Origin of the sequence: Streptomyces sp. NPDC021080, from assembly GCF_044333225.1 — a bacterium.
In the GTDB taxonomy this organism is placed as follows: Bacteria; Actinomycetota; Actinomycetes; order Streptomycetales; family Streptomycetaceae; genus Streptomyces.
In genome coordinates, this window is the sequence record NZ_JBIRQM010000006.1 from 313,210 (window position 1) to 425,116 (window position 111,907).

The following is a 111,907-nucleotide window of genomic DNA, read 5'->3' on the forward strand; positions in this document are numbered from 1 at the left end:
ACGCACCCGCAAGGCCGTCGCCGACGCCGAGATCCCGGCCCAGGCCGCCGAGGCCACGGAGGCCAAGCCCGCCGCGCGCCGACGCACCCGCAAGGCGGTCGCCACGGAGCCCACGGAGAGCTGATCTCCCCTCCGACGGCCCGGTCCCCCATCCGGTGGGGCCGGGCCGTCGGCGTTCTCCCGTGACGGACTTCACCGGCCACCGGCCCGGCCGCACGGCACCCGTCGCGCGGCCGTCGCCGTCGCCCGATAGCCTCCTGCGCATGAGCAGGCCCTATACGTTCGTTCCGCCCGCCGGTGTCCGCGCGTACCGGTTGTCCACCTCACGCGGCGAGTTCGCCGTGCTCGACGCCGTGCCGGAGGAGGGGTCCAGGGGGACCGCCCTGCTGCTGCCGGGGTTCACCGGCAGCAAGGAGGACTTCATCGCGCTGCACGCGCCCCTGGCCGCGGCGGGCTGGCGGACGGTTGCCGTGGACGGGCGCGGACAGTTCGAGACCGAAGGGCCTCGGGACGACGAAACGGCTTACGCACAGAGCGAGTTGGCGCAGGACGTGCTCGCACAGGCCGCCGCCGTCGGCACTCCCGTGCATCTCGTGGGGCACTCGCTCGGCGGGCAGATCGCGCGCGCCGCGGTGCTGGCCGACCCGTCGCCGTTCGTCTCCCTGACGCTCATGGCCTCCGGCCCCGCGCAGATCTCCGAGCAGCAGCAGCAACGCGTCAAGCTGCTGCGGGACGCGCTGGCCGTGATGAGCATGGCCGAGGTGTGGGGGGCGATCCAGGCGATGGAGCCGCCCGAGGAGACCGACACGGGCGGGCTGGACGCGGGGCTCGACGACCTCGCCGACCTGCGCCGCCGCTGGCTCGCCAACAGTCCCGCCCAACTCGTCGCGACGGGCCGCCAGTTGTGCGTCGAGCCCGACCGTGTCGCCGAGCTGGCCGCCGTCCCCCTCCCGAAGCACGTGATATCCGGCGCGCGCGACGACACCTGGCCGGTCTCCCTGCTGGACACGATGGCCGTACGGCTGGACGCGCACCGCACGGTCGTCGAGGGGGCGGAACACTCCCCCAACGCCGACCAGCCGCTGGAGACCGCCCGAGCCCTGGCCGCGTTCTGGGACGGCATCACCCTCTAGAGCCGACCGCCCCTCCGGAGCCCGCGGTCCTTCCGGAGCCCGTGGGCCGTCCGGAGCCCGTGGGCCGTCCGGAGCCCGTGGGCCGTCCGAGGTCCGTGGCCCCTCCCGAGCCCGCAGTCCCTCTGCAGCCCTCCGGGCCTAGTACTGGGCCTGCAGGTGCTCCCAGAAGCCGTCCCGCAGCGCGCGGCGCAGGTCCGACTGCCCGCGCAGGGAGTACTGGAGCAGGCCCTCGGCCTCGACCAGCAGATCCTGGTCCACCGAGCCGGGGAGATACGGGTGCCCGGGAAGCAGTTCGCTCAGGGATTCACGGCCCCGGGCGGCCAGCCACTTCGCGGCGATCTGGGCGCCGACGAAGCGCACGTCCTCCCGGGTGGGCCGGACCGCCGCCGTCGGGTCGTACGACTGGGCGGTCCGTCTGGCCACATACGGCTTGAAGAAGTCGAGGTCGAGCGTGCGCTGGCTGTCGACCTCCCAGAGCAGCGGCTCGGCCTGGTTGCCGCCCTCGGGTGCCTCGATCCCCCAGAGGTGGACCCGGGCGCCGTAGCCCTGGGCCGCCTCGACCGCGGAGACCAGGTCCTCGTCGCCGCCCAGCAGTGCCGCGTCGCTGATGGCGCGGTGCCGGGCGAGGGACTCCAGGTCCGAGCGGATGAGTGAATCGACGCCCTTCTGCTGGTTGTTGGCGTTCAGGTTGCCCAACCTGACCTTCACGTCCGGGAGTTCGGCGATGGACTGCTGCTCCGCGGTGTGGATGCGGCGTCGCGCGCCGTCGTACCAGTACACGCGCAGCAGACGGCTGTCGGCGAAGATCGTGCGGGCCCGGTCGATGAGCGCCTCGATGAGCCCCTCGGTGTCCAGGTCGAACGAACGGCGGTCCTCCGTGCCGGCGACGAGGCGCCCCGCGGCCGCGTACAGATATCCGGCGTCGACGAAGATCGCGTGGGTGGAGGGGGTCTTCGACACCTCGGCGAGCATGCGCTGAAGCAGCTCGTTCGTACGGTCTATGCGGGCGGCGAGAGCCGCGTGGTCGTCGTTCATCGCTTCCATTGTCCCGGCGGTCACGCTGCGAACACAACCGGCGCCGTTCAGTCTCCGCCACGCGGGCTACCCGTCGGTAATTAGGTTCTCGAAAAATTTCCTTAGCGTAGGGAATGTTTGTAACACGCACCCCGTTGACTCCCTGTGTGAGCGAGTGCAGAGATGCCTCGCTCGCCACACACTCAAGTAGTTCTCCTCAGGAGGATGACCAGACGAAGGGAGAAGCCCATGCGCTTCGAAATCCTGCGACTCGACGATGTCGACGGCACGCCCGTGGACAGCACTGTCGTGGACGCCGCCTCCGTCAACCGGATCGTTCAGCAGGCCGCCGCCATCGGGCAGCGCTTGTGGATCCGCCCGGCCGACACAACCGCCTCGTAACGACGACGACCGTCCGCTCCGCCGTACGAGGACGCGCCGAAAGCGCCTCGTGGACGCGAAGGGCGCAGCGGACAGCAGACGCTTCACAGACTTCGGAGCCCCGCACGGCGAGATGCCGTGCGGGGCTCCGTGTGTACGCGACGTGTACGCCGCACCGGGGCCGTCAGCTCCCGTGGATCACCTGGGTGACGCCGTTGATGATCTGCTGCACCGCGATGGCGGAGAGCATCATGCCGGCGAGCCGGGTCACCAGGACCACTCCGCCGTCCTTGATGACGCGGATGATCAGCAGCGAGTAGCGCATCACCACCCACAGCACGACGTGGATCGCGAGGATCGCGGTCCACACGGAGACCTGGGTGGCGACCGAGTCGGCCCTCTGCACCGCGAGGATCACGGAGACGATCGCGCCGGGCCCGGCGAGCAGCGGCATCCCCAGGGGTACGAGGGCGACGTTGACGTCCTTGGTCTGCTTCGGCTCGTCCGTCTTGCCGGTGAGCAGGTCGAGGGCGATGAGCAGGAGCAGCAGTCCGCCCGCGATCATCAGCGCGGGCACGGAGACGTGCAGATAGTCCAGGATCTGGTGCCCGAGGAGCCCGAAGACGGTGATGACGCCGCCGGCGACGCAGACCGCCTGGACGGCCATCCGCCGCTGCACCCGGGCGGGGCGGCCGGCGGTGAGCGCCAGGAAGATCGGGGTGATCCCGGGGGGATCCATGATGACGAAGAGCGTGAGGAACAGGGAGCCGAAGACGGCGACGTCGAACATGGTGAAGAAGAGCCTTGCGAGGTGGTGGGAGAGGGTGGGCGGGTCTTCCGGCCACCGCTTCGGGCAGTCGTTCCGCGAGGCGGAACGGGGCGGCACGACCGGCGGGGCCGGATGCCGGGGAACGGGCCGGTGAACACGGGTTCCGGCCGAGCGGGAGGGGCGTGGGCGCCGGACGTACGCCGCGGGCGGCACGGGTCCGCCGTACGCCCCGAAGGCGCGCACCGCGTGGACACGGGTCCGCCGTACGCCCGCGCCGGCACGGCCCGACCGGCCGGTCGGGGCCCGGTACCGACCGGGGTGTCCGAGGCGAGCGGGGCGTCCGGCCGGACCCGGCACGGGCGTCGGCGCGCGCCGAGCGGCGGGAGCGGGACGGCTGTCGGGGGACGGATCCGGGGCAGGGGTCCTACGGCACCGGCCCGGTCCGTACGGGCCCCGCACACCGGACTCGACGGCACCGGCCCGTCGGGGCGGCCGCGGCCGCGGTCACGCGCCCTCGGTCACCGGCCCGGCCGGACCCGTCGGCGTGGAGCGTCCGGGGATTCAGGCTCCGCCCGCGCCCGGTACCGGGAACGCCCCGGTGGCGCGTCGGGTGATCTCCCCGTAGACCTCGGGGTCGGTCGTGAACTCCCCGAGCACACAGGTCTTGCGGCTGCCGTGGTAGTCGGACGAACCCGTGGTCAGCAGACCCAGTTCGGAGGCCAGACCGCGCAGCCGCGCCCGGGTGGCCGGTTCGTGGTCCATGTGGTCGACCTCGATGCCGTCGAGGCCCGCGGACGCCAGCTCCGCGATCACCGACTCCGGCACCGTGCGGCCCCGCTTGGCGGCGGCCGGGTGCGCGAAGACGGTGACGCCACCGGCCCCCTTGACCAGCCGGATCGCCTCGAAGGGGTCGGTCTCGTGCTTGGGGACGTAGGCGCGGCCCCCGTCGGCCAGCCACTGCTCGGTGAAGGCGTCGGAGACACTGCCGACGACGCCCAGCTCGACCAGCGCGGAGGCGACGTGCGGGCGCCCGACCGAGCCGTCGCCCGCGATGCGCGCCACCTGCTCCCAGGTGATCGGCACACCGAGGTCCCGGAGTCTGGCGATCATGCCCTGGGCCCGCGGCACCCGGTCGTCCCGCACCAGTTCGCGCTCGGCGAGCAGTGCGGGGTCCTCGGGGTCGAAGAGGTAGGCCAGCATGTGCATGCTGATGCCGTCGATCCGGCAGGAGAGTTCGGCGCCCGTGACGAGGGTGAGCCCCTCGGGCAGTGCGGCGATCGCCTCGGCGTACCCGCGCGTGGTGTCGTGGTCGGTCAGCGCGACGACGTCCAGACCGGCGGCGGCGGCGTTGCGCACCAACTCGGCCGGGGTGTCCGTACCGTCGGAGGCGGTGGAGTGGGCGTGCAGGTCGATACGCACTACGCGGACTCCAGGCGGTGACGGAACGGATGGGGACGCTCAAGGATAGCGGGACTCCACCCCCCGATGTCACACCCGCACGAGGGGAGCACCCCCTACACTCTCCACCGACCGGGCGAGCCGGCCCCCGGAACCCGAGGCTCGGGCGAGCCGCACCCCGAGACCGAGGTCCGGGCAGACCGCGCCCCTGACACCGGGGCAGGCCCGCACCCCGGAGTCCGCGCAGGCCCGCACCTCCGGCACCCGAGCGGGCCGCACCCTTTGACGCCCGGACACGCCACACCGCCCGGACACGCCACACCGCCCGGACACGCCGCACCGCCCGCCCCCGGACAGGCCGCACCCCGGAGTCCGCGCAGGCTGCACCCCCTGACGCTCCAGAAGCGCCACCCGCGGCACCCTCCGGGCCACCGGAGCCCGGTACCGCGCGGCCCGGAAAGGCCCGACCCCGCGCGGGTGCGGTCCGGCACGGGTGCGGCACCGCACGCAACGGCACGGCGTGGCACGCCGGGAACGTGGCCCGGCGCGAAAGGCGCGGCGCGGCCCTACGGCTCCAGAATCCTCGGCGACAGCGCGCCGCACGGCAGCAGGTCGACCTCCGCGCCCGCGTCACGCAGATCCGTCAGGACCAGTTCGTCGTACATCAGCAGCCCGGTCTGCTCGGGCCAGACGACGGCCCACAGCCACAGCCCCCGCGCCTCGCCCGCGAAGACGGCGCGGTCGTCCGGGGAACCGGAGACATGCCAGAGCGGGGTGGGACGGCCCGCCGCGAGCACCTTCGCCTGGGGCGGTTTCTCGACGCTCATGTACGGGCCGGGATCGGGCCCGTCCATGCCCGCGTACCGGGCGCCGAGACCGACGCCCAGTTCCTCGGCGACGAGGATCAGCTCTCCCATGCCGCCCAGCGGTCCGGGCCCCGAGCAGGCGACGGCGGTGGCCCTGCCTCCACTGCGGTCGTCCCCCGCGAACGCCGCCCCGGTGAACAGCCAGCCGACCGGCAGCGGCCACGGCATCCACACCGGCACCCGGGCACGGTGCACGACCACACCGAGGGCCTCGACGCTGGGCGGGATCACGGGCTGCAGCGGATGCACCGTGCCGTGCACATCGCACTGCCAGGAATCGGCAAAGAGACCGGGAGCCCTGACCCGGCCACCACACTTCGGGCAACTGGGTTCGCCCCTCATAGGGCTCAACGGTCCTCCCCGTCCCTGCCCACGTCAAGGACGATCACCCGTCCGGCGCGGGCCCGCCACGCCGAAAACTACGTGCATCTTGCATTTATTAGCTCACCTAACTTATTGTGTGTATACGACAACGATCCAGTCGGCGCACAGCGGAGGAGCGGGCATGATCAACAGCACGGAAGGCCCCGCGGAGGGCGACACGTTCGACGCCGGCGCGGGCGGCATCCTGCGTCAGCCGAGGGCCGTCTGGGCGACCACCGGTGCGTCCGTCGTCGCCTTCATGGGCATCGGACTCGTGGACCCGATCCTGCCGTCCATCGCCCGGGGGCTCGACGCCACACCCGGCCAGGTGTCGCTGCTCTTCACCTCGTACTTCCTGATCACCGCCGTGGCGATGCTGCTGACCGGCTTCGTCTCCAGCCGGATCGGCGGCCGCAGGACCCTGCTGCTCGGCCTCGCCCTCGTCGTGGTCTTCGCAGGCCTCGCCGGCACCTCGGGATCGGTCGGCGAGCTCGTCGGCTTCCGGGCCGGCTGGGGGCTCGGCAACGCGCTGTTCGTCTCCACCGCGCTCGCCGTCATCGTCGGAGCGGCGGCCGGCGGCAGCGCGGCGGCGATCCTGCTGTACGAGTCCGCGCTGGGCCTCGGCATGGCCTGCGGGCCGCTGCTGGGAGCCCTGCTCGGCAACGCCAGCTGGCGCTACCCGTTCTTCGGCACCGCGTTCCTGATGGCGGTCGGCTTCCTGTGCATCACGGCGTTCCTGAAGGAGCAGCCGAAGCCCGCGCGCACGACCTCGCTGCTCGATCCGCTGCGCGCCCTCGGGCACGGCGGTCTCGCCTCCGCCGCGGCCTCCGCGTTCTTCTACAACTACACGTTCTTCACCGTGCTGGCCTTCACCCCGTTCGTGCTGGACATGACGCCGTACCGGTCCGGCGCGGTGTTCTTCTGCTGGGGTCTGCTGCTCGCGGTCTTCTCGGTGATCGTGGCGCCGCGCCTGCAGGCGCGGCTGGGCTCGCTGAAGGTGCTGGGCGGCTCCCTGGTGCTGCTCGCCGCCGACGTGCTCGTCCTCGGCTACGGCGACCACACCACCGCGGTCGTCTGCACGGTCCTGTCCGGCGCCTTCATCGGCGTGAACAACACCGTCTACACGGAGCTGGCCCTCGGCGTCTCCGACGCCCCGCGCCCCGTGGCGAGCGCCGGCTACAACTTCGTGCGCTGGTTCGCGGCGGCGGCTGCGCCGTACTTCGCCCCGAAGATCGAGGAGTGGAGCGACATCCACGTGCCGTTCGTGGTCGCCGCGGTCACCGCGCTGCTGGGTGCGGCGGTGGTCTACGTACGGCGCGACGCGCTCACGGCGAAGGCCGGGGAACTGGAGCCGGTCCACGCCGCCGAGGACAGCGTCACGGTCTTCGCCAACTGACCCACCGGGAACCCGGCGTGAAGTCCCGTCACGCCCCGGACCCGGGACCCGGGACCGTCCGGACGATCCGGTCGGACGGCTCGGCCGGTCACTTCGACCAGTCGGTCCGGCCGGTCGGTCCGGCCGGTCAGTCCAGCGGAACGGACCTGCGCAGCGGATCGCGCAGGTCCGTTCCGCCGTTCAGCCAGCGTTCCTGGAGGGCGGCGGCGCCGTGGACGCGCTTCCAGGCGGCCTCGTTGGGCGTCATGGGGAGCAACGGCAGGAAACGTACGGGATCGGCGGGAGCGTCCAGTTCCAGGTCCTCCACCAGACCGCCGGACTCGGCGACCAGGACGGAGGTGAACGGCGCGCCGGGCCACAGGGGTTCGCCCACGTCGAGCGAGGCGCCGGGAGCCACGACCAGACCCTCGACCTGGGGGGAGGCCGCGAGCACGGCGAGGGGACGGAGCACCTTGTCGGTGTCGGCCCCGGCCGGCCGGACCGAGAGGACCAGCTCGGCACGCGGGCCCTTCACCGGATCGGCGAGGACGGCGGTGGGATCGGCCATCGGCTGGGCGGACATGCCGAGCGTGGCGTAGCGGACGATGTCGCCCTCGGTGAAGCGCAGCACCTCGATGCGGTCGGTGCCGAGGAAGGTGACCGCGGCCCGCGCGTCGGGTTCGCCCAGCGCGGAGCGCAAACGGGCCTCGACCAGAGGAAGAACATCAGCCATGAACCGAGCATAGGCCGCGTCAATTACGCCAGGGCACACCGGACCCCGGTCAACAACGCGCAAAGCGGGGCCTTGACGTATCGGTGCGCTGATACTCTTGGCCGCTGGTCGGAGCAGTGCATGACTGAGGACCCCCAGGCCCTCATGGCGCTGCGGGAGTTGCTCCCGGGCTCCGACGCACTGAGACTGATCTGACTCCCCTTCGGAGGGAGTCGGACTCCCCCGCGGGGGATGGATCGTCCCTCACGGGGGACCGACCGGAGGAGGTGGGGCTGCAATGGATCGAAGTCGATCGTGCAGTACCACCCGCTCTTCCGGTCGCTGAGTTCGTAGCTGGTTCCACCGGGTTTCTTCGGCCCTGCCGGCTACCGCCTCCCGCAATCGTGTGCGCACGTGTCAGCGTTGCCCGGCGCACCACGGAAGAGCGCTTCGTTTCCGCCTGATCTGTCCGATCTGAACCCCTGATCTGTCTGATCTGAATCAGTAGCGAAGCTGCCACCGCGACGGTGCGGTGCTCCCCGCTTTGTGGACGTGCCAAACATCCGCAGTCAGGACGTCCTCATTCCGGGTAGTTCCAACCGTCGCCCGGCCGCCTCCGCCGCGAGAAGGAGCCTGCCATGTCGATGATCCGTGACCTGCGCGCCGCGGTCCGCCCCCGCCCGTCCCTGCGCAAGGACAGTGGCTCGTACGACACCACCCGCGACCCCGGCACCCCGTCGGCCGTGGTCGACTGCGCGATCTACCGCGACGGTGCCCGCGTCGCGACCCGCGCGCCGCTCACACCGCAGGAGGCCATGCGCCAGGTGCGGCGCGACGGCGGCTTCGTGTGGATCGGTCTGCACGAGCCCACCGAGGACGAATTCGCCGGTATCGCCCGCGAGTTCGGGCTGCACCCGCTGGCCGTGGAGGACGCCGTCCAGGCCCACCAGCGGCCCAAGCTGGAGCGCTACGACGACTCCCTGTTCACCGTCTTCAAGACCATCCACTACGTCGAGCACGACCGGCTGACGGCGACCAGCGAGATCGTCGAGACCGGCGAGGTCATGTGCTTCACCGGAGGGGACTTCTTCATCACCGTCCGGCACGGCGGGCACGGGTCGCTGCGCGGGCTGCGGCACCGCCTCCAGGACGACCCCGAGCTGCTCGCCAAGGGCCCCTCGGCGGTGCTGCACGCGATCGCCGACCATGTCGTCGACGGCTACATCGCGGTCGTCGACGCCGTGCAGGACGACATCGACGAGGTCGAGACCGAGGTGTTCTCGCCGGGCCGGGGAGGCACCCCGCGCGGCACGGACGCCGGGCAGATCTACCAGCTCAAGCGCGAGGTGCTGGAGTTCAAGCGGGCGGTGTCGCCGCTGCTGCGCCCCATGCAGCTGCTCAGCGAGCGTCCGATGCGGCTGATCGACCCCGACATCCAGAAGTACTTCCGCGATGTCGCCGACCACCTCGCGCGCGTGCAGGAGCAGGTCCTCGGCTTCGACGAACTGCTCAACTCGATCCTCCAGGCCAACCTCGCGCAGGCCTCCGTGGCGCAGAACGAGGACATGCGCAAGATCACCTCGTGGGCCGCGATCGTCGCCGTACCGACGATGGTCTGCGGTGTGTACGGCATGAACTTCGAGTACATGCCCGAGCTGCACGCGCGCTACGGCTACCCGGTGGTCATGGGCATCACGGTCGGGCTCTGCCTCTCGATCCACCGCATCCTGAAGCGCAACGGCTGGCTGTAGGGCGGGCTGGATAGTCTGGGCCCCATGACGCAAGAGCTGCTCGACCAGGCCCTCGTCGAGGAGGCCACCAAGAAGTCCGGGCTGATCTGGGTACGGGGCACCTCCTCGCCCGCCGGCCCGGGCGAGGAGGTGCCCACCCGCGCGCTGTGGCACGTGTGGCACGACGGCGCGGCCTGCCTGGTCGGCGACGGGCCCGGTGAGCAGCCGCTGCCCGGGCTGGCCGACGGGGGCCACGCGGTGGTCACCGTGCGCAGCAAGGACAAGGGCGGGCGGCTCGTCACCTGGTCCGCCACCGTCGTGGAGCTCGCGGCGAACACCCCGGAGTGGGAGGCGGCCGTCGGGGAGCTCAAGGGCAAGCGGCTGAACGCGCCGGACGGCGAGGCCATGCCGGAGCGCTGGGCACGCACATGCCGGGTGGTGCGCCTGGAACCGACGGGCGCGACCGCCGACCTGCCCGAGGGATCACTCGCCGAACCGCCGCTGCCGAGCCCGGCGACGACCCGTCGGCCGGTTCCGGCGGCGCTGCCCCGGCTCCTGCTGAAGCGGCGCGGGCGCGGCTAGTACGCGGCTGGTACCGCGGCGGGCGGCGGGCGGCGAAAGCCCCCGCCGGGCCGCGCGGAACTACGACGAGGGCAGCTGCTGCCCGTAGTCGACGGTGTCCTTCCTGGCCGGCTCCGCCAGCTTGAAGTCCTTGCCCCAGTCGGTCATGCGGAGCGTGCCGGCGTTGCCCGCGCGCCCGAGCAGGACCGGATACGGGGTGCCCCGCAGGGAGACGTCCAGGGTGCCGCCCGAGCCCTTGTCGCCGGTGATGCGGATCGTGGGGACGCCGGACTGTTCGTGGTGACCGTCCTTGCCGAGGGCGCCGTGCAGCCCGAGCAGCCCGTCGAGCAGGACGTCCTTGTCGGTGAAGCCGCTGAAGCGCTTGTACGCGGGGTCGCCGGTCGGCACCTTCACGTACATGCCCTCCAGCTTGTCCGCCGCCGCGGTGCCCCCCGGCTTGCCGCCGCCCTTGCGGTCCTCATGGGCCCAGAACGCGGCGTCGGCCTTGAGGAAGAGGTGCTCGCCGACCCGCAGCAGATGGAAACCGGCCCCCTTCGAGGTGACCGAGCCGGTGCCGCCGCCGGACTTCAGGCGCATGTCGAGGGTGTACGTGGTGCCGCCCGAGACGACGGTCCCGGACAGCCGCACCGCCGACGCCGTCCCGGCCGCCTTCTTCGCCTTCGCCTGGATGGCCGCGGCGGACAGCTTGCCGACCCCGTTCGTGCCCGCGTCCGGATCCTCGCTGCCGCACCCCGTCAGCGCCGTCCCTGTCACGGCCAGCGCGCACATCGCGGCCACCGTCACGGCTCTGCGGGTAAGGCCCTGGGGAATTGCGGTCACAGGTGGGGCTGCCTCTCCTACGCGGTCCTCGAACGGCGTACGGCAGCGTACCGGTGCGGCACCTGTCCGGCGGAGGCAGTCCGTCCGGACCGCCCACCAGGGCGTACCCGACCGGGACGGGCTAGCCTGAAGCCCAACCGAGCGGACAGAACGGGACAGAACGCATCGAGGCGAAGGAGGCGCGGGCATGGCCGCAGCCGCCCCCCGGATCTTCGTCTCGCACCTGTCCGGCGTCGCCGTCTTCGACCCGAACGGCGACCAGGTGGGCCGTGTGCGGGACCTCGTCGCCATGCTGCGCGTGGGACGGCGGCCGCCGCGCATGCTCGGCCTCGTCGTCGAACTGTCCACCCGCCGCCGGATCTTCCTGCCCATGACCCGGGTGACCGGCATCGAGTCCGGCCAGGTCATCACGACCGGGGTCCTGAACGTGCGCCGCTTCGAGCAGCGGCCCACCGAACGACTCGTCTTCGGCGAGCTGCTCGACCGGCTCGTGACCCTCGTCGAGACGGGTGAGGAGGTGACGGTCCTGGACGTGTCGATCCAGCAGCTGCCGGCCCGCAGGGAGTGGGAGATCGGCCGGGTCTTCGTGCGCAGGGGGCGCGCCGGCGCCTTCCGCCGTGCCAAGGGCGAGACGATGACGGTCGACTGGTCCTCCGTCACCGGCTTCTCGCTGGAGGAGCACGGACAGGGCGCGGAGAGCCTGCTCGCCACGTTCGAGCAGCTGCGGCCCGCCGACCTCGCGAACGTGCTGCACCATCTGTCGCCGAAGCGGCGCGGCGAGGTGGCCGCCGCCCTCGACGACGACCGGCTCGCCGACGTGCTGGAGGAGCTGCCCGAGGACGACCAGATCGAGATCCTCGGCAAGCTCAAGGAGGAGCGCGCGGCGGACGTCCTGGAGGCGATGGACCCCGACGACGCGGCCGACCTGCTGGCCGAACTGCCCACCGAGGACGTGGAGCGGCTGCTGACGCTGATGCGGCCCGGCGAGGCGGCGGACGTGCGGCGGCTGATGGCGTACGCGGAACGCACGGCGGGCGGGCTGATGACCACCGAGCCCATCGTGCTGCGGCCCGACGCGACCGTCGCCGACGCGCTCGCCCGGATCCGCAACCCCGACCTCTCCCCCGCGCTCGCCGCCCAGGTGTACGTGTGCCGCCCGCCGGACGAGACGCCGACGGGCAAGTACCTGGGGGCGGTGCACTTCCAGCGGCTGCTGCGCGATCCGCCTCCCACCCTGGTCGGCTCGCTCGTCGACGACGACCTCCAGCCGCTGGCCCCGGAGGACGAGCTGCCGGTGGTCGCCGGGTTCTTCGCCACGTACGACATGGTCGCGGCGCCCGTCGTCGACGAGAGCGGCTCGCTGCTCGGGGCGGTGACCGTGGACGACGTACTGGACCACATGCTGCCCGAGGACTGGCGGGAGACGGAGTTCCACCTCGACGAGGGCGTGCACGAGAGCATGCACGAGGAACGCGTCGAGGAGCACCCCGAGGGACGCCATGGCGCCTGACCGTGAGGCCCGTGAGCGGGCCGCCACGGGGGCGACGGCGGCCCCCCGCCCGCGCACCCGGCTCGACCAGCCGAAGCCGCCGCGGCGCAGGCTGCTGCCCGAGTGGGACCCGGAGGCCTTCGGGCGGCTCTCGGAGCGCATCGCCCGTTTCCTCGGCACCGGACGGTTCATCGTCTGGATGACGGTCGTCATCATCGTCTGGGTCGTCTGGAACATCTTCGCGCCGAACCACCTGCGCTTCGACAACTACCCGTTCATCTTCCTGACCCTGATGCTGTCGCTCCAGGCCTCCTACGCCGCCCCGCTGATCCTGCTCGCGCAGAACCGGCAGGACGACCGGGACCGGGTCAACCTCGAACAGGACCGCAAGCAGAACGAGCGCTCCATCGCCGACACCGAGTACCTCACGCGCGAGATCGCCGCACTGCGGATGGGCCTCGGCGAGGTCGCCACCCGCGACTGGATCCGCAACGAGCTGCAGGACCTGGTCAAGGAGCTGGAGGACCGCCATCCCGACGGTCACGGGGGCGGACGGGTCGTATTCCCGGCGGAACGGTCGCAGGGACGTGACGTAGACGACCGGTGACAGGGCTTTCCGGGGCACATGGGTCGCGCCGTACCATCGTCCCTATGGCTACGGAAGACGCGGTGCGTGAAGCACTGGCGACGGTGAACGACCCCGAGATCAACCGACCCATCACCGAACTGGGGATGGTCAAATCGGTGCAGATCGGTGCGGATGGCGTGGTCGCGGTCGCCGTGTACCTGACGGTCTCCGGCTGCCCCATGCGCGACACGATCACCCAGCGGGTGACGGAGGCGGTCTCGCGGGTCGAGGGCGTCACGCGGGTCGACGTCGAACTCGACGTGATGAGCGACGAACAGCGCCGTGAGCTGGCGACCGCGCTGAAGGGCGGCACCGCCGAGCGCGAGGTGCCCTTCGCCAAGCCCGGCTCGCTCACCCGTGTCTACGCCGTCGCGTCCGGCAAGGGCGGCGTCGGCAAGTCCTCGGTCACCGTGAACCTGGCGGCCGCGATGGCCGCCGACGGGCTCAAGGTCGGTGTCGTCGACGCCGACATCTACGGCCACTCGGTGCCGCGCATGCTCGGCGCGGAGGGCCGGCCGACCCAGGTCGAGAACATGATCATGCCGCCGTCGGCGCACGGTGTGAAGGTCATCTCCATCGGCATGTTCACCCCGGGCAACGCGCCGGTCGTCTGGCGCGGCCCGATGCTCCACCGCGCCCTCCAGCAGTTCCTGGCGGACGTGTACTGGGGCGACCTGGACGTCCTGCTCCTGGACCTCCCGCCGGGCACCGGCGACATCGCGATCTCCGTCGCCCAGCTCGTCCCGAACGCCGAGATCCTGGTCGTCACGACCCCGCAGCAGGCGGCGGCCGAGGTGGCCGAGCGGGCCGGCTCCATCGCCGTGCAGACCCACCAGAAGATCGTGGGCGTCGTCGAGAACATGTCGGGGCTGCCGTGTCCCCACTGCGACGAGATGGTCGACGTCTTCGGCACCGGTGGCGGCCAGTCGGTCGCCGACGGTCTGACCCGCACCACCGGGGCGACCGTCCCGGTCCTCGGCTCCATCCCGATCGACGTCCGCCTGCGCGAGGGCGGCGACGAGGGCAAGCCGGTCGTCCTGACCGACCCCGACTCCCCCGCCGGCTCGGCGCTGCGCGCCATCGCGGGCAAGCTGGGCGGCCGTCAGCGCGGCCTGTCGGGCATGTCGCTGGGCATCACCCCGCGCAACAAGTTCTAGGGCCCGGGCCGATCCCGGTCTCCGGGACTCCGGCACGGGACTCCGGTACCGTCCCGACATAGGAGGGGGCGCCGTCCACACGGACGGCGCCCCCTTCCTCGTAGCGGCCTCAAGGGCCTTCGAGGGGCCCGCGGGTGCCCGTGGCGCTCCCCGGCCCTCGTAGCCGCCGCCAGGGCCCTACGGGGCGTACGCCGCGATGTCCTTGATCATGGCGAAGCCGAGCCCGTACGCGCTCATCCCCCGCCCGTACGCGCCCACGTGGACGCCTTCCTGGGTCGAACCGGCGAGGACCCAGCCGAACTCGGACTCGCGGTAGTGGAAGAGCGTCGGGACACCGTCCACGGGCAGGGACAGGGTGGACCAGTCCGGCCCGTCCAGGTCGTCGGCCAGCACCCACGCGGTCTCGGTCTGCTGGTCCAGCCAGTCGTCGCGCAGGCTGTGGTCCATCTGGCCGGGCCAGGTGAAGGACAGCAGCCCCACACCGGCCAGCCATGCAGCCGAGGACACCGAGGTGGCCTCCAGCAGTCCCGTGCCGTCCGCACTGCGCCGTACGGGGCTGGCGGCGACGGTGACCACCACCGCGAACCGCTCCTTGTCCTCGCCCGGCTCGGGGCGCACCGAGGGCTCGTCCCCGTGCCCGACCGAACCGTGCTCGACCACGCCCTCCGCGGAGGTGCCCACCTGCATCAGCCAGCGCGGCCCCGTGAAGGCCTCGTCGAGGCCGTACCAGGGAAAGGGCGCCAGCAGGTAGCCGTCGACCGTACGCCGGGCGGAGGGGACCTGTTGTCCACCCTCCGCGGCCGGCGCCTGCGCGCCTACCCGACTTGTCGTCTCCATCTGCCGGACGCCTCCTCGCTCTCGTCGGACCGGGCGGCCCACCCCCCTCGGGCGACCTTGTCGGTCCGCACAACAACTGGGCAGCATAGCCACCCCGCTCCGAGCAGCGGTGAAAGCGCCCGGCGCGTAAGGCGCGCGAACGGCGTGTCCGGACCGCGCGGGGCCTGTTCGGGACCCGCGAACGGACCCGGTACCGGGCCGTATCCGCACCGGACAGAGGCAGGGCGCGCAGGGCCGTGGGACCATGGCCACCCGGTCGCGGGCGCTCCCGTACGACGGGTCGCGCCGCGGTACTCCGTACGGATCAGGTGGCGTCGGCGTCGTAGGGCGGGCGCTCGTCGGCGTCGAGCTTCTCGCGCTTCTTCGTCATGTCGACGGAGCCGCCGGCCGTGCCGACGGCGGACCCGGCAGCCGCGGAGAGCCCTGCGGCCGCGGAGGACTCGGCCTCGCGGCCGTTCACCGCGTCCGTGACCTCGGCCATCTCCTTCTTCAGGTCGAAGCCGTTGCGGATCTCCTTGAGCCCCAGCTCGTCACCGTCGAGTTGCTTGCGTATGAACGTCTTGGGGTTGAGATCCTCGAACTCGAAGTCCTTGAACTGCGGGCCGAGTTCGTCGCGGATGTCCGCCTTGGCACTGTCCGAGAACTCACGGATCTTGCGGATCGTGCGCGACACGTCCTGAATCAGCTTCGGGAGCTTGTCGGGACCGAAGACGAGCACGGCAAGGACGAAGATCGTCACCAGCTCGAGCGGTCCTACGTCGTTGAACACCTGATAGCTCCTCGCGATGCCCTCGGTCCTCGGCCCTCGGGAGTCTTCCGTGGTCCGGGCCGCCCCCAACGGTACCCGGCGTACCTGTCCGTCCGGAACTGTCCCGGGGTCTCCGGCTTCGTGTGCGCCACCGGTTTTCCCTGATGTTTGCGATGTCTGCCGTCCGGAGCTGCGGCGTCGTGCTCGACTGTGAGGTTCGTGTCACTCTCGGGCCCCGGCGCGAGCGGCCCTCAGTCGCCGTCCGCCGAACCGAGGACCAGGGTGACCCTCCGGTCCGCACCGCCCCGCCTGAGCGTCAGCCGCAGACGGTCGCCGGGCCGGTGGGCACGGGTCTTCACGATGAGTTCCTGACCGGAGTGGATCCGGGTGCCGTCGACCTCGGTGACGACGTCACCGGCCCTGATGCCCGCCTTCGCGCCGGGGCCCCCGGCGGCGACGGCAGGACCGCCCCCGGCGGCCTTGGCGCCGACCCGCGCGCCGTCACCCGCGTAGTTCATGTCGAGCGTGACACCTATCACAGGGTGGGTGGCCCGGCCGGTGTTGATCAGCTCCTCGGCGACGCGCTTGGCCTGGTTGACGGGGATGGCGAAGCCGAGCCCGATGGAACCGGCCTGGCCGGTCTCCAGGTCGGAGCCGCCGTCGGCGGAACGGATGGCGCTGTTGATGCCGATGACACGGGCCCGGGAGTCGAGCAGGGGCCCGCCCGAGTTGCCGGGGTTGATCGGGGCGTCGGTCTGGAGGGCGTCCACGTACGAGACGTCGGTGCCGTCGCCCTTCTCGCCGCCCGCCGTGATGGGCCGCTCCTTGGCGCTGATGATCCCGGAGGTGACCGTGTTGGCGAGGTCGAAGGGCGCGCCGATGGCGACGACGGGGTCGCCGACCTGGACGCTGTCGGAATTGCCCAGCGGCATCGGGGCCAGTCCGTGGACTCCCGAGACCTTGACCACGGCGAGGTCGTAGCCGCTGTCGTGCCCGACGACCCGGGCCTTCGCGGTCTGACCGCCGCTGAACGTCACGGTTATCGTGCCGCTTCCGCCGGCGGGTGCGATCACGTGGTTGTTGGTGAGGATGTGTCCCTCGGCGTCGAGGACGAATCCGGTGCCGGTGCCGTCCTCCTCGCTCCCGTGCACATGCAGGGTGACGACGCTGGGCAGCGCGTGCGCCGCGATCCCGGCGACGCTGTCCGGGGCGCGCCCGGGGGCCTCCTTGGCGGCCTGCGGCAGCTCGATGTCCGTCAGTCCCCCGTTCCGCTCCAGATACGCCCCCACGACGCCGCCCACGCCTCCGGACACCAGCGCGAGCGCGACGGCGCCGGACACCAGGGCCTTGCGCGCCCTCCTGCGCCGCTGCTCCGCGGTGGGCACGGCGACGCCGTTCTGCTGGAAGGGCCCGTGCTGCCGGAGGTGGCCGTCGTCCTGCGGGAACGCGGGCGCGGCCGCCCAGGGGTCGTAGTTCCGCCAGGGATCGGGGGTCTCGGACTCACCGGACTCGGCGGAGTCTCCGTATTCGGCGGACCCGGGCTCGCCGGACTCGGCCGGGGGCTCGGGGGTGGGGGCGGTCCCGTCCGGGAGCCCGGAGGATTCCGGTTCGGGTTCCGGTTCCGGCTCCGGTACGAGGGGCGGGGCGTCGAAGGGCGTGCCGCCCTGGGCCGGGATTCCCCCCTCGGCGGCCGCTCCGTGGACCGCGCCGCCCCGGGACGGGTCGGCGGGGTGCGGGGAATCCGGTTCCGTGAGGTGAGCCGGTGCGGTGTCCGTGCCCGTGCCCTCGGCCCGGGGCCGACTCCACCACTTCGCCTTCGTGGGCCTGCCCTCGTTCATGCTCTCCCCACACCTGGCCCGCGGCACGACGCGCCGAGGGCCGTCACGGACTTGTCGACTCCGCGCCCGTGAACCCTCCCGCGGACGCGCCCCACCCCGGATTCAACCAGGTTCGCGGGCCGCCGCGCAGAGGGCGGTGTCAGTGGGCGCTGTGCGGGGTGGGGGACGAGGACGAGGAGGGGGACGGTGTGACCGCGGGGGCGGCGAGCAGTCCCGGAGCGGGGGTCAGCGACAGCGGCTGGGCGTCGGTGAGCGGACGTATGAGCGGGGACATCGCGGCGGCGCCGGCGACCACCGGTGTCGTCAGCGTGTGCACGGCGTCCTGGCCGCGGCCCGCCGGAGCGGGGACTCCGGGCAGCAGCGGGGCGGACACCCCGGTCGGCGCCACCGGGCCGTTGCCGAGCGACCGCTCGCCCTGGGCGAGCAGCGGTCCGGTGGACCGGCGGCGCTGCGACTCGGGGACCGAGCTCGCTCCCGCGCCCTGGGTCCGGGACGGTGTCACATTGCTCCCGGCGCCGCGCGCGTCCGTGTCCCCGGGCATGCCGGTGGTCACTCCGCCGAGCGCGACGGCCGCGAGCGACACCGCGCCGGCGGCGACGAACGCGAACCGCAGACCGCGCGAGGCCGACCGCTCGGCCTCGTGGCGGCTGACGTCATGGATCCGGAAGCCGCGCCCCGGGGCGGAGGGCAGTACATCGGCGTGCGGTCCGGCCGGCACGTACCCGAAGGTCTCGCCCCGCGTTCCGAAGACACCGGGCAGGCCGGGGCCGCCGGGCAGCCCGCGGCCGAAGCTTCCTCCGTTCAGCCGGGGGCCGTCGAAGTCGCCTCCTCCGGGGAGGCCCTGGAGGCGGGCGAGGAAACTTTCGGAGGGGGGCGGCGGGGCCATCTCCGCGAAGACGTTCTTCAGCCGGCGCTGGGCGTCGGCCTCGGCCTTGCACTTCGCGCAGGTGGCGAGGTGGGCCAGGACGCGGTCGCGCGACTCATGACCGAGCTCTCCGTCCACCAGGGCGGACAGTCGGTCCCCGAGGTGCTGCTCGGCAGGGGTGGGACGGGTTCCACTCACGCGGTCGCGCCTCCTCCCCCCAGCACGGGCACACGGGCCGCGAACGAGCGACGCTCGGCGCGGGCCTCGGGAGACCGGTGTGCCAGGGCCTTGCGCAGCTGGGAGCGGCCGCGGTGGATCCGGGAGCGGACGGTGCCGAGCTTGACGCCCAGGGTCGCGGCGATCTCCTCGTAGGACAGTCCCTCGATGTCGCACAGGACGACGGCGGCGCGGAACTCGGGCGCGAGGGTGTCCAGCGCCTGCTGGACGTCCGCGTCGAAATGCGCGTCGTTGAAGACCTGCTGCGGGGAGGGCTCACGGCTGGGCAGCCGCTCGGCCGCGTCGTCGCCGAGGGCGTCGAAGCGGATGCGCTGCTTGCGCCGCACCATGTCGAGGAAGAGGTTCGTGGTGATGCGGTGGAGCCAGCCCTCGAAGGTGCCGGGCGTGTAGGTCGACAGCGAGCGGAAGACGCGGACGAAGACCTCCTGGGTGAGGTCCTCGGCGTCGTGCTGGTTGCCCGTGAGGCGGTAGGCGAGACGGTAGACGCGACCGCTGTGGGTGCTGACGATCTCCTCCCACGTGGGAGGAGTCCACGCCTGCGACTCCGCGTCGGTGGTGAACGTCGCGGTCTGCGCGGGGGCAGCAACGGGGAGCTGGTCGGCGTTGTCGGTCACGGATTTCGGCTCACCCGTCGATCTGAGCAGGCGCCGCAGCACTCCTCCCCGATCCCCAGGCGCAGCCGCACCTCCCCTGTCGGCTCTGGTGGTGTCCAGTGGAGCCCCTACCATAGCCACCTCGCCCGTTAGCTCCGGATAAGCGGTTTTACGTGAATTTGATACGGGGTCATATGGGTGCGCCGACGTCCGCCCGCGTCCCCGCTCCGTGTACCGGCCCATCGACTTCCCCCCGCTCGGTTCTCCCACCCCTCTAAACGCCCGGTCCCATCCGCAGGTTCCCGGCACCAACGGATACAGTCACGCCCAGGCAATCACGGGGACAGGAGAGGGTCATTACCGGCAACCGGCAGACGAGCTGGGCGGCATTCGCCGACGCCTTTGTCGCCGAGGACGAGGCGCTGTCCTGGGCCCGGGACCGGGCCCACGAGGCCGGCCTGCGCTCGGTGACACCGGGCACGGGCGCCGCGCTGCGCATGCTCGCCGCCACGGTGGACGCGAAGGCGGTCGCCGAGATCGGTACCGGGACCGGTGTCTCCGGAATCCATCTTCTGCACGGCATGCGGCCGGACGGGGTACTGACCACGGTGGATCCGGAGCCGGAGCGCCAGCAGTTCGCCCGCCAGGCCTTCCGGGCCGCCGGGTTCGCCAGCAATCGCGCGCGCTTCATCCCGGGCCGGGCTCTGGACGTCCTGCCCCGTCTCGCGGACTCCGGATACGACCTCGTGTTCTGCGACGGCGACCGGCTGGAGTGCCTGGACTACCTCGCTGAATCGTTGCGCCTGCTGCGTCCGGGCGGGCTCGTCGCCTTCGAGGGCGTCTTCGCGGACGGCCGCACCGTGGACTCGGGACCGCAGCCGGTCGAGGTGAGCCGGCTGCGCGAACTGCTGCGCGCGGTGCGCGAGAGCCAGGACCTGGTGCCGTCGCTGCTGCCGGTGGGCGACGGCCTGCTGTGCGCGGTCAAGCGCTGACCGCACCGCCCGGACCGCAGCCCGATCCGCAGCTGGTTCCGCTGTCGGCCGGGTGCGTTCGACGTCTTTGACCAGGCAGTTCGCCCCCGTCGACCTCTGTCGGCCGAGTCGTGCGGCAGGTGTCCGGGCCGGAAAATGCGGCTTCCCCGGCACCGCGTGCGGTGCCGGGGAAGCCGGAAGAGGTAGGGGTCGCGTTCCGCGTCAGCCGACGACCTTCTTGAGGGCGTCGCCGAGCGCGTCGGCCTCGTCAGGGGTCAGCTCGACGACAAGCCGACCGCCGCCTTCGAGCGGAACGCGCATGACGATGCCCCGCCCCTCCTTGGTCACCTCGAGCGGGCCATCGCCCGTCCGCGGCTTCATGGCCGCCATGCTCGTTCCCCTTCCTGAAACCAGCTCATCGTCGCCGACGGCCCCCTCGGAGGGCACGCACGTCCCCTCATAGGACACACGTCACCGGCATCGAACACATTGCTTCCAGGCCATTATCTCGCATCTCAGGACCCGATGACCAACATCAGTCGGCATCGCTTGCGCAACGCGCTTGAGCAAAACCACTCAATTCGGCGATGTGGCTGCGATACTTCGCCACCGCATCGACTTCCGCGGCGCGGAATTCTTTGATGCAGGTCACATGTACGCCTCGCGCCACCGCCGGTGATCTCCGCCATGCTGTCATCTGACACAGGACGTACCGGCCGGTACGTCGAGCCGCGACCCCCGGAAGGGACCCCATCATGGCCGACACCGTGCTCTACGAGGTGAGCGACGGACTCGCGACGATCACGCTGAACCGCCCCGAGGCGATGAACGCGATGAACGTCGAGACCAAGGTCGCCTTCCGGGACGCGGCGCAGGCCGCCGCCGCGGACGACACCGTACGGGCGATCCTGCTGACCGCGGCGGGCGACCGGGCGTTCTGCGTGGGCCAGGACCTCAAGGAGCACATCGGGCTGCTGGCCGCCGACAGGGAGTCGGGGTCGGGCGGGACGATGAGGACCGTGCGCGAGCACTACAACCCCATCGTGCGGGCGCTGACCGGCGCCGCGAAGCCCGTGGTGGCCGCGGTCAACGGTGTCGCGGCCGGGGCCGGGTTCGGTTTCGCGCTCGCCGCGGACTATCGCGTCGTCGCCGACACGGCCGCCTTCAACACGTCCTTCGCCGGTGTCGCGCTGACCGCCGACTCGGGCATCTCCTGGACGCTGCCCCGGGTGATCGGCCCGAGCCGTGCCACCGATCTGCTGCTCTTCCCGCGCAGCATCAGCGCCCAGGAGGCGTACGAGCTGGGCATCGCGAACCGGCTGGTTCCGGCCGGTGAGCTGCGGGCCGAGGCGGAGAAGGTGGCGCGGGCGCTGGCTTCCGGGCCGACGCTGGCCTATGCCGCCCTGAAGGAGTCCGTCGCGTTCGGGCTCACCCACTCGCTGGAGGAGACCCTGGAGAAGGAGGACGAGCTCCAGGGGCGGGCCGGGGCCTCCGAGGACCACGCCATCGCGGTCCAGGCGTTCGTGAACAAGGAGAAGCCCAAGTACCTGGGGCACTGACCGCCCGGGTGGCGTCCGCCGCGGGCCGCACACGGCCCGTGGCGGACGTCCTTCGCCCCGAAGGGGCGCCCGGGTCACCCGGCGTCGCGCACCGAGCAGTCGGCCAGGTGGTCGTTCACCAGGCCGCACGCCTGCATCAGGGCGTACGCCGTCGTCGGGCCCACGAAGCGGATACCGCGCTTCTTGAGCGCCTTGGACAGCGCGGTCGACTCGTCGGTGACGGCCGGTACGTCGTCGAGCCGCTCGGGGGCCGGCCGGGTGGCGTGGTCGGGGGCGAAGGACCAGATGAGCTCGTCCAGCTCGCCCGGGGCCCACTCGGCCAGCACGCGCGCGTTGGCGACGGTCGCCCGGATCTTGGCGCCGTTGCGGATGATCCCCGGGTCGGCGAGCAGGCGCTCCTCGTCGGCCTCGGTGAACGCCGCGACCTCGGCGATCTCGAAGTCCGCGAAGGCCGCGCGGAAGCCGGCGCGGCGGCGCAGGATGGTGATCCAGGACAGCCCCGACTGGAAGGCTTCCAGGCACAGCCGCTCGTACAGGGCGTCGTCGCCGCGGACCGGCCGGCCCCACTCCTCGTCGTGATACGCCACGTAGTCCTCGGTGGACAGCGCCCAGGGGCAGCGCAGCGCGCCGTCGGGTCCGGCCAGTGCCCCGCTCACCGCTCGTCCTCGGGGTGCTTGCGCAGCGAGGTGGTGGCGCTCGCCGCGCGGGCACCCGCGAGCGCGGCCTCCAGGTCGGCGATCCGGGCGTCCCGCTCGCCGATCTCGGCGCCCAGCCGGCCGAGCGCGTCGTCGACGTCCGCCATGCGGTAACCGCGCACGGTGACGGCGAAACGCAGGGCGTCCACGTCCCCCTTGTGCACCGGGCGGTCGTACGGCAGCGGATCGCGCAGCCGCTCGGGTTCGGCGTCGGCGAGGGGCGTGCTCTCGCCGCCGCCCACCACGGACAGGGTGACCGCGGCGACCACGACGGCGAGGGCGACGACCAGGAACAAGAACATGAACATCGCTGAGGTCCCCACGCTCTGGTGCCGGCGCGGGTCGCGTCGGCGCGAAAGTACTGGTGCTGGCGAAAGCAGTCTGACGCTGGAAGTGTCAGGCTCCGATCGTGCCATGCGAGTCTGACAGTTAAGGTCGCAGGCGGCTTATCGGTGCGACTTACTGGGAGAGGTCACAGGGGATGCTCAGGCTGGGCAGGCGCGAATTCGACGCGCACGAGCCGGTGATCATGGCGATCGTGAACCGGACCCCGGACTCCTTCTACGACCAGGGGGCCACCTTCCGCGACGAGCCGGCCCTCGCGCGCGTGGAGCAGGCGGTGGCCGAGGGTGCCGCGATCATCGACATCGGCGGGGTCAAGGCCGGGCCGGGCGAGGAGGTCACCGCCGAGGAGGAGGCGCGCCGGACGGTCGGCTTCGTCGCCGAGGTGCGCCGGCGTTTCCCCGACGTGGTCATCAGCGTCGACACCTGGCGGCACGAGGTCGGCGAGGCGGTCTGCGAGGCCGGTGCCGACCTGCTCAACGACGCCTGGGGCGGGGTCGATCCCCGGCTGGCCGAGGTGGCCGCCCGGTACCGCGTGGGGCTCGTGTGCACGCACGCCGGGGAGTCCGAGCCGCGGACGCGCCCGCATCGGATCGCCTACGACGACGTGATGGCCGACATCCTGCGGGTCACGCTGGGCCTCGCGGAGCGCGCGGTCGCCCTCGGAGTGCCCCGTGAGTCGGTGCTCATCGATCCCGGCCACGACTTCGGGAAGAACACCCGGCACAGTCTGGAGGCGACCCGGCGGCTCGGCGAGATGGTCTCCACCGGGTGGCCGGTCCTCGTCTCCCTCTCCAACAAGGACTTCGTGGGCGAGACGCTCGACAAGCCGGTCAAGGAGCGGGTCGTCGGAACGCTGGCGACGACTGCCGTCTCGGCGTGGCTGGGGGCGCAGGTGTACCGCGTCCACGAGGTCGCGGAGACCCGGCAGGTGCTGGACATGGTGGCGTCGATCGCCGGGCACCGTCCGCCGGCGGTGGCCCGGCGCGGACTGGCCTGACGGGCGGAGCGCAGGGCGTGCGCGGCACGGGGGTGCGCCGCGCGGCACGCGGGGTGCGGGAGTGACCGTGAAGCCGACCCCTCCCGCACCCCGCGACGGCACGGCTAGCGGCCCGCCTCCTTGGACATCAGCGCCACCGCTTCGTCGACGTCGTCGGTCACGTGGAACAGCATCAGGTCCTTCTCGGCCGCCTTGCCCTGGGCGACGAGGGTGTTCTTGAGCCAGTCCACGAGACCGCCCCAGTACTCCGTGCCGAACAGCACGATGGGGAAGCGGGTGACCTTCTGGGTCTGCACCAGCGTGAGCGCCTCGAAGAGTTCGTCGAGGGTGCCGAGGCCGCCGGGCAGCACCACGAACCCCTGGGCGTACTTGACGAACATCATCTTCCGGACGAAGAAGTAGCGGAAGTTCAGGCCGATGTCGACGTACTGGTTCAGTCCCTGCTCGAAGGGGAGCTCGATGCCGAGGCCGACGGAGATGCCCTTCGCCTCCAGGGCGCCCTTGTTGGCGGCCTCCATGGCACCCGGTCCGCCGCCGGTGATCACAGCGAACCCGGCGTCGACCAGACCGCGGCCGAGGGCGACACCCGCGTCGTACTCGGGCGAGTCGACCGGCGTCCGCGCCGAGCCGAACACGCTGATCGCGGCCGGGAGTTCGGCCAGCGTGCCGAAGCCTTCGATGAACTCCGACTGGATGCGCAGAACGCGCCAGGGGTCGGTGTGCACCCAGTCCGAAGGACCGCCCGCGTCCAGCAGTCGCTGGTCCGTGGTGCTCGCCTGAACCTGGTTCCGCCTGCGCAGCACCGGGCCCAGCCGCTGCTCGTCCGGTGGCCGCTTCTTGCCCCTCGGGTCGCCAGTAGCCATGTCCACTCCCTCCGCGTACGGATCTCCCCCGCTCCGGCCGTGAGCCGGTGCGGGGGAAGGTCGTTCCGCCCCAGCGTAGATCTCCGCTGGTTACGGCGGGGGGACGTGGGCATGTCCGCCGTGAACAGCCGACGGGTACGGGCCGCGCCTCAGGCGGTGAGCCAGTCCCGCAGCCGCTGTTCGCCCGCGAGGATCTTGGCCGTTTCCACGCGCTCGTCCCGCTTGTGCGCCAGGTGGGGGTTGCCGGGGCCGTAGTTGACCGCCGGGATGCCGAGCCGGCTGAAGCGGGACACGTCCGTCCAGCCGTACTTGGGCTGCGGGACGCCTCCCACCGCCTCGATGAACGCGGCGGCGGCCGGGTGGGAGAGGCCGGGGAGGGCGGCACCGCTGTGGTCGTCGACGACGAACTCCTCCACCCCGCAGTCGGCGAAGACCTCGCGCACGTGCTCGACCGCCTCCTCCTCGGTGCGGTCGGGCGCGTAGCGGAAGTTGACGGTGACGACGCACTCGTCGGGGATGACGTTGCCGGCGACCCCGCCCGAGATGTTCACCGCGTTCAGGCCCTCGCGGTACTCCAGACCGTCGATCACCGGGTGGCGCGGCTCGTACGCGGCCAGCGCGGCAAGGATCGGGGAGGCCGCGTGGATCGCGTTCGCGCCCATCCAGCTCCGGGCCGAGTGGGCCCGTTCGCCCTTGGTCTTCAGCAGGACCCGCAGCGTGCCCTGGCAGCCGCCCTCGACCTGTCCGTCGGAGGGCTCCAGAAGGACCGCGAAGTCGCCCCGCAGCCACTCCGGGCGGTCCTCGGCCACATGCTTCAGCCCGTTCAGATCGGCCGCGACCTCCTCGTTGTCGTAGAAGACGAAGGTGAGGTCCCGGTTGGGTTCGGGGACGGTGGCCGCGATACGGAGCTGGACGGCGACGCCCGACTTCATGTCACAGGTGCCGCAGCCCCACAGCACGCCGTTCTCGTCGAGGCGGGAGGGCACGTTGCCGGCGATCGGCACGGTGTCGATGTGACCGGCCAGGACGACCCGCTCGGCGCGGCCCAGGTCCGTACGGGCCACGACGTTGTTGCCGTACCGGTCGACCGTCAGATGCGGCAGGGCGCGCAGGGCCGTCTCGACGGCGTCCGCGAGCGGCTTCTCGTCGCCGCTCTCCGAGCGGAAGTCGACGAGCCGCGCGGTGAGCTCGGCTGCGTCGAGAGTGAGGTCAAGCGGGGTGTCGGCCATGGCGTCGACCCTAGCGCGCCCGGCCCCGGGTACCGAAAGCAGCCGGATGCGGTCGTATCCCCCGGCCTCGCTCACGTTGTCCACAGCCCCAGGGTTCGCCCGCGGCGCTCTCCAGTACCTTGTACGCGTGTCTGAGCCGTCCCCCACTCCAGTCCGGCGCCGCGGTCGCCTCCTGCGCTTCGGCGGGGCCCTCGTGGTCCTGCTCGCGGTCGCGGGTTATCTCGGCGTGCAGTACCTCACGGGCGGCGTGGGCGCGCCCCGGTGCAAGGTCGTCTCCGGCAACGGCGACGGCGCGTCGTACGAATTCACCCCCGAACAGGCGGTGAACGCGGCGACGATCTCGGCGATCGGCACCTCGCGCGGCATGCCCGAGCGGGCGGTGGCCATCGCGCTCGCCACGGCGCTCCAGGAGTCGGGGCTGCGCAACATCCAGCACGGCGACCGGGACTCGCTCGGCCTGTTCCAGCAGCGTCCGTCGCAGGGCTGGGGCACCGAGAAGCAGATCATGGACCCGACGTACGCGGCGGGCGTCTTCTACGAGCACCTGGCCAAGGTGCCCGGCTACTCGCGGCTTCCGCTCACCGTCGCCGCGCAGCGGGTGCAGCACAGCGGCTTCCCGCAGGCGTACGCGAAGCACGAGCCGGACGCCACGCTGCTCGCCGCCGCCCTGACGGGCCGCGCGGCGGCCACGCTGACCTGCCAGGGACGACCGGCCGCGACCACTCCGGCGGGCGGCCCGGCGCCGGTGCGCGCCGCGCTCGCACGGGACTTCGGGCGCGATGTGCTGCAGGAGGCGGGTGCCACCGTGGCCGCCGAGGGCTCCTCCGTGTCGACCGCGCCCGACGCCTCGGACGCACCGGTCTCCCCGGACTCGTCCGCCTCCCCGTCCTCCACCGCCTCCACGGAGGCCGCCGACCGGACCGTGACGGTCCCCGTGCCCGAGGGGTCCGCCACCGGGAGCGAGGCGCTCCACCGCGGCTGGGAGCTGGCGCACTGGGCCGTGGCCAACTCCTCGGCCCTGCACATCGACCGGGTGTCGTACGCGGGGCGCGAGTGGACCGCGGGAACCGCGGAGGGCTCGTGGCGCACGACCGAGGACAAGAACGGAGCGGGGGCGAAGGAGGCCGCGGCCGAGGTCCGGATCGTCACCGGGCAGTAGTACGGGGCCTCACCCCTGGGGAGGACCGGGTCCCTGGCGGAAGGCGATGTGCACCGGCTTTCGGGTGCTCACTCGCCCGCCCGTGAAATCCCTTGGGAACACAGGGCCGCGGGGACACCGGTGACATCACGGCCGGGTATTTTTGCCCGTTTTTATCCACAACCGATAATGCGACGCATTGCCAACTCTTTACGTCGGGTCACCGCAACCTTCGCGGGCTTCGAGCGGTAGTCAGGGCGTCCGAGCCCGGAACGATCACCTCGGCCGATCACCTCGGCCGATCGGCGTCCGGCGCTCGGCACGGCAGGACACTTCCCCGTTCCCTCCCGTCTAAGGAGCACCATGTCCCTCCCCCTGACCCGCCGGATCGCCCGCGTCGTGCTGCTCGTCGCGGCCGGAGCGGCACCCGTGGTCGGCGCGGCCGGCTCCGCCTGCGCGGCGCCCGTACTGCCGGCCACGCCCGGCCTCGGCGGGCTGACCGCCCTGGACGGGGCGAACGTCACCGGCACGGTCGACGGAGCGACGCAGCACGTCACCGGGGTCGCCGCCAAGTCCGGCGGCCAGGCGGTCGGCAAGGCCCTGCCGGGCGTCGGCGCCAAGGTCGCCAAGAAGGCCGCGCCCACCGCGCGGAAGGTGGCCGGCGACACGACCGGACACGCCAGGGGCCTCCTCGGCGACACCGCGAAGACCGCGTCCGACGGCGGCCTGCCCACGGGCGCCGTGGCCAAGGGCGGCCTGCCCACGGGTCAGCTGCCGCTGGGCTAGGCCCCGCGTCCGGTTCACGTTCGTACAGCTCGCGCTCGTACTGTTCGCGCTCGTACGGCGACGGGGGTCCGGGGAACTCGCTTCCCCGGACCCCCGCCGTGCTGTCGGCGGCCGTACTACCGCAGGCGTTCCACCGCCGCCGCCACCCGCTCGTCCGAGGCGGTGAGGGCCACGCGGACGAACTTCTCGCCCGCCTCGCCGTAGAAGTCGCCCGGGGCCACCAGGACGCCCAGCTCGGCCAGGTGGGCCACCGTGGACCAGCAGGACTCGTCCCGGGTGGCCCAGAGGTAGAGGCTCGCCTCGCTGTGCTCGATGCGGAAGCCATGGTTCAGCAGGGCCTCGCGCAGGGCGGTGCGGCGGGCCGCGTAGCGCTCGCGCTGCTCGCGGACGTGGGTGTCGTCCGAGAGCGCGGCGACCACGGCGGCCTGGGTCGGCGCGGAGGTCATCATGCCGCCGTGCTTGCGGATCTCCAGGAGGTCGCCGAGGACGGCGGGGTCGCCCGCGAGGAACGCGGCGCGGTAGCCGGCCAGGTTCGAGCGCTTGGACAGCGAGTGGACCGAGACGATCCCCTCGTACGAGCCGCCGCACACGTCGGGGTGCAGCACCGAGACCGGGTCGGCCTCCCAGCCCAGCTCGATGTAGCACTCGTCGGAGAAGACGAGGACGCCGTGCTCGCGGGCCCAGGCGACGATCCGGGTGAGCTCCGCGGTGGACAGGACCTTGCCGGTCGGGTTCGACGGCGAGTTCAGCCACAGCAGCTTCAGGCCCGCCGGGTCCAGCTCGGTGGGGTCGTCGTAGACGACGTGCTCCGCCCGCGCGAGCCGCGCGCCGACCTCGTACGTCGGGTAGGCGAGGCGCGGGTGGGCGACCTTGTCGCCGGGGCCGAGGCCGAGCTGGGTCGGCAGCCAGGCGACCAGTTCCTTGGAGCCGACGATCGGCAGGACATGGCGGTGGGTGACGTCCCGCGCGCCGAGCCGTCGCTCCACCCAGCCCGTGAGCGCGTCCCGCAGCTCGGGCGTGCCCCACACCGTGGGATAGCCGGGCGAGTCCGCGGCCGCGACCAGAGCTTTCTGGATCAGCTCGGGCACCGGGTCGACCGGGGTGCCGACGGACAGGTCGACGATGCCGCCCGGGTGAGCGGCGGCGGTCGCCTTGTAGGGCTCCAGCTTGTCCCAGGGGAAGACGGGAAGCCGGTCGGAGACTGCGGACACGGGATCAGGCTCACTTTCTCGTACGGGCGCCCCGTCCCCGAGGTACGGGCCGCTGCACGGTCACTGCGCGGACCGGCACCGCAAACGCCTCGGTCCCGTACACCGATCGGAGCGATCAGGCCGTACGGGACCGAGGCGGCGCGTGTGCGGGCCGCTTTACTGGTTCTGCGGCGGCAGCGCTGCGATGAAGGGGTGGTCGCGCTCGATCAGACCGAGCTTGCTGGCACCGCCGGGGGAGCCGAGCTCGTCGAAGAACTCGACGTTCGCCTTGTAGTAGTCCTTCCACTCCTCCGGAGTGTCGTCCTCGTAGAAGATCGCCTCGACCGGGCACACCGGCTCACAGGCTCCGCAGTCGACGCATTCGTCCGGGTGGATGTACAAGGACCGGGAGCCCTCGTAGATGCAGTCGACCGGGCACTCCTCGATGCACGCCTTGTCCTTGACGTCGACACAAGGCTGCGCGATGACGTAGGTCACGCTGTCGTTCCTCCTCGATAGGGCGCTGGCGGGCCTGTCGTAGGCTCCGCCGCCTGGCGCGCGGGAGCGCGGCTCGTCGATGCCCGCCCCTAGTATCTCCGTTCTTGGGCATGATCCGAACAGGAGGGGTGAACTGACCTGTGGAATTCTCTGCCGCCGGCCGCCTGGAGGTCCGCGTCACCGCTGCTGACGTGGGGAAACGCGTCTCGGTGCGTCGCCTGACCGACAATGGAGACACGGTGGAGAAGTTCACCGATACGGTCGGAGTTCTCACATCATGGGACAACGGTGTGCTGCTGATCACACGCCGGACCGGAGAACGTGTCCGGATCGAGGAGTCCTCCCTGGTCGCGGCCAAGGTCGTACCGCCTGCCCCGGCACGGCGGCGCGGTCCCGCTGCGTCCTACGAGGAGCTGGCGCGCGTCGCCGCGCGGGCCTGGCCGCCGGTGGAGAGCGAGCGGCTCGGCGGCTGGGAGCTGCGGGCGGCGGACGGGTTCACCCGGCGCGCCAACTCCGTGCTGCCGCTGGCCGACCCGGGCGTGCCGCTCGACGAGGCCCTGACCTACGTACGGGACTGGTACGCGGCCCGTGATCTGCCCGCCTTCGTCCAGACCGCCACCGGCGCCGAGGGCACGCAGGAACTGCTCTGCGCGGAGCTGGAGGAACGCGGCTGGACGCGCGAGGTGAGCGCCGAGCTGTGGACCGGCGCGCTCGCGCCCCTCGCGGACCGGGAGGCACCCGGGGTGACGCTCTCCCGCACGGCCGACGAGGCGTGGCTCGGCCGCTACCAGCGCAAGGGCGTCGGCGAGACGGCCCTGAAGGTGCTGGGCGGCGGCCCCTCGGTGTGGTTCGCGACGGTGCCCGGCGCGGAGGGCGAGCCTCCGGCGGCGATCGGGCGGTGCGTGGTGGACGGCCGCTGGGCGGGTTTCGCCGCCGTGGAGGTCGCCCCGGAGCGGCGGCGCCGGGGCCTCGCCACCGCCGTCATGGCGGCTCTGGCCGGCCGGGCCCTGGAGGAGGGCGCCTCGGCGGCCTGGCTGCAGGTGGAGGCGGACAACACCGGGGCACGGGAGCTGTACGCCCGGATGGGCTTCGGCCCGCATCACGCCTACCACCACTACCGGTGGCCGTCCGCCCCCGTCACGGAGGCGGGCCCGGCGAGCGCCGGTGCGGACGCCTCGCCGAGGACGGGCGGCGCGCCCGGCGACGCCGGTCCGGGTGCCGAGCCGTATCGATCGACGTGACGGGGCACGAACCGGCTATGCGTTCCCCCCAGCCACCCGAGCCCGAGCGAGCCGACGAGGTACGGCGGCGGTTCGCCGACGAGGCGCGGGCCGAGCGGCCCGACCTCGCGGAGCTGTGCCTGCTGGTGGGCGCCGCGGCGGACGGGACGCTGGACGACGCCGGCATGGACGCGGCGCAGATCCTGCTGGACGAGCTGGCGGGCCGGCTGCCCTTCCGTCCGGGCGGCCCGCTGCTCTGGGCGACCGCCCTGGCCGAGCTCCTCGGCGGGCGGTGCGGATTCCGGGGTTCACCGGGCGACTACCAGCGGCTGGAGTCCTCGCTGCTGCACGCGGTGCTGCGCCGGCGGCGCGGGCTGCCCATCCTGCTCTCGGTGGTGTGGATGGAGGTCGCGCGGCGGGCCGGGGCGCCGGTCTACGGGGTCGCGCTGCCCGGTCACTTCGTGGTGGGCTTCGGGCCGCCCGAGCGGCAGGTGCTCGCCGACCCCTTCGACGGCGGGCGCGTCCTGACCGGCTCCGACGCCGAGCTTCTGGTCGCGGGCGCGACCGGCGCCCCGCTCGAGCCGTCGATGCTCGTCCCCGCCGACCCGCTCGACGTCGTCCAGCGCGTCCTGAACAACGTCCGGGCCTGGGCGGCCGCCCGGCCCGAACGCTCCGACGTGGCCCTGTGGTCGGTGGAACTCTCCCTGCTGCTGCCCTCGCACCCGGCGCGACTGCGGTACGAGCGGGCCCAGCTCATGGTCCAGCGGGGCGACTTCCTGACCGGCGCGGCCGAACTCGACGCCTATGCGGACGTGGTGGCCGCGGTCGACGAACCGGCCGCGTCCCGGGTGCGCCGACAGGCCCACGCGGCACGGGCGATGCTCAACTGACGCACCGGCCGGCCGGACCGGTCACAGCCACCCCTTCTCGCGCGCCGTGCGGACCGCCTCGGCCCGGTTGCGCACCGCGAGTTTCTGGATCGCGGTCGAGAGGTAGTTGCGGACCGTGCCCTGGGAGAGGTGCAGGGCCTTGGCCAGCTCGGCGTTGGTGGAACCGTCGGCCGCGGCGCGCAGGACCTCGCGTTCACGGTCGGTTAAGGGGTTGGCGCCCTCGGCCAGCGCGGCCGCCGCCAGGGTGGGGTCGATGACGCGCTCGCCGGCCAGCACCTTGCGCACGGCAGCGGCGAGTTGGGCGGCCGGGGCGTCCTTGACCAGGAAGGCGTCGGCGCCGGACTCCATGGCGCTGCGCAGGTATCCGGGGCGGCCGAAGGTGGTGAGGACGATCAGCTTGATGCCCGGAAGCTCCTTGTGGACCTCGGCCGCCGCCTCTATGCCCGTCATGCCCGGCATCTCGATGTCGAGGAGCGCCACGTCCACGTCGTGGGCGCGGGCCGCGGCCAGCACCTCGTCGCCGCGGGCCACTTGGACGACCACCTCGATGTCCGGCTCCAGTCCCAGCAGGGCGGCCAGCGCCTCGCGGACCATCGACTGGTCCTCGGCGAGCAGGACCTTGATCGTGCGGCTCATGCACCGGATCCTACGGGGTCGCCCGCCGCTCCCACAGAGGTCCGGCCTCCTTCCAGGGGTGCGCGTGCCACCAGCCGGAATCCGTGCCGGACCCGGCGTGCCTCCATCGATCCGCCCGCCTTCTCCAGGCGTTCGGCCAGTCCGGTCAAGCCGTTGCCGGGTGCGGCGCCCGAGGTGCCGCCCGAACCGTCGTCCTCCACCGAGAGTTCGAGCACCGGACCGTCCAGGGTCTGGCGCCGGACGAGTTCCACGGTGCAGCGCCCGGCGCCGCTGTGCCGTACGACGTTGGTGACCGCCTCGCGCAGCGCCCAGGCCAGCGCGGACTCGGTCTCCTCGGGAACGCCGTCGAGGCCGGGCTCGGCCGGAAGGTCGGCGGTCACCTCGGCGGCGGTCAACGCCACCTGGGCGCCCGCGAGTTCCTCGGTCAGCCGGAGCCTGCGGTAGCCGGTGACCGCCTCGCGCACGTCGATCAGGGCCTGACGGCTGACCTGTTCGATGTCGGCGACCTGCCGGGCCGCCTTGTCGGGGTGGTCGGGCAGCATCCGCCCGGCCAGTTCGCTCTTCAGCGTGATCAGCGAGAGCGAGTGGCCGAGCAGGTCGTGCAGGTCCCGGGCGAGCCGCAGGCGTTCCTCGTTCGCGGCGAGCTGGGCGACGGTGGCCCGCGCCTTGCGCAGTTCGATCGTCGTCCGCACGAGCTGCCGGACACCCGTCATGGCGAAGCCGATCAGCACGACGAGGAGGACCAGGTTGCGCGCGTCCTCCTCGCCGCCGTGCAGGCCGACGAGCATCATCACGACGGCGGTCAGCGGGATCGTCCAGTAGGAGACCCGCAGCGGCAGCGTCGTGCCGCAGGCGACCGAGACGTACACGAACAGGCCGAGCCAGGGCGCGCCGAGCGTCAGGCACAGGACGACGGCCAGTACGCCGAGGGCGAGCACCATGAGGGTGACGGCCAGGGAGCCCGTGAACGCCTTGCCCATGTGCCGGAAGACCAGCGTCAGATAGACCGCGACGAAGGCCGCGAGGCCCGCCGAGCCGGCCGCGATGGCCGTGGGCGTGTGGGGGCCGGAGACGAGGTCGTGGACCGGCGAGCTCAGGAACACCAGCCAGATGGCGATCCACACCGACTTGCGCAGGGCCTCGCGGAGGTTGCGCGGGGACTCGCCCATCCTCACGATCCGGTCCGTACGGGCCTTGTCGGGCAGCGGGTCTTCCGTCATGGCGTTCACGCCTTCAGCGTGTCCTTCCGGTACAGCCAGGCCGCGCCGCCCGCGAAGAGGGCGAAGGACACGGCGAGGATGGCGACGTCCTTCGCGTGCGGGGCGTTCCCCAGTTCGATGGCCTGCCCCAGGGCAGCGTACGCGTGCGTGGGGAGCCATTTGGCTATGTCCTGCAGCCAGTCGGGGAAGGTGGTCGTCGGCATCCACAGGCCGCCGAGCATCGACAGACCGAAGTAGACGATCATCGTGATCGGCCGGACCGCGTCCCCGCTGGCGAGGTAGCCGATGGCGACGCCGAGCGCGGCGAAGACCAGGCTGCCGGCCCAGATCACGCCGGTGAGCGCGAACCACTGCCAGGTGTCCAGGCGTACGTGCTTGACCGCCGCGGCGACCACGAAGACGATCACGATCGACGGAAGGCTGATCACGGCGGCGCTCGCGGTCTTGGCGAACACGTAGCCGCGGCCGGGCAGCGGGGTGAGCCTCAGCTGCCGTACCCAGCCGCTCTCCCGCTCCTTGGCGATGCGCTCGCTGTTGCCCATGAGGACGGCGGTCAGGGCGCCGAAGGAGGCCATGGAGACCATGAAGAAGGTCGGCAGGGTCAGGCCGGTGCCGTCCACCTTGGTGTGGTCGTCGGCGCTGCCCGCGATCAGCAGGAACAGGGCCGAGGGGTAGATCACCGAGAAGAACAGGAACTTCCGGTTGCGCAGGGCACGGGTGATCTCCAGCTTGATGAGACTGTTCACTTGGACGCGGCCTCCTCGGCGGCGGTGCGGGTGGCCTCTTCGGCCTCGGTGATGGCGACGAAGGCCTGCTCCAGGCCGAGCCCGGCGACTTCGAGGTTGCGGGGGTAGACGCCGAGCCCGTAGAGCGCGTGGACGGTCGCGTCGGCGTCGGAGGACTGGATGCGGACGGTCTGCCCGGAAACGTCGACCGAGGTGAGGAAGGGCAGCGCGCGCAGCGGGGCCTCGTCGATCGTGCCCTCCAGGTCGAAGGAGACGCGGCGCGCTCCGGCCTTGGCCTTGATCTCGGCGGCGGTGCCGTCGGCCAGCAGCCGTCCCCGGTGCAGGACGAGGACGCGGTCCGCTATGGCGTCGGCCTCCTCCAGGTAGTGGGTGGCGAACAGGACCGTACGGCCCTGGTCGGCCTGCTCGCGCATGGTGGCCCAGAAGGCCTGCCGGGCGGAGACGTCCATGCCGGTGGTGGGTTCGTCGAGAACGATCAGGTCGCTGTCGCCGGCCGTGGCCAGGGCGAAGCGGACGCGCTGCGCCTGGCCGCCGGAGAGCTTGTTGACCTTGCGGTCGGCGATCTGGGCGATGCTCGCGCGGGCGAGGACCTCGTCGGCGCGGTACGGCCTCGGGTGCAGGTCGCAGGCGAGCTTGACCAGTTCCCCGACGGTGACCTCGTCCATCAGTCCGCCGCTCTGGAGCATGGCGCCCACCCGGCCGGCGACGATGGCCTCGCGCGGGCCGGTGCCGAACACCCGGACCGTCCCGCTGTCGGCGTTCTTCAGGCCGAGCAGCAGGTCCAGCGTGGTCGACTTGCCCGCGCCGTTGGGGCCCAGCAGGGCGACGGTCTCGCCCGGGTGCAGTTCGAGCGTCAGTCCGTCCACCGCCCGGACACTCCCGTAGCTCTTGGTCACCGATTCGAACCGGACCACCGATGTGGTGGTGGTCGCCGCAGTCGTTGTCATGCCGTCCATCGTGGTGGAGAGGGGGGTGCGCACGGCAGTGTGGTGTGTCCTGAGCGGCGGATGACAGATGTCATGTCGGCGGCCCACGTCCCGGCCCGCCGACGCAAGAGGGCACCCGGCCGGTTCGGCCGGGTGCCCTCGACGCGCTTGGCGAGCCCGCTAGTTGGGGTTGGTGGGGATGGTCACGTCGCGCTCGGCGGTCGTCTTCCCTACCAGCGCCCTTCCTACGGCGGAGGCCACGTCCTGCGGGCTGACGGCCTTCTGGCTGCCGTCGCCCTTGGTGATCGTCACGCCGTCGAAGGCGTGGCCGTACAGCGACTGGAGCGCGTTGAGGTCGTAGTACTCGACGAGCTTGCCCTGGACCGGCCGGACGCTCAGGAACTTCCAGATGGACTTCTGCGGGCTGAAGGGGATGTAGTGGTTGGCGTCCGTGCGGATGATGATGTTCGCGGACATGGCGAGGTTCGCGAACGTCGCCATCTTCCGGTCCACCTCGGCCTTGCTGACCGTGGGCTGACGGGTCGTGGTGGCGACCTTCACCGGCGTTTTCGCGCCGGTCTCCACCTGGGCGCGGTAGGCGTCCTGGACGGCCTGCAGCGAGGCCGTGACGTCGATGCCCTTGCCCGCCTTGCCGTAGACGGGGACGGCCTTGCCCGGCTGGAACTTGATCGTGCCGTCGTTCGCCGAACCCGAGCCGCTCGCGGCGTGCTCCAGGGCGGCCTGCAGCTTCTCCTTGTCGACCGGCATCACGGGGTCCACCTCGCGCCCCTGGCCGAACAGCGAGCCGATCACCGAGATCGGGTTGTAGTCGCTGCCTGCGGCGGCGCGGACGGTGGCCTGGCTGTCCAGCTGGAGTCCGGCCTGGTCGGGCCTGAGCTTGACCGTGTCACCGTCGACGGACAGCGTGAGCGGCTCGACCGTCCGGTCGCCGAGGGCCGCGTCGAGCTTCTTGACGGCGTCGTCGCGGGTGCCGCCGCCGATGTCGACGCCGAGCACCGTGGTGCCCTTGGGCACGTCCGAGTGGTTCATGAGCAGGCCGGCACCGTAGGCACCGCCGGCGAGGACCACGACGAGGACGGCGAGGAGCGCCGGCTTGTTGCGGCCCTTCTTCTTCGCCGGCTTCGACGGGGCGGAGGGCCGGCCGGCCGGCTCGGGGAGCTTCGGCGGGGTGTGCGACCGGGGGCTGTCGTCGCGGTCCCCCTCGTACGCGAAGTTGTGGCTGGGCGACACGACGGGCATGCCGCTGGTCAGCGTGTGTCCGGAGACGTTCTCCGCGGGGGCTCCGTAGCCGCCGGGGCCCGGGTCGGGGGCCGGCTTCTGCGGGGTCAGGATCGCGGTGTCGTCGCTGAGACCGCCGCTCAGGCCACCGCGCGTGCCGGTACCGGCGGCGGGGTATCCCCGGCCGGTGTTCCGGCCGCCGGGGGCCGGGCCGGACGGCGCGGCCAGGCTGCCGGGGGCCGCGCCGGCGCCCGCGGGGGGCCGCAGCGGGCCGTCGCCGGTGGCGGGACCGCCGGTCGGACCGGCCGGGCCGCCCCGGCCGCTCTCGGAGAAGTACGGGAGGTCGTCGCGGCGCGACTCGCCGGACCCCGCGGAACCGTTCCCGCCGTTCCCGGCGTTCCCGCCGGACGAGCCGATGACCGGGAAGGAACCGGTGTCGCGCAGTGCCTTGGAGACGTCGAAGGAGCCCGTACCGCCGCCGTGGCCGGGGGCCACGGGCCCGGCGCCGGTGGCACCGGGAAGCGCGGCACCGTTCGTGCCGCCGGGCCTGACGCCACCGGTGATGCCCAGCGGACCGGCGCCGATGGACGGCGCGGGCCGTCCCGTGCCCGGTGCGCCCGCCGCGGGGGCGGAGGGCGCGGGGCCGGCGGGAGCCGAACCGCCCGGCGCGCCCGCCCCGGTGGCCGCGCCGACGGCCGGCCCGCCCTTGGGGGGCGCGGCGGCCTTGCGGGGCGCGAACCAGTTGCTCGGCTCGGCCTGCGCGGGCTGCTCCGCGGGCGCGGGCGGGACCGGGGTGGTGGCCGTCGTGCTGGAGCTCGACGCGCCCGCGGGCGAACCCGCGCCCTGCGGCGCCTGTGTCCCGGTCTGCGTGCCGTCGCCGTCCTCGGACGGCGCGTCGGCGTCGGCGACGGGTGTACGGACGACCACGGGCGGGATGGGCCGCGATCCGGGGATGTTGATCCGGATCCGTGTCGTCAGGGTTGTCTCGGTCTTGCGCTCCTCCGTCGGCTTGCCGGCGGCCGAACGGCCCTCGCCGGCACCGTTCTCGGAAGCCGCGGGGGTGCCGTACGGCGGCGTCCCCGACGGGTACGCGGCTCCACCGCGCCCGTTGGGCCCGGAGGACGAACTGTCAGTTTCACGACTCAAGGCAGGTTCTCCCGGTTGGCTCCGCCGCCCGTTTACTCGACCTCATCTCGGGCAGCTCGGCGGCGCGCACCACCATACTGGCCATGTCCGGCCCGCAAACCTCGCCCGGGCAGGAATCTGGCACGGGACACGCGCGGGACCGATGCGGCGAAGTGGTACGTCACTTGCCAAGTCGGGCACCGGAAGGGCCCGGTTGCCGCCCCTGGCCGAGAGTGGCACACATCACAGCCACGGCCATGCCTCCGAGCAGGAAGAGATACGAGCCGACGCCCGCGCCGAAGAGGAAGTCCCCTTCCGGGCGACTGGCGGTGAGCAGGACGACGGCGACCATCCAGCCCGCCGCGGGGGCGACGGCCCCGCCCCGGGACTCGGTCGCCCGCGCTCCGCCCACGAAGAGTCCGGCGGCGCCCGCCAGGGCGAGCAGCAGCCCGAGCGGGAACCAGCCCGGCTGCACCAGCGCTCCGGCGACTCCGACCACGGCACCGAGCAGGAAGAGCCCCAGGTAGGCGGCGATCCGTCCGCCCGAGGGGCGCGTCAGCGGCTGGGCGAGCATGCTTCCGCCGCCGCGCTGTCCGTTCACGCTCGTCACAGGTCCGTCCCCTCGAAGAGGTCCGTCTCGCGCTCCGCGGGCCGCGGGGCGCCGGCCAGTTCGTAGTACTCGGTGGTGAAGACCGGCTGGGCCAGCTCGTTCGAGAGGACGAACCAGGGGCCGTCCACGGTGATCTGGGTGGCGTGCGCCCGCATCGCGGCGGCCTTGGCCGCGGCGTACGCGGTCCCGTCGATCGCGGTGGTGACGGCCTCCTCGTCGACCACACCCGGTACGTCGCCGACGGCCGCCGCCTTGTCGAACGGCAGCCCGGGAAGGGCCTCGCGCAGGCGGGCGAACGCCTCCTCGGCGACCGGGCGCGGCACCCGGTTCCAGTAGGTCTTGGCGATCCGCCACGCGCCGCCGAGTTCGGGGCGGTGGGCGGGTTCCGCGGCCAGTTCGGCGGCGCGCACGGCCACGCGGTGGGCCTGGATGTGGTCCGGGTGGCCGTAACCCCCGTCGGGGTCGTAGGTGACGAGCACCTGGGGCCGCACCTCGCGGATCACCTCGACGAGGTGGTCGGCGGCCTCGTCGACGTCGGCGGCCCAGAAGGCGCCGGCGCGGTGGTTCTGCTCGGCGCCCATCATCCCGGAGTCGCGGAACCGCCCGGGGCCGCCCAGGAAGCGGTGGTCGGCGACGCCCAGTTCCTTCATGGCGGCGCTCAGCTCACCGGTGCGGTAGGGGCCGAGTCCGCCCTCGCGGTCGGCGGCGAGATGGGCGAGCGCGGGCGGGATGACCTCGCCCTCCTCGCCGAGGGTGCAGGTCACCAGCGTCACCTGGGCGCCCTCGGCCGCGTAGCGGGCCATGGTCGCGCCGTTGTTGATCGACTCGTCGTCCGGATGCGCGTGCACCAGGAGCAGACGCCGGTCGGGCAGTTCCGTCATGGAACCCACCCTACGAGGCACCGGTGCCCGGCCGGACGGCCGGCCGCCGCCCGTCCGTCGGGCCTCGTCCGGGACGGAGGTCGGTTCCCGCGGTGCCTCCCGGGCGACGGCCGGGTCCTCGTGTTCCGGACGGCTCTTGTCGTGAAGCCGGTGGCCCGGGGTTCCGAACGCCCGCGCGGGAACCGCTCGGACGGCCTCGGGCACGCCCGCCCGGCAGTCGCGGCAGCGGCCGGGTTCCGGTGCCCGGAAGGCGCGGTCGCAGCCGTCGCAGGTCTGGAGCGGAGACCGGACGGCGGACGGCCGGCCGGGCGCCCGGAACGGGGGCGGGGGTGGCACCTGCGCGGCGAGGCGGTGAGCCAGGAGGGCGGCCGGGCGCCGCAGTCCTTCGAGGGGCGGGTCGGTGGTGAGTGCGTGGCGTACGGCGGTGACGCTGACGTCGCGCTCCGGTCTGGCGGCGACGCCGGGTGCCAGGTGGGCGCTGTCACCGGCGGAGAACAGCAGGCGGTGGTCGTGGCGGCGCAGTTCCGCGAGGAGCCCTGCGGCGGCCTCCAGGAGTCCGGGGGCGGCGCAGACGGGCTGCGGCACCGCGGGGAGGGGCTTGCGGGGGCACACGGGGCCTGGGGTGTCCCGGGGCGAGGTGTTCCGGGGCGAGGTGTCCCGGCTCGGGGCATTTCGGAGCAGGGTTCCCCCGGCTCGGCGTGCGCCGCCCGGACGTGCGCCGGGGTGGAGCGTGCCGGCCGGGCGGGTTCGGGAGCGGCTTCGGCGTCGGTGCGGCGTCCTGGCTGGTTGCGGGAGACCGTGCGGGGGCCGTCGCACGTCCGCTGTTGTGTCGCACCGAGCGCAGGGCAGGCAACCGGTCCCGAATCCGGCCCAGTTGGCGATGTTCACTCGCGCGAGTGAGTTTGCGTCGCGGGCGGGAGGGGGTGGGGTCCGGTGGAGGTTCTTTCTCCCCGACGTTCCTGGAAAGACCGCCCGCCGCACCGGAGCACGGGCGGCCGGGTTCCCGGTGCGAGTCCCGTCCGGCCCGTACCGTCCTGCCGGCTCACATCACTCGGCACGGCGACGGAACGGCCGGTCGGAACAGGGCGGGTGCGAGCTCCCGGCGAGGCCGCCCGGAGCCCACGGTCCCGGCGCGGATCAGAACTTGATGCTGCCGATCATGCCCGCGATGTTCGTGGTCAGATCGCTGATCGTGGGCGCGATGGTGGAGGAGGCGAGATAGAAGCCGAGCAGCATGCAGACGACCGCGTGCCCGCCTTTCAGTCCTGACTTCTTGATCAGAAGAAAGACGATGATCGCCAGCAGCACCACCGCCGAAATCGAGAGTGCCACGGCGGCTCACCTCCAAAGTTCCCAGGGACTTGGGGTCCGGTACGGGGTCGGACATGGGGGGTCGGTCAATCCAAACAGCAGCCAGCAGGTTCCTACCCACACAGCGCTAGTGATCATAACTATCCGTACGCGCGCATCGATCGGCGCACGGCCGCACAAGGGGGCGCATGGCCAATATGGTCGAGGCATGACGGACGAGCCTCTCTCCTTCCCACGCCGGTACGCCCGCACTCAGCGGTTCACCTCCGGCGCGCCGCGCGCGTTCACCGTGTCCCCCGACGGTTCCCGCGTGGTGTTCCTGCGGTCCCCCTCCGGCACGGAGCGGGCGAACCAACTCTGCGTCCTCGACGTGCCGGAGGGACGTGAGCGGGTCGCCGCCGACCCCGCGGCCCTGCTCGGCGGCAGGGCCGAACACCTCTCCCCGGAGGAGCGGGCGCGCCGCGAACGCAGCCGCGAGGGCGGCGCGGGGATCGTCGGGTACGCCACCGACGCTACCGCCGAGTTGGCCTCTTTCGCCTTGTCAGGGCGGCTGTTCACGGCGGAACTGCGGGCCGGCACGGCACGCGAACTCCCGGTCCCCGGGCCCGTGATCGACCCGCGCCCCTCTCCGGACGGCACGCACGTGGCGTACGTCCACGGGGGCGCGCTGCGGGTCGTCGGGGCCGAGGGCGAGGGCGACCGGGCCCTCGCGGAGCCGGAGCCGGCCGAGGGCGCCGGCACGGTCTCCTACGGACTGGCCGAGTTCATCGCGGCCGAGGAGATGGGGCGTTCACGCGGCTTCTGGTGGTCGCCCGAAGGAGACCGGCTGCTCGTCGCACGGGTCGACGACACGCCGGTACAGCGCTGGTGGATCTCCGATCCGGCGCACCCGGAAGCCGATCCGCAGCGGGTCGCCTATCCGAGGGCGGGCGGCGCCAACGCCGAGGTGCGGCTCTTCGTGTTCGGGCTCGACGGGGTGCGCACGGAGGTGTCCTGGGACCGGGCGCGGTACCCGTATCTGGCACATGCGCACTGGTCAGACGCCGGTGCGCCGCTGCTTCTGGTGCAGGCGAGGGACCAGCGCAGCCAGCTGTTCCTGGCCGTGGACCCGGACACCGGGGCGACCCGGATGGTGCACGCGGATGAAGATCCAACTTGGCTTGATCTTTTCCCTGGAGTGCCGTGCTGGAGTCCGGGCGGACAGCTCGTGCGGATCGCCGACGAGGGCGGCGCGCGGGTGCTGGCGTTCGGCGAACGCCCGCTGACAGGAGCCCAGTTGCACGTGCGCGCGGTGCTCGACGTCTCGGCCGACGACGTCCTGGTCGCGGCCTCGGCGGGCGAGGACGCGAGTTCCCCCGAAACGGGTGAAGTGCATGTGTACCGGGTGAACGAACTCGGCCTGGAGCGCGTCTCGCAGGAGCCCGGCGTGCACTCGGCGGTGCGCGCCGGGGGCGTGACCGTGCTCGTGTCGTCGGTGCTCGACCGGCCGGGAGCCCAGGTACAGGTGCTGCGCGAGGGGAAGCGCCTGGCGAGCATCTCCTCGTACGCCGAAGATCCCGGTTTGTCCCCGCGCGTGACGCTCACACAGGGGGGCGCACAGAAAATCCCATGCGCCGTGCTGTTGCCCACCGACTATGACGGTGACGCCCCCCTGCCCGTCCTCCTCGACCCCTACGGCGGTCCGCACGGCCCCCGGGTGCTGGCCGCGCACAACGCTCACCTCACCTCGCAGTGGTTCGCCGACCAGGGCTTCGCGGTGGTCGTCGCCGACGGCCGCGGCACCCCGGGGCGCTCCCCCGCCTGGGAGAAGGCGATCCGCGACGACCTGACCCTCTCCCTCGACGACCAGGTGGAGGCGCTGCACTCGCTCGCGGAGCGGTTCCCGCTCGACCTGTCCCGGGTCGCGATCCGCGGCTGGTCGTACGGCGGCTGGCTCGCGGGGCTCGCCGTGCTGCGCCGCCCCGACGTCTTCCACGCGGGGATCGCGGGCGCCCCGGTCGCGGACTGGCGGCTGTACGACACGCACTACACGGAGCGGTATCTCGGCGACCCGGCGGCGAACCGGGCGGTGTACGCGCGCAGTTCGCTGATCACCGACGAGGGGCTGTCCGCACCCGCGGACACGCACCGGCCGCTGATGATCGTGCACGGCCTCGCGGACGACAACGTGGTGGTGGCGCACGCCCTGCGGCTCTCCTCGGCCCTGCTGGCCGCCGGCCGCCCGCACGAGGTGCTGCCGCTGTCGGGGGTCACCCACATGACCCCGCAGGAGACGGTCGCCGAGAACCTGCTGCTGCTCCAGGTCGACTTCCTCCGGCGCGCCCTGAACCTGGACTGAGCGCCGACACTCCACCGAGCACCGCAACCGTCGATCGAGGAACCACGACGAGGCACCGGCCACCTCCGCGGGAGCGGCGCCGGTTCAGGCGCAAAAGTACGAGCCGGGGTGACATGGCGCACCCCGGCTCGTTCACGGCACCCGCACGGCCGTACGGTGTTCACCCTGCCGCGTCCGTATATCGGTACCGCTTCCGTCAAGTTGCCTGCATGTTAACGAAGTTCGTTCACATTTATGCCGCTATGCGGTCCCGTCGGTCGGCTCCTCCGGCGGCACGACCCGCTTCTCCTCCGCGAAGTGGCAGGCCGAGTCGTGGGCGGCCGGACTCTCGATGAGCCGGAACTCGGCCGGCACCGCGAGCAGCGGCACCTCCAGCGTGCAGCGTTCCTGTGCCTTCCAGCAGCGGGTGCGGAACCGGCAGCCGGACGGAATGTGCGCGGGCGAGGGCACGTCCCCGTGCAGGATGATCCGCTCCCGGTGCTCCCGGGCCTCCGGGTCCGGCACGGGCACCGCGGACAGCAGCGCCTGGGTGTAGGGGTGCGTCGGGTGGTCGTAGATCTCGGTGTCCTTGCCGGTCTCCACGATCCGTCCGAGGTACATCACCCCGACCCGGTCGGAGATGTGCCGCACGATCGACAGGTCGTGCGCGATGAAGACGTAGCTGAGGTCGAACTCGGCCTGGAGCCGGTCCAGCAGGTTGATCACCTGCGCCTGCACCGACACGTCGAGCGCGGAGACCGGCTCGTCGGCGACGATGATCTCGGGCCGCAGCGCGAGGCCCCGGGCGATGCCGATGCGCTGGCGCTGGCCGCCGGAGAACTGGTGCGGATAGCGGTTGATGTACTCCGGGTTGAGCCCGACCACGTCCAGCAGGTCCTGGACCCGGCGCCGCCGGTCGCCCTTCGGCGCGACCTCGGGGTGGATGTCGTAGGGCTCCCCGATGATGTCGCCGACGGTCATGCGCGGATTGAGCGAGGTGTACGGGTCCTGGAACACCATCTGGATGTTGCGGCGCACGGCTTTGAGCGCCTTGCCGGACAGTTGGGTGATGTCCTCGCCCTTGTACTTGATCGCGCCCTCGGTCGGCCGCTCCAGGTTGACCAGCATCTTGGCGACGGTCGACTTGCCGCAGCCGGACTCGCCGACGATGCCGAGGGTCTCGCCGTGCCCGAGGTGGAAGTCGACGCCGTCGACGGCCTTGACCGCCCCGATCTGCTTCTTGAACAGGATTCCCTGGGTGAGCGGGAAGTGCTTGACCAGTCCGCTGACCTCCAGCAGCGGCTCACTTGCGGCTTGAGTCATCGAGGCACTCCCTCCAGAAGAAGCAGGCGCTCCCGCGGTCCGCGTCGACCTCCGCGAGCGGCGGCACCTCGGTGCGGCAGATGTCCTGGGCCATCGGGCAGCGCGGGTTGAAGGCGCAGCCCGGCGGGATGTGCATCAGGTTGGGCGGCAGGCCCTTGATGGCGTAGAGCTCCTGGCCCTTCTGGTCGAGCCGGGGGATCGAGTCGAGGAGCCCCTTGGTGTAGGGGTGGGCGGGCGCCTTGTAGATGTCGTGGACCGGGGCGGTCTCGACGATCCGGCCCGCGTACATCACCGCGATCTTGTCGGCGACGTCCGCGACCACGCCGAGGTCGTGGGTGATGAGGATGAGCCCCATGTGGAGCTCGCGCTGGAGTTCGGCGAGCAGGTCCATGACCTGGGCCTGCACGGTGACGTCGAGCGCGGTGGTCGGTTCGTCGGCGATGATCAGGGCGGGCTCGAGGGCCAGCGCCATGGCGATCATGATGCGCTGGCGCATGCCGCCGGAGAACTGGTGCGGATAGTCCCGCACGCGCTCGGCGGCTCCCGGGATGCGCACGTGCTCCATCAGCTCGATCGCCTTGGCGCGGGCTTCCTTGCGCTTCATCCCGCGGTGCACGATGAACATCTCGCCGAGCTGGTCGCCGACGCTGATGACGGGGTTCAGGGACGACAGCGCGTCCTGGAAGATCATCGCCATCTCGGCGCCCCGCACCTTGCGCCGCTCCTCCTCCTTGAACTTCAGCAGGTCCTTGCCCTGGAAGAGGATCTCGCCGCCGGTGATCTTCCCGGGCGGGATGTCGAGAATGCCCATCACGGCCTGGGCGGTGACCGACTTGCCGGAGCCGGACTCGCCGAGGACGGCGAGCGTCTCCCCCTCGTCGACGCTGTAGTTGACCCCGTTGACGGCCTTGGCGACACCGTCCCGGGTCCTGAACTCCACGTGCAGGTCGCGCACTTCGAGCAGCACGGCTCTCACCTCAGCTTCGGGTCGAGGGCGTCGCGCACCGCGTCGCCGAGCATGATGAACGCGAGCACGGTGATCGCGAGCGCGCCGGCCGGCCACAGCAGCATGTGCGGGGCCTGGCGGATGTACGCGGAGGCCGAGGAGATGTCGATGCCCCAGCTGACCGTCGGGGGCTTGAGGCCGACGCCCAGGTACGACAGCGTCGCCTCCAGCGAGATGTAGGTGCCGAGCGCGATGGTCGCGACGACGATGACCGGCGCGACCGCGTTCGGGGTGATGTGCCGCAGCATCATCCGCGAGTTGGAGGCGCCCAGCGCGCGGGCCGCGTGGACGTAGTCGTTCTCCTTGGTGGTGATGACGGAGCCGCGCGCGATCCGGGAGACCTGGGGCCAGCCGAGCAGCACCATGAACCCGACGACCGGCCAGATCGTGTTGCTGGTCACCACGGAGAGGAGGACCAGACCGCCGAGCACGACGGGGATCGCGAAGAAGATGTCGGTGATCCGGGACAGGACCGAGTCGCCCACCCCGCCGTAGAAGCCGGCCAGTCCGCCGAGGAACGAGCCGAGGAGCGCGACCCCGATCGTGGCGAGGACACCGACGCTGATCGAGACGCGGGTTCCGTACACGGTCCGGGTGTAGACGTCGCAGCCCTGCCCGTCGTAGCCGAAGGGGTGTCCGGGCTGCGAGCCCTGCTGGGCCTTGGAGAGGTCGCACTTGAGCGGGCTCTGGGAAGTGATCAGGGAGGGCCAGATCGAGATCACGACCAGGAAGAGGATGACGACTCCGGAGATGATGAAGACCGGGTTGCGGCGCAGGTCCCGCCAGGCGTCGGACCACAGGGAGCGCGGCTTCTCCTTCGGCCCCGTCCCCTCCGGTCCTCCCGGCGTCCTCTCCAGCGTCTCCGCCTCGCTCGACCCGAGGTCCATCGTGCCTCCGAAGCCGGTCGGGGCGATGGCGAGGTCCTCCGGCGGCGGGCCCTCGGGACCGTGGTGGAATTCCTCTTCCTCGTACGGCGGCTGCTCAGGCATAGCGGATCCTCGGGTCGAGTACGGCGTACAGAAGGTCGACGAGCAGATTGGCGACCACGAAGATGAGGACGAGGATGGTCACGAAGCCGACGACCGTCTGGGTGTTCTGGTGCACGATCCCCTGGTAGAGCTGGTAACCGACGCCGTGGATGTTGAAGATCCGCTCCGTGACGATCGCGCCGCCCATCAGCGCGCCGATGTCGGTGCCGATGAAGGTGACGACGGGGATCAGTGAGTTGCGCAGCAGGTGCCGGGTGGTCACCCGGCGCCGCGGCAGGCCCTTGGCGACGGCCGTACGGACGTAGTCGGACCGTTTGTTCTCCGCGATGGAGGTGCGGGTCAGCCGGGTCACGTACGCGAGGGACACCGAGGCCAGCACCAGGCCCGGCACGATCAGCTCGCCGAAGGTGGCCTCCGGCGAGACCGACGGCTTGATCCAGCCCCACTGGATGCCGAGCAGCAGCTGGGCCAGCAGACCGGTGACGAAGGTCGGCACGGAGATGACCACGAGGGTGAGCAGCAGGACCCCGGTGTCGACGGGCCGGCCGCGGCGCAGACCGGTGATGACGCCGAGTGTGATGCCGATGACGATCTCGAAGAAGATCGCGACGATCGTCAGCCGGATGGTGACCGGGAACGCGGAGGCCATCAGCTCGGTGACCGGCTGCCCGGTGAACGCGGTGCCGAAGTCACCGGTGAAGATGTGGCCGATGTAGGTCAGGTACTGCTGCCACAGGGGCTTGTCGAGACCGAACTCCGCGCGCAGCTGGGCGGCCGTGGCGGGGTCGCACTGCCGTTCGCCGCACAGGCCCGCGATGGGGTCGCCCATCACGTTCACCATCACGAAGATGAGAATGGTGGCGCCGAAGAAGACCGGGATCATCTGCAGCAGACGCCGGACGACGTACCGTCCCATGAGTGCTCCGGGGATAGAGGGGCGGACCGGTGTGAGCGGCCCGCCCCGGGCGGCTCAGTTGACGGTGATCTCGTTGTAGACGGGCACGCTGAACTGGTTCAGGGCCACGTTCGAGACCTTGTCCGAGTAGCCGGCGCTGCCGTTCTGGTACCAGAGCGGGATGGCGGCCATGTTGTCGCGTACGACCCCTTCGGCCTGCTGGAAGAGCTGGATGGCCTTGGTGGTGTCGGTCTCCGCGTTCGCCTGGTTGACGAGGCTGTCGAACTGCTTGTTGGACCACTGGCCGTCGTTGGAGGAGGCGTTCGTGTAGTAGAGGGGCTGGAGGAAGTTCTGGATCAGCGGGTAGTCCATCTGCCAGCCGGCCCGGAACGGACCGGGCATCTTGTGCTGCCCGATCTGGTTGCGGAAGTCGGCGAAGGTTCCGACCGGGTTGCCGACGCAGGCCTTCTCGTTGCCGAGGGCGTTGTTGATCGAGTTGCAGACGGCATCGACCCATTCCTTGTGCGAGCCGGTGTCCGCGTTGTACGAGATCTTGACCTGGCCGCCGGGCAGACCGCCGCCCTCCTGGACCATCTTCTTGGCCTCGGACGGGTTGTAGTCGCAGTACTTGCCGCACAGGCCCTTCTGGAACCCGCCCTTCTCGCCGAGCACCGGTGAGGTCCAGTCGCTCGCGGGCGTCCGCGTCTTCTGGAAGATGGTGTCGGTGATCTGCTGGCGGTTGATCGCCATGGACAGGCCCTGGCGGACCTTGGTGGCGCCGCTGGTGTTCCACTTCGGGTCGTAGAACGGGAACGCGAGCGTCTGGATGATGCCGGCCGGGGTGTTGATGTACCGGCCGTTCAGGTCGGACTTGGCGTTCTTGAGCTGGGCCGCGGGCACGTCGTCGACGAGGTCGAGGTTGCCGGCCAGCAGGTCGTTGTAGGCGGTGTTGTTGTCCGTGTAGACCTTGAGGGTCACACCGGCGTTCTTCGCCTTGTCGTCACCGGGGTAGCCGTCCCACTTCTTCAGGGCCATCTGCGAGCCCTTGCTGTAGGAGTCGATGGTGTACGGACCGTTGCCGACCGGCTTCGCGATCCAGGCGGCGTGGTCGCTGAAGAACGACTTGGGCAGCGGCGCGAAGGCCACGTAGCCGAGGGTGTCCGGGAACGTCGAGAACTTCTGGGTGAGCGCGACCGTGAAGGTGTCCGTGCCGGTCACCTTGAGCCCGGACATGGTGTCGGCGGTCTGCGTTCCCGTTTCGGGGTGCACCTTGTCGTAGCCCTGGATGTACCCGAAGAAGTACGCGTTCTTCTGGTTGTTCTTCAGGCTGGCGCCGTAGTTCCACGCGTCGACGAAGGACTGGGCGGTGACGGCCTCGCCGTTGCTGAACTTCCAGCCGCTCTTGACCGTGATCGTGAAGTTCTGGGAGTCCGAGGTGTCGATCTTCTGGGCGAGCATGTCCTCGGCCGCGCCGGTCTGGGCGTTGTACCGCTTCAGCCCGCGGAAGATCATGTCGAGGACCTTGCCGCCCTGCACCTCGTTGGTGTTGGACGGCTCCAGCGGGTTCTGCGGGTCGCCCCAGGAGGCGCTGACCGTGCCGGAGCCGCTACTGCTGCTGCCGCCCCCTCCGCCCCCGCAGGCGGACGCCGCCAGGGCTACCGCCGCCGCACATGCGGCCCATTTGGCGTGCGTGGCTCCACGCATGGAGTGCCTCCTCGAGAGTGCGCTGTGCCGCCGGCGCCGGGGTCGGACGCGCGGCTCCGGTGCGGTGTGCCTTTAGGGCCCAATATCTGTCCATAGAGGGCATATCGCACATTGGCTCCACCCTTCCGGGTGGCGATCCATCCGGAAGGGGGCGCTCCGGACACTTCGTCAGGGGATCTTGACCTTCGGAGAAGGCGATCTTGACCTTCGGCGCAACAGGTCTCCGCTCTTTGATGCGGAACTGTTGATTCCAGTGCACCAGATGTACGCATTCCGAGACTCCGGCGTCCGGATAACGAACTCATTGCCCGTTTCGCACCGTTAGTCCGAATCCGGACACGGAACGGCCACAGTGCACTACACGCGTAGTTACGCTTGGGTCATCGTCGAGTAAAGAAAGTAAAGAGAAGACCAAGGCGACCGAGATTTTATTGACCTTGCATGAATTGCGTTGAAAAAGTCCGGCGTAGCCCGTAGGGAGCGCCCTGCGGAGCCCTTGACCCTCGGGCCTGGAGCATCATGACCCCCCCTACTCCATCCGCGGCCGCCCCACTTGAGGTGACCGACGAGACCGGCAAGAACCCGGCTCCGTCTTCCACCTCCAAGGGCTCGGAGAGTCGCTCCCCGGGACGACTCGCCTGGAAGCGGTTCCGGCGCGACCGCACCGGTGTCGCCTCCGCATACATCGTGATCTTCTTCTTCGTGATCGCGATCTGCGCGCCACTGATAGCGAAGCTGTACGGGAAGAACCCGTACACGACCTACGCCAGCCAGCGTCCGGAACTCCTCGACGCCTTCGCATACCCGTCCGGCCCCAACGGCGGGATGAGCTCGGAGTTCTGGTTCGGCATCGAGCCCCAGCTGGGCAGGGACGTCTTCACCTTCCTGCTCTACGGCATCCGGACCTCCCTGGGCATCGCGGTGGCCGCGACCCTGCTGACCACCCTCATCGGTGTGGTCGTCGGCATCACGGCCGGCTACCTGGGAGGCAGGACCGACTACCTCGTCGGCCGCATCATCGACATCCTGCTGTCGTTCCCCTCGACGCTCTTCTTCATCGCCTTCATGCCGGTGGTGTACGGGCTGTTCGTCGCCCCTGACGAGAACATCCCCACGTCCCTGCGGGCCGTCTCCCTGATCCTCGTCCTCTCGGGCTTCGGCTGGGCCTCCATCGCCCGCCTGCTCCGCGGCCAGGTCCTCGGACTGCGCGAACGGGAGTACATCGAGGCGGCCAAGGTCACCGGTGCGTCCTCCCGCCGCATCGTGTTCAAGGAACTTCTCCCCAACCTGTGGACTCCGATCATCATCCAGTCCACGCTGATGCTCCCGGCGTACGTGACCGCGGAAGCCGGTCTGGCCTTCCTCGGCGTCGGCATCATCGACCCCACTCCGGACTGGGGCGTCATGATCCAGCGCGGCGCCCAGTTCTACACCGAGGACCTCACCTTCATGCTCTTCCCGGGCCTGTCCATGGTGATCTTCGTCCTCGCCTTCAACCTGCTCGGCGATTCGGTGCGCGACGCGCTCGACCCGAAGTCCAAGCGGTAGCCACCCGTTTCACCCCGGCCGATTCAGTGTCCTGCGGCCGGATCATCCGTCCCGATCGTCCCTTATGAGGCAGGATCATCCATGTCTTTCTCCCGTAGAAACTTCCTGATCGCCACCGGCGTGGTCGCGGCCTCGTCGTCCGTACTGACCGCCTGTGGTGGCAGCGGCAGCGACAACAAGTCGAGCCGCAAGGTTCCCTCGGTCAGCGGCTCCAAGACCCAGGAGATCCCGGTCGGCACCAAGGCCGACTCCACCGGCCCGGCGCCGGAGGTCAAGGGAGCGGTCAAGGGCGGGACGATCTACTCCCTCGACCAGTTCGACATGGACCACCTGGACCCGGCCCAGATCTACGTCTCCACCGAGGGCGCCATCACCGCCCCGATCCTGCGTGGTCTGACCGGCTACAAGATCGACGACAAGGGCGGCGCCACGCTCGTCGGCGACGCGGCCACCGACGCCGGCACCATGAAGGACGGCGGCAAGACCTGGACCTTCACCCTGAAGGACGGCCTGAAGTGGGAGGACGGCTCGGAGATCTCCTCCGACGACCTCCGCCACACCTTCGAGCGCCTCTTCGCCTCCTTCATCACCGAGGGTCCCCGCTACGTCCAGCAGTTCCTGGTCGGCGGCGACAAGTACAAGGGCCCCTACAGCGGCAAGAAGCTCGACTCCATCGAGGTCGACGGCAAGACCATCACGTTCCACCTCAACGAGGCGCGCACCGACTTCAACTTCACGCTCGCCATGCGCGGCTACTCCCTGGTGAACAAGAAGAAGGACACCAAGGAGAAGTACGACAAGCAGCCCTTCTCCTGCGGCCCGTACAAGATCGGCAGCCGCAGCGTCGGCAAGTCGCTCACCTACGTGCGCAACGAGCACTGGGACCCGGCGACGGACTCGATCCGCAACAACTACCCGGACCAGTACGTCTTCCAGTTCGGCTTCGAGCTGCTGGCCTCCACCGACCGCTACATCGCGGACTCGGGCAAGGACCAGTACGCGATGTCGATCTTCAACGAGGTCGCTCCCGAGCGCATCGCCCAGGTGCTCACCAACGCCAAGCTGAAGCAGCGCGTCCTCACCGAGGTCGACACGGTCACGTACTACTGGCCGATCAACACGACCCGCATCACGGACGTCAAGGTCCGTCAGGCCATCAACTGGGCCTGGCCGCACCAGCAGCTCCAGACGATCCGCGGTGGCGCCTCCACCAGCGAGCTGGCCACCACGATCCTCTCGCCCGTGACCCCGGGCTACGCGAAGTTCGACCTGTACGGCGTGACCACGAAGCCCGGTGGCGACCCGGTCAAGGCCAAGGCGCTCCTGAAGGAAGCCGGCAAGGTCGGCCAGAAGCTGGTCATCGCGTACCAGGCGTCCGACACCGCGGTGAAGTCCGCCGTCGCCATCAAGAACGCCCTGGAGGCCGCCGGCTTCCAGGTCGTCAACAAGCAGGTCGACAAGTCGACCTTCTACACCCAGATCGGCAAGATCGACAACGACTTCGACCTCTTCGCCGCGGGCTGGAGCCCGGACTGGCCGAACGGCTACTCCGTCTTCTACCCCTGCTGGAGCGGCAAGAACATCGGCGACGGCCGCAGCAACTACGCCCAGCTGAACGACGCGAGCGTCAACAAGGCCATCGACGCCGCCGCCAAGATCACGGACGTCGAAGCCGCGAACAAGGCCTGGGGCGAGGTCGACCGCCAGATCATGGAGCTCGCCGCGGTGGTCCCGGACTACCACTCCATCCGTAACTGGATGCACGGCTCCAAGGTCGGCAACGTCGTGTACGACAGCGGCAACACCTGCGTCGCGCTCTGCAAGCTCTACGCGATGAAGTAAGCCGTACGACCCGAGGGGGCGGCCGTTCACCGGCCGCCCCCACCGGCCCTCCCCCCTCCACGCCCCCCGGCGACGGCGCCCCGTCCGGAAAGTCACGCCCCCATGTCCCGCTTCCTCGTCCGCCGAGTCTTCGGCGCACTGGTCATCCTGCTGATCATCAGCGCCATCACCTTCGGTCTCTTCTACGCCATCCCGCGTGACCCGGCGATGATGTCGTGCGGCAAGAACTGCACGCCCGACGTGCTCGCGCAGATCCGGCACAACCTGGGCATCGACCACCCGGTCCCGGTGCAGTACTGGTACTGGCTCAAGGGCGTCTTCGTCGGGCGTGACTACGCCGGCTTCGGGAACTGCCCGGCCCCCTGCCTCGGCTACTCCTTCGCCAACAACGAGCCCGTCCTCGGCACGATCATGGACCGCCTGCCGACGACCCTCTCGCTCGCTCTCGGAGCGGCCGTCGTCTTCCTGATCTTCGGTGTCGGCGCCGGCATGCTGGCCGCCGTCAAGCAGGGCAAGTTCCTGGACAAGTTCGCCAGCTCGGCCTCGCTGTTCGGCTCCTCGCTCCAGATCTACTTCGTCGGCTACGTCGCGATGTTCTTCCTGGTCTCGAAGCTGGGACTGTTCGCGCAGCCGTCGTGGACACCGCTGACCGACGACCCGGTGGCCTGGTTCTCCGGACTGCTGCTGCCCTGGCTGACGCTGGCGATCATCTTCACCGCCAACTACACGCGCATGGCCCGCTCACAGCTCGTCGAACAGCTCAGCGAGGACTACGTCCGCACGGCCCGGGCCAAGGGCCTGTCCCGCGCGAACGTCTTCTTCCGGTTCGCCTGGCGCGGTGCGATGGGCCCCATCGTCACGGTCTTCGGCATCGACCTGGGCACGCTGATCGGTGGCGCCATCATCACCGAGTCGGTCTTCAGCCTCCAGGGCATCGGCCGGCTCGCGGTGGACTCCGTGAACAAGAGCGACCTGCCCATGCTGCTCGGCGTCACCGTCCTGTCCGCCGGCGCGATCGTGATCTTCAACATCATCGTCGACGCCGTCTACGCCCTCATCGACCCGCGGATCCGGCTCGCCTGACCCGGCGTCCCCGCCGACCCGCAAGCTACCCCCTCGCATCACCCCCCAGGAGCGTCCCCGTGACGAGCACCGATCAGCAGCCCTTCCTGTCCGTCAGGGATCTGAAGGTCCACTTCTCCACCGAGGACGGCGTCGTCAAGGCCGTCGACGGTCTCACCTTCGACCTGGCCAAGGGCAAGACGCTCGGCATCGTGGGCGAGTCGGGCTCGGGCAAGTCCGTCACGAACCTGACGATCCTCGGTCTGCACGACCGTGACCGCACCGCCATCGACGGCGAGATCCTGCTCGACGGCAAGGAGCTGCTGACCGCCTCCGAGCGGGAGCTGGAGCGGCTGCGCGGCAACAAGATGTCGATGATCTTCCAGGACGCGCTGGCCTCGCTGTCGCCGTACCACACCATCGGCCGGCAGATCGGCGAGACGTACCGCAAGCACACCGGTGCCTCCAAGAAGGAGGCCCGGGAGCGGTCGATCGAGATGCTGCGGCGCGTGGGCATCCCGCAGCCGGACGTCCGCGTGGACGACTACCCGCACCAGTTCTCCGGCGGTATGCGCCAGCGCGCGATGATCGCGATGGCGCTGGTCTGCGACCCCGAGCTGCTGATCGCGGACGAGCCGACCACCGCGCTCGACGTCACCGTGCAGGCCCAGATCATGGACCTGCTCAAGGACCTCCAGCAGGAGTTCGGCACCGCGATCATCTTCATCACCCACGACCTCGGTGTCATCGCCGACATCGCGGACGACGTGCTGGTGATGTACGGCGGCCGGTGCGTGGAGCGGGGCACCAAGAAGGAGGTGCTGCGCGCGCCGCAGCACCCCTACACCTGGGGCCTGCTGGGCTCGATGCCGAGCCTGGACGGACCGGTCGACGTGCCGCTGTCGCCGATCCCCGGCTCGCCGCCCTCGCTCCTCAACCCGCCGTCCGGCTGCCGCTTCCACCCGCGGTGCACCTTCGCGGAGAAGGTCACCGGCGGCCTCTGCTCCACCGAGCAGCCGCCGCTCCAGGTCACCGACGGGCGCGGTGCCGCCTGCCACCTCACGGCGGACCAGCGCCGCGACTTCTTCGCCGACTACGCCGCGACGCGGTCGCACTGACGTAACTGAGACGGGACTTCACGATCATGAGCAACACGAACCCCCTCCTGGACGTCACCGGACTGACCAAGCACTTCCCGGTGATGGGCGGCTTCCCCTTCAAGCGGAAGATCGGCGCGGTCCAGGCCGTGGACGGTCTCGACTTCCAGGTCGCCGAGGGCGAGAGCCTCGGTCTGGTCGGCGAGTCCGGCTGCGGCAAGTCGACGACGGGCCGGCTGGTCACGCGTCTGCTGGAGCCCACCGGCGGCAGCATCAAGTACCGCGGCCAGGACATCACGCACGCCGACCGCAAGCAGCTGGCGCCGGTCCGCTCCGAGATCCAGATGATCTTCCAGGACCCGTACGCCTCGCTGAACCCGCGGCAGACGGTCGGCAAGATCATCTCGGGTCCGATGGAGATCAACGGGATCAACCCGCCCGGCGGTCACGAGAAGCGCGTCCGTGAGCTGCTGGAGACGGTCGGCCTCAACCCCGAGCACTACAACCGCTTCCCGCACGAGTTCTCCGGCGGTCAGCGCCAGCGCATCGGGGTGGCCCGCGCGCTGGCCCTGGAGCCGAAGCTGATCGTCGCGGACGAGCCGGTCTCGGCGCTCGACGTCTCCATCCAGGCGCAGGTCGTGAACCTGCTCCAGGACCTCCAGCGGGACCTGGGCATCGCGTTCCTGTTCATCGCCCACGACCTCGCGATCGTGCGGCACTTCTCGCAGCGCGTCGCGGTGATGTACCTCGGCAAGATCGTCGAGATCGCCAACCGCGAGGACCTGTACGACAACCCGCGCCACCCGTACACGCGCGCGCTGATGTCCGCCGTTCCCGAGGCGACCGCGGACGAGGTCCCGGCGCGCGAGCGCATCCTGCTCAAGGGTGACGTGCCCTCGCCGCTCAACCCGCCGTCGGGCTGCCGCTTCCGCACCCGCTGCTGGAAGGCGACGGAGAAGTGCGCGACCGACGCTCCGCCGCTGGTCCAGATCTCGGGCAGCAACGACGGTCACCTGACCGCCTGCCACTACCCGGAGACCACGGAGACCGTTCCGGCCCAGCGTCTCGCCAAGGACCCCGAGGCGGCGGTCTGACACACCCCTTTTCGTCAGCCGCCCCCTTCCGGAACCGACTTTCCCGGCCCATTGACCCGAGCCCATGAACGCCGGTTTCAGGGGAACGAAGGCCCGCACCCTCTGGGTGCGGGCCTTCGTCGTGGGCGTGGCACGGAACGTCGATCTCGTTACCCTGAGAACATGGACTACGCCAAGATGCGTGCGATCGCCGAGGAGCTGACGGAGTACGCCGAGCGGCTCGAGGGATCCTGGAGCGTGGAGATCGGTCCCTCCGGACCGCTTCTCGCGATGATGAGCCCCTCGAAACGCCATGAGGGTGCGATTCACCGCGTCAGCAGCCAGCTCAACGCTCAGCTCCCGGCGACCGATCCGGGATACGTGTGCGCCACGGGCCCGGAGATCGAGCACCCGGCCATCGGCCGCATGCGGCGCCCGGACGCCCTGGTGATGCCGGAGGCGGCGTTCGACGAAGAGGGCCTGGCAGTCGACGCCACTCAGGTATTGGCGGTCGTCGAGGTGGTCTCACCGTCCAACCCGGCCAACGACTACGCCGAGAAGCTCACCGAGTACCCAACCATGGGCATCCCTCACTACATGATCGTCGATCCCCGCACCGGCACCATCGAGGTGCACTCCGAACCCTGCAAGAACCGCTACCAGGACAAGGCTTCGTACATCTTCGGCGACGCCGTCCCGTTCGGCCCGTGGACCGTCAGGACCGACGCCTTCCGCCGGTACGGGAAGGCGGGAGACGTGCCCCGGAGCTGACGGACGAGCGACCGCACCGGATCTCGCCCCTTAGCCGCCCATCTCCGACGGCCCGCGTTCCACGCAGAATTCGTTGCCCTCGGGGTCCGCGAGGAGAACCCAGCCACTGCCGTCGGGGCGGATGTGGTCCGCGACGCGGCGGGCGCCGAGGGACAGGGCGCGCTCGACCTCCTCGTCGCGGGTGCGGCCGTGCGGGGTCAGGTCGAGGTGGACGCGGTTCTTGACCGTCTTGCCCTCGGGGACCTGCACGAACAGAAGCGTCGGGCCGCCGGCCGGGTCCTCGATCACCGCCTCCGGGTCACCGGGCTTGTCGTCGTCGTCGAGCGGCCTGCCGAGCAACCGGCTCCAGAACAGCCCGACATCGTACGGATCGCCGGTGCAGTCGAAGGTGATCGTACGGATGGTGGGGTATGACGCCTGTGCTTCCGGCATGGTCTAGTCTCCCGTCCGGCCGTCGGCCAGTTCGCGCAGGATGTCGATGTGGCCGTTGTGCCGGGCCGTCTCCTCCACGAGGTGGAGGACGATCCAGCGGAGGTCGACGTGCGTGCCGTCGCGGCCCGGCCGCTCGGCCTTGGCGTCGAGGTCGTGCGCGGCCACCAACTCGCGGTAGCGGGCGCTCTGTTCCTCGTACTCCTCGAGCAGCTGCGGCAGCGGGAAGTCCACGGCGATGCGCATCTCGCGGTCGGGGTCCTCGTCCGTCCAGGGCCCCTCGTCCTCCTCGCCGAGGAAGACCACCTGGAACCAGTAGTACTCGACCCAGCGGAGATGGTTGATCAACCCGCTCAGCGTCATCAGCGGGGATCCGGGCAGCGGAGCCTTGCGGGCGTCCTCCGCCGACACGTCCTCGCACTTGGCGCGGGCGGTGGCACGGACGTAGTCGAGGAAGGTGGCCAGCTGGGTGCGCTCGTCCCAGGCCGGAGGAGTGTCTGTTCGATTCTGTGAAGTCATCGGGGTGAAGCATCGCGGCCCGGCTCGTCCGGTGTCGAGCGATTAACGGCCGCCTGGTCGGACCGGGTTGAACAGCCGACGGGGTCCGTCGGCCGCCTGCTCGTCCCGGGCGGCCACGAGTTCGGCCTCGCCCCCCGTTCGACCTGCCCCTCTTTTCGGCCACTTGCTCACAGGATTCCTTCCCGATCAGTGGTTTCGGATGGCCCCGCGGGCTGAGAGACTGCTGCGATGGCTGACCGTTCGTTCAGTGACGTCTCGCTCGCCGCCTTGTACGACGCGCTGAATCCCTGGGGGCCGAGCGACGACTTCTACCTGGATCTGGTGATGTCCGCGCGGTCCGTGCTCGACGTCGGATGCGGGACGGGACGCCTGTTGGCGCGTGCCCGGGAGGCCGGTCACGCGGGGCGCCTGTGCGGGCTGGATCCCGCCGCGGCCATGCTGGTGCAGGCGCGCGGGCAGGCGGACGTCGAGTGGGTGCTCGGAGACCTCGGATCGGTGCGCTGGGAGCGGGAGTTCGACCTCGTCGTGATGACCGGGCACGCCTTTCAGGTGCTCGTCGGCGACGAGGAGGTGCGCTCCGCGCTGGCCGCCGTACGGCAGGCTCTCGGCGACGGCGGGCGGTTCGTCTTCGAGACCCGCAATCCCGCCGTCCGGGCGTGGGAGAGATGGCGGCCCGAGCGGGCCCGCGAGGTGAGCGACGTGCACGGGCACGCCGTACGGGTCCGGCACGAGGTCGAGACGCCGGTGCACGGGGACCGCGTGACGTTCAGCGAGACCTTCGAGCACGCGCGCTGGGGGCGGCCGAGGGTCAGCCGCAGCACGCTGCGGTTCCTGGGAGCGGACGCCTTGCGGGGGTTCCTCGGCGAGGCCGGACTCGTCGTGCACGAGCAGTTCGGGGACTGGGGACGCCAGCCGCTCTCCCCCACGGCACCCGAGATCATCACGGTCGCCGGCCGGGCCTGAGCGCCCGCGGCAAGGGCCTCCGGCCGCACCCCGCCCCGTCCTCCGGCCCGGTCCCGGACCGCGCCGCCCGGTCCCGCCCGGCCTGGAGCTCCGCCCCGCCTGGGCGGCGTGTTCACCACCACGGGAGAGGGGCCCGTGCGCGACGGCGACGGGCCCCTCTTCGTACGGCGTGTCGCCCTACTGTCCCTCGGACGCGTCCTCCAGGGCCACCAGTGCCGGGTCCAGCACGATGTCCTCGTCGCGTGCCTCGGTGGTCGGGTCCTCCGGGAAGTGGCAGGCCGTGAGGTGCCCGGCGCGGTTGCCGGCGATCTGGACCAGGGGCGGTTCCTCGGCCGCGCACTTGTCCTGCGCCTTCCAGCAGCGGGTGCGGAAGCGGCAGCCGGAGGGCGGGGAGATGGGGGACGGCACGTCGCCGGCGAGCCGGATGCGCTCCCGGGGAGCCTTGTCGGTCTCCTCCAGTTCGACCTCGGGGACCGCGGAGAGCAGGGCGTGGGTGTAGGGGTGCCGGGGCCGGGTGTAGATCGAGCCCCGGTCGCCGACCTCGATCACCTTGCCGAGGTACATGACCGCGACACGCTGCGAGAAGTGCCGTACCACGGCCAGGTCGTGGGCGATGAACAGGAACGCGATGCCCAGTTCCCGCTGCACCTCCTGGAGGAGGTTGACGACCTGCGCCTGGATGGAGACGTCCAGGGCGGAGACCGGCTCGTCCGCGACGATCAGCTTGGGCTCGGAGGCCAGCGCGCGGGCCACGCCGATGCGCTGGCGCTGGCCGCCGGAGAACTCGTGCGGGAACCGGTTGTAGTGCTCGGGGTTCAGACCGACGATCTCCAGCAGCTCGCGGACCCGCTTCTCGCGGCCGCCCTCCGGGTCGATCCCGTTGATCTCCATCGGCGCGGAGATGATCTTGCCGACCGTCTGGCGGGGATTCAGCGACGAGTACGGGTCCTGGAAGATCATCTGGATCTCGGAGCGGACCGGCGCCAGCTCCCTGCGGCTGGCGTGGCTGATGTCCTGGCCGCGGTACCTGATGGTGCCGCCCGTCGGCTCCAGCAGCCGGGTGATCAGGCGTCCGGTCGTCGACTTGCCGCAGCCCGACTCCCCCACCAGCCCGAAGCTCTCGCCCACGTGCACCGTCAGGTCGATGCCGTCCACGGCCTGCACCGCGCCGATGGTGCGCCGGATGGGGAAGCCGCCCTTCACCGGGAAGTGCTTGACGAGCTTGTCGACCACGAGCAGCGGCTCGGCGGAGCCGTCGCCGGCGCCGGCGCGCGGGGCGGGCAGCGTGGTGGCGCCCGCCGTGACGTCCTTCGCGACGTCTTCCTTCATGACGCGTTCTCCCTACCGCAGCCGGGGCTTGATCTGCTCGACGAAAATGGTCTGCTTCTGCTCGGCCGTGAGGTGGCACGCGCCTCCCCGGCCCGTCGGCAGCAGCGGGAGTTCGTCCACGCACCGCGCGCCCCCGACCTCGCCCTGGAAGGTGCAGCGGGGGTGGAACCGGCAGCCCGACGGCGGCCGCAGCAGGGAGGGCGGCGCGCCGGGGATCGGGGCCAGCGGGGTGCCGAGGTCCGAGTCCAGCCGCGGCATCGAGTTCAGCAGGCCCCAGGTGTAGGGGTGCTGGGGCGAGCGCAGCACCTCGTTCACCGTGCCGCGTTCCACCGCCCCGCCCGCGTACATCACCATGATGTCGTCGGCCATGTCCGCGATCACGCCCAGGTCGTGCGTGATGAAGATGATCGCCGAGCCGAACTCCTGCTGGAGGTTCTTCAGGAGGTCGAGGATCTGGGCCTGCACGGTGACGTCGAGCGCGGTGGTCGGCTCGTCGGCGATCAGCAGGTCGGGGTCGCAGACCAGCGCCATCGCGATCATCGCGCGCTGGCGCATACCGCCGGAGAACTGGTGCGGGTAGTCCTTCGCCCGCTGCTGGGGGTTGGGGATGCCGACCTTGCCGAGCATCTCCACCGCCCGGTCCCAGGCGTCCTTCTTCGACGCCCCGGTGTGCTTCCAGAACGGCTCGGCGATCTGCCGGCCCACGGTGTAGTACGGGGAGAGCGCGGTCAGCGGGTCCTGGAAGATCATCGCGGCCTTGTTGCCGCGCACCTTCTCCAGCTCCGACTCGCGGGCGGTGATCAGCTCCTGTCCGTCGAGCACGATCTCGCCCTCGACGGTCGTGAACATCGGGTTGTGCAGGCCGAGGATCGTCAGGTTGGTCACCGACTTGCCGGAGCCCGACTCCCCCACGATGCCGAGGGTCTTGCCCCGTTCGAGGTCGAAGGAGAGCCCGTCGACGGCCTTGACGACGCCGTCCTCGGTCTTGAACCGGACGTACAGGTCACGCACCGAGAGGAAGGGCCCCCGGTCCGCCGGGGCGGCGGCGCCCGATTCCTTGGTCGAAGTGGTCACGGATTGCTCCTAGGACAGCCGCACGCGCGGGTCGATGAAGGCGTAGCAGGCATCCACGATGATGTTGAACAGCAGGATCATGGCGGCGGAGAAGAGCATCACGCCCAGCAGCAGCGGAAGGTCGCTGAAGAACACCGATTCGACGGCGAGCTTGCCGAGGCCGGGCAGTCCGAAGGTGTACTCGGTGATGATCGCCCCGCCCAGCAGCGAGCCGAGGTCGATGCCGAAGATGGTGACGATGGGGATCAGGGATCCGCGCCAGGCGTAGCGGAAGAAGACGTACTTGCGGGACATGCCCTTGGCCCGCGCGGTGCGGACGTGCTCCTCCTGGAGCTGCTCGATCATCGACGAGCGCGCCATACGGGTGTACTGCGAGGCGAAGATCGTGGACAGGATCACCCAGGGGATGATCAGCCCGCTGAACCAGCTGGCCGGGTTCGCGGTGAAGTCGTTGTAGGCGGGCTTGTCGAAGAGGTGGCTCTGGTAGACGAGAGCCGCGAGCGCCAGCGGGCCGAGGAAGTAGATCTGCATCGAGCTGAGCACCATCGCGCCGGCCGTCACGGTCTTGTCCACGAGCGTGCCGCGCTTCCACGCGGAGAGCATGCCCGTGCCGAGGCCCACGACCAGGAAACAGACCGCGGCACCCAGCGTCAGCGAGACCGTCGTGGGCAGGCGGTCCATCAGCGTGCCCCAGACCTGCTCGTTGGTGTGGTACGAGTACCCGAAACAGGGTGCGGGGCACGGACCCTGGTCGAAGCCGTTGCTGCCCAGCACGAGGTTGTGCAGGAAGATCCAGTACTGCTCGGGGATCGACTTGTCGAGGCCGAGCACGTGATGGATGTTCGCGAGGTTGGCAGGCGTGCAGGTCTTGCCGCACATCAGCAGGCCCGGGTCCCTCGGCATCCCGAAGAACAGCAGGAACGCGACGATACTCAGCAGGAAGAGAATGACGGCGGCGCCGAGTGTCCGGCGAATGAGGAAGCGCAGCATGGCAGGGGCAGCTCTCAGACGTCAGCGGGGCCCGGCGGGGCCCGGCGCGTCCCCCTCGCCGAGGGCGAGCGCGCCGGGCCCCGTCGAAGCGACGGTTACTTGACGAACAGGCGACGCGGGTCGACGCCGCCGATCACGTCGTCGTAGACCATGCCGCCGACCTTGGAGCCGGCGATCTGGGTCTGCTTGTAGTAGCCGGTCGGGACGACGTTGACGACGTCCTTGACCAGGTACTGGTCGACCTTCTCCCACTCGGCCGCGCCCTTGACCGGGTCGGTGATCTTGTTGATGCGGTCGATGTCCGCGTTCACCTTGGGGTCGTTGACCTGCGAGTAGTTCTGGGCGCCGTCGGCGATCGCGCGGCCGTCGTACAGCGGCGGGATCACGGTCGAGGCGGACGGCCAGTCGGCACCCCACGCGGTGTGGAAGATGTCGTAGTTGTTGTCCAGCTTGCTGACCTGGTCGTAGTAGGTCTCGGCCGGGATCTCCTGGCGCTGGACGTTGAAGCCGGCCTTCTGCAGGCCCGCCGCCATGGCGGTGGAGTACTGCTGTCCCTCGGGGGTGTTGATGTAGCCGAAGGTCAGCTTCATGCCCACCTTGCCGGCCTTCTTCAGCAGGGCCTTGGCCTTGACCGGGTCACCGGCCGGCTTCTTGATCTTGCCGTGCGGGTCGAAGGAGGCGTCGTAGCCGCTGACGGTCGGGCTGATCAGGCCGCCGGCGACCTGCATCGCGTCGGTGCCGCCGTAGGCGCGGACGAACGGGGTGATCGGCAGGGCGTAGGCGATGGCCTCGCGGATCGTCTTGTCCTTGAGCGCCGGGTGGCTCATGTTGATGTTCATCTGGCCGACGTAGGGCTGGAAGCCCGAGACCGTACGGGACTTCATCTTCGGGTCGGCGAGGACCTTGGAGAGGTTGCCCGCGTCGACCTGGTTGTTGAAGCTGATGCCGGCCTGGTCGGCGCCGGTGTCCGCCAGCAGCGTCTTGGTGGACGTCTCGTACTGCTGGTTGAACGTGATGTTGAACTGGTCCACGTACTGGTGGCGGATCGGGTCCGTCTTCGGGTCCCAGTTGGTGTTCTTCACGAGCACCATCGACTTGCCGGACTTGAACGACTGGATCTTGTACGGGCCGGTCGTCACGGGCGCCCGGTCGTACTTGGTCTTGGTGTCGCCCTTGGCGGAGACGACCGCGTAGCCCGCCATGGCGAGGGCGTACGGCAGGTCGGGGTGCGAGGTCTTGAACTTGAAGACGATGGTTTTGTCGTCCGGCGTCTGCAGGATGCTGTCCGGCAGGTGCTTGCCCTTGTAGGGGCCGTCCTTCAGCAGTTTGCGGTAGTCCGCGCCCGGGGTGTCGGCGAGCCACTGCTGGATGTAGGGCGGGCCCTGGTTGATGAACGGGGCGAAGAGGCGCTCGATGGTCTGGCGGACGTCCTTGGACGTGATCGGCGAGCCGTCCTCGAACTTGATGCCGTCCTTGAGCGTGTACTTCCAGGTCTTGCCGCCGTCCGTCGTGGTGCCGGAGTCGGTGGCGAGGTCGCCGACGACCTCGTGCTTGGAGCCGTCGTCGCTCGTGGCCTTGTATCCGGTCAGACCACGGTGGATCAGCGTGGCGAGGGAGCCCTCGTCGGATACGTAGATCTGGCCCGGGTCCAGGTGCGCGTAGCTGTCACGCTGGAGGACCTCCATCGTGCCGCCGCTCTTCGCGCCGGGTACCTCGGCCGCGGGGCCGGTGGAGTCGGCGGCGTCGCCGAACTTGATCGACGCCTGCTGCCGCTGCGCGTTCTCCTTGTCCTTGTTGTTCTTGTTCCCGTTGTCGCTGCCGCCCTTGCTGCAACCGGTGAGCACGAGAGCTCCCGCCGCGAGCACAGAGATTGCGGCGTATGCGTGCCGTCCGCCCCTACTCATCACTCAGATTCCTACCCATCTGTTGTCACCGGTGCGAACAAGTGCACCTGTGGTGCCGGTGAGTTGCGTCTGCGGTCTTCGGACCAGTGATCGGACATTGCGGTGCTGTGGAAGTGCCGTTCGTGAACGGGGCGAAGGCGCCCACAACTCTTTGGTCAGCGAGCCGTCTTGGGATCGAAGGCGTCCCTGACCGAATCCCCGAGCAGGTTGAACGCGACGACGAAAATGATCATCGAGACGCCCGGGAAGAACATGTAGGTGATGTCGTTCTGCAGGACGAGTTCCGTCGAGGCCTTGGAGAACATCTGTCCCCAGTCGGGCGTCGGTTCGACGATGCCGACGCCGAGGAACGACAGACCCGCCTCGATCGTCACGAAGTTGGGGAGCAGGTAGGTGGCCTGCACCAGGAGCGGTGTCACCACGTTGGGCAGCACCTCCTTGCGGATGATCCGCCAGGGGGGCGCCCCGCTCACCTTGGCCGCTTCGATGAACTCCCTCTCGCGCAGGGCGAGTGCGGTTCCCCGCAGGATGCGGGCGAGACTCATCCAGCCGAGGACCCATTGGACGGCGATCAGTGCGATCACGCGCACATAGGTCGGTGTCTCGTCGCGGGGGCTCACGAAGAGCGAGACCACGACCGGCATGCTCGCGATGAAGAACAGCTGCGAGGGGAAGGCCAGCAGGAAGTCGATGACGCGGCTGATGGCGTAGTCGACCTTCCCGCCCATGTAGCCGGCGGTGACACCCAGCAGGATGCCGGTGAGCACGACCGTGACCGTCACCGCCACGGAGATCATCAGCGAGGTACGGATGCCGTAGATCAGCTTGGTGAAGACGTCGTAGCCGTTGCCCGGCTCCAGACCGAACCAGAACTCGCTGCTGATACCGCCGTTGGGCTGCAGCGGCACGCCGGCGCTGTCGAAGAGCTCGGGGCGCTCGTCCGCGTACACCGTGTACGGATTCTTGCCGTACAGCTTGGAGATCAGCGGGGCGATCACCCCGATCAGGAAGAAGAACCCCACGACGTAGGCGGAGACGACCCCTGCACGGTCCCGTTTGAAGCGGGTCCACATCAACTGGCCGGGAGACCGGCCGACGAGCTGCTCGCCCTCGGGTTTCGTGGTCGCCGCCTGCCCGCCGTGCACGACGACCGGTTCCGCGCCGTCCTCAGTCTCGATAGGACTCGTCACAATTCGCCCATTCCGCAAGTGTGGGTGTGCCGTACCCGGCGGCGCCGGTCCGCCGGGGCGGATCAGGCCGTGCCGAGTCGGCGGCCGTCACCTGGCGTGCCCGGCCACCATTCGGTTCAGAAGAGACGTCGATTGCCCGGCAGCACCCGGAAACCCCAGCGGGACGCGCGTAGTTGAAACCACGTCACGGTCCGTCGGGCCGGGTGCCGGCGCCGGTGCCGTGTCAGTGCGCGCGGGCGCGGATCCGCGCTCGGAACTTCGCGCCGTCGTCGCGGACCGCAGGGGACGATGTGACCCACAGGGCGCTGATGACACCGCACATGGGTACCTCCTCATGACTCAACCGTGCACCGACAGGAGGGGTGCTGCCGACCTCCGACACCCCTGACGGAAGATCAAGCACCCCACTGTGCTCGTGAGTCGGCGCTGTCCCCACAGCGCATGACCCATTGACCCGAGCGTTACGCGGCTAACTATGTGACATGAGCCAGATAACCGACCACAGCCTTTAGGTCTCGGTTCCATCACAGCTGCCGCGTACATCTTCCAAAATCTGGACAAAATGATCTGCGGGAGAAGCCCCCGAAACGGACGTGTTACATGCGTATCGGTCTGGGCGCACCGTATTTCGGACACGAGGGCGCGGAAAACGGGTGGCAAAAAAGCCCGGGTGCCCCCATGCGGGGGCACCCGGGCTCAGGTCGCCGTCGGATCAGCCGGCCGGACCGTGTCGATCAGGCCGGCGGGACCGGTGGATCAGCCGTGCTTGGCGCGGCTCGCGGTGCGACCGCGCTCCTTCTGGTCGAGAACGACCTTGCGGATGCGAACGGACTCCGGGGTCACCTCGACGCACTCGTCGTCGCGGCAGAACTCCAGCGACTGCTCCAGGGAGAGCTTGCGCGGCGGGACGATCGCCTCGAACGAGTCGGCCGAGGCCGACCGCATGTTCGTGAGCTTCTTCTCCTTGGTGATGTTCACGTCCATGTCGTCGGAGCGCGAGTTCTCGCCGACGATCATGCCCTCGTACACCTCGGTGCCGGGGTCGGTGAACAGCACACCGCGCTCCTGGAGGTTCGTCATCGCGAACGCGGTGACGGCGCCGGCGCGGTCGGCGACCAGCGAGCCGTTGTTACGGGTCGTCAGGGTGCCGAACCACGGCTCGTGGCCCTCGTGGATGGAGTGGGCGATGCCGGTGCCGCGCGTACCGGTCAGGAACTCGGTGCGGAAGCCGATGAGGCCGCGGGACGGGACGACGAACTCCAGGCGGACCCAGCCGGAGCCGTGGTTCGACATGTTGTCCATGCGGCCCTTGCGGACGCCCATGAGCTGCGTGACCGCGCCCATGTGCTCCTCGGGGACGTCGATCGTCATGCGCTCGACCGGCTCGTGGACCTTGCCGTCGATGACCTGGGTGACGACCTGCGGCTTGCCGATGGTCAGCTCGAAGCCCTCGCGGCGCATCTGCTCGACCAGGATGGCGAGCGCGAGCTCACCACGGCCCTGGACCTCCCAGGCGTCCGGGCGCTCGGTGTCGAGCACGCGCAGCGAGACGTTGCCGACCAGCTCGCGGTCGAGGCGGTCCTTGACCTGGCGCGCGGTGACCTTGCGGTCCTTGACCGCGGCCTTGGCGTCCGCGCCCTTGCCCGTACCACCGCGGCCGACCAGCGGCGAGGTGTTCGTGCCGATGGTCATGGAGATCGCCGGCTCGTCGACCGTGATCAGCGGCAGCGCGATCGGGTTCTCGGGGTCGGCGAGGGTCTCACCGATCATGATGTCCGGGATACCGGCGACGGCGCAGATGTCACCGGGGCCGGCCACCTCGGCGGGCTTGCGGGTGAGCGCCTCGGTCATCAGCAGCTCGGTGATGCGCACGTTGGACATCGTGCCGTCGCGCTTGATCCACGTGACGGTCTGGCCCTTGCGCAGCTCGCCCTGCTCGACGCGCAGCAGCGCGATACGGCCGAGGAAGTTGTCGGCGTCCAGGTTGGTGACGTGGGCCTGGAGCGGCGCGGACTCGTCGTAGGACGGGGCCGGGACGGACTCCAGGATCGTGGAGAAGAACGGCTCCAGGCTGTCGCTGTCGGCCGGGACGGTGCCGTTCTCCGGCTTGGTCAGCGAGGCCACGCCGTCACGCGCGCAGGCGTAGACGATCGGGAACTCGATCTGGTCCTCGTCGGCGTCCAGGTCGAGGAAGAGGTCGTACGCCTCGTTCACGACCTCGTCGATGCGCGAGTCCGGGCGGTCCGTCTTGTTGATGCACAGGATGACGGGCAGGCGGGCCTGCAGCGCCTTGCGCAGCACGAAGCGGGTCTGCGGCAGCGGGCCCTCGGAGGCGTCGACCAGCAGGACGACCGCGTCCACCATCGACAGGCCGCGCTCGACCTCACCACCGAAGTCGGCGTGGCCGGGGGTGTCGATGATGTTGATCGTGATGGCGTCGCCGCCATCCTTCGGGTGGTACTTGACTGCCGTGTTCTTGGCCAGGATCGTGATGCCCTTCTCACGTTCCAGGTCGTTCGAGTCCATCATGCGGTCGTCCAGCGACTCTGCGGCGTGCGCGGCGAAGGCACCGGCCTGCTTGAGCATGGCGTCGACCAGGGTGGTCTTGCCGTGGTCGACGTGGGCGACGATGGCGACGTTGCGGATGTCGTGGCGCGTGGCCATAGTGAGGCGCTTCTCCCGGAGTGAGTGGACGGCCTCCGCATCCGCGGGGCCACTGCCGGGCTGAACACGCCACGGCCTTACCCCATCGTACGTGGCCCGGACGGAGACGGCCTCCGCGGGCCTGGGCGCCCGGCCCCGCGACAGCGCTCCCGGCCCCGTGATCAGGCGCTCCTCGCCGCCGGGGAGCCGGCCGGGCAGAGCGTGCGGGCGGCCGCTCGCGCGGCGGTGTCCGCCTTCCAGGGGGCATCGTCCCCGATGGGGTCGGCGCAGCTCAGGAACCCGCCGCCGACCGTCTCCCAGGTCACCACATGGCCCCTGACCGGTTCGGCGCCGCCCCGGCAGGTGTACGTGAAGTCGGCCTCGACCAGAGCGACGGAGTTCCACGCGTAGTAGGACCCTTTGAAGTCCCCGCCTTCGTGGCGGAACTCGGTGGGGGTCTCCTCCGGCTCGGCCGACTCCGAGGGGCCCGCGAGCGGTTCCTCCGTCCCGAGGTGCCGGCCGAGTGCCTCGATGGCGTCGGCCGCGAGGACCCCGGGTGCCGAGGACGTCATGTGGGGCTTGTAGCTGACGCCCCTCAGCGGCTTGATCCGTCCCGTGACGGAGTGCGTCTTCTTCTTCAGCGTGATCGGGTCGGCGAGCCCGGTCAGCTTGTACCCGCGCACCACATCGGACCACGCGTACGTGCCGTGCGCGCACACGGCGGCCTTGTGCTCCTTCTCGTCCCGGCCCCCGGTGCCGCCCGTGCAGGCGGCGGTGCCGAGGAGCAGGACGGCCGCGGCGATTCCCGCCGCGGTGTCCGTGGGCGTGCGCCGGTTCATGATCGTCCCCCCGTGTCCCCGTATCCAGCGATGATCACTGGATACGGGGGGACACCCTACTTGCCGGTACTCCCGGCGGTCGGGGACTGCTGCGGCCCCTTCGCGCCCTTCTTCAGGAAGCCCATGTCCTCGTACACCGGGGTCTGGAATCCGAAGGCTCCGGTGTTGGCCAGACCGATGCGGGCGGCGGCCAGCTGGGGGCGCTGGTAGAGGGGGATGGAGCCGGCGGCGGCCCAGATGCGGGCGTCCGCCTTGCGGACCAGGGAGTGCTCCTTGTCCTCGTCGAGGGTGGAGAGCGCCTGGTCGAAGAGCTGGTCGACCTGGTCGGTGCCGACACGGGTGTAGTTCTGCTCGACGCTCAGCGAGCCGTCCGCCGCCGGAACGGGCTTGGCGTAGATCGGGCGGGCGTCGGTGGCCGGGAAGGCGGAGGCGGGCCACGAGTAGAGCGCCAGGTCGTACTGTCCCGAGGCGATGTGGTCCTTGAAGTAGCTCTCGTCGGAGACCTTCGTGATGTCGGCGCGGACACCGATGCGCTGGAGCATCCGCGCGATCCGGTCGGCCACGAGGCGCAGGGACTCCGAGCCCGCGCCGGAGGGCACGACGAAGCGGAGCGTCAGCGGCTTGCCGTCCTTGGCGAGGACGCTGGACGCGGCACCCGCCGGAGCGGCCGTCCCCTTGGGCGCGTACGCCCCCGGAAGCCCGCCCTGCCCGGCGTACTGCCGGCCGTCCAGATGCCGGGCGGCCTGGTCGTCCGTGAAGACGCCCTGCCGCGCGCCGGCCTGCTGCTCCTGCTTGCGCGCGTGGTCCTTCGGGTCCTGCGCGGGCTTCCTGTCCACACCGGCGGGCTTGTCGTCGCCGCCGAGGACGTACGTTCCGCCGTCGCCCGGCCTGTCGTCCTCGCCGGAGTCCCCCTTCTTCCTGCCCTTGGACCCGGCCGCCTTCTCCGTCTTCTTCTGCTCCGTGACGGGTCCGCCCGGCACCCACCCGGCGTCCGCGAGCAGCGCCCGCGCCTCGGCGGCGTCCTGGGCGCCGAGGGCGCCGCTGCTGTCGGCGTACGCGGCCTGTCCGGCGAGGGCGAGATGGCTGCCGACCGGCTCGGCGGGCAGGCCGAGCGGCTGGAGGACGACCCGGGCGAGCTCCTTGCGGTCCAGGGCACGGGCCACCGCGCGGCGGACGCGCTCGTCGGCGAGAGGGCCCTCGGAGCCGTTGAGGGCGAGCTGCGTGTAGGCGGGTTCGAGGGACTTGCGGACCACGAAGTCGCTCAGCGCCGAGGAAGCCCCCTTCGTCCCGGCGCCGCTCCCCTTCGCGCCCGGCTCCCCCTTCCCGCTCCCGTCGCTCTTGGCGTGCTTGGCGCTCTTCTCGCCCCGGTCGCTCTGCTCGTCGTCGCTCTGCTCGTCGTCGCTCTTCGCGCCCTCGTCACTCTTCGCGTGCTTGGCGCCCTTAGCGTGCTTGGCGCTCTTCGCGTGCTCGGCGGACTTCTCTCCCCCGTCGCTCCCGTCGCCCTCGTCGCTGTCGTCGTGGCCGCTCTTCTCGCCCTTCTCGCCCTTCGCGTGCTTGGTGCTCTTCGCGTGCCCGGTGCTCTCCTCGTCCTTGTCGCTCTTCTCGTGCTTGGTGCTCTTCTCGTGCCTGGTGCCCTCCTCGTCCTTGTCGCTCTTCTCGTCCGCCGCGTTCTTCCCGTCCTCCTCCTCGGACTCGCTGTTCTCGCTCTTCTTCTTGGAGGTGCTCTTCTCGCTCTTCTCGCTCTTCTCGCTCTTCTCGCTCTTCTCCGCGGACGGGTCCCTCTCGCTCGTCGCGGAGGCGCCCTGCATCGGGGCGCCGTCCTTGTTCCGGGCCGCGAGGGTGACGCGCTCGGCCTCGGCGGGGTCGATCTCGGCCAGATCGACCTTGTCGTCGGCGAGCGCCTCGGCCCGCTTGTCACGGGCGACGGCCACCAGGTCGATCTCGTCGAGCTTGCCGGGGCGCCCCCACCAGCGCGCGTTGCGCGTGAGGCGGACCTTGCCGGCCTTGCGGTCGACCGTCTTCACCGCGAAGGGCCCCGCGCTGACCTTGAGCTTGCGCCGCGCGCCGTCGTTGAAGGAGTCCGCGGTCCCCATGACGTCCTTCGGGTACAGCGGCGAGAACAGCGCCTTCCAGTCGGCGTAGGGCCGGCTGAAGGTGACGCGGACCTCCAGGTCGTTCTTGCCCCGCTCGATCTTCTCGATCCGGTCGTAGCCGGCGTTGCGTGCCGTCCAGTACGCGGAGTCCTTTCCGGACAGGGCGCGCCACTGGGCGGCGAAGTCGGCGGCGCCGATCTCGCGTCCGTCGCTCCACACGGCCTGCTGGTTGAGCTTGTACAGCACGACCTGCTTGGGCGAGGTGCCGACGACCTTCGCCGACTCCAGGTAGTCGGAGTTGATCTGCGGCCGCCCGTTCGCGTCCAGCCGGTACATGGACGGCAGGACGGCGCCGGCGACCCGGGAGGTCGCGGCGTCGGCGTCCGCCTGGAACGCGTTCAGCGTCTCCGGTACGGCGTCCACGGCCCAGCGCAGGGTGCCGCCGTCGGCGATCAGGTCACGGGACGCGGGCGCGATGTCCTGCACGGCCACGGGTCTGTCCGCCTCGTCGTCCGCACTGCACGCGGCGAGGGCGGGTACCGCGAGCGCGCCCGCGGTGAGGAATGCGGCCGAGCGCATCACCGCGCGCAGTCCGACGCCTTCGTGGGACATCACTGCAACCTCCGGGGGACGCTCCGCCGCGGGGGCAGGTCTGCTTCTGATCCCGTTCGGCGGTATTAGTGAGCTGATCCGATCTACGTGCCAACTGAAGAGCAGGGCGGCGAGGGGGCCGCGGCGACACGGCGGCGGACGCGGGGAACCCCACTCGTGCGGCGCAATCCGGAACCGCGCCCCGGGCCGTGCCATGGGCCCGGTCCCGGGGACGGCGTACGCCGGGGCGCGGTCCCGTCGCCCGGTGCCGCGCGCCGCCCGGCCTGCCGCGCGGCTCTCCGGTCCGCTCCCGGGCGCGCGGGCGAACCGGCCGGCGCGCGGGCGAAGGAACCGGCGCACGAGGCTCGTTCTGGAGCGCGAGCGCCTTCAATCCGTGCACACGCCTTCACACGGGCGCGGGTGACGCGCAACACTCGCAGGCGCATGAACGTTGCCGCCTGAAGGCCGCGGGGCCCACGGAAGTGAGGGCAAGTCATGTCCGTGCACGACGACCTGACGTCAGTCCAGCGCTGCCTCGACGATCTGCAGCGGTCGGTGCGGCGCCTGGAACAGCAGATGGGTGCCGGTCTGGAGATGCGCCGCGTGCGCGCCGACGCCGACCACCTGCGGGAGAGCCTCGCGCTGCTGCGCGAGGCCGCCGGACCCTCCCCCAGGCGCCCCACCGGGCCCGGGCCGGCGGTGTCCGCCTCCGACAGGCTGCCCGACCTGGTGACCGTCTCCGACACCCCGTACGACAGCTCCCTGTGGACCGATTCCGACGACGAGGGTCTCGGCGCGCACCACGGTCCCTCCCACTAGCGCCCACGACACCGGCGCACCCCCGAACCCGACCGGAGTGCGAAGTTGGCCACTGGTACGGAACCTCATCTGAACAGCGGCGGTGTACGAACGGGTACGCGCGCCGCGATCGCCGCCCCGCATCTGCGGACCGACCGCTGGTGGCTGGCGCCCGCCGCCACCGCGGCCGGGCTGCTGGCCTTCGTCGTGTACTCGACGTGGCGGGCCTTCTCGGACACGCACTACTACGCGGCGCCCTACGTCTCGCCGTTCTACTCGCCCTGTCTGGCCGAGCGGTGCGGGACGATGCGCTCCGGCCCGAACGCGGACCTGTTCGGGAGCTGGTGGGGCATCTCCCCCGCGATCATCATCCTGGTCTTCCCGCTCGGATTCCGGCTGACCTGCTACTACTACCGCAAGGCCTACTACCGGGGCTTCTGGGCGAGCCCGCCGGCCTGCGCGGTGGCCGAGCCGCACAAGAAGTACACCGGCGAGACGCGCTTCCCGCTGATCCTGCAGAACGTCCACCGGTACTTCTTCTACGCGGCCCTCGTCGTCGCCGGCATCCTCACGTACGACACCGTGCTCTCCTTCCGCGACGAGCACTACGCCTGGGGCCACATGGGCCTCGGCACGCTGGTGTTCCTGGTCAACATCACGCTGATCTGGGCGTACACCCTCTCCTGCCATTCCTGCCGGCACATCGTCGGCGGAAAGCTCAAGCACTTCTCCAAGCACCCCGTGCGGTACCGGATGTGGCAGTGGGTCGGGAAGCTCAACGCCCGTCACATGCTGCTGGCCTGGGCGTCGTTGGTGAGCGTGGCGCTCGCCGACTTCTACGTGTACCTGGTCGCGTCCGGCGCCTTCGACGATCCGCGCTTCTTCTAGATCGGATGGAGCCCCCTGATGTCCGTGGTCGACCGACAGGAGTGGGACGTCGTCGTGGTCGGTGCCGGTGGCGCCGGACTGCGTGCCGCGATCGAGGCACGCGAGCGCGGCGCCCGTACGGCGGTGATCTGCAAGTCGCTGTTCGGCAAGGCCCACACGGTGATGGCCGAGGGCGGCATCGCGGCCGCCATGGGCAATGTGAACTCGGGCGACAACTGGCAGGTCCACTTCCGCGACACCATGCGCGGCGGCAAGTTCCTCAACCAGTGGCGGATGGCCGAGCTGCACGCCCGCGAGGCACCGGACCGGGTCTGGGAACTGGAGACCTGGGGTGCCCTGTTCGACCGGACGAAGGACGGGCGGATCTCGCAGCGCAACTTCGGTGGCCACGAGTACCCGCGCCTCGCCCACGTCGGCGACCGCACCGGCCTCGAACTGATCCGCACCCTCCAGCAGAAGATCGTGTCCCTCCAGCAGGAGGACATGCGGGAGACCGGTGACTACGAGTCGCGCCTGAAGGTCTATCAGGAGTGCACCGTCACCCGGATCCTGAAGGACGGTGAGCGGGTCTCCGGGGCCTTCTGCTACGAGCGGGAGTCGGGCCGCTTCTTCGTCCTGGAGGCGCCCTCCGTGGTGATCGCCACCGGCGGCATCGGCAAGTCCTTCAAGGTGACGTCCAACTCGTGGGAGTACACGGGCGACGGGCACGCGCTGGCGCTGCTCGCCGGGGCGCCGCTGCTGAACATGGAGTTCGTGCAGTTCCATCCGACCGGCATGGTCTGGCCGCCGTCGGTCAAGGGCATCCTCGTCACCGAGTCGGTGCGCGGCGACGGCGGGGTGCTGCGCAACTCCGAGGGCAAGCGGTTCATGTTCGACTACATCCCCGACGTCTTCAAGGAGAAGTACGCGCAGTCGGAGGAGGAGGGCGACCGCTGGTACGAGGACCCGGACCACAACCGGCGCCCTCCGGAACTGCTGCCGCGCGACGAGGTGGCGCGGGCCATCAACTCCGAGGTGAAGGCCGGCCGCGGCTCCCCGCACGGCGGCGTGTTCCTCGACGTGTCGACCCGCATGCCGGCCGAGGTGATCAAACGCCGGCTGCCCTCCATGTACCACCAGTTCAAGGAACTGGCCGACGTCGACATCACGGCGGAGGCCATGGAGGTCGGGCCCACCTGCCACTACGTCATGGGCGGCATCGCCGTCGACTCGGACACGGCGGCGGCGCGCGGGGTGCCCGGACTGTTCGCGGCCGGTGAGGTCGCGGGCGGGATGCACGGCTCCAACCGGCTGGGCGGCAACTCCCTGTCCGACCTGCTGGTGTTCGGGCGACGGGCCGGATGGCACGCGGCGGAGTACGCGGCCCCCCTCACCGGGGAGGACACCCGCCCGCCGGTGGACGACACCCAGATCGACGCGGCCGCCGCGGAGGCGCTGCGCCCCTTCTCGGCCGAGGGACCCGAGTCCGTTCCCGCCGCGCCGCCCGACGGCACCGCCGCCCCCGCCGCGCAGCCGCCCGAGAACCCGTACACCCTGCACCAGGAGCTCCAGCAGGCCATGAACGACCTGGTCGGCATCATCCGCCGCGAGGCCGAGATGGAGCGGGCCCTGGAGAAACTGGCCGAGCTGCGGGTACGGGCCCGCCGGGCCGGGGTGGAGGGCCACCGGCAGTTCAACCCGGGCTGGCACCTCGCCCTCGACCTCAGGAACATGCTCCTGGTCAGCGAGTGCGTCGCACGGGCGGCACTGGAGCGCACGGAGTCGCGCGGCGGGCACACCCGCGAGGACCACCCGGCGATGGAACGGTCCTGGCGCCGGATCAACCTGCTGTGCCGGCTCACCGACCCCACCGGCGGACTGGCCGCCACCGACCCGGTGGCCGGACAGATCGACCTCGCGACCGAGAACACCCAGCCCGTCCGCCCCGACCTGCTCGCCCTCTTCGAGAAGGAGGAGCTGGTCAAGTACCTCGCCGAGGAGGAGCTGTACGAATGAGCAGCTACGAGGCCCGCTTCAAGGTGTGGCGCGGGGACGTGAAGGGCGGCGGCCTGGAGGACTTCGGGGTCGAGGTCAACGACGGCGAGGTGGTGCTCGACATCATCCACCGGCTCCAGGCGACCCAGGCCCCCGACCTCGCCGTGCGCTGGAACTGCAAGGCGGGCAAGTGCGGTTCGTGCTCGGCGGAGATCAACGGACGGCCGCGGCTGATGTGCATGACGCGGATGTCGGTGTTCACCCGGGAGGAGACGATCACCGTCACCCCGCTGCGCGCCTTCCCGGTCGTACGGGATCTGGTGACCGACGTCGGCTTCAACTACGACAAGGCGCGGCAGGTCCCGGCCTTCGTTCCGCCGGCCGGTGTCGGACCCGGCGAGTACCGGATGATGCAGGAGGACGTCGACCGGTCGCAGGAGTTCCGCAAGTGCATCGAGTGCTTCCTGTGCCAGGACACCTGCCATGTGGTGCGTGACCACGAGGAGAACAAGCCCGCGTTCGCCGGACCGCGCTTCCTGATGCGGGTGGCGGAGCTGGACATGCATCCGCTGGACGCGGCCGCGGACTCCGGCCTGGACCGCAAGGCCACGGCCCAGGACGAGCACGGTCTCGGCTACTGCAACATCACCAAGTGCTGCACCGAGGTCTGCCCCGAGGGCATCAAGATCACGGACAACGCGCTGATCCCCTTGAAGGAACGGGCGGTCGACCGCAAGTACGACCCGCTCGTGTGGCTGGGCTCGAAGATCGGCAGACGGCGGACGTAGGCGCGTCCCGCCGTCGTCCGGTCACGGCGTCATCCGGTCCCGGTGTCCGCCGGGGCCGGGCCGCGCCCGCCGGGGCGCTGCGACATCACCTGGAGCACCGTGCTCGCGACGAACAGGAGGATTCCGACCAGGGCCGTGGGGGTCAGGGCGGCGTCATGTCCGTGGAACGGTCCGGGGAACATGAACAGGCCCAGGCCCGCGGCCCCGGCCAGGGCGCTCCATCCGAACAGCCTCGGGCGCGCCACCCGGCGGCGGAACGACGGCGGAACCCAGCCGGTCGTGACGGCCACGATCCCGAGTCCGGCGTGCGCGGCGACGAGCAGTGCGGCGCTCCCCACGAGATACCAGTGCATCGAGCCCCCTCCCCCTCGCGTGCCGGAAACGGGCACGCGCCCCGATCATGGCACGCGGGTCCCTTGCCGGTCACCCCTCGCGGACCGATGTCCTGCGGCACGCCTCCCGCAGGAATCCGTACACCGGAAGTGCCCGAAAACAGACCCCGCGAGCCCCTCCCGTACACCCCCGTACCTCCCGTACTCCAAGTACTCCCAACTCCTCGTATACCGGTCGCGGCGGCGCTCGAACGGCCATACGCTCCCAAATGTGACGTCGTCCCTGAGCCGAAACCGGTCGCGCCGGGTCCCGTCGCACAGAGCCGTGCGGGTGGCGCATGCCGTGCTCGGGGGGCTGGTCGCGATGGGCTGGATGGTGCTGCCGCTGGCACGGGCGGGAGCCGACGCCCCGGCGGCCCCGGCACGGAGCGCGAGGGCCACCGCCGCGCCGGCCGCGGCCCCGCAGGCCGCCACGACGACCGGCGATCTCGTACCGCCCCTGGTCGCGGCCGGCGCCGCGGGCGCGGTCGCGGCGTACGGGTACGGGCGCCGCAGACGGCGGGCGGCCCGGACGACACCCGGCGGCGATCCCGGGCTCACGCCCCTGCACGAACTCGACCGGCAGGCACGGCGGTTGCTCGTCGAGACCGACGACTGCGTCCGCGTCGGCGCCGAGGAACTCGCCCTCGCCATGGACCGGGCGGCGGGCGACGCGGTCGAACCGTACGTGTACGACCTCAGGCACGCGGAAGCCGGACTCGCAGCGGCCTTCCGGCTGCGGCAGCGCCTCGACGAGGCCGACGCGACCGGCCCGGACCCGGCCGGGGGCGAGGACGACCGCAGGGACGTCCTGGAGGAGATCATCGCCCGGTGCCAGGACGCCGGGCAGCGGCTGGACGCGGCCGCCCCCGGGTTCGACCAGATCCGAGCGCTGGAACGCAACGCGACAGCCGCGCTGGAGTTCGCCGAGACCCGCTTCCGGAAGGTCGCCGCGGGCGTCCGTGCCGCCGAGGCCACGATCGCCTCGCTCCACGGGCGGTACGCCCCCGCCGCCTCGCTCCCGGTCGCCGGCGACGCCGAACAGGCCAAGGACCGGCTGCTGTTCACCACCTCGCATCTCAACCAGGCCCGGCAGTACGCGGACCGGGGCGACGGTCCGAAGGCGGCGGCCCATCTGCGGGCGGCGGAAGGGGCGTTGACGCAGGCCGCCGACCTGGTGGACGGCGTGGACCGGCTGGCGGGAGAGCTGGCCTCGGCGACGGCCGGGCTGCCGGAGGCGATCGCGGCGGCACAGGCCGCGCGGGACGCGGCCCGCGGACTTCCGCCGGACGCCCGCGCCGCGCTCGTCGGGCCGCTCGGGCACGCGGAGTCCGTGCTCTCCGCGGTGCGTCACGAGACGGCGGACGGGCCCTCGGATCCGCTGGACGCGCTGCGCCGCGTGGCGGAGGCGGCCGCGGGTCTGGCCGGGGCGGGGGGCGGAGAGCTGCCCGACGGGCACGAGCAGGCCCTGGTCCCCGCCCGCAGCGCGCTCGGCGGGGCCGCGTGCTTCATCGGCACGCACCGCGGAGCGGTCGGCAGCGAGGCGCGGACCCGGCTGGCCGAGGCGCGGCGGCTGCTCGGGCCGGGGTCGGTGCCGCTGTCCGAGGTGCTGCGGGCCGACGACCTCGCCCGGGAGGCACGACGGCTCGCCGAGCGGGACGTACGGGCGTACGGCAATCCCTCGGGCGGCCGCGGGGGCGCCGGAGCGGGCGGCGCGGTGCTCGGCGGAATCCTCCTGAGCGACGGTGAGGGCGGTCCGATGAGCTACGGCGGGCCCCGCACCCGGGGTCGCCGAGGAGCGTTCTTCACCTGAACCGGCGGCCGGAGCAGCCCCGGGCCCACCAGGAAGCCTCCGTCGCCGGGAGCGGCGCCCGGAGGGCACCCGGGGCGTGAGCACACGTGCGGTCGGCCCGGGCGCGAAGGCACCGACCCCGGCCCCTCGGCGCAGGAGGTGCCCGAGCAGTCGGCGGACGTGGGCCCGCCGGGTCGTACGGGCCCCGGGCCCGCGGCCCGGTCGGCCCGGCCGTCGGCTGCGTGCGACGACGCGGCCCGCCGTCGGCATGCGCCGCCCGGCCGCGCCCCGGCCCCCTCGGCGAGCCCTGCCCCCGAACCCCGCCTGAGCCCGGCCCGAGCCTGGACCGAGCCCGGGACTCGAGCCCCCCGAGCCCCCAGCCGTCAGCCGTCGGCCGTCAGAACAGGCTCAGGAGTGCTTCCGCCGGGTCGGTGAGGCCTGTTTCGCCGTCCGGCAGCGGGAGTTCGAACCACACCGTCTTTCCGCGCGGGGTCCGGCGGGAGCCCCAGCCCGCGGAGAGGAGGCCGACGAGCTGCAGGCCCCGCCCGCCCTCGTCGGTGTCGCGGGCGCGACGGCGGCGCGGCTGGACGAGGCCCGCGTCCCAGACCTCGCAGACGAGGGTGCGGTCCAGGAGCAGCCGCAGCCTGATCTCGCCCTCGCCGTAGCGCAGGGCGTTCGTCACCAGCTCGCTCACCAGCAGCTCCGCCGTGTCGACGAGCGGCTCCAGATCCCAGGCGACGAGCTGGGTGCGCGCGTACTCGCGGGCCCGGCCCACGCTGCGCGGCTCGCGCGGCAGGGTCCAGTCGCCGACGGAGTCCTCGGGCAGCCCCTGGACACGCGCCATCAGCAGGGCGATGTCGTCCTCGCCGTGGTGGGTGTCGAGGGTGTTGAGGACGTGGTCGCAGACGTCCTCCAGCGGCCTGGAGGGGTCGGTGAGGGCGCCGACGAACGCCTGCAGGCCCTCGTCGAGGGGATGGTCGCGCGATTCGACCAGTCCATCCGTGTAGAGCGCCAGCAGGGCGCCCTCGGGCAGTTCGACCTCCACCTCCTCGAAGGGCTCGCCGCCCACCCCGAGCGGCATCCCGGGCGGCACGTCGAGCATCAGCGCGCTCTCGCCGGGCTCGACGAGCACGGGCGGCAGATGGCCCGCGTTGGCGAAGGTGCACCGACGGGTCACGGAGTCGTAGACGGCGTACACGCAGGTCGCGAGGTACACCTCGGAGAGGTCGGCGTCGCGGGGCTGACGGGCCGTGCGGGTGGCCTGCTGGACCCCTCCGGGGGTGCCGAGGCCGCGCGCGATCTCGTCCAGCGCCGAGAGGACCTCGGCGGGTTCGAGGTCGAGCAGGGCCAAGGTGCGTACCGCGGTGCGCAGTTCACCCATCGCCACGGCGGCGCGCAGCCCGCGGCCCATCACGTCGCCCACCACGAGGGCCGTGCGGTGGCCCGGGAGTTCGATGACGTCGAACCAGTCGCCGCCGACCTCCGTCGCCGCGTTGCCCGGCAGATAGCGGCAGGCGATGTCGAGGCCCGATGCCTCCGGGTCGCCCGGGGGCAGCAGGGACCGCTGCAGGATGAGGGCGCGTTCGTGCTCACGGCGGTACAGGCGGGCGTTGTCGATACAGACGGCCGCGCGGGCGGCCAGCTCCACGGCCAGGGCGCGGTCGCGCTCCCCGAACGGCTCGCTGCCCTTGGTCCGGGAGAACTGGGCGAGTCCCACGACCGTGTCGTGGGCGACCATCGGGACCGCGAGGGTGGACTGTATGAGGCCGCCGTCGTCGGCGGGGATGTGCTGCGGCCGCGCGGTGCGCAGGGCGTCCGCGCAGGGCGAGTTGAACGGGTAGTGGTGGACCGCGCCGACGGCGACGGGTACGGGGCCGCCGGCGAGGGGCGCGTCGGAGACGGCGCTGGCGAAGGCGACCCGGCGGAGTTCGGCGCTGCCGTCCGCGAGGCCGGGCGGGGTCTCGTCACCGGCCAGCAGCCCCTGGTACAGGTCGACCGTCGCGAGGTCGCAGAAGCCGGGGACCACGACGTCGAGGAGTTCGCGTGCGGTGGTCTCCAGGTCGAGGGAGTTGCCTATGCGGGCGCCCGCCTCGTTCAGCAGGGCGAGATTGCGCCGGGCGGCGGCCGCCTCACGGGCGGCGGCACGGCGGGAGGTGATGTCGGTTCCGAGCCAGGCGATGCCGATGGGACGGCCGCTTCCGCTGTGCACCCGGTAGAGGTTGATGGACCAGTGGCGGCGCTCGTCGGAGCCGGGGACCTGCCCGGTGACGTGCATGTCCGTGATGGACTCCCCGGTCTCCAGGACCCGGCGCAGGACCGCCGTCACCCGTTCGGCCTCCGCGCGCGGGAGGTAGTCGTGGACGCCCTTGCCGCGGTGGTCGTCGACGGTGCCGCCGAAGATCGAGGCGAACCGCTGGTTGGCGCGCCGGACCTGGAGGTCCGTGTCGATCAGCAGGAACCCGAACGGAGATTGACCGAAAATCGCCTGCGACGCGGCGAGGTCGGTCTCGATCGTCCGCAGGGTACGGACGTCCACCACGATGCATACGGCGGCCCGCTCACCGTGCTCGGTGGTCGTCGGCATCACATAGACCTCGGCGAGGCCCTCTCTGCCTCCGAGGTCCTCGGCGCCCTCGCCCGCGTCCTCGGAGGCGGGCGTACGGAAGGGCACGAGTCCGGTCCACTCGCGGCCGTCCAGGATCTCCGCCATCTTCCGCTGACCGGACTCGCGCCGGTCGGCGGGGACGAACGCCTCGATGGGATCCAGGCCGACGGCCCGCTCCGCCGGGATGCCGAAGATCTGCTCGGCCCGCAGACTCCACTGGTCGACGAGCCCGTCCGCGCCGATGGAGAAGGAGGCGGCCTTGATGTAGTCGTAGATGGAACCGGGCGGACTGCTCTGCCACATCGGGTCGCCCGGCACCTCGCCGGCGCCCTCGGCGACCGCGTCGTCGGCCGGACCGGCCGAGCCGCCGTCCGCCGTCTCACCGTCGGCGCCGGTCGCCCCGACGGGAATCGCGCGCGCGACTTCGCCCGCCGCATCAGCCCTGGCGCCGCCCGACGGGTCCTCGGACTCCGTGGCCTTCGCTGGTATCTCGCTCACGCGAACCGTCCCCTCCAGCTCACCGCGTCCGGCACCGGTCACCGGGGGCGGCTGCCCGCAGTATCCAGCACTACGGCGCCGCACGGCACGGTGTTCACGATCACAGCACGGTCCCGATGATTTTTGGACCGCGCGCCATACTCCCAGTCTTCTAACCAGGTGGCGCCCCGTCGAACCAAACAACGCGACACCTGTCGGAAGCGTGATCCGGCCGCGGACGGTCCGGCCTCCGTGTCCCGGCCCGCCTCAGCCCGGCACGGCCAGCTCGAACCAGACGGTCTTTCCGTCGTCCGCGGGCCAGGTGCCCCAGCGCCGGCACGAGCCGGCCACGAGCTGGAGTCCGCGGCCGCTCTCGTCGGAGGTGTCGGCGGCCCGTTCGCGGGGCGGGTCCGGCAGCGGGTCGGAGACCTCGACGCGCAGAGCGCCCGGTACGTCCCCGGGGCGTACGAGACGAACGCCGATCGGGCCCGTCGCGTGCCGCAGCGAGTTCGTCACCAGTTCGCTGACCAGGAGTGCGGCGATGTCACCGAGGGATTCGAGATCCCAGTCGCGCAGTTGTCCCCGGACGACGGCGCGGGCGGTGCGGACGGCACCGGGCTCCGCGGGAAAGGTCCACTCGGCGCAGTCGCCGTCAGTGTCGATCAAGCCGATCACTTCCCAGACCAGAACCCACCCATGCCCGGTTTCGGGTGGTTAATGAGCACATACCCGTATCGTGGAGGCTTTATCGCGCCCGGGGGCACCTCTGGCGCGAACGGCGCACGAGCGGGCGCCCGGAGCATCATGCGCCCGGATCGAGCCACGCCAGTGCGCCCTTGACCGCCGGCACGTCCTGGTCCAGCCAGTCCACGTCCCAGATCTCTTCGGGGGTCAGCCAGCGCAGTGCGTCGTGGTCCTGCAGGGGCTCCGGTTCGGCCGAGCCGGGCAGCAGCCGGGCGGCCCACACCACCAGGACGTATCCCGGCTTCAGCGGCCACTCGCCGGGGACCCGCTCCAGCACCCGTGTGTCGACGCCGAGTTCCTCGCGCAGTTCGCGCACGAGGGCGCGTTCGGGGCTCTCGCCGGGCTCGACCTTGCCGCCCGGGAGCTCCCAGCGCCCGGCGAGGTCGGGGGGTGCGCTGCGGCGGGCGGCGAGCAGACGTCCGGCGCGCACCACGGCGCCCGCGACCACCACGATGCGTTCCGTCATGCGCCGGAGCCTACGGGAGCGGGAGGGGGTCCGACTCCCGGTGGATCAGCGGGTTCCGTTCGGGCCGATCCGCTCGACCCAGTAGAGCTGCTTGTGCCCGCGGTCGTCGAGGCTGTCCGCGATCTTCTGCGCCTCGGCGCGGGTCGCGTACCTGCCCACGCGATAGCGATTGCCGTTGTCGTCCTGCCGTATGACGAGCCAGGGAAGCGTGATCGTGCTGTCGTTCATCGAGCCCCTCCACTTCCCGCCCCGGCCCCCCGCCGAACCCCGCATTCCATCGAAACCGCAATCCGCATATGCCCGAGCCTACGCCTTACCTTCACGCAGCGAACACGGGTTTACACAAAGAGGTACGCAACCGGCCAGTAAGGAGTACCGATCCAGGGGGCGCGCGCCGCCGAACACGCCGCTCACGACCCTCACACGCCCCCGAACAGGGCGAAGTCGCCCCCGGGTCCGCCGGGCGAGAAAGGCCAGATTCCAACCGGGCCCACGAGCGGCCCCGTCGAGGCACGGGCACCCGCGCCGACACGCGGGCCGGCCAGGCCGTACGTCACGCCGTACCGGATGCCGGGGAGAACGCCGTACGGGATGCCGGAGAGAGGTGACGCGCGGTCACTTCACCGGCAGGTGGTAGGCGATCCGGTAACGGTCCGCCGGGACCACCACGTCCGCCGTCTCCACCGGACGGCCCGAGGCGTAGAAGGTGCGCTGGATGACGACGACCACATGCCCGGGCACGCCGCCCAGGGCCAGGAGTTCCTCGGCGAGGCCGGGGCGCGCGCCCACCTCCTCGGTGACGTTGTCCACGATCACGTCGATGGCCGCCATCCGCTCGACGACACCCATGCCGCCGAGCGGCCCCTCCTCGGGAAGCATCACCGGCGTACGCCCGGTCACGGCGAGCGGCTCCCAGGACGTGGAGAGCATCATCGCCTCGCCGCCGTCCCGGTAGACGTAGTTCGTGCACATCACGCGGTCGCCCGGCTGGATGGCCAGCCGCTCGGCGATCGCGACGCCGGCCTCGGCCTGCCGGCTGTGCGACTCCCAGGTGCCGCGCACGGCGAAGTCGGCCTGCTCCTGGCGGAAGGGGGTGGCACCGCTGTCCGGCCGGTATCCGGAGCGGGCGAGGCGGCGCGGCACCGGCCGCTCGCGGACGTAGGTGCCCGAACCGGAGCGGCCCTCGACCAGGCCCTCGGCCATCAGCACCTTGCGCGCCTCCAGGGCGACGGTGTCCGAGACCCCGTACTCCTCGCGGATCCTGGCCTGCGAGGGGAGCCGGGTGTGCGGTGGCAGCGAGCCGTCGACGATCTTCTTGCGGAGATCACCCGCGACACGCAGATACGCCGGCTGCTCACCGAATGTCACTTAGCCGCTCCCATCAGGTTGTACAGACAGCAACAGCGTGGCAACCGTGGGTTGTGCCATGCAAGCGAAGGCCAGAGAATCACTCGATGTGATGACAGATGTCCGCTGAGGGCATTACGCAGGCACTTTCTCCCCATTGTGGCTGCCGTCACACCTCGATTCGAGAGCCGTCTTCGCCGGCGCTACCGGTACCCCCTCCGGTGTCGTCCTTCGGCGGGGTGGTGGCGAGCCCCAGAGCCTTGCGGGTGGTGACCGTCTTCCTCGGGTCGATGAGCTTCAGGGCCTTCTCGTAGTGCGCGTAGAAGGTGTCCGCGTCCGGCGCGGCCGCCGCCTTCACCCATTCCTTCCGGGAGCGGTCGAGGGCCTTCACCAGGACCGCGACCCGCTCGCTCGCGGCGGGGGCGAACGTGTGGCCGCGGAGCCGGGCGGCCTGCTGCGCGAGCGCGCCCGAGACCCTGGTCGCCCACTTCTTGTGGCCCGGCAGGTCGTCCTCGACGTACTCCTCCTCGGGGGCCGATTCCATCGCCCTGTTGAGGATCCGCGCCGCCTCCAGATAGGCGAGCTGGTCCGCGTCGAGCGTGGTGGAGTCGTTGCGCAGCGAGCCGGTCAGGGTGCCGTCCTCGTCGGTGTTCCCGAACATGCAGGTGATCTCGCGGTCACCCATGCCCCAGCTCTGCCGGGTCGGCGTGAAGTAGTAGACGTCGACGTCGTCCGGGACGGCCCAGCCGTCCATCGCGTACGTGTCCGTGAGGGTGTAGCACATGTCCCCGGCCTCGGCGGAGACCGCGGAGTCGCCCGGGTAGGAACCGCCGTGCGCCCTCGCCTCGGCGAACACCTCGCCGTCGTGCTCCCCCGCGCACGGCACGACGTCGACGTCGTAGGCGATGCCCTCCAGGGGGGTGTCGTTCGGCTCGTCGAAGCACTGGCCCTTGTGCAGGGAGAACGTGCTGCCGCTGCCGCCCGCCCCCTCCTCGAAGCCGTCCCAGAAGTCGCGCGCTCCCCCGGTGGCGACCATGAGCGCGAGCAGCAGGACACCGATCGACGACATCACCATGCCGGCCACCGCCATGCCCTTGCCGCGCTCGCCCCGCTTCCTGATCTGGACGAGCGCCACGATCCCGAGCACCAGCCCGACGGCCGGCAGGAAACAGAGGATGCCGAGGACCAGCGCCGCGATGGCGAGCCCGTTGAAGGGAACGGGCCGGTTGTACGGGGAGTAGCCCTGCCCCCAGGGCTGGTACGGGCCCGCGTAGGGGGACTGCTGGTAGGGGCCCTGCGGCGAGGGTCCCTGGGGGTACGGAGCGTGCGGATACGGCGGCGTCCCCGGCGGCGGGTACTGCCCCTCGGGCTGCTGCGGGCCGGGCGGCGGGGGTATGGCCACGGTTTCCCTTGCTCCTCATCCATTCGCGACGGAACGCGCGTACGACTGCCGGACGGCTGCGCGCATCGTAAGCGCGGCACGGACGGGGTCGTAACAGGGGCGTCGCCGGAACCCGCGGGACACCGGCGGCTCCGGGGCCTTCGCCGCGTTCCGTCTCCCGGCGCCGCGTCTAACCTGCACCCATGACTGCACTGCCGGACTGCTTCTGCCCGACGGACGGCACGCGGGTCCCCGCCGGCTCGCTCGCCTGGTGCTGCCCGGTCTGCGGCGGCCCGCTCGACCTGGACTTCGCGCCGACGCCGGCCCCCCTCGCCTCCCTCACCGGCCGGGTGAACTCGATGTGGCGGTACGCCGAGTGCCTGCCGCTGGCCGCGCCCACGGTCAGCCTCGGCGAGGGCCGCACCCCCCTGGTCCCGCTGCGCGAGGGCGTCCTCGCCAAGCTCGACTTCCTGATGCCGACGCTGTCGTTCAAGGACCGCGGGGCCGTGCTGCTGGCCGAGCTGGCGCTGCGGCTCGGGCCCCGGCAGGTGATCGCGGACAGCAGCGGCAACGCGGGCACGGCCGTCGCCGCGTACTGCGCGCGGGCCGGACTGCCCTGCACCGTCTACGTCCCCGAGGGCACCTCGGCGAAGAAGCTGGAGCAGATCGAGGCGCACGGGGCCCGGCTGCGGGTGGTCGAGGGCGACCGCGAGGCGACGGCACGCGCGGCGCGCGAGGCGGCCGGCGAGGACGGCGTGTTCTACGCCTCGCACGTCTTCAACCCGTACTTCCTGCACGGCACGAAGACGTACGTCCACGAGCTCTGGGAGGACCTCGGCGGACGACTGCCGGACGTCGTCGTGCTGCCGGTCGGCAACGGCACCCTGCTCCTCGGCGCCGCCCTCGCCGTGGCCGAACTGCACGCGGCGGGGCTGATCGACAGGAGGCCCGCGCTGTACGCCGTCCAGGCCGCCGCGGTCGCCCCGCTGGCCCGTGCCTGGTCCGAGGGGGCCGACGATCTCGTCGGGGTCACCCCCATGGCGCCCACGTCCGCCGAGGGCATCGCGATCGCGCACCCGCTGCGGGCCCGCCGGATCCTGAACGCGGTGCGCTCCTCCGGCGGCGCCTTCCTGACGGTGACGGAGGATCAGATCCGCCACGCCCAGAGGGATCTCGCGGGGCGCGGGCTGTACGTCGAGTCCACCGGGGTGGCCTGTTGGGCGGCCGTCCGTGAGGGAGCCCTCGGCACACGGGAGGCCGTGGTGCCGCTGTGCGGGGCGGGAGCGAAGACGGGGATGGCGCGGGCCTGACGCCCTGTGCGGCCTCACACGGTCATGCCCAGGCGCGCCTGCTCCTCCTCGACGATCTGGCGTGCCAGCTCGGTGTCCGACACGTCGACCGCGTCCGGGGTGGCTTCCGCCACGACGCTGCGGCGGGCGTAGGCATCGAACAGGCGGGTCTTGGCCTCCAGCACCTTCACCATGCGTTCGTCCACGCCCCCGATAGCGAGGAGACGGTACACGCGAACCGGTCTGACCTGTCCCATACGGTGGGCCCGGGCCACCGCCTGATGTTCGATGGTCGGTTTGATCTGGGGTTCGCAGATGACGACGACGGAGGCTGCCTGCATGTTGAGGCCGATGCCGGCCGCCTGGATCTGCGCCAGGAGCACCGCGGGGCCCGGGACGCCGGCGAACTCGTCGACGATCCGCTGCCGCCGCCCGGCCGGGACGCTTCCGGTGAGCGGACCGAACAGCGGTGTGCGGTCGGCGGTTCCCGCCGCGAGTTCCTCCTTCACCACACTCAGTACGTCCTTGAAGTTGGAGAAGACCACCGTCTTCTGCCCGTTCTGGGCGGCCTCCCGAACGATCTCCCGGAGCCGGTCCAGCTTGGCCGACTTCTCGGGACGCATGTACGCGGCCCTGCGCATCGCCATGAAGTTGCCCGCGCGCACAGCTTCCCGGTAAGCCTCCTCGTCCGACGCGCTCAGCTCCTCCCACTCGTCGGTGCGCTGAAGACTGGGGAGTTCCGTCAGCACGTCCTCCTGGTTGCGCCGCAGGTAGACGGGGGCGACGGCCTTGCGGAAGGCGACCGATCCGGCCGGCGCATCCCGTTCGCCGAGGGAGTCCGCGACATCACCGTCGAGCATGCGCACCAGGTCGCGAAACTCCACGACCCTGTTCTCCATCGGGGTTCCGGTCATGAAGAGGGCACGCCCGCAACGCTCGGTCCACAGGGCGACCGCCTGGGACCGCTTGGCCCGGGGGTTCTTCACGAAGTGCGCTTCGTCGACGACGAGCAGTGCGACCTCCCCATCGCCCGGTGCGGGGAAACCGCGCAGCGCGTCGAACGTGGTCACCGCGACCCCGCCCCGCTCCTTCCACTCGGCCAACGCGTAGTGCCGATCGGGGCCGTGGAGCACCATGACGCGCAGGGCGCTGCGGGCCTCGATCTCCCGTGTCCAGTTCACGAGGACGCTCGCCGGGCAGACGACCATGAAGTGGCTCTGTCCCCCGGAGGCCAGGTGTGCCAGCACGGCGATCGCCTGGATGGTCTTCCCGAGGCCCATCTCGTCGCCGAGTATCACCTTGCGCTGCACGATCGCGAACCGCGCGCCGAAGGCCTGGTAACCGCGCAGGGAGACCCGCCGGTGCGTGTCGTCGAGGTGTTGGGTCCGTACCCGCTCGGCAATCTCGTCCGGCAGGAAGCCCTCCGCGGCAGCCACGTCCGGCAGCCGCCGGGAGAGTTCGGCGAGCAGGCTGTAGTACTCGGCGGAGCGGAGTTCGAAGTCCACCCAAGCCGCGATGTCGGACGAAGGCCCCCGGAGCAGGTCCACCGATGCCTGGGCGAGCAGCCCGGGCAGGCCCGCCTGCTCCGCCTCGTCCACCAGCGACCGGATTTCGGTGACCGCCGCCAACGCGCGAGCCTTCTTCTCCTGGCCCGCCAGAAGCATCCGGATCCGTCCGGCGGCGGGCCTGGCGGCGACGAACAACGGACCCAGTCGTTCCGACACGACGGCGGCCTTGTCGACCGCACGTCGAGCGTCCGGGCCGGCCTCCACCAGTACGTGCAGGGCCATGACGAGCGCGGTGGTGCTCGGCTCCGGCCGGTCCACGTCGATGTGGACGGCCACGGTCTCGTGCACAGCCTCGGAGAGCCGGCGGGCGGCGGCGAGCATCTGGTCGACGGTGCGCTGCCCGACACCGGAAATCTGCCGCAACCGGTAGGGGCCTGCGTCGAGAACACTGCCCAATGTGCGCAGTCCGCTCTTCTCGACGCTGCTCAGCCGCAGCCGCCCTTCGGTGACGTCTTGCAGTCGGGCGACAGGGATGGCGTCGAGTTCCCGCTTCACCGCTGCGTCGTGGATCGGCTTCAGTGCCGCCCGTACCGCCTCCACCGCCCTTCCGTGGTCACCGGCCACCGCCTGCGCCGCCTCGTACAGTCGCACTCCCCTCGCGACCGTGTCCCGCTCTCCACGCCCCACGCTTCCCGCCCCTCTCCGGCCCTCCCCGCATCCTTCCACCGCCCGCACCGGACCCCGGCGGACGTTCGCGGCGCCCTGCGGATCGATCGAACCTCGCGGGAGCCGCCCCCCAGACTTACGACCGCCGGTAGGATCGGCACCATGAGTGGTAGCAGGAAGTATTCGATCAGCCTGCCCGAGGATCTTGCCGAAGCCGTACGCGCCCACGTCGGGCCCGGCGGTTTCTCCGCCTACGTCGCCGAGGCTCTCGAACAGCGGGTCGCCATGGACAAGCTGCGGGAGATCGTCGCCGACTTCGAGACCGACAACGAAGAACTCACCCGCGAAGAGATCGAGGCCGCCCGCGCGCTGCTGCGCCACGACCACCGACAAACCGGCGGGGCCGCCGCCTGATGCCCGGCACCCTGCTGCTCGACAGCGAAGGGCTCTCGAAGCTCTACCGCAAGGACCGCACCGTCGTGGCTCTGGTCCAGGCCGCGTCGGAGGAGGGTGTCCGCGTCGCCACCAGCGCCATGACCACTCTTGAGGCCGACCACGAGCGCATCCACCCGGCCCGCATCAAGTGGGTCCTCTCCCGCGTCGACGTTCACGACGTCACCAGGGAGATCGCCGGCCAGGCCGCCACCCTCCTTCGCACCCATCACCTTCACGGCCACGAGTACGCCATCGATGCTGCTCTCGCCGCCATCGCCCGCACTGCACACCGGCCGGTCACCGTCCTCACCTCCGACCCCGAGGACCTGACACTCCTGTGCGGCCCTTCCGTGGAGGTCGTCAAGGTCTGAGGCCATCCCGCCGCCGCGCCTGCCCGGCCGAGCGTTGCCACCGCAACACGGGGCCGACGACCCCCTGCGGACAGACACCTGTGCCCGACCCGCCGGCAAGCAGGTCGGGCACAGGTGTTGACATGCCGTCAGACGTTGAAGCGGAACTCCACCACGTCGCCGTCCTGCATGACGTACTCCTTGCCCTCCATGCGGGCCTTGCCCTTGGCGCGGGCCTCGGCGACCGAGCCGGTCTCGACCAGGTCGGCGAAGGAGATGACCTCGGCCTTGATGAAGCCCTTCTGGAAGTCCGTGTGGATCACGCCGGCCGCCTCGGGGGCCGTCGCGCCCTTCTTGATCGTCCAGGCGCGGGATTCCTTGGGGCCGGCCGTCAGGTAGGTCTGCAGGCCGAGGGTGTTGAAGCCGACGCGGGCCAGCGTGGCGAGGCCGGGCTCCTCCGCGCCCACCGACTCCAGGAGCTCCAGGGCGTCCTCCTCGTCGAGCTCGGCGAGGTCCTGCTCGAGCTTGGCGTTGAGGAAGATCGCCTCGGCGGGGGCGACCAGGGCGCGCTGCTCGGCCTTGAAGTCGTCGTCGACCAGCTCGTCCTCGTCCACGTTGAAGACGTACAGGAACGGCTTGGTGGTGAGCAGGTGCAGGTCGTGCAGCAGCTCCTCGTTGCCGGAGCCCTGGACGATGCCCGCGGAGAACAGGGTGTCGCCCTTCTCCAGGATCTCCTTGGCCGCCTCGACCGCCGCGACCTTGGGCGCGATGTCCTTCTTGATGCGCGACTCCTTCTGGAGGCGCGGCAGGACCTTCTCGATCGTCTGGAGGTCGGCGAGGATCAGCTCGGTGTTGATCGTCTCGATGTCGTCCTTGGGCGAGACCTTGCCGTCGACGTGCACGACGTTCTCGTCCTTGAACGCACGGATGACCTGGCAGATCGCGTCCGACTCGCGGATGTTCGCGAGGAACTTGTTGCCCAGGCCCTCGCCCTCGCTGGCGCCGCGCACGATGCCGGCGATGTCCACGAAGTCGACGGTCGCCGGGAGGATCTTCTGCGAGGAGAAGATCTCGGCCAGCTTGGTCAGACGGGGGTCGGGGACACCGACCACGCCGACGTTCGGCTCGATCGTGGCGAACGGGTAGTTGGCCGCGAGCACGTCGTTCTTGGTCAGGGCGTTGAACAGGGTCGACTTGCCGACGTTGGGCAGACCGACGATTCCGATCGTGAGCGACACGTTGCGACTTCCCGTACGAGAGGTGGGCGAGGGGCCCTCCAGAAGAGCGGGCCGATCCACCAGTCTACGGCGTGCCCCGGCCCCCGCCCGCGATGTATCGAACGCATGGCCAAGGTCGCTCCACGGCCTCGACTTCGGCCGGTCTCCGGCGTGTCCCATGAGCCATTCCACACATAAAACGACCTAAGTTGGTCCAGTGGAGCAACACAGGACGCGTCCCCCTCAGTACAGATCGCGACGCGGGGCACCCGTTCCGGCTCAGGCCAGGCGGGCCGCGGACGACGGTGTCCGGCGGGACGGCACGGCGGCGCGGCGGCCCGCGCCCGCGGGTGTCCGGCAGACACGCCGGACCTCGCGCCCCCGGCTGACCGGGCTCGGCGGCGGCCTGTTCTGCGGCGCGTCGATGTTCGCGCTGGCCTGCCTCGACGCCCTGCTGTTCAGCGGGTCGGCGACGGTGTACGGGGTGCTGTTCCTGCCGGTGTGCGTGCTGACCGGACTGTGGGTGCGGCCCGGCGACCTGGTGACCGCGCCCGTGGTCGCACCGATCGCCTTCGCCTGCGGTCTGCCGCCGATCGCCGACGACGGCGGAGGCGGCGTCGGCGGCCACCTCATGGGCCTGGTCACCGCCCTCGCCCTGCAGGCGGGCTGGCTGTACGGGGGAACGCTGGCCGCGGTCCTCGTCGTGGTCTTCCGCAGGATCCGTCTGACGAACCGCCGCCGGGCGGACCGGCGGCGGGACCGGGCGCGCGGCCTGCCGTCCGACCGACAGGCCCGCTGACCCGCCGACCGTCGCGGACGGTCTCGTCGCTAGCGGTTGACCTGCGCCGCCCGCATCGCCGCGCCCACGATCCCGGCGTTGTTCTGGAGCTGCGCGGGGACGATCTCCGCCTTGACGCCCTTGATCAGGGGCAGGAACTTGTCGGCCTTGCGGCTGACGCCGCCGCCGATGATGAAGAGCTCCGGGGAGAAGAGCATCTCGACATGGGCGAGGTACTTCGAGACGCGGCGCGACCAGTGTTCCCAGGTCAGGTCGTTGTCGTCCTTGGCCTTGGTGGAGGCCTTCTTCTCGGCGTCGTGGCCGTTCAGCTCCAGATGGCCCAGCTCGGTGTTCGGGACCAGCTCACCGTCGGTGAACAGGGCGCTGCCGATGCCGGTGCCGAAGGTGAGCAGGATGACCGTGCCCCGGCGGCCCTTGCCCGCGCCGAACTCCATCTCGGCGACACCCGCCGCGTCCGCGTCGTTCAGCACGGTCACCGGCAGACCGCCGAGCCGCTCGCCGAGCAGCGCGCCCGCGTCGGTGTCGATCCAGGACTTGTCGACATTGGCCGCCGTACGGATGGTGGAACCACCGGTCACCACACCCGGGAACGTGATGCCCACCGGGCCGGTCCAGCCGAAGTGGTCGATGACGTCCTTCACGCCGTCGGCCACCGCGTCGGGCGTCGCCGGGTGCGGGGTGAGCACCTTGCAGCGCTCCTCCGCCAGGTCCCCGCGGTCAAGGTCCACAGGGGCACCCTTGATCCCGGATCCGCCAATGTCCACACCGAAGATCTTCATGGCCCTACGTTACGTCGTACGGCTGACCGTCACTTCCCGGACGGACCGCCGGTACGTGCCTCCACCAGCGCGGCCGCCTCGGCGCGCAGGTCGCGGCGCAGCTCCTTGGGGAGCGAGAAGGTGATGGACTCCTCGGCGGCCTTGACGATCTCCACGTCCTCGAAGCCGTGCCCGGACAGGAATTCCAGGACCTGCTCGACGAGGATCTCGGGGACGGAGGCACCGGAGGTGACGCCGACCGTGCTCACACCCTCCAGCCAGGCCTCGTCGATCTCCTCGGCGAAGTCGACCAGGTGGGCGGCGCGGGCGCCGGCGAGCTTGGCGACCTCGACGAGGCGCACCGAGTTGGAGGAGTTGCGCGATCCGACCACGATGACCAGGTCGGCCTCCGCGCCCATCTGCTTCACGGCGAGCTGACGGTTCTGCGTGGCGTAGCAGATGTCGTCGCTCGGCGGGGAGATGAGCAGCGGGAACTTCTCCTTGAGGGCGTCGACCGTCTCCATGGTCTCGTCGACGGAGAGGGTGGTCTGGGAGAGCCAGACGACCCGGGAGGGGTCGCGGACCTCGACCTTGGCGACGTCCTCGGGGCCGTCGACCAGGGTGATGTGGTCGGGCGCCTCTCCGGAGGTGCCGATGACCTCTTCGTGGCCCTCGTGCCCGATGAGGAGGATGTCGAAGTCCTCGTTCGCGAAGCGGACGGCTTCCTTGTGGACCTTGGTGACCAGCGGGCACGTGGCGTCGATGGTGGCGAGCTTGCCGGCGGCGGCCTCGTCGTGGACGACGGGGGCGACGCCGTGCGCCGAGAACATGACGATGGACCCCTCGGGGACCTCCGCCGTCTGCTCGACGAAGATCGCGCCCTTCTTCTCCAGGGTCTGCACCACGTACTTGTTGTGGACGATCTCGTGACGGACGTAGATCGGAGCCCCGTACTGCTCGAGGGCCTTCTCGACGGCGATCACGGCGCGGTCCACGCCCGCGCAGTAGCCACGGGGGGCGGCGAGCAGGACACGGCGGCCGGGCGAAGCAGTCATGCCCACCATCGTAAGGCCGCGCCGGACGGGCCGAGGATCGCCTCCTCGGGGACATGGCCGCCCACCTGGGTGTACGGGCTCACGGGCGTTGTCGGTGGTGGCCACTACGCTCGGCGCATGACTCTCAACACGTCCGCGGATGCTCCGCTGCCCGTCGGCGAGGTGTCACGGCTCATCGGGGGATGGATCGACCGGCTCGGCGCGGTGTGGGTCGAGGGGCAGATCACCCAGTTGTCGCGGCGCCCCGGCGCGGGCGTCGTCTTCCTGACGCTGCGCGACCCGTCGTACGACATCTCGGTGAGCGTGACCTGCTACCGCCAGGTCTTCGACGCGGTCGCCGACGTGGTGGGCGAGGGCGCCCGGGTGGTCGTCCACGCCAAGCCCGAGTGGTACGCGCCGCGGGGACAGTTGTCCCTGCGGGCCGCCGAGATCAAGGCGGTGGGGGTGGGGGAGCTCCTGGCCCGCCTCGAACAGCTGAAGAAGTCGCTGGCGGCGGAGGGGCTGTTCGCGGCCGGGCGCAAGAAGGCGCTGCCGTTCCTGCCGCAGCTCGTCGGGCTGGTGTGCGGGCGCGCGTCGGCGGCCGAGCGGGACGTGCTGGAGAACGCGCGGCGCCGCTGGCCCGCCGTCCGCTTCGAGGTGCGCAACGTCGCCGTGCAGGGCGTCCACGCCGTACCGCAGGTGGTGCAGGCGGTGCGGGAGCTGGACGCGCTCGACGAGGTCGACGTGATCGTCGTGGCGCGCGGCGGCGGCAGCGTGGAGGACCTGCTGCCGTTCTCCGACGAGCAGCTCGTCCGGGCGGTCGCGGCCTGCCGTACGCCGGTCGTGTCGGCGATCGGGCACGAACCGGACAGCCCGCTGCTCGACCTGGTGGCCGACCTGAGAGCGTCCACGCCGACGGACGCGGCCAAGAAGGTCGTGCCGGACGTCGGCGAGGAGTACGAGCGGGTGCGGCTCCTGCGGGACCGCGCGCGGCGCTGCGTGCAGGCGTTCGTCGACCGCGAGGAGCGCGGCCTCGCGCAGGCGCTGGCCCGGCCCTCGATGGAGGATCCGTACCGGATGGTCGACGGACGGGCGGACCAGGTCTCCGCCCTCCTCGACCGGAGCCGGCGCACCCTCGGGCATCTGCTGGACCGCGCGGACTCGGAGCTGACGCACACCCGCGCGCGCGTGGTGGCCCTCTCCCCCGCCGCGACCCTCCAGCGGGGGTACGCGGTGCTGCAGCGGGGCGACGGCCATGTGGTCCGGGACCCGGCCGAGGTCGCGGCGGACGAGACGCTGCGGGCGCGGGTCGCCGAAGGTGAATTCACGGTTCGAGTCGATGCATAGGGTGGGCGCATGACCAGCAAGGTGGACGAGGCACTCGGCTACGAGCAGGCACGGGACGAGCTGATCGAGGTCGTGCGCCGCCTGGAGGCGGGCGGTACGACCCTGGAGGAGTCCCTGGCGCTCTGGGAGCGCGGCGAGGAGCTGGCCAAGGTGTGCCGGCGCTGGCTGGAGGGCGCGCGGGCCCGTCTGGACGCGGCCCTGGCCGAGGAGCCCCAGGAGCAGGAAGAGGGCAAGGACCCCGGCTCCGAGTGACGAGCGGGTGCGGCTCCGGGCAAGGACCCCGGCTCCGGGTGACGAGCGGGTGCGGCTCCGGCTCCGGGTGACGCCCTGCTTCGAGCAGTTCCAGCGGGGCCCGCGACACGGCGGGCCCCCTTTTTTCGATCTTTTTTCGATCGTTCCGTCTGTGAAGCGGATCACCACGCCCCACTTTTGATTGAATTTTAAACCTCTTCGGCGTACTGTCGTACTCGCCAACAGATCCCCCCATGGATCCACCGCACATACCGAGAAGGTTCTTCATGTCTCTCGTCCTTGACCCCACCGCTCAGGACCTGCTGTTCCGCGAGGCCCGCACCGCGAACACGTTCACCGACGAGCCGGTGACCGACGAGCAGGTCCAGGCGATCTACGACCTGGTCAAGTTCGGCCCGACCGCCTTCAACCAGTCGCCGCTGCGCATCACGCTGGTCCGCTCCCCCGAGGCCCGTGAGCGCCTGGTGCAGCACCTCGCCGAGGGCAACCGGGCGAAGACCGCCGCCGCCCCGCTGGTCGCGATCCTCTCCGCGGACAACGAGTTCCACGAGGAACTGCCGGCGCTCCTCCCCCACTTCCCCGCCGCCAAGGACATGTTCTTCTCCGAGCGCCCGGTCCGTGAGGGTTCCGCCGCGATGAACGCCGCGCTCCAGGCCGCGTACTTCATCATCGGCATCCGTGCCGCCGGCCTCGCCGCGGGCCCGATGACCGGCGCCGACCTCGCCGGTGTCCAGAAGGAGTTCCTGGACGACGACCACACCCCGCTGATGATCGTCAACATCGGCAAGCCGGGCGAGGACGCCTGGTTCCAGCGCTCCCCGCGCCTGGAGGCCGACCAGGTCATCACCACCGTCTGACCTGCGGCACCCAGGGGCCGGCACCACCGTCCGGCCCCGCACAGAGACCGAGAAGGGCCCCCGGCACACCGCGGGGGGCCCTTCTCCATGCCGTACGGGGACCCGTACAGGGACTACGAGGTCTTCAGGGCCTCCGCCATCTTCGCCAGCGAGGCGAACGAACCGGTGCCGGTCACGACCGTCGTGGAACCCTTGTCCTGCAGGACCAGGGCGTCGTAGTGGTCGCCCTCGTAGCGCTGCCAGGTCCGGTCGCCGATCTGCTGGACGGCCTTCGTCCGCCGCGCGCCCTGGCTCGCCGTGTCGATGAACACGGCCGGCCGCTGAGTGGACTGCTCGACCGCCACGTACTGACCGTCGGGAGCCTGGTATCCCAGATGCCAGGCGTCGAACTCGCTGCCGTCGTAGCGCACCGAGGTCGCCTTCCACGCCGAGGGCAGCCCTTCGGGCGCCGCCACGGGATAACTCGCCGCGCGGCGCGCCGTCAGCAGCTCGACCCGGTAGTCGACGCGCTTGAGATCGGGCTTGGAGTCGTCATGCGGGATGAAGATGTAGATGACGCCCGCCATGAGCCCGATAAGGGCCAGGGAGAGAATCATGTCCCGGATTGACTGCTTGCCTTTCATACCTGCCACGCGCCTATCGTCGCAGGTGCCCTGGCCTGCTCATCCGTGGGGCCCCCTGCTCATTTTGCAAGCCTGGCGATAGAGTCGGGGCATCACCCTCATCCGGCCGTCGTCGTATCAGAAAGGTGCGTGTCGATGACCGAGCATCATCTGCCCTCCGAACTCGAAGTCCCGTCGGAAGCCCCCGACCGCAACCTCGCCCTCGAACTCGTCCGGGTCACCGAGGCCGCCGCGATGGCCGCGGGCCGCTGGGTCGGCCGCGGCGACAAGAACGGCGCCGACGGCGCCGCCGTCCGGGCCATGCGCACCCTCGTCTCCACCGTCTCGATGAACGGCGTCGTCGTCATCGGCGAGGGGGAGAAGGACGAGGCCCCCATGCTCTTCAACGGGGAGCGCGTGGGCGACGGGACCGGTCCCGAGTGCGACATCGCCGTCGACCCGATCGACGGCACCACGCTCACCGCCAAGGGCATGACGAACGCGATCGCCGTGCTCGCCGCCGCCGACCGCGGCACCATGTTCGACCCGTCCGCGGTCTTCTACATGGACAAACTGGTCACCGGGCCGGAGGCCGCCGACTTCGTCGACATCAACGCGTCCGTGGAGGTGAACATCCGCCGGGTCGCCAAGGCCAAGCGGGTCACGCCCGAGGACGTCACGGTGGTCATCCTGGACCGGCCTCGTCACGACGGGATCATCAAGGAGATCCGGGAGACCGGCGCACGCATCAAGCTGATCTCCGACGGCGACGTCGCCGGCTCCATCCTCGCGCTGCGCGAGGGTACGGGCATCGACCTGCTGCTCGGCATCGGCGGCACGCCCGAGGGCATCATCTCGGCCTGTGCCGTGAAGTGCCTCGGCGGCACCATCCAGGGCAAGCTGTGGCCGAAGGACGACGAGGAGCGGCAGCGGGCCATAGACGCCGGGCACGACCTCGACCGCGTCCTGACCACGAACGACCTGGTCTCCGGCGAGAACGTCTTCTTCGTCGCGACCGGCATCACCGACGGCGAGCTGCTGCGCGGAGTGCGCTACCGCTCCGAGACCGCGACGACCGAGTCGATCGTGATGCGGTCCAAGTCGGGCACGGTCCGCCAGATCCGGTCGGAGCACCGGCTGAGCAAGCTGCGGGCGTACAGCGCGATCGACTTCGACCGCGCCAAGTAGGACCACCGGCCCGGCGGGCCGGGCGCCCGCGAGGCGCGAAAGGGGCGCCCCTTGTGCGGAGGGGCGCCCCTTTTTCCTGCGCGGATACGATCACAGGGCGCCCGCGTGAAGCGGGACCGGCCCTCCCCGTGGACGGGGCGGGCGGTCCGGTCGTCCGGGGTGGGTCAGCCGGCCGCGGCTATCGTGCCGTGGGCGGCCTTCTTGAGTTCCAGGTCGCGGCGGCGGCGCCGGGCGAGCACGACGCGGCGTTCGGCGGCGGTCAGGCCGCCCCAGACGCCGTACGGCTCGGGTTGCAGCAACGCGTGTTCGCGGCACTCGACCATGACCGGGCAGCGCGCACAGACGCGCTTGGCGGCCTCCTCGCGGGAGAGCCGTGAGGCGGTCGGTTCCTTGGACGGGGCGAAGAACAGGCCGGCCTCGTCACGCCTGCACACCGCCTCCGTGTGCCATGGCGCTTCCTGATCCCTGTCCCGCACGGGCGCCCGCTGGGCCGGAACGGCAGCTACCTGCAGGGACTGATGCGGCGGTTGCAGCACGGTCTACTCCTGACGACGGCTTCGCGAGCGTGCCGGGCGCCGGGGAAGTCCCGCAGCGCCCTCCAAGAGACGATGCAGCAAGCCCTACCCGCTGTGCGCGCGCCTATGCACTGCGTGCCGAAGCCCGGCCGTTCTCACGCGTGATCGATCGTCCGCCGCCGGTGCGGCCGCATCGGCCGCCCGCATATTCACAGGCGTCAACGGTCGAGGTGCTTGCGCAAACTCCGGTCCAGCCGGTCGGCCACCCGCTCGTTCACCCGGCTCGTCACCCGGTCGAGGATGTCCGCGATGAGCTTGCCGCGCTTGGGCCGCGCCTCGACGTTCCCCAGGACGGCGAGGCCGTCGATGTAGACCACGGGCGCGTCGGGGTCGCCCGAATCCAGCGTGTCCACCTCGAAGTTGCCGAGCACACCGCCGCCGCTGCCGCGCAGCGAGACGTTCTCCGGGACGAAGATCTCCACGTTGCCGAAGACCGAGATCGCCTTGATCACGACCTGCTGGTACTCGAAGATCGCCTCGCTCAGGTCGATCTCGACGTTGCCGAAGACCGAGTACGCGTGGATGCGCCGGCCCGCCCGCCAGCGGCCCTTGCGGACGGCGGAGCTGAAGACCGCCACCACGTTCTCGTCGGGCTCCACCGGGATCGCTCCCTGGGTGGGGCGGTTGGGCGCGGAGACGTACGCGGAGGCGGCACGGCCGGCGTGGGCGGCGGGCAGGTCCCGGACGAACTGGTCGAGCTCGCCCACCGTCTTGGTGGCCAGCACGCCCTCGACCCGCTCGGCGTGCTCCTCCGCGGTCAGACGCCCCTCGGCGACGGCCTCGCGCAGGATGTCGGTGATCCGGTCGCGGTCGGCGTCGGAAGCGCGCAGCTCGGCCGGCTTCGCCGCCGTGGCGGCACTCGCGTCGGGGCTCTTTTGAAGGTCCACGGCAACAGCGTACCCAAACGCGATAGATCGCGACTACCCCTCTCCCGCCACCCGCGTGAAACCCGCCCTCCGCCCGTCCTCCGCCCGCCCTCCGCCCGGGGACCGCCGGTCCGGTGTCCGAACTGAGCCTTACCTCACAGCCTCGCCGTCCGCGCCAGGTTCTACGCTGGTGGACGCTGCCGATGACGGCCGGCCTCCGGCGAGTGAGCCGAACGGGCGCGCCCGAGGCGAAGCCCCGAAAGCTGTCTGCCGAGTGAGGAATGGGCGAGATGCCTGAGTTCGCGTACACCGATCTGCTCCCCCAGGGAGAGGACACCACCCCGTACCGGCTGGTGACCTCCGAGGGTGTCTCCACCTTCGAGGCCGACGGGCGCACGTTCCTCAAGGTCGAGCCGGAGGCGCTGCGCGAGCTCGCCGCGGAGGCCATCCACGACATCCAGCACTACCTGCGCCCGGCGCACCTCGCCCAGCTGCGCCGCATCATCGACGACCCGGAGGCCTCGGCGAACGACAAGTTCGTCGCCCTGGACCTGCTGAAGAACGCGAACATCGCGGCCGCGGGCGTCCTGCCCATGTGCCAGGACACCGGCACGGCGATCGTCATGGGCAAGCGCGGACAGAACGTGCTGACCGAGGGCGGCGACGAGGCCGCCCTCTCGCGCGGCATCTACGACGCGTACAAGAACCTGAACCTGCGCTACTCGCAGATGGCCCCGCTGACCATGTGGGACGAGAAGAACACCGGCTCGAACCTGCCGGCGCAGATCGAGCTGTACGCCACCGACGGCGGTGCGTACAAGTTCCTGTTCATGGCGAAGGGCGGCGGCTCCGCCAACAAGTCGTTCCTCTACCAGGAGACGAAGGCGGTCCTCAACGAGGGCTCCATGATGAAGTTCCTGGAGGAGAAGATCCGCTCGCTGGGGACGGCCGCCTGCCCGCCGTACCACCTGGCGATCGTCGTCGGCGGCACCAGCGCCGAGTACGCGCTGAAGACCGCGAAGTACGCCTCCGCGCACTACCTGGACGAGATCCCCTCCGAGGGCTCCGAGCTCGGTCACGGCTTCCGGGACAAGGAGCTGGAGGAGAAGGTCTTCGAGCTGACCCAGAAGATCGGCATCGGCGCGCAGTTCGGCGGCAAGTACTTCTGCCACGACGTCCGCGTGGTGCGCCTGCCGCGCCACGGCGCGTCCTGCCCGGTCGCGATCGCCGTGTCCTGCTCGGCCGACCGCCAGGCCGTCGCGAAGATCACCGCCGAGGGCGTCTTCCTGGAGCAGCTCGAGACCGACCCGGCGCGCTTCCTGCCGGAGACCACGGACGAGCACCTGGACGAGGCCGGTGACGTCGTGAAGATCGACCTCAACCAGCCGATGGACGACATCCTCGCCGAGCTGACGAAGTACCCGGTCAAGACCCGTCTCTCGCTCTCCGGCCCGCTCGTCGTGGCGCGCGACATCGCGCACGCCAAGATCAAGGAGCGGCTGGACGCGGGCGAGGAGATGCCGCAGTACCTGAAGGACCACCCGGTGTACTACGCGGGCCCGGCCAAGACCCCCGAGGGCTACGCGTCCGGCTCCTTCGGCCCGACCACGGCCGGCCGCATGGACTCCTACGTCGAGCAGTTCCAGGCGGCGGGCGGCTCCAAGGTGATGCTGGCGAAGGGCAACCGCAGCAAGCAGGTCACGGACGCCTGCGCCGGCCACGGCGGCTTCTACCTCGGCTCCATCGGCGGACCGGCCGCCCGGCTCGCCCAGGACTGCATCAAGAAGGTCGAGGTCGTCGAGTACGAGGAGCTCGGCATGGAGGCCGTCTGGAAGATCGAGGTCGAGGACTTCCCGGCCTTCGTCGTCGTCGACGACAAGGGCAACGACTTCTTCCAGGACCCCGCGCCCGCCCCGACCTTCACCACGATCCCGGTGCGGGGCCCGGGACTGGCGTGACGCGGGGCCCGGAACTCGCGTAAGGCGTCACCCGTACGGCGTACCCCCTCCCGGGTGACGCCGTGCGGGTGACGCGCGCGTGACGCCGTACGGGCCGGGGGAACGGCCGCCGACAAGGCGGCCGTTCGCGTTTCACGGCCACGCGCGCGTCGCGGGCGGCCGTTCGCGCGCGGACGGTCCGTGCGGCGGGAACACCGGCGGGCTCCGGGATGCTGTCCCCCATGGAGGTGTCACCCATGACGGATGGCCTGGGCGAAGGCGCGTACCGGATCGAGCACGACTCCATGGGCGAGGTGCGGGTGCCCGCGGAGGCGAAGTGGCGGGCGCAGACGCAGCGCGCCGTGGAGAACTTCCCCGTCTCGGGGCAGCGCCTGGAGCGCGCGCACATCGAGGCCCTGGCCCGGATCAAGGGGGCCGCCGCGAAGGTGAACGGCGAGCTGGGGGTGATCGGCAAGGATGTCGCGGAGGCGGTCCAGGAGGCGGCGGCGGAGGTCGCCGAGGGGCGCTGGGACGCGCACTTCCCGGTCGACGTCTTCCAGACGGGCTCGGGCACCTCCTCCAACATGAACGCCAACGAGGTCATCGCGACGCTCGCCGGCGAGCGGCTGGGCCGGGACGTGCACCCCAACGACCACGTGAACGCCTCGCAGTCGAGCAACGACGTGTTCCCGTCCTCGATCCACATCGCGGCGACCGCGGCCGTGACCCGTGATCTCGTGCCCGCGCTGGAGCATCTCGCCGCCTCGCTGGAGCGCAAGGCGCGGGAGTTCGCCGATGTGGTGAAGTCGGGGCGCACCCATCTCATGGACGCGACGCCGGTGACGCTCGGCCAGGAGTTCGGCGGGTACGCGGCCCAGGTGCGGTACGGGGTCGAGCGGCTGGAGGCCTCGCTGCCGCGGCTGGCCGAACTGCCGCTCGGCGGCACGGCCGTGGGGACGGGGATCAACACGCCGCCCGGGTTCTCCGCCGCGGTGATCGCGGAGGTGGCGCGGACGACCGGGCTGCCGCTGACCGAGGCCCGCGACCACTTCGAGGCGCAGGGGGCGCGCGACGGGATCGTGGAGACGAGCGGGCAGCTGCGGACCATCGCCGTCGGACTGACGAAGATCGCGAACGATCTGCGGTGGATGGCCTCGGGGCCGCGCACCGGACTGGCCGAGATCGGCCTCCCGGATCTGCAGCCCGGCTCCTCGATCATGCCGGGCAAGGTGAACCCGGTGGTTCCCGAGGCGGTGCTGATGGTCGCCGCGCAGGTGACGGGCAACGACGCGACGGTCGCCGTCGCGGGCGCGGCCGGGAACTTCGAGCTCAACGTGATGCTGCCGGTGATCGCCAGGAACGTGCTGGAGTCCGTGCGGCTGCTCGCGAACGTCTCGCGGCTGCTCGCCGACCGCACGGTCGACGGGATCGTCGCGCACCGCGAGCGGGCCCGTGAGTACGCGGAGTCGTCGCCGTCGGTGGTGACGCCGCTGAACAGGTACATCGGGTACGAGGAGGCCGCCAAGGTCGCCAAGAGGGCGCTGGCGGAACGCAGGACGATCCGCGAGGTGGTGCTGGATTCGGGGTACGTGGAGCGCGGGGACCTGACCGTGGAGCAGTTGGACGAGGCGCTGGATGTCCTGCGGATGACGCACCCGTAACAGCCCGCGTCCGGAGAGAAACGCCTGATGACGGCTCCGTAACAGCAGGTCACCGTTGGCGCGAACCATGGCGGGAACCACAGCGTCGTATGCCCGGGGCACCTAATATCTGGTCATGGCAGAGGGTGGAGCGGTGAGACGAGCGGAAGCGGGCGGACGGACGGCGTTCTGGGAGCCCGGCAGCCAGATCCTGTGGCGGTACCGGGAGAACGCCGGGGAGCAGGTCCACATCTGCCGTCCGGTGACGGTCGCCCGGGACGACGCCGACCTGCTCGCGGTGTGGATGGCGCCGGGCACGGAGTGTGTGAAGCCCGTGCTCGCCGACGGGTCGCCGGTGCATGCAGAACCGCTGGAGTCGCGCTACACGAAGCCCCGCGCGGTGCGGCGCGGCCGCTGGTCCGGGACCGGGGTGCTGAAGCTGGCCCGGCCGGGCGAGGCGTGGTCGGTGTGGCTGTTCTGGGAACAGGGCTGGCGTTTCAAGAACTGGTACGTGAACCTGGAGGCTCCACTGACCCGTTGGGCGGGCGGGGTGGACTCCGAGGACCACTTCCTCGACATCTCGGTCCACCCGGACCGCAGTTGGCGCTGGCTCGACGAGGACGAATTCGCCATGGCGCAGCGGGCCGGACTGATGGATGCTCAACTGGCGGCACGGGTACGGGAAGCGGGGTGGTCGGCGGTGGAGGTGATCCGCGCCTGGGGTGCGCCGTTCTCGGACGGGTGGCAGCACTGGAGGCCGGATCCGGGCTGGCCGGTTCCTGTTCTGCCGGATGACTGGGACCGTACGCCCGCGCACGTGTCCTCATGAGACCCTTGATGCGCCCCCGTGGTACAACCGTAGGATCGTCTTCCGCAAGGGCACACGGCAGCGACAACTCCCGCAGGATGAGCCGGGCTTGACCACATGTCACCGAGGGGCGGCAGGACGTGAGCGAGGGGTACGAGGCGTACGGCGGCGTGGCCGGCCAGAGACCGGTCGCACCGCGCGGACCCGCCACGACGGCCGTACGGGCCGGGGCTTCGGTCACCGCCCCGCTGCCGGCACGGGCCGTTTTCGGCCGTCGGCGAGCCGTACCGTGCCGGGCGACGGCTGTTCGCGCCGTCGGTCCCGGCCCTGACGACACGCAGAATCCGTTCCTGGGGCACACATTCCGGGTATCGGGGCTGCGGGAAGAACTGCGCGCACGGCGCGCAGCCCCGGACGGATGGACTCGACACGCGTGACGGAGCACCCCACCTCGCACGAGCGCCGGCAGAGCGGCGCCGGCCGGCCGGCCGCCCCCGCGGACCCTCGCGGGGCGCTCCTGCGTACCTCGGAGCCGCCGTCCCAGCTGCCGGGTCCCGGAGCGTTACCGGTGCAGGCCCGTACGGGCGACGCACCGAGGGGTTCGGGTGCGCCGAAGCCGCGCGGCAAGCGCGGGAAGTCGGGCGGCCAGGTGTCCGCCGACGCCGGCATGTCCGCGTCCTCGGGCACGAACGTGCCGCCGGCCTCCTCCGGGCCCGGTTCCGAGCACTCGCAGCCGTCGGCGACCGAGCCCGACACGCACCGGCCGCGGCCCGCGCCGGAGGGCATCCCGATCCAGCCGGACGCCGAGAAGGGCCGGGCCGCGCGGCCCGCCGGCGGCAAGGAGCGCCGGAGCGGACAGGGCGGCCCGCAGGGCGGCCCGATGCCGATGCGGCGGGACGGGGACCGGCTGCGGTTCGTGGGCGCCGCGACCCGGCGGATCGCCCGGGGCATCGACCTCGACGAGATCGTGATGGGGCTGTGCCGGGCGACCGTGCCGACGTTCTCGGACGCGATCCTCGTCTATCTGCGGGACCCGCTGCCGGTCGGGGACGAACGGCCGACGGGTCCGCTGGTGCTGCGGCTGCGGCGCACGGACCGGATCCCCGAGGAGCGGGACACCGAGAGCGGCTTCCTGCCGGCGCTGCGGCCCGAGCCCAGTGAGCTGTCGGCTCTGACGGCGGAGCTGTGCGAGGTGCGCCCCGGTGGCGCCCTCGCCGAGGTGCTGCGCGGGGTGCGGCCGGTGTTCGCGGACGCGCCCGCCGCGCGGGCCGCGCTGCCCGAGCTGCTCGGTGACGATCTGCCGGTGCCGAGCGGGCAGCGCGCGATCCTCGCCCCGCTGCGCGGCCGCCGCCGGGTGATCGGCGCGGCGCTGTTCCTGCGCCGGCCCGAGCGGCTCGCGTTCGAGGCGGACGACCTGCTGGTCGCGGCGCAGCTGGCCACGCACAGCGCGCTCGGCATCGACAAGGCGGTGCTGTACGGCCGTGAGGCGTACATCGCCGACGAGCTCCAGCGCACGATGCTGCCCGAGACGCTGCCGCGGCCCACGGGGGTCCGGCTCGCGTCCCGCTATCTGCCGGCCGCGGAGACGGCGCGGGTCGGCGGCGACTGGTACGACGCGATCCCGCTGCCGGGCAGCCGGGTCGCGCTGGTCGTCGGTGACGTGATGGGCCATTCCATGACGTCGGCGGCGATCATGGGCCAGCTGCGGACGACGGCGCAGACCCTCGCGGGACTGGATCTGCCGCCGCAGGAGGTGCTGCACCATCTCGACGAGCAGGCGCAGCGGCTCGGCACCGACCGCATGGCGACCTGCCTGTACGCCGTCTACGACCCGGTGTCGCACCGGATCACGATCGCCAACGCGGGCCATCCGCCGCCGGTGCTGCTGCATCTGGGCGGGCGGGCCGAGGTGCTGCGGGTGCCTCCGGGCGCCCCCATCGGTGTGGGCGGGGTCGATTTCGAGGCGGTGGAGCTGGACGCGCCGGCCGGGGCGACGCTGCTGCTGTACACGGACGGTCTGGTCGAGTCGCGGCTCCGCGACGTCTGGACCGGGATAGAACAGCTGCGGGAGAAGCTCGCGGCGGTCGCGGCGCTGACCGGGCCGGATCATCCGCCACCGCTGGAAGCCCTGTGCGACGAGGTGCTCGACATGCTCGGCCCGGGAGACCGGGACGACGACATCGCGCTGCTCGCGGCGCGGTTCGACGGGATCGCGCCGAGCGACGTCGCGTACTGGTTCCTGGAGCCGGAGGACGCCGCTCCCGGCCGGGCCCGGCGCCTGGCCCGGCGGGCCCTGGCCCGCTGGGGCATGGAGGACATGACCGACTCGGTGGAGCTGCTGGTCAGCGAGGTCGTGACGAACGCGGTGCGGTACGCCTCGCGGCCGGTGACGCTGCGGCTGCTGCGGACGGACGTGCTGCGCTGCGAGGTCGGCGACGACGTGCCCCAGCTGCCGCGGCTGCGGCAGGCGCGGGCCACGGACGAGGGCGGCCGCGGGCTGTTCCTGGTGAACCGGCTGGCGCGGCGGTGGGGGGCGACCCGGCTGAGCACCGGCAAGGTGGTCTGGTTCGAGCTGAACCGGAACTGAACGGAACGGACGGCACGCCAGAGGGGCACCCGGAGATCCGGGTGCCCCTCTGGCGTGTGTGTGTCGGCGGCGCTACTGGGTCGTTCCGCCGAACGGGTTGTCCAGGACGTCGCCGGTGGGGGAACTCGTCGGGGTGGACGGGCTCGTCGTCGTCGGTGCGGGCGTCGTCGGCTCGTTCGTGGGCGACGGCGGGCTGCTCGTGGTGGGCGGCTGCGTCGACGGTTCCTCCGTCGTCGGGGTCGACGACGGCGTGCTGGACGGCGTCTGGCTGAAGGTGGGCAGGCCGGTCGGCGCCACGGCCGCGCCCGAGGTGGTGTTCAGGTCGAACTTGGTGACCTTCCCCGCCATCGCCTCGAACGTGTAGGCCGCCCAGATCTTCGCCGGGAAGCCACCGCCGTTGACGCGCGGCACGCCGCCCGCCCCGTACATGGGGACATGGGCGTGGGTCTTCGGGTCCTCGCCGAACAGCAGCACCGAGGTGACCAGGTTCGGGGTGTAGCCGGTGAACCAGGCGGACCTGTTCTTGTCCGACGTACCCGTCTTGCCTGCGACCTGCTGGCCGTCGCGGGCCTGGTTGTTCGCCACGGACTCCCTGGCCGTACCGTCGTCGACCACGCCGGTCAGCACCGAGGTGACCGTGTCGGCGGCCTCCTCGCTGATGACCTGGCCGCCGATCGCGTCGGGCATCACGACCCTACGGTCCTTGTGCTCGACCGAGGCGACGATCGTCGGGGTGACCTTCTTGCCGTGGTTGTCGAGCGTGGCGTACGCGCCCGCCATCTCCAGCGGGCTGGCGCCCATGGAGCCGAGGGTCTGGGCGGGCACCGCCTGCAGGCCCTTGGTGTTCATGCCGAGCTTGCCCGCGACCTTCAGCACCTCGTCCATGCCGACGTCGACGCCCATCTGCGCGAAGACGGAGTTGATGGACTTGTTCATCGCGGTCTGCACGGTGACGGGGCCGTAGCTGGTCTCGTCCTCGTTCGGCGGCGCGAAGCCGATGCCGCTGCCGACAACGGGACGGCGGTTGGTGCCGTCGTAGACCGTGTTCGCGGTGATCGGGTTGCCGGAGTGCGTCTTGGCGTTCTCCGCCAGGGCGGCCGCGAGGATCATCGGCTTGAACGTCGACGCGGCCTGGTAGTCGTCGCGCGTCGCGTTGTTGTAGAAGTGCTTGAAGTAGTCCGTGCCGCCGTACATCGCGAGGACCTTGCCGGTCTTGGGGTCGACCGACACGGCACCGGCCTGGACGTCGGCGTCGACCTTGCGCTTCTTCGGGGCCAGCTTGCTGGTGAGCTGCTGCTTGACCGCCTTCTCGAGCAGGGCCTGCTTGTCCTTGTCGACGTTCAGCTTGATGGTCCAGCCGCCCGCGGTGAGCAGGGCCTTGGCGTCGTCCAGGTCGTCGGCGGTGCCCTGGGAGACGAGCTGCCTGGCCACCTCGTTGTCGGCCGCCTCCACCATGTAGCCGAGCTGGCCCTCCATGCCGGGCGCGCCCTTGGGTTCCTTGGGGACCGGGAACTTGAGGCCGGAGCGCTCGCCGGCGTCGAGCCAGTGCTTCTCGACCATGTTGTCGAGGGTGTAGTTCCAGCGGGCCTCGACGAGCTTCTTGCCGGTCTTCGAGGCGACCGCCCAGTCGTACTGGCTCGGGGCCTGGAGCAGCGAGGCGAGGTAGGCGCCCTGCGCGACCGAGAGCTTCTGGGCGTCGACGCGGTAGTAGGCCTGCGCCGCCGCCTGGATGCCGTAGGCGTTGCGGCCGTAGTAGCTGGTGTTGATGTAGCCCGCCAGGATGTCGTCCTTGGACTTCTGGCGGTCCACCTTCAGCGAGATGACCATTTCCTTCAGCTTGCGCGTGACGGTCTGGTCCTGGCTGAGGTAGTAGTTCTTGACGTACTGCTGGGTGATCGTCGAACCACCCTGCTTGCCCTTGCCGGAGAGGGTGTTGATCAGACCTCGGGCGGTGCCCTTGAGGTCGATGCCCGAGTCGCCGTAGAAGGTCTTGTTCTCGGCGGCGACGAACGTCTTCTGGACGTCCTTGGGCACCTTGGACAGGTCGACGATCTCGCGGTTGACCTTGCCGGTGCGGGCCATCAAGCTGCCGTCGCTGTATTCGTAGATGTTGCTCTGGCGCTTCGCGGCCGCGTTGACCTCGGGCACCGGGACGATCATGTAGAGCACGATGAAGCCGCCCATGCCGAGCAGGCAGAAGCCGAAGAACGTCCCGAGGATCGTCTTCCAGTTCACGAACCGGCGTATGCCGGTGCGGCGGGGCTTGGACTTGCCGCCCGCCTTCGCGCCGGGCCCGGGGCCCGGCGATTCATGCCCAGACGAGCTCTGGGGCGCCACGCGGCGGCCCTGCGCCTGCCGCGCTCGTCTCTCGTCAGCTCGTCCCATGGGTCGATCCGCTCCGCTTCTTTCTCGTGTGGCACACAAGTTCGTCGGCCAGGTCAGCTCAGCAAGCTAACACCGCGGCCTATGACAAAGGGGCGCCGATCCGGCCTTTTCCGGACGTGACAATCAGCACGCCCTGGGCACACCCCCACTGAATGCGACGAGCGGAAGGGGCGGAAGGTTGCCACGACGGCCAAAGTGTCGGCACTCCGACAGAACGGAGCCGGGCCCGCGAGGCGGGAGACCCGTCACGCCGTCACTCCCTTCCCCCGCGTCCCGCTACCCCTCTCCCGCACCGGGCGCGTCCGACGCCGGGGCCGCGGGCGGGGTGCCCGGCCTGCCGGAGCCCCGGGTGCGGGAACGCGCCGCGCACGGCATCGGCGGGGGGCTCGCGCCGCCGTCCGGCCCTCCCGGACCGCTCCCCGGCGCCGCCCCGCACGCCGCCCCGTGGGCCGTCCGCACGGTCCGGCCCGCACCGGAGACGGGGGCGGTCCCGCCCGTACCGGAGGCGGAGGCCCTCCACCCGTGACCGCTCCCGCGAAGGACGAGGAGCCGGGGATCCGGAGGAGTGGGAGCCGGCGATCCGGCGACACGGGGCGGGACGGTTCCAGAATCGTGACAATCAGGCGTGACCAGCCTGTTCCTCCGCCCGGGGCGCCCTTCCGGCCCCCTCTCCGGCGGGCTATACACGTCACGTATACATGCGGTGTATACGCCGTGTGTAGAGTGCTCGGCATGTCCATCGGTCACACCCTTCTGGGACTCCTGGAGTCCGGGCCGCGTCACGGTTACGACCTGAAGCGGGCCTTCGACGAGAAATTCGGTCACGACCGGCCACTGCATTACGGCCAGGTCTACTCGACGATGTCGCGGCTGCTGAAGCACGGACTCGTCGAGATCGACGGGATCGAGGCGGGCGACGGGCCCGAGCGCAAGCGGTACGCGATCACCGAAGCCGGGGTCACCGACGTACAGCGCTGGCTCGCGACGCCGGAGAAGCCCGAGCCGTACCTCCAGTCGACCCTGTACACGAAGGTCGTCCTCGCCCTGCTGACCCGCCGGGACGCGAGCGAGCTCCTCGACACCCAGCGTTCGGAGCACCTGCGGATGATGCGCATGCTCACCGAACGCAAGCGCAAGGGCGACTTCGCCGACCAGCTGATCTGCGACCACGCCCTGTTCCACCTGGAGGCCGATCTGCGGTGGCTGGAACTGACGGCCGCGCGCCTCGACCGGCTCGCCGAGGCGGTGACGGCCCGATGACCGCGCCCACCCCTCCCCCCGGCTCCCTGCTCACCGCCGCGGAGCTGCGCAAGACCTACGGCCCGACCACCGCGCTGGACGGTGCCGCGTTCTCCATCCACCCCGGCGAGGTCGTCGCCGTGATGGGCCCCTCCGGCTCCGGCAAGTCCACCCTGCTCCACTGCCTCGCCGGGATCGTCACGCCCGACTCCGGCTCGATCACGTACGACGGCCGCGAGATGGCGACGATGAACGACGCCCAGCGCAGTGCGCTGCGCCGCTCCGAGTTCGGGTTCGTCTTCCAGTTCGGCCAGCTCGTACCGGAACTGAGCTGTGTCGAGAACGTCGCGCTGCCGCTGCGGCTGAACGGCACGGGCCGCAAGGAGGCCGAGCGCACCGCTCTGTCGTGGATGGAGCGGCTGGAGGTCGACGACCTCAAGGGCAAGCGGCCCGGTGAGGTCTCCGGCGGTCAGGGCCAGCGGGTGGCCGTCGCCCGTTCGCTGGTCACCAGCCCCCGGGTGCTGTTCGCCGACGAGCCGACCGGCGCCCTCGACTCGCTCAACGGCGAGCGCGTGATGGAGCTGCTGACCGACGCGGCCCGCTCGACGAACGCCGCCGTCGTGCTCGTCACGCACGAGGCGCGCGTGGCCGCGTACTCGGACCGCGAGGTCGTCGTACGGGACGGCAGGTCCAAGGACATGGAGCGGATCGTATGAGTGCCCGCCAGTGGTCCCGCGACCTCGCCATGGGCGCCCGGTTCGCGGTGACCGGGGGCCGCGAGGCGTGGGTGCGCGTCCTGCTGACGGCCGTCGGTGTCGGGCTCGGGGTGGCGCTGCTGCTGCTCACCACGGCGATCCCGAGCGCGCTCGCCTCCCGGCACGACCGGGAGAGTGCCCGCGACGACATGACGTACAACTCTGCGGTGAAGAAGCGCTCCGACCGTACGCTGCTCATCGCCCACACGGACACCACCTTCCGCGACGAGGACGTGCGCGGCCGGCTGGTCGAGCCCGAGGGCTCCCGGGCCCCCCTGCCGCCGGGCGTGTCCGCGTTCCCGGCGACCGGCGACATGGTCGTCTCGCCCGCTCTGGACCGGCTGCTGAAGTCCCCCGACGGCAAACTCCTGCGCGAGCGGATCACCTACCGGATCAGCGGCACGATCGCCGACAGCGGTCTCGTCGATCCGCACGAACTCGCCTACTACGCGGGATCCGACCACCTGACCCCGAACGAACGGAGCACCGAACGGACCGAGCGCATCGACCGGTTCGGCTCCGTCCGGCAGTCCGAGCCGATGGATCCCGTCCTGGTACTGCTCGTACTGATCGTCTTCGTGGTGCTGCTGATGCCGGTCGGCGTCTTCATCGCCGCGGCCGTACGGTTCGGCGGCGAGCGGCGCGACCGGCGGCTCGCGGCGCTGCGGCTGGTCGGCGCGGACGGGCGGATGGCCCGGCGGATCGCGGCCGGCGAGGCCCTGGCCGGAGCGCTGGCCGGACTGGTCCTCGGCGCCGGATTCTTCCTGATCGGACGCCGGCTCGCCGGCCTGGTCATGGTCTTCAGGACCAGCGTCTTCCCGGGCGACCTCGATCCGTCGCCCGCTCTGGTGGCGCTGGTGGCCGTCGCCGTCCCGGCCGCGGCGGTCGCCGTGACGCTCTTCGCGCTGCGCGGCGTCGTGATCGAACCGCTCGGCGTGGTGCGTACGGCACGGCCCTCGCGGCGCCGGCTGTGGTGGCGGCTGCTGCTGCCGCTGGGCGGCCTCGCGATGCTGTACCCGATGATCGGGCAGGGGCGGGAGAACGGGGACTTCAACCAGTACCTCGTCGTCGGCGGCGTCCTGCTGCTGCTGGTCGGCATCACCGCGCTGCTGCCCTGGGTGGTCGAGGCGGTCGTCGGACGCCTGAACTCCGGCGGGGTCGCCTGGCAACTGGCCGTCCGAAGGCTCCAGTTGAGCAGCGGTTCGGCGGCCCGCATGGTCAACGGCATCGCGGTGGCGGTGGCCGGGGCGATAGCCCTGCAGATGCTGTTCGCCGGGGTCGACAGCGACTACACCAAGGTCGGCAAGGCCGACCTCGCACGGGCCCAGATGACCGTCGAGATACCGGCCGACGCCCCGCTGCGCACGGCGGTCCGGCAGCTGTCCGGGACGAAGGGCGTCACGCACACGACGACCCTGGGGCGGACCGACGTGGGCGACGGACGCCATGAACCCGCGCACGAGACGTCCGTGACGGTCGGCGACTGCACGGCCCTGCGGGAGGCGGCCGAGCTGCCTTCCTGCAAGAACGGCGACATCTTCGCCGTGGAGGGCCTCGACTGGGACACGAGCACCTCGAAGATCGACAAGGCCGGCACCCGGCTCTACATCGATCCGTCCTACGGCTCCTCCGTCAAGGGCCGGGAGATCTCCTGGACGGTGCCGAAGGGCGTCAAGGCGGCCCGCTCGCGCAAGGACCCGGTCGGCGAGGAGCGCGGCGGCTTCCTGTTCACGCCCGGCGCGCTGCCCGGCCGGGCAGCGTCCACCGTGCACGCGACGGTCTTCCTGCGGCTCGACGAGTCGGTGCCGGACGTCCGCGACCTGGTCCGCAACAGCGCGGCGAGGAGCGGCCCGTTGACCGACACCACCACCTGGACGGCGACGATCCGGTCGGAGAAGTTCACCTCCATCCGCACGGGCCTGTTCGTCGGCGCGGCCTGCGTCCTCGTACTGATCGGCGCGAGCCTGCTGGTCTCCCAGCTCGAGCAGCTGCGCGAGCGCAGGAAGCTGCTGTCGGCGCTGGTCGCCTTCGGCACCCGGCGCCGCACACTGAGCATGTCGGTGCTGTGGCAGACCGCGATCCCGATCGCGCTGGGGCTCGGCCTCGCGGCGGTCGTGGGGCTCACCCTCGGCACCGTCCTGCTCAAGATGACGGGGACCTCGGTGAGCGTGGACTGGGCGAGCGTGCTGTCGATGACCGGGATCGGCGCGGGGGTCGTGCTTCTGGTGACGCTGCTCAGCCTGCCGCCGCTGATCCGGCTGATGCGGCCGGACGGACTGCGCACGGAGTAGGGCGCCGGACGGACGCGCGGGCGGCGGGGCGCCGTCCGCGACCGGGGCCGCCCCCCGGGGGGCCCCCCCCGCGGGGGGGCCCCCCGGCGGC

99 protein-coding genes are annotated in these 111,907 nt (G+C 71.0%); 43 read left to right on the top strand and 56 right to left on the bottom strand.

The features are described 5' to 3' along the window. Positions 1–263 precede the first annotated feature (263 nt). On the top strand, positions 264–1,133 hold the full coding sequence (locus ACH4S8_RS17195) for an alpha/beta fold hydrolase (protein ID WP_398394617.1): 870 nt from the start codon (positions 264–266) through the stop codon (positions 1,131–1,133). Between the two features lie 138 nt (positions 1,134–1,271). On the opposite strand, the gene ACH4S8_RS17200 is transcribed toward ACH4S8_RS17195, so the two are convergent. Then, entirely contained in the window at positions 1,272–2,168 is an 897-nt protein-coding gene (locus ACH4S8_RS17200) for an NYN domain-containing protein (protein WP_398394619.1), read from the bottom strand. Between the two features lie 228 nt (positions 2,169–2,396). On the opposite strand from ACH4S8_RS17200, the gene ACH4S8_RS17205 reads away from it, so the two are divergent. After that, positions 2,397–2,549, top strand: a complete 153-nt coding sequence (locus ACH4S8_RS17205) for a hypothetical protein (protein ID WP_107065725.1) — start codon at positions 2,397–2,399, stop codon at positions 2,547–2,549. A gap of 163 nt (positions 2,550–2,712) precedes the next feature. On the opposite strand, the gene ACH4S8_RS17210 is transcribed toward ACH4S8_RS17205, so the two are convergent. From ACH4S8_RS17210 to ACH4S8_RS17220, 3 genes are all read right to left on the bottom strand, one after another. Then, a complete protein-coding gene (locus tag ACH4S8_RS17210; protein WP_398394622.1) occupies positions 2,713–3,318 on the bottom strand; it encodes a MarC family protein in 606 nt (201 codons plus the stop codon). Between the two features lie 540 nt (positions 3,319–3,858). Then, the gene (locus ACH4S8_RS17215; protein ID WP_398394624.1) at positions 3,859–4,716 is read right to left on the bottom strand and encodes a PHP domain-containing protein; all 858 of its coding nucleotides are present in this window, start codon (positions 4,714–4,716) and stop codon (positions 3,859–3,861) included. Between the two features lie 545 nt (positions 4,717–5,261). Next, positions 5,262–5,903 carry a DUF6758 family protein gene (locus tag ACH4S8_RS17220; RefSeq protein WP_398394626.1) on the bottom strand — a complete coding sequence of 214 codons (642 nt, stop codon included), beginning with the start codon at positions 5,901–5,903 and terminating at the stop codon, positions 5,262–5,264. 163 nt (positions 5,904–6,066) lie between these two features. Between ACH4S8_RS17220 and ACH4S8_RS17225 the strand changes: the two genes are divergently transcribed. Further along, positions 6,067–7,320, top strand: a complete 1,254-nt coding sequence (locus ACH4S8_RS17225) for an MFS transporter (RefSeq protein WP_398394628.1) — start codon at positions 6,067–6,069, stop codon at positions 7,318–7,320. A gap of 127 nt (positions 7,321–7,447) precedes the next feature. Here the strand turns inward: ACH4S8_RS17225 and ACH4S8_RS17230 are convergent, their stop codons facing one another. Next, positions 7,448–8,032 (bottom strand): suppressor of fused domain protein, encoded by a 585-nt coding sequence (locus ACH4S8_RS17230; protein ID WP_398394629.1) that lies wholly within the window; start codon positions 8,030–8,032, stop codon positions 7,448–7,450. 617 nt (positions 8,033–8,649) lie between these two features. Between ACH4S8_RS17230 and ACH4S8_RS17235 the strand changes: the two genes are divergently transcribed. After that, positions 8,650–9,762, top strand: a complete 1,113-nt coding sequence (locus ACH4S8_RS17235) for a magnesium and cobalt transport protein CorA (RefSeq protein ID WP_398394630.1) — start codon at positions 8,650–8,652, stop codon at positions 9,760–9,762. A gap of 24 nt (positions 9,763–9,786) precedes the next feature. Continuing rightward, positions 9,787–10,323, top strand: a complete 537-nt coding sequence (locus ACH4S8_RS17240) for a hypothetical protein (protein ID WP_398394631.1) — start codon at positions 9,787–9,789, stop codon at positions 10,321–10,323. 60 nt (positions 10,324–10,383) lie between these two features. Here the strand turns inward: ACH4S8_RS17240 and ACH4S8_RS17245 are convergent, their stop codons facing one another. Further along, positions 10,384–11,142, bottom strand: a complete 759-nt coding sequence (locus ACH4S8_RS17245; RefSeq protein ID WP_398394633.1) for a hypothetical protein — start codon at positions 11,140–11,142, stop codon at positions 10,384–10,386. A 187-nt stretch (positions 11,143–11,329) separates the two neighbouring features. Between ACH4S8_RS17245 and ACH4S8_RS17250 the strand changes: the two genes are divergently transcribed. Genes ACH4S8_RS17250 through ACH4S8_RS17260 form a run of 3 tightly spaced genes read left to right on the top strand, consistent with a single transcriptional unit; the run spans position 11,330 to position 14,416 of the window. Further along, on the top strand, positions 11,330–12,652 hold the full coding sequence (locus ACH4S8_RS17250) for a magnesium transporter MgtE N-terminal domain-containing protein (protein WP_398394635.1): 1,323 nt from the start codon (positions 11,330–11,332) through the stop codon (positions 12,650–12,652). Beyond that, a complete protein-coding gene (locus tag ACH4S8_RS17255) occupies positions 12,642–13,238 on the top strand; it encodes a DUF1003 domain-containing protein (protein WP_398394637.1) in 597 nt (198 codons plus the stop codon). Before ACH4S8_RS17250 ends, ACH4S8_RS17255 begins: the two co-directional genes overlap by 11 nt. Positions 13,239–13,282: 44 nt before the next feature. Further along, a complete protein-coding gene (locus tag ACH4S8_RS17260; RefSeq protein ID WP_398394639.1) occupies positions 13,283–14,416 on the top strand; it encodes an Mrp/NBP35 family ATP-binding protein in 1,134 nt (377 codons plus the stop codon). Between the two features lie 177 nt (positions 14,417–14,593). Here the strand turns inward: ACH4S8_RS17260 and ACH4S8_RS17265 are convergent, their stop codons facing one another. From ACH4S8_RS17265 to sigE, 5 genes are all read right to left on the bottom strand, one after another. Continuing rightward, complete coding sequence (locus ACH4S8_RS17265; RefSeq protein ID WP_398394641.1) at positions 14,594–15,253, bottom strand: hypothetical protein; 660 nt, start codon at positions 15,251–15,253, stop codon at positions 14,594–14,596. A gap of 304 nt (positions 15,254–15,557) precedes the next feature. Next, complete coding sequence (locus tag ACH4S8_RS17270) at positions 15,558–16,022, bottom strand: sec-independent translocase (RefSeq protein ID WP_398394643.1); 465 nt, start codon at positions 16,020–16,022, stop codon at positions 15,558–15,560. A 230-nt stretch (positions 16,023–16,252) separates the two neighbouring features. Further along, positions 16,253–17,839, bottom strand: coding sequence for a trypsin-like peptidase domain-containing protein (locus ACH4S8_RS17275; protein ID WP_398394645.1), 1,587 nt, complete (start codon positions 17,837–17,839; stop codon positions 16,253–16,255). 139 nt (positions 17,840–17,978) lie between these two features. Continuing rightward, positions 17,979–18,902, bottom strand: coding sequence for an anti-sigma factor family protein (locus tag ACH4S8_RS17280; RefSeq protein ID WP_398394647.1), 924 nt, complete (start codon positions 18,900–18,902; stop codon positions 17,979–17,981). Continuing rightward, a complete protein-coding gene (gene sigE, locus ACH4S8_RS17285) occupies positions 18,899–19,597 on the bottom strand; it encodes an RNA polymerase sigma factor SigE (RefSeq protein WP_339131287.1) in 699 nt (232 codons plus the stop codon). Before sigE ends, ACH4S8_RS17280 begins: the two co-directional genes overlap by 4 nt. A gap of 227 nt (positions 19,598–19,824) precedes the next feature. Here sigE and ACH4S8_RS17290 point away from each other — a divergent pair, with 227 nt between their 5' ends. After that, positions 19,825–20,526 (top strand): O-methyltransferase, encoded by a 702-nt coding sequence (locus ACH4S8_RS17290; RefSeq protein ID WP_398395059.1) that lies wholly within the window; start codon positions 19,825–19,827, stop codon positions 20,524–20,526. A 201-nt stretch (positions 20,527–20,727) separates the two neighbouring features. On the opposite strand, the gene ACH4S8_RS17295 is transcribed toward ACH4S8_RS17290, so the two are convergent. Next, complete coding sequence (locus ACH4S8_RS17295; protein ID WP_003966491.1) at positions 20,728–20,895, bottom strand: DUF3117 domain-containing protein; 168 nt, start codon at positions 20,893–20,895, stop codon at positions 20,728–20,730. Between the two features lie 365 nt (positions 20,896–21,260). On the opposite strand from ACH4S8_RS17295, the gene ACH4S8_RS17300 reads away from it, so the two are divergent. After that, the gene (locus ACH4S8_RS17300; RefSeq protein WP_398394649.1) at positions 21,261–22,064 is read left to right on the top strand and encodes an enoyl-CoA hydratase/isomerase family protein; all 804 of its coding nucleotides are present in this window, start codon (positions 21,261–21,263) and stop codon (positions 22,062–22,064) included. A gap of 74 nt (positions 22,065–22,138) precedes the next feature. Here ACH4S8_RS17300 and ACH4S8_RS17305 read toward each other — a convergent pair whose 3' ends face one another. Beyond that, positions 22,139–22,720 (bottom strand): DNA-3-methyladenine glycosylase I, encoded by a 582-nt coding sequence (locus tag ACH4S8_RS17305; RefSeq protein WP_398394651.1) that lies wholly within the window; start codon positions 22,718–22,720, stop codon positions 22,139–22,141. Further along, positions 22,717–23,067: a DivIVA domain-containing protein gene (locus ACH4S8_RS17310; protein WP_398394653.1), complete on the bottom strand. Its 351-nt coding sequence runs from the start codon at positions 23,065–23,067 to the stop codon at positions 22,717–22,719. Before ACH4S8_RS17310 ends, ACH4S8_RS17305 begins: the two co-directional genes overlap by 4 nt. Before the next feature lie 173 nt (positions 23,068–23,240). On the opposite strand from ACH4S8_RS17310, the gene folP reads away from it, so the two are divergent. After that, the gene (folP, locus tag ACH4S8_RS17315; protein WP_398394655.1) at positions 23,241–24,101 is read left to right on the top strand and encodes a dihydropteroate synthase; all 861 of its coding nucleotides are present in this window, start codon (positions 23,241–23,243) and stop codon (positions 24,099–24,101) included. 104 nt (positions 24,102–24,205) lie between these two features. Here the strand turns inward: folP and ACH4S8_RS17320 are convergent, their stop codons facing one another. Continuing rightward, entirely contained in the window at positions 24,206–24,964 is a 759-nt protein-coding gene (locus tag ACH4S8_RS17320; RefSeq protein WP_398394657.1) for a TIGR00730 family Rossman fold protein, read from the bottom strand. A 149-nt stretch (positions 24,965–25,113) separates the two neighbouring features. Next, positions 25,114–26,193 carry a succinyl-diaminopimelate desuccinylase gene (dapE, locus tag ACH4S8_RS17325; RefSeq protein ID WP_398394659.1) on the bottom strand — a complete coding sequence of 360 codons (1,080 nt, stop codon included), beginning with the start codon at positions 26,191–26,193 and terminating at the stop codon, positions 25,114–25,116. Positions 26,194–26,320: 127 nt separating this feature from the next. Here dapE and ACH4S8_RS17330 point away from each other — a divergent pair, with 127 nt between their 5' ends. Together ACH4S8_RS17330 and ACH4S8_RS17335 are read left to right on the top strand one after the other, a co-directional pair. Continuing rightward, positions 26,321–27,352: a heavy metal transporter gene (locus tag ACH4S8_RS17330; RefSeq protein ID WP_398394661.1), complete on the top strand. Its 1,032-nt coding sequence runs from the start codon at positions 26,321–26,323 to the stop codon at positions 27,350–27,352. 342 nt (positions 27,353–27,694) lie between these two features. Then, complete coding sequence (locus ACH4S8_RS17335) at positions 27,695–28,117, top strand: ATP-binding protein (RefSeq protein ID WP_398394663.1); 423 nt, start codon at positions 27,695–27,697, stop codon at positions 28,115–28,117. A gap of 116 nt (positions 28,118–28,233) precedes the next feature. Here the strand turns inward: ACH4S8_RS17335 and ACH4S8_RS17340 are convergent, their stop codons facing one another. Both ACH4S8_RS17340 and fdxA read right to left on the bottom strand, forming a co-directional pair. After that, the gene (locus tag ACH4S8_RS17340) at positions 28,234–29,328 is read right to left on the bottom strand and encodes a bifunctional succinyldiaminopimelate transaminase/glutamate-prephenate aminotransferase (protein WP_398394665.1); all 1,095 of its coding nucleotides are present in this window, start codon (positions 29,326–29,328) and stop codon (positions 28,234–28,236) included. Between the two features lie 156 nt (positions 29,329–29,484). After that, positions 29,485–29,805, bottom strand: coding sequence for a ferredoxin (gene fdxA, locus ACH4S8_RS17345; protein ID WP_018089397.1), 321 nt, complete (start codon positions 29,803–29,805; stop codon positions 29,485–29,487). Between the two features lie 140 nt (positions 29,806–29,945). Between fdxA and ACH4S8_RS17350 the strand changes: the two genes are divergently transcribed. Both ACH4S8_RS17350 and ACH4S8_RS17355 read left to right on the top strand, forming a co-directional pair. After that, entirely contained in the window at positions 29,946–31,046 is a 1,101-nt protein-coding gene (locus ACH4S8_RS17350) for a GNAT family N-acetyltransferase (protein WP_398394667.1), read from the top strand. Positions 31,047–31,063: 17 nt separating this feature from the next. Beyond that, positions 31,064–31,915 carry a tetratricopeptide repeat protein gene (locus tag ACH4S8_RS17355; RefSeq protein WP_398394669.1) on the top strand — a complete coding sequence of 284 codons (852 nt, stop codon included), beginning with the start codon at positions 31,064–31,066 and terminating at the stop codon, positions 31,913–31,915. 21 nt (positions 31,916–31,936) lie between these two features. Here the strand turns inward: ACH4S8_RS17355 and ACH4S8_RS17360 are convergent, their stop codons facing one another. The 8 genes from ACH4S8_RS17360 to ACH4S8_RS17395 form a co-directional block, all read right to left on the bottom strand. Beyond that, on the bottom strand, positions 31,937–32,551 hold the full coding sequence (locus ACH4S8_RS17360) for a response regulator (protein WP_398394671.1): 615 nt from the start codon (positions 32,549–32,551) through the stop codon (positions 31,937–31,939). Beyond that, positions 32,548–33,771 (bottom strand): sensor histidine kinase, encoded by a 1,224-nt coding sequence (locus ACH4S8_RS17365; protein ID WP_398395061.1) that lies wholly within the window; start codon positions 33,769–33,771, stop codon positions 32,548–32,550. Before ACH4S8_RS17365 ends, ACH4S8_RS17360 begins: the two co-directional genes overlap by 4 nt. 5 nt (positions 33,772–33,776) lie before the next feature. Further along, a complete protein-coding gene (locus ACH4S8_RS17370) occupies positions 33,777–34,517 on the bottom strand; it encodes an ABC transporter permease (RefSeq protein WP_398394673.1) in 741 nt (246 codons plus the stop codon). Then, the gene (locus tag ACH4S8_RS17375; RefSeq protein WP_398394675.1) at positions 34,514–35,464 is read right to left on the bottom strand and encodes an ABC transporter ATP-binding protein; all 951 of its coding nucleotides are present in this window, start codon (positions 35,462–35,464) and stop codon (positions 34,514–34,516) included. Before ACH4S8_RS17375 ends, ACH4S8_RS17370 begins: the two co-directional genes overlap by 4 nt. A gap of 159 nt (positions 35,465–35,623) precedes the next feature. Continuing rightward, positions 35,624–37,828, bottom strand: coding sequence for a hypothetical protein (locus ACH4S8_RS17380; RefSeq protein WP_398394677.1), 2,205 nt, complete (start codon positions 37,826–37,828; stop codon positions 35,624–35,626). 160 nt (positions 37,829–37,988) lie between these two features. Further along, positions 37,989–38,381, bottom strand: a complete 393-nt coding sequence (locus ACH4S8_RS17385) for a DUF6113 family protein (RefSeq protein ID WP_398395063.1) — start codon at positions 38,379–38,381, stop codon at positions 37,989–37,991. Between the two features lie 32 nt (positions 38,382–38,413). Continuing rightward, on the bottom strand, positions 38,414–39,298 hold the full coding sequence (gene mshB, locus ACH4S8_RS17390) for an N-acetyl-1-D-myo-inositol-2-amino-2-deoxy-alpha-D-glucopyranoside deacetylase (protein WP_398395065.1): 885 nt from the start codon (positions 39,296–39,298) through the stop codon (positions 38,414–38,416). 1,137 nt (positions 39,299–40,435) lie between these two features. Then, a complete protein-coding gene (locus tag ACH4S8_RS17395; RefSeq protein ID WP_037620693.1) occupies positions 40,436–40,630 on the bottom strand; it encodes a hypothetical protein in 195 nt (64 codons plus the stop codon). Between the two features lie 187 nt (positions 40,631–40,817). On the opposite strand from ACH4S8_RS17395, the gene ACH4S8_RS17400 reads away from it, so the two are divergent. Further along, the gene (locus ACH4S8_RS17400; protein ID WP_398394680.1) at positions 40,818–42,947 is read left to right on the top strand and encodes a prolyl oligopeptidase family serine peptidase; all 2,130 of its coding nucleotides are present in this window, start codon (positions 40,818–40,820) and stop codon (positions 42,945–42,947) included. Positions 42,948–43,187: 240 nt separating this feature from the next. Here ACH4S8_RS17400 and ACH4S8_RS17405 read toward each other — a convergent pair whose 3' ends face one another. From ACH4S8_RS17405 to ACH4S8_RS17425, 5 genes are read right to left on the bottom strand one after another with little or no spacing between them, the layout of a single operon-like run. After that, complete coding sequence (locus tag ACH4S8_RS17405) at positions 43,188–44,249, bottom strand: ABC transporter ATP-binding protein (RefSeq protein ID WP_398394682.1); 1,062 nt, start codon at positions 44,247–44,249, stop codon at positions 43,188–43,190. Further along, positions 44,230–45,216, bottom strand: a complete 987-nt coding sequence (locus ACH4S8_RS17410; RefSeq protein ID WP_398394684.1) for an ABC transporter ATP-binding protein — start codon at positions 45,214–45,216, stop codon at positions 44,230–44,232. The genes ACH4S8_RS17405 and ACH4S8_RS17410 overlap by 20 nt, the downstream gene beginning before the upstream one ends. A gap of 5 nt (positions 45,217–45,221) precedes the next feature. After that, positions 45,222–46,244, bottom strand: a complete 1,023-nt coding sequence (locus ACH4S8_RS17415; RefSeq protein ID WP_398394686.1) for an ABC transporter permease — start codon at positions 46,242–46,244, stop codon at positions 45,222–45,224. Further along, positions 46,237–47,160, bottom strand: coding sequence for an ABC transporter permease (locus tag ACH4S8_RS17420; RefSeq protein ID WP_398394688.1), 924 nt, complete (start codon positions 47,158–47,160; stop codon positions 46,237–46,239). Before ACH4S8_RS17420 ends, ACH4S8_RS17415 begins: the two co-directional genes overlap by 8 nt. Before the next feature lie 54 nt (positions 47,161–47,214). Further along, positions 47,215–48,843, bottom strand: coding sequence for an ABC transporter substrate-binding protein (locus tag ACH4S8_RS17425; protein ID WP_398394690.1), 1,629 nt, complete (start codon positions 48,841–48,843; stop codon positions 47,215–47,217). 519 nt (positions 48,844–49,362) lie between these two features. On the opposite strand from ACH4S8_RS17425, the gene ACH4S8_RS17430 reads away from it, so the two are divergent. The 6 genes from ACH4S8_RS17430 (at position 49,363) to ACH4S8_RS17455 (ending at position 56,236) form a co-directional block, all read left to right on the top strand. Then, a complete protein-coding gene (locus ACH4S8_RS17430) occupies positions 49,363–50,391 on the top strand; it encodes an ABC transporter permease (protein WP_398394692.1) in 1,029 nt (342 codons plus the stop codon). An 81-nt stretch (positions 50,392–50,472) separates the two neighbouring features. Then, on the top strand, positions 50,473–52,233 hold the full coding sequence (locus tag ACH4S8_RS17435) for an ABC transporter substrate-binding protein (RefSeq protein ID WP_398394694.1): 1,761 nt from the start codon (positions 50,473–50,475) through the stop codon (positions 52,231–52,233). Positions 52,234–52,335: 102 nt separating this feature from the next. Further along, positions 52,336–53,316 (top strand): ABC transporter permease, encoded by a 981-nt coding sequence (locus ACH4S8_RS17440; RefSeq protein WP_398394696.1) that lies wholly within the window; start codon positions 52,336–52,338, stop codon positions 53,314–53,316. A gap of 59 nt (positions 53,317–53,375) precedes the next feature. Further along, the gene (locus ACH4S8_RS17445; RefSeq protein ID WP_398394698.1) at positions 53,376–54,413 is read left to right on the top strand and encodes an ABC transporter ATP-binding protein; all 1,038 of its coding nucleotides are present in this window, start codon (positions 53,376–53,378) and stop codon (positions 54,411–54,413) included. A gap of 26 nt (positions 54,414–54,439) precedes the next feature. Beyond that, positions 54,440–55,486 (top strand): ABC transporter ATP-binding protein, encoded by a 1,047-nt coding sequence (locus ACH4S8_RS17450; protein WP_398394700.1) that lies wholly within the window; start codon positions 54,440–54,442, stop codon positions 55,484–55,486. A gap of 162 nt (positions 55,487–55,648) precedes the next feature. Next, positions 55,649–56,236 carry a Uma2 family endonuclease gene (locus tag ACH4S8_RS17455; protein ID WP_398394702.1) on the top strand — a complete coding sequence of 196 codons (588 nt, stop codon included), beginning with the start codon at positions 55,649–55,651 and terminating at the stop codon, positions 56,234–56,236. Positions 56,237–56,266: 30 nt separating this feature from the next. Here the strand turns inward: ACH4S8_RS17455 and ACH4S8_RS17460 are convergent, their stop codons facing one another. Further along, complete coding sequence (locus ACH4S8_RS17460; protein WP_398394704.1) at positions 56,267–56,668, bottom strand: VOC family protein; 402 nt, start codon at positions 56,666–56,668, stop codon at positions 56,267–56,269. 3 nt (positions 56,669–56,671) lie between these two features. Continuing rightward, positions 56,672–57,184: a DinB family protein gene (locus tag ACH4S8_RS17465; protein WP_398394706.1), complete on the bottom strand. Its 513-nt coding sequence runs from the start codon at positions 57,182–57,184 to the stop codon at positions 56,672–56,674. A gap of 228 nt (positions 57,185–57,412) precedes the next feature. Here ACH4S8_RS17465 and ACH4S8_RS17470 point away from each other — a divergent pair, with 228 nt between their 5' ends. After that, a complete protein-coding gene (locus ACH4S8_RS17470) occupies positions 57,413–58,147 on the top strand; it encodes a class I SAM-dependent methyltransferase (protein ID WP_398394708.1) in 735 nt (244 codons plus the stop codon). A 177-nt stretch (positions 58,148–58,324) separates the two neighbouring features. Here the strand turns inward: ACH4S8_RS17470 and ACH4S8_RS17475 are convergent, their stop codons facing one another. From ACH4S8_RS17475 to ACH4S8_RS17510, 8 genes are all read right to left on the bottom strand, one after another. Then, positions 58,325–59,476, bottom strand: a complete 1,152-nt coding sequence (locus tag ACH4S8_RS17475) for an ABC transporter ATP-binding protein (protein ID WP_398394710.1) — start codon at positions 59,474–59,476, stop codon at positions 58,325–58,327. 12 nt (positions 59,477–59,488) lie between these two features. Then, the gene (locus tag ACH4S8_RS17480; RefSeq protein ID WP_398394712.1) at positions 59,489–60,550 is read right to left on the bottom strand and encodes an ABC transporter ATP-binding protein; all 1,062 of its coding nucleotides are present in this window, start codon (positions 60,548–60,550) and stop codon (positions 59,489–59,491) included. 9 nt (positions 60,551–60,559) lie between these two features. Further along, positions 60,560–61,540, bottom strand: coding sequence for an ABC transporter permease (locus ACH4S8_RS17485; RefSeq protein WP_398394714.1), 981 nt, complete (start codon positions 61,538–61,540; stop codon positions 60,560–60,562). Between the two features lie 95 nt (positions 61,541–61,635). Beyond that, positions 61,636–63,444: an ABC transporter substrate-binding protein gene (locus ACH4S8_RS17490; protein ID WP_398394716.1), complete on the bottom strand. Its 1,809-nt coding sequence runs from the start codon at positions 63,442–63,444 to the stop codon at positions 61,636–61,638. 155 nt (positions 63,445–63,599) lie between these two features. Then, complete coding sequence (locus ACH4S8_RS17495) at positions 63,600–64,634, bottom strand: ABC transporter permease (protein ID WP_398394718.1); 1,035 nt, start codon at positions 64,632–64,634, stop codon at positions 63,600–63,602. A 756-nt stretch (positions 64,635–65,390) separates the two neighbouring features. Beyond that, entirely contained in the window at positions 65,391–67,298 is a 1,908-nt protein-coding gene (typA, locus tag ACH4S8_RS17500; protein WP_398394720.1) for a translational GTPase TypA, read from the bottom strand. Between the two features lie 161 nt (positions 67,299–67,459). Further along, positions 67,460–68,116, bottom strand: a complete 657-nt coding sequence (locus ACH4S8_RS17505) for a hypothetical protein (protein ID WP_398394722.1) — start codon at positions 68,114–68,116, stop codon at positions 67,460–67,462. Positions 68,117–68,172: 56 nt separating this feature from the next. Beyond that, on the bottom strand, positions 68,173–70,821 hold the full coding sequence (locus tag ACH4S8_RS17510) for an ABC transporter substrate-binding protein (RefSeq protein WP_398394724.1): 2,649 nt from the start codon (positions 70,819–70,821) through the stop codon (positions 68,173–68,175). A gap of 474 nt (positions 70,822–71,295) precedes the next feature. Here ACH4S8_RS17510 and ACH4S8_RS17515 point away from each other — a divergent pair, with 474 nt between their 5' ends. From ACH4S8_RS17515 to ACH4S8_RS17530, 4 genes are read left to right on the top strand one after another with little or no spacing between them, the layout of a single operon-like run. Next, positions 71,296–71,619: a hypothetical protein gene (locus tag ACH4S8_RS17515; RefSeq protein WP_398394726.1), complete on the top strand. Its 324-nt coding sequence runs from the start codon at positions 71,296–71,298 to the stop codon at positions 71,617–71,619. A gap of 45 nt (positions 71,620–71,664) precedes the next feature. Next, positions 71,665–72,486 (top strand): hypothetical protein, encoded by an 822-nt coding sequence (locus tag ACH4S8_RS17520; RefSeq protein ID WP_398394728.1) that lies wholly within the window; start codon positions 71,665–71,667, stop codon positions 72,484–72,486. A gap of 18 nt (positions 72,487–72,504) precedes the next feature. Continuing rightward, positions 72,505–74,481: a fumarate reductase/succinate dehydrogenase flavoprotein subunit gene (locus ACH4S8_RS17525; RefSeq protein ID WP_398394730.1), complete on the top strand. Its 1,977-nt coding sequence runs from the start codon at positions 72,505–72,507 to the stop codon at positions 74,479–74,481. Then, on the top strand, positions 74,478–75,248 hold the full coding sequence (locus ACH4S8_RS17530) for a succinate dehydrogenase/fumarate reductase iron-sulfur subunit (protein WP_389403882.1): 771 nt from the start codon (positions 74,478–74,480) through the stop codon (positions 75,246–75,248). The genes ACH4S8_RS17525 and ACH4S8_RS17530 overlap by 4 nt, the downstream gene beginning before the upstream one ends. 29 nt (positions 75,249–75,277) lie before the next feature. On the opposite strand, the gene ACH4S8_RS17535 is transcribed toward ACH4S8_RS17530, so the two are convergent. Beyond that, the gene (locus ACH4S8_RS17535) at positions 75,278–75,601 is read right to left on the bottom strand and encodes a hypothetical protein (protein ID WP_398394733.1); all 324 of its coding nucleotides are present in this window, start codon (positions 75,599–75,601) and stop codon (positions 75,278–75,280) included. A 310-nt stretch (positions 75,602–75,911) separates the two neighbouring features. On the opposite strand from ACH4S8_RS17535, the gene ACH4S8_RS17540 reads away from it, so the two are divergent. Then, positions 75,912–77,432: a hypothetical protein gene (locus ACH4S8_RS17540; RefSeq protein WP_398394735.1), complete on the top strand. Its 1,521-nt coding sequence runs from the start codon at positions 75,912–75,914 to the stop codon at positions 77,430–77,432. Positions 77,433–77,808: 376 nt separating this feature from the next. Here the strand turns inward: ACH4S8_RS17540 and ACH4S8_RS17545 are convergent, their stop codons facing one another. The 6 genes from ACH4S8_RS17545 to ACH4S8_RS17570 all read right to left on the bottom strand — a co-directional run bounded on the left by ACH4S8_RS17545 (position 77,809) and on the right by ACH4S8_RS17570 (position 84,452). Further along, on the bottom strand, positions 77,809–80,514 hold the full coding sequence (locus ACH4S8_RS17545) for a SpoIIE family protein phosphatase (RefSeq protein ID WP_398394737.1): 2,706 nt from the start codon (positions 80,512–80,514) through the stop codon (positions 77,809–77,811). A 246-nt stretch (positions 80,515–80,760) separates the two neighbouring features. Then, the gene (locus ACH4S8_RS17550; RefSeq protein WP_398394739.1) at positions 80,761–81,168 is read right to left on the bottom strand and encodes an ATP-binding protein; all 408 of its coding nucleotides are present in this window, start codon (positions 81,166–81,168) and stop codon (positions 80,761–80,763) included. Between the two features lie 127 nt (positions 81,169–81,295). Beyond that, on the bottom strand, positions 81,296–81,703 hold the full coding sequence (locus tag ACH4S8_RS17555; protein WP_398394741.1) for a (deoxy)nucleoside triphosphate pyrophosphohydrolase: 408 nt from the start codon (positions 81,701–81,703) through the stop codon (positions 81,296–81,298). A 45-nt stretch (positions 81,704–81,748) separates the two neighbouring features. Further along, the gene (locus ACH4S8_RS17560; RefSeq protein WP_382787819.1) at positions 81,749–81,931 is read right to left on the bottom strand and encodes an SPOR domain-containing protein; all 183 of its coding nucleotides are present in this window, start codon (positions 81,929–81,931) and stop codon (positions 81,749–81,751) included. 387 nt (positions 81,932–82,318) lie between these two features. Continuing rightward, the gene (locus ACH4S8_RS17565) at positions 82,319–83,071 is read right to left on the bottom strand and encodes a GntR family transcriptional regulator (RefSeq protein WP_398394744.1); all 753 of its coding nucleotides are present in this window, start codon (positions 83,069–83,071) and stop codon (positions 82,319–82,321) included. 148 nt (positions 83,072–83,219) lie between these two features. Then, positions 83,220–84,452, bottom strand: coding sequence for a DUF4190 domain-containing protein (locus tag ACH4S8_RS17570; RefSeq protein ID WP_398394746.1), 1,233 nt, complete (start codon positions 84,450–84,452; stop codon positions 83,220–83,222). A gap of 182 nt (positions 84,453–84,634) precedes the next feature. Between ACH4S8_RS17570 and ACH4S8_RS17575 the strand changes: the two genes are divergently transcribed. Beyond that, positions 84,635–85,741 carry a threonine synthase gene (locus ACH4S8_RS17575; RefSeq protein ID WP_398394748.1) on the top strand — a complete coding sequence of 369 codons (1,107 nt, stop codon included), beginning with the start codon at positions 84,635–84,637 and terminating at the stop codon, positions 85,739–85,741. Positions 85,742–85,755: 14 nt separating this feature from the next. Here ACH4S8_RS17575 and ACH4S8_RS17580 read toward each other — a convergent pair whose 3' ends face one another. After that, positions 85,756–87,915 carry a DEAD/DEAH box helicase gene (locus ACH4S8_RS17580; protein WP_398394750.1) on the bottom strand — a complete coding sequence of 720 codons (2,160 nt, stop codon included), beginning with the start codon at positions 87,913–87,915 and terminating at the stop codon, positions 85,756–85,758. Positions 87,916–88,056: 141 nt separating this feature from the next. On the opposite strand from ACH4S8_RS17580, the gene ACH4S8_RS17585 reads away from it, so the two are divergent. Then, complete coding sequence (locus ACH4S8_RS17585; protein ID WP_398394752.1) at positions 88,057–88,308, top strand: hypothetical protein; 252 nt, start codon at positions 88,057–88,059, stop codon at positions 88,306–88,308. Next, entirely contained in the window at positions 88,308–88,700 is a 393-nt protein-coding gene (locus ACH4S8_RS17590; RefSeq protein WP_398394754.1) for a DNA-binding protein, read from the top strand. Before ACH4S8_RS17585 ends, ACH4S8_RS17590 begins: the two co-directional genes overlap by 1 nt. A 128-nt stretch (positions 88,701–88,828) precedes the next feature. Here the strand turns inward: ACH4S8_RS17590 and ychF are convergent, their stop codons facing one another. Beyond that, positions 88,829–89,917: a redox-regulated ATPase YchF gene (ychF, locus tag ACH4S8_RS17595; RefSeq protein WP_339131224.1), complete on the bottom strand. Its 1,089-nt coding sequence runs from the start codon at positions 89,915–89,917 to the stop codon at positions 88,829–88,831. A 196-nt stretch (positions 89,918–90,113) separates the two neighbouring features. On the opposite strand from ychF, the gene ACH4S8_RS17600 reads away from it, so the two are divergent. Then, the gene (locus tag ACH4S8_RS17600; protein WP_398394757.1) at positions 90,114–90,695 is read left to right on the top strand and encodes a DUF6542 domain-containing protein; all 582 of its coding nucleotides are present in this window, start codon (positions 90,114–90,116) and stop codon (positions 90,693–90,695) included. Positions 90,696–90,724: 29 nt separating this feature from the next. Here the strand turns inward: ACH4S8_RS17600 and ppgK are convergent, their stop codons facing one another. Further along, entirely contained in the window at positions 90,725–91,474 is a 750-nt protein-coding gene (gene ppgK / locus ACH4S8_RS17605) for a polyphosphate--glucose phosphotransferase (protein WP_398394759.1), read from the bottom strand. Between the two features lie 29 nt (positions 91,475–91,503). After that, entirely contained in the window at positions 91,504–92,517 is a 1,014-nt protein-coding gene (locus ACH4S8_RS17610) for a 4-hydroxy-3-methylbut-2-enyl diphosphate reductase (RefSeq protein WP_398394762.1), read from the bottom strand. A gap of 108 nt (positions 92,518–92,625) precedes the next feature. Here ACH4S8_RS17610 and xseA point away from each other — a divergent pair, with 108 nt between their 5' ends. From xseA to ACH4S8_RS17625, 3 genes are all read left to right on the top strand, one after another. Next, a complete protein-coding gene (xseA, locus tag ACH4S8_RS17615; protein ID WP_398394764.1) occupies positions 92,626–93,834 on the top strand; it encodes an exodeoxyribonuclease VII large subunit in 1,209 nt (402 codons plus the stop codon). A 9-nt stretch (positions 93,835–93,843) separates the two neighbouring features. Next, positions 93,844–94,086, top strand: a complete 243-nt coding sequence (locus tag ACH4S8_RS17620; RefSeq protein WP_398394766.1) for an exodeoxyribonuclease VII small subunit — start codon at positions 93,844–93,846, stop codon at positions 94,084–94,086. Between the two features lie 266 nt (positions 94,087–94,352). Beyond that, positions 94,353–94,943, top strand: coding sequence for a malonic semialdehyde reductase (locus ACH4S8_RS17625; protein ID WP_398394768.1), 591 nt, complete (start codon positions 94,353–94,355; stop codon positions 94,941–94,943). Between the two features lie 113 nt (positions 94,944–95,056). Here the strand turns inward: ACH4S8_RS17625 and ACH4S8_RS17630 are convergent, their stop codons facing one another. After that, complete coding sequence (locus tag ACH4S8_RS17630) at positions 95,057–95,575, bottom strand: DUF4245 domain-containing protein (RefSeq protein ID WP_398394770.1); 519 nt, start codon at positions 95,573–95,575, stop codon at positions 95,057–95,059. A 126-nt stretch (positions 95,576–95,701) separates the two neighbouring features. Between ACH4S8_RS17630 and glpX the strand changes: the two genes are divergently transcribed. Continuing rightward, the gene (gene glpX / locus ACH4S8_RS17635; RefSeq protein ID WP_037620652.1) at positions 95,702–96,733 is read left to right on the top strand and encodes a class II fructose-bisphosphatase; all 1,032 of its coding nucleotides are present in this window, start codon (positions 95,702–95,704) and stop codon (positions 96,731–96,733) included. A gap of 164 nt (positions 96,734–96,897) precedes the next feature. On the opposite strand, the gene ACH4S8_RS17640 is transcribed toward glpX, so the two are convergent. Further along, positions 96,898–97,269, bottom strand: a complete 372-nt coding sequence (locus ACH4S8_RS17640; protein WP_351858983.1) for a WhiB family transcriptional regulator — start codon at positions 97,267–97,269, stop codon at positions 96,898–96,900. Positions 97,270–97,466: 197 nt separating this feature from the next. Then, a complete protein-coding gene (locus ACH4S8_RS17645) occupies positions 97,467–98,195 on the bottom strand; it encodes a DUF1707 domain-containing protein (protein WP_398394773.1) in 729 nt (242 codons plus the stop codon). Positions 98,196–98,464: 269 nt separating this feature from the next. On the opposite strand from ACH4S8_RS17645, the gene ACH4S8_RS17650 reads away from it, so the two are divergent. The 4 genes from ACH4S8_RS17650 (at position 98,465) to ACH4S8_RS17665 (ending at position 105,146) form a co-directional block, all read left to right on the top strand. Further along, positions 98,465–100,132 (top strand): fumarate hydratase, encoded by a 1,668-nt coding sequence (locus ACH4S8_RS17650; RefSeq protein ID WP_398394775.1) that lies wholly within the window; start codon positions 98,465–98,467, stop codon positions 100,130–100,132. A gap of 236 nt (positions 100,133–100,368) precedes the next feature. Then, the gene (locus ACH4S8_RS17655; RefSeq protein ID WP_398394777.1) at positions 100,369–101,772 is read left to right on the top strand and encodes a class II fumarate hydratase; all 1,404 of its coding nucleotides are present in this window, start codon (positions 100,369–100,371) and stop codon (positions 101,770–101,772) included. A gap of 115 nt (positions 101,773–101,887) precedes the next feature. Then, on the top strand, positions 101,888–102,580 hold the full coding sequence (locus ACH4S8_RS17660; RefSeq protein ID WP_398394779.1) for a DUF402 domain-containing protein: 693 nt from the start codon (positions 101,888–101,890) through the stop codon (positions 102,578–102,580). Positions 102,581–102,977: 397 nt separating this feature from the next. After that, entirely contained in the window at positions 102,978–105,146 is a 2,169-nt protein-coding gene (locus ACH4S8_RS17665; RefSeq protein WP_398394781.1) for a SpoIIE family protein phosphatase, read from the top strand. Positions 105,147–105,218: 72 nt separating this feature from the next. Here ACH4S8_RS17665 and ACH4S8_RS17670 read toward each other — a convergent pair whose 3' ends face one another. After that, positions 105,219–107,531 (bottom strand): transglycosylase domain-containing protein, encoded by a 2,313-nt coding sequence (locus ACH4S8_RS17670; protein ID WP_398394783.1) that lies wholly within the window; start codon positions 107,529–107,531, stop codon positions 105,219–105,221. A gap of 732 nt (positions 107,532–108,263) precedes the next feature. On the opposite strand from ACH4S8_RS17670, the gene ACH4S8_RS17675 reads away from it, so the two are divergent. Genes ACH4S8_RS17675 through ACH4S8_RS17685 form a run of 3 tightly spaced genes read left to right on the top strand, consistent with a single transcriptional unit; the run spans position 108,264 to position 111,816 of the window. Further along, complete coding sequence (locus ACH4S8_RS17675; protein WP_398394786.1) at positions 108,264–108,791, top strand: PadR family transcriptional regulator; 528 nt, start codon at positions 108,264–108,266, stop codon at positions 108,789–108,791. Beyond that, positions 108,788–109,486 (top strand): ABC transporter ATP-binding protein, encoded by a 699-nt coding sequence (locus ACH4S8_RS17680; RefSeq protein ID WP_398394788.1) that lies wholly within the window; start codon positions 108,788–108,790, stop codon positions 109,484–109,486. Before ACH4S8_RS17675 ends, ACH4S8_RS17680 begins: the two co-directional genes overlap by 4 nt. After that, entirely contained in the window at positions 109,483–111,816 is a 2,334-nt protein-coding gene (locus ACH4S8_RS17685; protein WP_398394790.1) for an ABC transporter permease, read from the top strand. Before ACH4S8_RS17680 ends, ACH4S8_RS17685 begins: the two co-directional genes overlap by 4 nt. The last annotated feature ends 91 nt before the right edge of the window (positions 111,817–111,907 follow it).

Excerpts from the sequence above, each read along its gene's own strand:
- ACH4S8_RS17510 (WP_398394724.1), bottom strand. The coding sequence starts at position 70,821 with ATGTCCCACGAAGGCGTCGGACTGCGCGCGGTGATGCGCTCGGCCGCA.
- ACH4S8_RS17420 (WP_398394688.1), bottom strand. The coding sequence starts at position 47,160 with ATGGGACGGTACGTCGTCCGGCGTCTGCTGCAGATGATCCCGGTCTTC.
- ACH4S8_RS17240 (WP_398394631.1), top strand. The coding sequence starts at position 9,787 with ATGACGCAAGAGCTGCTCGACCAGGCCCTCGTCGAGGAGGCCACCAAG.
- ACH4S8_RS17195 (WP_398394617.1), top strand. The coding sequence starts at position 264 with ATGAGCAGGCCCTATACGTTCGTTCCGCCCGCCGGTGTCCGCGCGTAC.
- ACH4S8_RS17655 (WP_398394777.1), top strand. The coding sequence starts at position 100,369 with ATGACGGATGGCCTGGGCGAAGGCGCGTACCGGATCGAGCACGACTCC.
- ACH4S8_RS17440 (WP_398394696.1), top strand. The coding sequence starts at position 52,336 with ATGTCCCGCTTCCTCGTCCGCCGAGTCTTCGGCGCACTGGTCATCCTG.
- ACH4S8_RS17385 (WP_398395063.1), bottom strand. The coding sequence starts at position 38,381 with ATGCTCGCCCAGCCGCTGACGCGCCCCTCGGGCGGACGGATCGCCGCC.
- ACH4S8_RS17660 (WP_398394779.1), top strand. The coding sequence starts at position 101,888 with ATGGCAGAGGGTGGAGCGGTGAGACGAGCGGAAGCGGGCGGACGGACG.
- ACH4S8_RS17260 (WP_398394639.1), top strand. The coding sequence starts at position 13,283 with ATGGCTACGGAAGACGCGGTGCGTGAAGCACTGGCGACGGTGAACGAC.
- ACH4S8_RS17200 (WP_398394619.1), bottom strand. The coding sequence starts at position 2,168 with ATGAACGACGACCACGCGGCTCTCGCCGCCCGCATAGACCGTACGAAC.
- ACH4S8_RS17460 (WP_398394704.1), bottom strand. The coding sequence starts at position 56,668 with ATGCCGGAAGCACAGGCGTCATACCCCACCATCCGTACGATCACCTTC.
- ACH4S8_RS17535 (WP_398394733.1), bottom strand. The coding sequence starts at position 75,601 with ATGCACTGGTATCTCGTGGGGAGCGCCGCACTGCTCGTCGCCGCGCAC.
- ACH4S8_RS17355 (WP_398394669.1), top strand. The coding sequence starts at position 31,064 with ATGCGTTCCCCCCAGCCACCCGAGCCCGAGCGAGCCGACGAGGTACGG.
- ACH4S8_RS17235 (WP_398394630.1), top strand. The coding sequence starts at position 8,650 with ATGTCGATGATCCGTGACCTGCGCGCCGCGGTCCGCCCCCGCCCGTCC.
- ACH4S8_RS17320 (WP_398394657.1), bottom strand. The coding sequence starts at position 24,964 with ATGGCTACTGGCGACCCGAGGGGCAAGAAGCGGCCACCGGACGAGCAG.
- ACH4S8_RS17490 (WP_398394716.1), bottom strand. The coding sequence starts at position 63,444 with ATGAGTAGGGGCGGACGGCACGCATACGCCGCAATCTCTGTGCTCGCG.
- ACH4S8_RS17265 (WP_398394641.1), bottom strand. The coding sequence starts at position 15,253 with ATGGAGACGACAAGTCGGGTAGGCGCGCAGGCGCCGGCCGCGGAGGGT.
- ppgK (WP_398394759.1), bottom strand. The coding sequence starts at position 91,474 with ATGAAGATCTTCGGTGTGGACATTGGCGGATCCGGGATCAAGGGTGCC.
- ACH4S8_RS17675 (WP_398394786.1), top strand. The coding sequence starts at position 108,264 with ATGTCCATCGGTCACACCCTTCTGGGACTCCTGGAGTCCGGGCCGCGT.
- ACH4S8_RS17275 (WP_398394645.1), bottom strand. The coding sequence starts at position 17,839 with ATGAACGAGGGCAGGCCCACGAAGGCGAAGTGGTGGAGTCGGCCCCGG.
- ACH4S8_RS17205 (WP_107065725.1), top strand. The coding sequence starts at position 2,397 with ATGCGCTTCGAAATCCTGCGACTCGACGATGTCGACGGCACGCCCGTG.
- ACH4S8_RS17300 (WP_398394649.1), top strand. The coding sequence starts at position 21,261 with ATGGCCGACACCGTGCTCTACGAGGTGAGCGACGGACTCGCGACGATC.
- ACH4S8_RS17360 (WP_398394671.1), bottom strand. The coding sequence starts at position 32,551 with ATGAGCCGCACGATCAAGGTCCTGCTCGCCGAGGACCAGTCGATGGTC.
- ACH4S8_RS17650 (WP_398394775.1), top strand. The coding sequence starts at position 98,465 with ATGCCTGAGTTCGCGTACACCGATCTGCTCCCCCAGGGAGAGGACACC.
- ACH4S8_RS17365 (WP_398395061.1), bottom strand. The coding sequence starts at position 33,771 with ATGACGGAAGACCCGCTGCCCGACAAGGCCCGTACGGACCGGATCGTG.
- ACH4S8_RS17425 (WP_398394690.1), bottom strand. The coding sequence starts at position 48,843 with ATGCGTGGAGCCACGCACGCCAAATGGGCCGCATGTGCGGCGGCGGTA.
- ACH4S8_RS17470 (WP_398394708.1), top strand. The coding sequence starts at position 57,413 with ATGGCTGACCGTTCGTTCAGTGACGTCTCGCTCGCCGCCTTGTACGAC.
- ACH4S8_RS17335 (WP_398394663.1), top strand. The coding sequence starts at position 27,695 with ATGTCCCTCCCCCTGACCCGCCGGATCGCCCGCGTCGTGCTGCTCGTC.
- ACH4S8_RS17530 (WP_389403882.1), top strand. The coding sequence starts at position 74,478 with ATGAGCAGCTACGAGGCCCGCTTCAAGGTGTGGCGCGGGGACGTGAAG.
- typA (WP_398394720.1), bottom strand. The coding sequence starts at position 67,298 with ATGGCCACGCGCCACGACATCCGCAACGTCGCCATCGTCGCCCACGTC.
- ACH4S8_RS17430 (WP_398394692.1), top strand. The coding sequence starts at position 49,363 with ATGACCCCCCCTACTCCATCCGCGGCCGCCCCACTTGAGGTGACCGAC.
- ACH4S8_RS17680 (WP_398394788.1), top strand. The coding sequence starts at position 108,788 with ATGACCGCGCCCACCCCTCCCCCCGGCTCCCTGCTCACCGCCGCGGAG.
- folP (WP_398394655.1), top strand. The coding sequence starts at position 23,241 with ATGCTCAGGCTGGGCAGGCGCGAATTCGACGCGCACGAGCCGGTGATC.
- ACH4S8_RS17670 (WP_398394783.1), bottom strand. The coding sequence starts at position 107,531 with ATGGGACGAGCTGACGAGAGACGAGCGCGGCAGGCGCAGGGCCGCCGC.
- ACH4S8_RS17400 (WP_398394680.1), top strand. The coding sequence starts at position 40,818 with ATGACGGACGAGCCTCTCTCCTTCCCACGCCGGTACGCCCGCACTCAG.
- ACH4S8_RS17210 (WP_398394622.1), bottom strand. The coding sequence starts at position 3,318 with ATGTTCGACGTCGCCGTCTTCGGCTCCCTGTTCCTCACGCTCTTCGTC.
- ACH4S8_RS17250 (WP_398394635.1), top strand. The coding sequence starts at position 11,330 with ATGGCCGCAGCCGCCCCCCGGATCTTCGTCTCGCACCTGTCCGGCGTC.
- dapE (WP_398394659.1), bottom strand. The coding sequence starts at position 26,193 with ATGGCCGACACCCCGCTTGACCTCACTCTCGACGCAGCCGAGCTCACC.
- ACH4S8_RS17475 (WP_398394710.1), bottom strand. The coding sequence starts at position 59,476 with ATGAAGGAAGACGTCGCGAAGGACGTCACGGCGGGCGCCACCACGCTG.
- ACH4S8_RS17295 (WP_003966491.1), bottom strand. The coding sequence starts at position 20,895 with ATGGCGGCCATGAAGCCGCGGACGGGCGATGGCCCGCTCGAGGTGACC.
- ACH4S8_RS17435 (WP_398394694.1), top strand. The coding sequence starts at position 50,473 with ATGTCTTTCTCCCGTAGAAACTTCCTGATCGCCACCGGCGTGGTCGCG.
- ACH4S8_RS17450 (WP_398394700.1), top strand. The coding sequence starts at position 54,440 with ATGAGCAACACGAACCCCCTCCTGGACGTCACCGGACTGACCAAGCAC.
- ACH4S8_RS17505 (WP_398394722.1), bottom strand. The coding sequence starts at position 68,116 with ATGAACCGGCGCACGCCCACGGACACCGCGGCGGGAATCGCCGCGGCC.
- ACH4S8_RS17560 (WP_382787819.1), bottom strand. The coding sequence starts at position 81,931 with ATGAACGACAGCACGATCACGCTTCCCTGGCTCGTCATACGGCAGGAC.
- ACH4S8_RS17310 (WP_398394653.1), bottom strand. The coding sequence starts at position 23,067 with ATGTTCATGTTCTTGTTCCTGGTCGTCGCCCTCGCCGTCGTGGTCGCC.
- ACH4S8_RS17555 (WP_398394741.1), bottom strand. The coding sequence starts at position 81,703 with ATGACGGAACGCATCGTGGTGGTCGCGGGCGCCGTGGTGCGCGCCGGA.
- ACH4S8_RS17455 (WP_398394702.1), top strand. The coding sequence starts at position 55,649 with ATGGACTACGCCAAGATGCGTGCGATCGCCGAGGAGCTGACGGAGTAC.
- ACH4S8_RS17575 (WP_398394748.1), top strand. The coding sequence starts at position 84,635 with ATGACTGCACTGCCGGACTGCTTCTGCCCGACGGACGGCACGCGGGTC.
- glpX (WP_037620652.1), top strand. The coding sequence starts at position 95,702 with ATGACCGAGCATCATCTGCCCTCCGAACTCGAAGTCCCGTCGGAAGCC.
- ACH4S8_RS17610 (WP_398394762.1), bottom strand. The coding sequence starts at position 92,517 with ATGGTGGGCATGACTGCTTCGCCCGGCCGCCGTGTCCTGCTCGCCGCC.
- ACH4S8_RS17525 (WP_398394730.1), top strand. The coding sequence starts at position 72,505 with ATGTCCGTGGTCGACCGACAGGAGTGGGACGTCGTCGTGGTCGGTGCC.
- ACH4S8_RS17515 (WP_398394726.1), top strand. The coding sequence starts at position 71,296 with ATGTCCGTGCACGACGACCTGACGTCAGTCCAGCGCTGCCTCGACGAT.
- ACH4S8_RS17665 (WP_398394781.1), top strand. The coding sequence starts at position 102,978 with ATGGACTCGACACGCGTGACGGAGCACCCCACCTCGCACGAGCGCCGG.
- ACH4S8_RS17415 (WP_398394686.1), bottom strand. The coding sequence starts at position 46,244 with ATGCCTGAGCAGCCGCCGTACGAGGAAGAGGAATTCCACCACGGTCCC.
- ACH4S8_RS17625 (WP_398394768.1), top strand. The coding sequence starts at position 94,353 with ATGTCTCTCGTCCTTGACCCCACCGCTCAGGACCTGCTGTTCCGCGAG.
- ACH4S8_RS17225 (WP_398394628.1), top strand. The coding sequence starts at position 6,067 with ATGATCAACAGCACGGAAGGCCCCGCGGAGGGCGACACGTTCGACGCC.
- ACH4S8_RS17405 (WP_398394682.1), bottom strand. The coding sequence starts at position 44,249 with ATGACTCAAGCCGCAAGTGAGCCGCTGCTGGAGGTCAGCGGACTGGTC.
- mshB (WP_398395065.1), bottom strand. The coding sequence starts at position 39,298 with ATGACGGAACTGCCCGACCGGCGTCTGCTCCTGGTGCACGCGCATCCG.
- ACH4S8_RS17485 (WP_398394714.1), bottom strand. The coding sequence starts at position 61,540 with ATGCTGCGCTTCCTCATTCGCCGGACACTCGGCGCCGCCGTCATTCTC.
- ACH4S8_RS17590 (WP_398394754.1), top strand. The coding sequence starts at position 88,308 with ATGCCCGGCACCCTGCTGCTCGACAGCGAAGGGCTCTCGAAGCTCTAC.
- ACH4S8_RS17220 (WP_398394626.1), bottom strand. The coding sequence starts at position 5,903 with ATGAGGGGCGAACCCAGTTGCCCGAAGTGTGGTGGCCGGGTCAGGGCT.
- xseA (WP_398394764.1), top strand. The coding sequence starts at position 92,626 with ATGACTCTCAACACGTCCGCGGATGCTCCGCTGCCCGTCGGCGAGGTG.
- ACH4S8_RS17230 (WP_398394629.1), bottom strand. The coding sequence starts at position 8,032 with ATGGCTGATGTTCTTCCTCTGGTCGAGGCCCGTTTGCGCTCCGCGCTG.
- ACH4S8_RS17255 (WP_398394637.1), top strand. The coding sequence starts at position 12,642 with ATGGCGCCTGACCGTGAGGCCCGTGAGCGGGCCGCCACGGGGGCGACG.
- ACH4S8_RS17375 (WP_398394675.1), bottom strand. The coding sequence starts at position 35,464 with ATGACAACGACTGCGGCGACCACCACCACATCGGTGGTCCGGTTCGAA.
- ACH4S8_RS17465 (WP_398394706.1), bottom strand. The coding sequence starts at position 57,184 with ATGACTTCACAGAATCGAACAGACACTCCTCCGGCCTGGGACGAGCGC.
- ACH4S8_RS17685 (WP_398394790.1), top strand. The coding sequence starts at position 109,483 with ATGAGTGCCCGCCAGTGGTCCCGCGACCTCGCCATGGGCGCCCGGTTC.
- ACH4S8_RS17620 (WP_398394766.1), top strand. The coding sequence starts at position 93,844 with ATGACCAGCAAGGTGGACGAGGCACTCGGCTACGAGCAGGCACGGGAC.
- ACH4S8_RS17585 (WP_398394752.1), top strand. The coding sequence starts at position 88,057 with ATGAGTGGTAGCAGGAAGTATTCGATCAGCCTGCCCGAGGATCTTGCC.